The following is a 115343-nucleotide window of genomic DNA, read 5'->3' on the forward strand; positions in this document are numbered from 1 at the left end:
GCACCACCGTGCCCGGCTTACGGAGTGGCCAAAGCCCCTCCAACAACACAGTTGCTACAGGGACGTACTTGCGGCGTGTCCCGCGAGGGTGGGCGGGCAAGGGCCCTGCAACCAGGCCGCAGATCAGCAGCTTTACACCTGACGTATCCGCACCGTTCAATTACCTCTCAAGGCGAACGAGATATTGAACTTCAGCGCAATCTGGATGTTCCAAGCCGAGCGGGTCGAGGGCGCGATGCCCTCACCGCCTGCGGGACACGCCGTGAATCCATCCCTGGAGGCTCGGTGGCGGCATCCATGCCGCCACACGGTCCCGCAGGCGGTAAGGGCATCGCACCTGCCAACTTGGTCGAGTGCTGACGGGAACTACAAGGCAGGCCGCGCCCGCCGGGCGGCGAGCGCAGTCGTTTTGTAGCCGCTCTCAGCCCATCCCGCCATTGATGCCGATGACCTGGCCGTTGATGTAGCCGGCCATTTCCGAACACAGAAACGTCACCAGTGCGGCGACTTCGTCGGGCTTGCCGACGCGCCCTGCCGGCACCAGCTGCTTGATCACCTCCGGCGCGAAACTCTCGCCGACCATCTCGCTTTCGATTACGCCCGGCGCGACCACGTTGACTGCAATACCGCGGCTGGCCATCTCGCGCGACAGCGATTTGCTGGCGCCGTGCAGCGCGGCCTTGGCAGCGGCGTAGTTGGTCTGCCCGCGATTGCCCAGCACCGCCGCAACCGATGACACACTGACGATACGGCCCCAGCGCGTGCGCGCCATCGGCAGCAGCAAGGGCTGGGTGACGTTGAAGAACCCGTGCAACGAGACATCGATGACCCGATGCCATTGCTCGGCGCTCATGCCCGCCATCGGTGCATCGTCATGGATGCCGGCGTTATTGACCACGATCTGGATCGGTCCGACCTCCAGCAAGCTTGCCAGCGCTGCGGCGCTTGCCTGCGCATCGGCCACATCGAACGCTACCGCCTGGGCACTGCCGCCGTCGGCCACGATCGCTGCGACCACTTCATCGGCACGCGCGATATTGCGGTTGGCATGCACGATCACGTGCCGACCTTGTGCAGCCAGCTGACGGCAGATCGCACCGCCAAGATCGCCGCTGCCGCCGGTAACCAGCGCGCGGCGCTGAGGAACGGATGTACTCATGGAAGCCTCGATGAAAGCCGCAGAAACGACGGCGGAAAGAGCGTCATCCTAACGACTCGCAGCAAGCGCAGGAATAGATCGCCAGCGTTGATCGCCCACCTTCCGTAGGAGCGCGCTTGCGCGCGATGAAGCGTCAGCGGTAACGCTTCATCGCGCGCAAGCGCGCTCCTACGGGGCCTGCACCGCACCCAGCATCACCGTGGCACGCCCTTCGGCGAGCAACTGGTCCTGATGCATCAAGCGGAAGCTGTATTGCTGGCTGTCCTCTGCCTGCATCAGCACCTGCGCCTCGCAAACGATCGCATCCGGCAGCGCGTCCAGATAGGCCACATGCAATTCCACTGCGCGCAGCGCCACCAACATGCCCGGGCGCACCGGCTTGCCCGATGCGCGATCGAGCAAGCCGCCGTGCACGGCCATGGCTTGCGCGCCGTATTCGCATAGATGCAGCGCGCGCAGGCGGCCGTTGGCACGTAGAGGATGCGCCTCGCTGCGATGGGCATGGCTGCGCAATACGACGCGCTGCGCATTCCACTCCACCACTTCTTCCCACAGGCACATGTTGCCCTGATGCGGAATCAGCGCGGCAATCGCGTCACGTCCCTGCATGCGGTTCTCCGTTCTTTGTGCGTTCCAGCGCCGGCTCGCGCGACACCAGCAAGGCCAGGATGAAATTGAACAACACGCCCAGTGCCACCGTGCTACCGATCGCACGCAATACTGGAATGCTGGACGCGGCCAAGAGCGCGAATACCAGCAAGGTCATCAGGCTGCACACGATCAGCGCATGCAACGTGCGCAGCTGGTCGGCGTGATCGTCGCCGGCGTGGTCGAAGAACAGCGCGTAATCCAGGCCCAAACCGGCCGCCAGAATCAGCGCGATCAGATGGAACAGATTGAGTTCCACCCCCATCCCGCGCAGGATCGCCAGGATCAGCACCGTGGTCAGCGCCATCGGCAACAACACCCGCACGATGCGGCGCGGGCTGCGCAGCGCGATGGCCACGGTCACTGCCAACAACACTGCAGCCAGCACCAATGCACCGAGCACACGACCGCGATACGCGGCGACCAGGGATTCGGAAGCATCTTTCAGATCCAGCAACTGCGCGCCGCTGCCTTGTACGGCTGCGGCCAACACCGCCGGATCGCGCAAGCCGGTCAACGACACCAGGGCGGTGGTGCGATCGCCACGCCCCAGCAGCAGCCCACCGACCGAGGTTGCCAGCGGCGAGCCGGCCAGGTCCTTCGGCAACAGCGGGGCGGCCTGCTTGGCAGCGTCCAGATCCTGCAGGAATGGCGCAAATGCATCGCTGCGGAACGGCGTGGCGGCCACCGCGCTGTCGGTCAGCGCGCGGGCTTGCGCCGCATCCGGCAACGCAGCCTGACGGGCGCGCTGGGTCTTGGCGCTGGGCAGATAGCGCGCGGCCATGTCGTAGCCGGTCAATGCACCGGCGCGCACCAGGGCGTCCAGGCGCGGGCGCAATTGCTCGCTGGCCTGCAGCGCAGCCTCATCGTTCGCTGCGGGCAACGCGAGCACGTAACGCACATCGGGGGCGCCCAGTTCCTGGCGCAACTGCGTGTCCTGCGCCAGCGCCTTGGGTGGCACCGGGGTCAATTTCGACAGATCGTTCTGCCAGAACTGCCCCGGCGCAAACACGATCACCGCGATGCCGATCACGGCAATCACCGCAAGACTGATGCGCGGCCGCGGCAAGCGCGCGATGCCACGCCAGAGCGCGGCGAGCATGCGCGAATCGGCATAGTCGCGCGGCGCCGGGTCGATCAACGACGGCAGCAGCCAACGGGTGGTGATGGCGGCGGTGGCCAAGCCGGCGATGGTGAACACTGCCAGCTGCCGCAAGCCGTCCACCCCGGAAAACAGGAAGGTCACGTAGGCAATGCAGGTGGAGACCACGCCGGTGGCCAGCGTCGGCCACAGATGGCGCGCGTTGTCGCGCGGCTCCAGCCCCGGGCGCTGATGACTGAACAGGTGAATCGGGTAATCCTGCACCACGCCGATCAGGGTGAAGCCAAACGCCACGGTGATCCCGTGCACGCCATCGAACAGCAACGCCACCGCGCCCAAGCCAGCCAGACCCGCGCTCGCCAATGGCAGCACGCCGAGCACCGGAATCTTCCAGCTGCGATAAGCGACCAGCAGCAACAGCACCAGCACCACCGTATCCAGCGTGCCGATCCATTGCGCCTCACCCTGCGTGCGTGCGGTGATTTCCACCGCAAACGCGCCGGGGCCGGTCAAAATGAGTGTTGTTGAGGTGCCCTTGCTGACCTTGGCAAACGCCGCTTGCACCGCGTCGTACGCCAGTTGCTGGCCGGTGGGATCGAAGCCGGCTGCGCGCGTCTGCACGATCAGCAAGGCCGAGGTGCCGGCGCGGTCGAACCACACCTCGTTACGCGTCTGCGGCGCGGCGGCAGGTTGCAGGGTTTCTGCAAGATGCAGGATTTCCAGCGTGGGATCGCGCGGCAGCAACGGCTCCACCATCGCGGCCGCAGGCGAACCCAGATCCTGCACGCGTGCCTGCAAAGCCGCTTGCAAGGTCTGCCCATCCAGCGGGGTTTTATCGAAGCTGTCGCTGAGCAGATAGCGGTACGGCAGCAAGCGCTCGGGGATCGCATCCAACCCCGCATTGCCGCCATTGCCGACCAGCTCGAACAGCTCTGGCTGTGCGGCCAAGGCCTGCTGCAGTGCCTGCGACTGCGCGGCCAGCGTGGCCGTATCGCTGTTGGACAGCGACATCAACAACAGGCGCGAGCCGGGGCCTTCGCCGAGTTCTTCGATCAGCAATTTCTGCGCGGGCGTGCGCGGGGCGGGCATGAATTTCCGCAAGTCACCGGTGACTTTCAGCGTCTCGCTCAACCAGAAGCCGGCGACTGCCAGCAAGGCCAGCCACAGCAGCGCAAGGCCGATGCGGCGGTTTGCATTCAATTTAAGCGCCATGCGAAAGCCTCACTGCGCCAGCGGAACGTCCACCGGCCGCGCGCGCGGCATCCAGCTTCAGTGACGCGTTCTTTCTGCTGAAGGCGTGCAGCACCGGCGCCTCTAATTTGCCGAAGGCGGTCGCTTTTTGCTTGCTAAGCGCGTGTCCCGACTGCGCACGCAACACCCACACGCGATGGATCACGCGCCCGACCCATGGCACAGCGTGGTCAGCGCCGCCGCATCGGTCACGCTTGCAGCATCACGCGCCGCACCAGCCAGCAGCGTGCGCTGCACATCGCCCTTGGCCGGCAGGCTTTCGATGCAGCGCAGCTCATCGTTACGCCCGTACAGACGCAACTCGCGCACCTGCTTTGCCACGGCGGCGTCCTTGGGCTGCAGCGTCAGTTGCCAGGCCTGCGGCTGGCCCTGCCCACTGACGCGGTACTGCTGCTCCAGCAGCGCGCGGTCGCCGGCCAGCAAAGCGCCGAAGCCGGATTTCAAACCAGCCAGCTCGGGCACCCGGCTCAGCGAAAAGCGCCGCGGCGCTTTGCCTTCGCGTTCCAGTACGCCTTCGTCGCCCTGCAACGTGGTGGTCTCGCGATACGGCGCGCTGACCTCGCGCACCAAGGTCTGCGCATCCGGGCGGCGGTAATGGCCCTGCACGCGCAGCGGTGTCTTCAGCAGGGCCGAGCCACGCAGTTCGACGAACTCGGTACTGACCGGTGCGGGGCGTGCCAGGCGCTGCAGCACCTGGCCGACGTCCAGCGTCTCAGGCGGTGCGGCGCATAGCGGTGCGGCGCTGAACAGCAGTATCAGCATCCACGGCAGGGTGCGGCACATCGGCATGGTGGGTGTTCCAGAAATCGTAGAAGTTGAACCAGTTGTACGGCGCGTAGCGTGTGTAATGTTCCAGCCTGGCCGCGTAATCGCGCATGAGTACCGCCAGCACCGGCGCACGCTGGCGACGCGGCACGTCCAGGCCTTCGCTGAAGGTCTCGAACGCCAGCTCGTAATGATTGCCGCCGCGATACAGGCCGAACGCCAGCACCACCGGCACCTTGAGCGCCGCGGCGATCAGCCACGGCGAGGTCGGGAACATCGCGTTGCGGCCGAGGAACATCGCCGGCAATGCCGGGTCGCCCTCGCGCGGGCGATCGATCAGCAACGCCACCAGCGCGCCGGCATCGGTGGCGTCCTTGATCGCCATCACGATCGAGGTCGCATCCATGCCGGCGTCGATGATGTTGGCGGCCAGCTGCGGATTCAGCGCGCCCAGCAGGTCGGTCATGGCGCGGTTATGCGCCTTGTCCAGCACCACCTTGACCTGCACGTCGGGGCGTTCGGTGGCCAGCACGCGCAGCGCATCGAAGCTGCCCAGGTGCGAGCCGAAGATCAGCACGCCGCGGCCGCGATCCATCTGGGTGTGCAGCTGATCCAGGCCGGTGATGTCGACCTGGAAGCGCTGCATCTGCCCGCACAGCATGTACACGCGGTCCAGGATCGTCGAGGCGAAGGTATGGATATGCCGCGCCACATCGCGCAGCGTGGCCGGGCGATCGAGCACACGCGCCAGATAGGCACGCGAGGCACTGCGCTCGGGCGCACGCACCAGCAGGAAGTACAGCGTGATCGGGTACAGCAGCGCGCGTGCCACCGAGCGCCCGGCGTACCGGGCGATGCCGCGGATCAGCCACAACGCAAAACGTCCGCCGCCTTCCGGGCGTTGTTTCCACTGGCTGTTCATGCCGCCGCCTCCGCGACCAGCTCGCCGCTGACCAGCAAGTCGTCGGCGCGCTGCACGCGAAAGCGCCAACGCGGGCCAGCGCCGTCCAGTGTCACCGACGCGGTCTGGCCGGGCAGCAAGGGCTGTACGAACTTCACCTGCGGCAAGCGCATCGCGGCGCGTGGGCCATGCGCCGCTTCCACCGCCTGCAGCACGTGATCGAGGACGACCACGCCGGGCACCACAGGGCGACCCGGGAAGTGCCCAGGCAGGCAGGGATGATCATGTGGCACGACGAAATCCATAAGCGGGTAACTCAGATCCTGGGTTGAAGCATGGCCGCCACGGCGGCGTGTGCCTGCTCGGTCAATTGTTGGCGGTCCGGCGCATCCGGCCCGGTTACCGGGATCGGGGCGCCGATGCGCACGCGAATGATGCCGGGGCGCACCCTGAACATACCCTCCACCGGCAGCACCTTGCCGCAGCCATCCAGCGCCACCGGCACCACCTGCACACCTGCATCGATAGCGGCCTGCAGTAGCCCGGCCTTGAATGGCAGCAGTGCGCCGCTACGGCTGCGGGTGCCTTCGGGAAACAGACACAACTGTTTGCCCTCGCGCAGCAGCGCGGCCGCCTGACGCCGCACCATCGCCCCGGCACGCCGGCTGTCGCGGTCCAGGAACAGCATGCCGGTACCGCGCGCGAACCAGTTCACGAACGGCACCTTGAGCATTTCGTCCTTGAGCAGAAACCGCAGCGGCACCGGCAATGCATAGAACAACGCGCAGATGTCGATGACCGACTGGTGGTTGCTGACGAACAGGTAATTCTTGGACCAGTCCACGCGCTCGCGGCCTTCCACGATCACCTGGGCACCGGCGCCGCGAAACAGCACCGGCGACCACATCCAGCCGCCCATGCGCAGCAACCGATCGGGGTCGCGGGTGATCGCCAGCAACACCAGGCAATACACGATCCCGCCAGCGGTGAAGATCAGCGTAAAGGCCAGCTGCAACAGGTTGAACATGGCCCACGCCAGGCGCGACGGCATCCTTGCCAACGGCATTTTTGTCTTGTCCCTGAAAATGTGCACGTACGTCGCTGCCCCTGGCCACGCACTCAGCGCAGCAGATCGCGCCAGAACTCCGGCCCGAGCCGCGCCATCTGGCGCAAGAAGTCTGGCAGATTACGATAGGGACGCTGTGGAAACCAGCGGCCGCGCAATAGATATTCGCCCACGAAGAACCCGCCCACCACGCCATAGGCCAGCAGATTGGCAAACAACGAGGCACGCGCGTCGCTGATCGGCAGCGGCGAGGCGTAGCCCAGTTGCGCCAGCACCCCACTGGGCTCGGCGCACAGGCCCAGCACCAGATTCACCAGCGTCAGCGCGCACAGCAGCAGCGCCCAGGCAAGCGTGAGCCGACGCGTATAGCGGTACTGCTCGGGCGTGATCGGCATGCCGGCCTGGCGATACAGCCCTTCGACAATGCGGCTGATCAACGGCGTGCGCCCGCGGCGCAGGCTGCGGCCGAAGAACCAGGCGATCCAGCCGGTGAACACCACTGGCGGCGCGGCCAGCAGCAGCATCGCGTACGGCGAGTGCCACAACGCGCTCAGGCCGGCCAACGTCAACACCGCCAGCGCCCAGGCCCAGGCCCGGCGCGCCACCATCGGTTCGATCAACACCATCAGCACCAGCAAGGCCCCGGCGATGACCGCCAGGTCCGGGCGATGACTGGCGTTGGCCCAGTGCGCCAACGGCGAGTACGCCACCGCCAGCAGCACGCCCAGCCCCAGCACCCACGGGGGTGCATCGGCAGGCGCTACAGTGGGCAGATCAGACGGTCTTGTTGGTTTCGACATGCGCCGACAATGCGCGCAGCGACGCAAAGATGCGACGGTTCTCGTCGTTGTCAGAGCGCAGCTGGAAGCCATAGCGCTTGCTGATCGCCAGCGCCAGTTCCAGCGCGTCGATCGAATCCAGTCCCAGCCCGGTATTGAACAACGGCGCCTCCGGATCGATGTCGGCGGGTTGGACGTCTTCCAGGTTCAGGCTTTCGACCAGGAGTTCGGCCAGTTCACGTTCGGCAGCGGTTTGCAGGGACATCCAGAAGCTTCCACAGGTGAGGGTCGGGCAACAAATTCGGAAAAATCAATCAAGGCAATCAATTCGAACAACAGCAACGCGTCGCAAACAACCCTCGGGTCGAGGCGGGCGATGCTTTGGAACCGCAGTGTACGTTGTCGCGGCTGCCACTTCCGGCTACCGGCCACGTCCGTTGAGCGGCCGCGCAGTCGGCTTGTTGGTGATCGGGTGAGAGCGGTGAGGCAATCCGGGTGCACCTGTCCGGGCTGCCGGTCAGGCTATCATGACTGCATGACGCTCGCCCGCTGCAGGTTCGGTCCAGGATGACTTCCACCGCTGTTCGCCCCACCCCGACTGCCATGCCGGCAGCCGGGCCGGCCCCCGGACCCGAGTGTCCGGATGTGTTGATCATCGGCGGCGGGCCAGCGGGCTGCGCCGCCGCCATCGTGCTCGCGCAGCAGGGCTGGCAGGTCACCCTGCTGGAGAAGGAGCAGCACCCGCGCTTTCATATCGGCGAATCGCTGCTGCCGATGAACGTACCGATCCTCGAACGCCTGGGCGTACTCGAAGACGTGCGCAGGATCGGCGTGCTCAAGCGCGGCGCTGACTTTCCCAACGATGCCGGCGGTTACAACACCTTTCGCTTCTCGCGTGCGCTGGATGCCAAGGCCGATTTCGCCTTCCAGGTGCCGCGTGCGCAGTTCGACCAGGTGTTGTTCGAGCGCGCGCGTGCGGTTGGCGTGGATGCGCGCGAGCAGGTCAAGGTCGAACAGGTCAGCTTCGATGGCGAACAGCCGGTATTGCAGGCACGCGGCGTGGACGGCGAGCAGCAGTTCCGCCCGCGCTATCTGCTCGACGCCAGCGGCCGCGACACCTTTCTGGGCAACCGCTTCAAGCTCAAACGCGCCAATGCCAAGCATCAATCGGCCGCGCTGTTCAGCCATTTCCGCGGCGTGACGCGCCGGCCGGGCGAGGATGCCGGCAACATCAGCATCTACCGGCATGCGCATGGCTGGATGTGGCTGATCCCGCTGCCGGACGACATCATGAGCGTGGGCGCGGTCTGCTACCCGGAATACATGAAGACCCGCAAGGGCGACAGCGAAGGCTTTTTGATGCGCACACTGGCGCTCAATGCCGAAGTCACCGCGCGCATGCACGGCGCCGAGCGCGTGGCACCGGTGCATGCCACCGGCAACTACGCCTACGAATGCACGCGCATGGCCGGCCCGCGCTGGCTGATGCTCGGCGATGCCTACACCTTCGTCGACCCGATGTTTTCCTCGGGCGTGTTTCTGGCCATGCACAGCGCCGAGCGCGGCGCGGCGATGGTGGACCAGGCCCTGCGCACGCCGCAGCACGAGGCGAAACTGCAGCGTGCCTTGCAGCGCGAACTCAAGCGCGGCGTGGATGAGTTCAAGTGGTTCATCTACCGCTTCACCTCGCCGACCATGCGCACCCTGTTTGCGCAACCGCAGAACACCTGGCAGATCGAAGAAGCCGTGGTGGCGATGCTGGCCGGCGACGTGTTCGAGAGCCCCAAGGTGCGCCTGCGTCTGCGTGCGTTCCGCGCCATCTACGCCATCACCACCTTGTCGATGATGCCGCGCGCCTGGCACTCCTGGCGGCAACGCCGGCGTCAGGCCACGCTCGGCTTCGACGGCGACACCTTGCAACGCGATACGCAACAACGAGACACGCAATGACCGCTTTCCAGGCCCAGACCACGCACGCCGTGCGCCATCCCCGCCTGCAGGTCGACTATGTCGACCAGACCGACCCGTCTGCCCTGCTCACCGATCCGCAGGTGTTGGCCGTGTTCGGCTTCGGCACTGCGGCGGCGCGTCTGGACGACCCGCGTTACCTGCGCGTGCCGCTGCAGCCGTATCAGGCCAGCGTGCTGGAAGTGTGGCGCAGCGATGCACCGGTGCGCAGTGGGCGCGACGGCAACATCGCCTGGTCCAGCGACGGGCGCCTGCAGTTCGGCGTGATCGAGATCGACGAGCAGGATGTGGACATCGAAGAAGCCGCCGCCAAGGCGTATGCGGAAATCACCGCCTTCGTCACCGGCAGCCAGACTCCACGTCTGCTGCGTATCTGGAATTATCTGGATGCGATCACCCTGGGCAGCGGCGACCGCGAACGCTATCGGCAGTTCTGCATCGGCCGTGCACGCGGCCTGGGCGCCTTCGATACTGCGCAGCTGCCTGCCGCTACCGCAGTGGGCCGTTGCGATGCCGAGCGCATCATCCAGATCTACTGGCTGGCCGCCGCCGATGCCGGCACGCCGCTGGAAAATCCGCGCCAGGTCAGCGCCTACAACTACCCGCGCCAGTACGGCCCGCAGCCGCCGAGTTTTGCGCGCGCCATGCTGCCGCCGGCCGGCAGCGACATGCCACTGCTGCTGTCAGGCACCGCCGCGGTGGTCGGGCATGCCTCGATGCACACCGGCCAGTTGCTCGCGCAGCTGGAAGAAACCTTTGCCAACTTCGACGCCCTGCTCGGCGCCGCACGCCAGCACGCCCCCGCCCTGCCCGCGCAATTCGGCGCCGGCACGCGTTTGAAGGTTTACGTGCGCGAGCACGACGATCTGCCCAAGGTTGCGCAGGCGCTCGACGCCCGCTTCGGCGATGCCGTGCCGCGCCTGCTGCTACACGCGGTGATCTGCCGCGACGAGTTGGCGGTGGAGATCGATGGGGTGCATGGGTGAGTTAGTGAGCGCATTGCGCTGGATCGATATCGCCCACACCGCCATTTTCGCTCACCATCACCCTGGCTGATTCAGGCATCGGCGTGGCAGACCACGTTCCCGCCCACTCAGTGCCCAACGCGTCGGCCCTTGTGAGATCGCTGGCTGTCGCGTGCTGTTGTAACCAGGCGATGTTGTCGTCGATCACTTCGCGCGATCGCGGGCTCGCGGTGGCAGGCAGCTGCTGGCTGCCGCGTCGATACAATGCCAATGACCGTGCAAGGTCCGGTTTAACTACCTGCGCCAGGAAGAAACGCTCACCGTTGTCGCGGCGCGGCGAATAGGCAGCCGCCAAGGCCAGCGAGGTTTGCAGATCTCCGCGTGAGGCTGCCTGCAATGCAAGGGTCTCCGCTTCTTTCCGATAGCGCTGCAATTCGGGTAGAAGCTCCAGCATGTCGCGTCGCCGAAACGCGTTACCGGCCGCGTAATGCGCCAATGCACCTGGATTTCCGGCAAGCGCACCTTGTCGCCACAACGCGACCCGCTCGGCCACGGAAACCTGCCGGATACCTTCGCAGCGATCGGCAGTTTTCACCAACCCCATCGCCATGCCGTCCAGCATCTTGTTCCAGGCATCAAAATTGCCGCCCTCATTCGTGGTGACGAGCTTTCGCTCACGGGCACGCTTCGCGCGCCATACCAGCTCGTCGTAAGTGGCAAGTTGTTGCTGGATCCCATCACAACGTTCCAGTTCGATTGCCAGTCGGCACGCAGCAGCGGGATCACCTTGCTCGGCGCGACGACTGAGCTCGTCGAAGACCTGGCGCAACGGCGTATCAGCAGGAGGTAGCGGCGCCGAAGCTACGGCAGGCTTGGCCTGCCTGCCCGGCATGACAGCGCTGGGTGCACGCAGGGGGACTGCCTCAATTGAACGATCGGAGCGATGCCATCGTAGCCACCCCACACACGTCACCACGATCGCAATCGCAATCACTGCAGCGATCGCGAATTTCCTGTTTGCAGATCCCTTGCGCATGCGCCCACTCCTCCTTGGTGTCCGGCAAGTATCGCTCAGCCGTTGAGCAAGCCTAAAACCACATCGCGCGGCAGCTTGCCGGTTTCGTTGCGTGGCAATGCGGGGAGTTTGCGCAGGCGGCGTGGGAGGAACACCGGGTCGACGCTGATGCGCAGGGCGGCGAGGATCTGCGCTTCGTCCAGGGTCGGGGCGACCACCAGTGCGGCGATGCGGCCGACGGCCTGCCCGGGGTCCGGTGTTAGCTGCACGATGGTGCCGTCGATCACGCCGGGAATGGCGAGCAGGCGGCGGGTGAGGTCGGCCAGCGAGGCGCGTTTGCCTGCGATTTCCAGCAGATCGGCCTGACGGCCGCGTACCTGGAAGCGGCCGTCTGCGGCCACGTCCATCATGTCGGCCAGCAGCACCGGCGTTGCCAGATGCGGTGCGTGCACCAGTGTGCCGGCGGCCTGTGTTTCCAGGCGTACGCCGGGCAGCGGTGTCCACGCCGCTTCCAGTGCGGTGCGCCGCACGGCGAAGACGCAGGTTTCGGTGGAACCGAACATCTCGCGCACTTCACCGCCAAAGCGTGCTTCGGCCGCCGCGGCGATGTCCTGCGCCAGCGGTGCGGTGGCCGAGACGATGCCGGCCAGCGGTGGCAACTGCACGCCCGATTCGACCAGCGCACGCAGGTGCACCGGTGTGGTCACCAATAGGCGCGGCTCGGGAATTTCCGCCAGCGCATGCGCCACATCGTCGGGGAAGAACGGCCGCCCGGCATGCACGGCCAGCGTGGTCACCATCGGCAGCAGCACCGACAATTCCATGCCGTACATATGCTGCGGCGGCACCGTGGCCACCACGTGCGGCACGGCATCGGTGTGCGCCCACAGGCTCTCCAACGCGACCAGATCCTGGCGCGTGCTGGTCAAAAAACTGCCCCAGGTCTTGGGATTCGGTTGCGGGCTACCGGTGCTGCCGGAGGTAAAGCCAATCGCCACCAGGGCATCGTCTGCCAGTTGCGGCATCGGGCCATCGGCCTGCGGCAGCTCGGCCGGCATTCGCCAATAGCGCGGCGGTGCCAGCTCCAAGGCAAGATCGCCCAGGCAATACGCATCGGCGTGGCGCGCCTGCACTTCACCGACCACCGCCGGTGCGCGCGACGACGGCAGCAGCGACACCTGGCCGCGCAGCGCGCAGGCGTAGAAGGCGACCATGAAACGGTAGCGGTCTTCGCACAGATTCACCGCGTGGCGGCCGTCCGGCAGCTGCTGCGCCAGACCATGCACGTGCGCGATGAAGGTGGCCAGATCCACCGACTGCCCTGCCCGCCAGGCCAACGGCCGGCCGGGCGCGCCAACGGCCATCGGGTGGGAGACAACAAAGGCGGGCAGGCTGGACATGTGAACCGACAGTCGCAAAAGCGCGCTAGCTTGGCCGCCACCTGGGCTGCTGGCAAGTCGCAGGGTTTGTGGCTACGCCGCAGTGCCGGATGTTCGCAGCGTCGCCGCTGGCGTGCGTAAAGCTTCCTTGGCGTTGTGGCAGCTGCGCATCGCGACGTGGAATGCACCGAAAGTGATATTAAAAGTGATGCGGTGAGATCGGCCAGGTCGCGCGTGTTGCCGTGCGTGGACTGCGCATTTACCGTCAGGCGCATCTGGTCGAGCTCGCCACTGGCACAGACCCCGCCGCTTCGACGACACATTCAACCACCCACCCCGCGCATGACCTGTGGCCCAAGCCCCCGGTCGAAGCGAGCTGCTAGGCTTGGCCGCTCTTTCGTTGCGTCCAGTCGTTTCCGATGCCCAGATTGTTGCCGCTGTCCTTGTTATTGCTGGCTGTCACCGCGCACGCGCAGTCCGCCGCACCGCTCACCATCGAACAGGTAATGGCCGACCCGGACTGGATCGGGCCGTCGGTCGATCAGGCCTGGTGGCAGTGGGATGGCAAACAGGTGCAATACCTGCTCAAACGCGAGGGCAGCCCGGTGCGCGACACCTATCGCCAGGGCATCGGCGGTGCAGCCGCAGAACGCGTGGCCGACAACGCCCGCGCCGGTCTGGATGCGGATAACCCCAGCTATGATGCGGCGCGTCAGCGCATGCTGTTCGCGCGCAATGGCGACATTTTTTTGCGTGATCTGCGCTCGGGCGCCCTGACCCAGCTGACCCGCAGCAACGAGGTCGAATCGCGTCCGCAATTCGCCAGCGACGGAGGTGCGATCTGGCGTGCGGGCAACAACTGGTATCACTGGCGCGCCGATGGCGGCACCGCGCAGGTTGCGGTGGTCAAGGCCGAGCGCGATCCGAATGCGGCGCCCAAGGCCGATGTGTTGCGCGAGCAGCAACTGGCCACGCTGGCCACGTTGCGCCGCGACCGCGAGCAGCGCGAGGCGCTGCGCACGCAGGAAGACACCTGGCGCCGCGCCGACGCCACGCGTGCCACTGCACCGGTGTATCTGGGCGATGAGGTGGAGATCGTCGACAGCGCGTTGTCGCCGGACGGCCGCCATCTGTTGGTGGTCACCCAGGCCAAGAGTGCCGAGGAAGGCCAGGCCGGCAAGATGCCCAAGTACGTGACCGAATCCGGTTACGAAGAATTCCAGGAAGTGCGCACCCGCGTCGGTCGCAATGCGCCGGTGGCTCATGCGCTGTGGTTGGTCGATGTGAGCGCCGGCACTGCCAAGCCGCTGTCTTTCGACCCATTGCCGGGCATTGCCACCGACCCGCTGGCCGCACTGCGCAAGGCCGCCAAGCGCGATGCGCTCAAGGGCAACCGCGGCGTGCGTGTGGAAAGCGATGGCGACGGCAGCGGGCCGGCCGTGCATTGGAGCGATGACGGCCGCAATGTGGCGGTGGAAATCCGCGCGGTGGACAACAAGGACCGCTGGATCGCCAGCGTGGATCTGGCCAACGCCAAGCTGCAGCCGCGGCATCGCCTCAGCGACAGCGCCTGGATCAACTGGGATTTCAACGATTTCGGCTGGCTACCCGACAACCGCACGTTGTGGCTGCTGTCCGAAGAATCCGGCTATTCGCAGCTGTACACGGTGGAAGGCAACGGCAAGCCGCGTCAGCGCACCCGTGGCAAGTGGGAGGTGTCGATGCCGGCGCCCAGCGCCGATGGCAGCGGCATGTATTTCCTGTGCAATCAGAAATGGCCGGGCGATTACGAGGTGTGCAAGCTGGATCTGCGCACCGACCAGCTCACCGAAGTGACAGCCTTGAACGGCGTGGAAGGCTTCAGTCTGTCGCCGAACGGGCAGCAGTTGCTGGTGCGTTACTCCGACAGTTACCTGCCGCAGCAGCTGGCGGTGGTGCCGGCGGCGGGTGGCCAGGCCACGGTGTTGACCGACACGCGCACGCCCGCCTTCAAGGCGCAGCCGTGGATCGCACCGCAGTACGTGCAGGTGCCATCCAAACACGGCGCCGGCACGGTCTGGGGCAAGTACTACGGCCCGCAACACCCTGAGCCCGGCAAGCAGTATCCGATCGTGATGTTCGTGCACGGCGCGGGCTATCTGCAAAACGTTTCCCAACGCTACACGCCGTATTTTCGCGAGCAGATGTTCCATAACCTGCTGGTGCAGCAGGGTTACATCGTGCTGGATCTGGACTACCGCGCCTCGGAGGGTTACGGCCGCGATTGGCGTACCGCGATCTATCGCAACATGGGCCACCCGGAACTGGAAGACTATCTGGACGGTCTGGACTGGCTGGTGACGCAGAAGCAGGGGGACCGCTCGCGTGCAGGCATCTATGGCGGCTCGTACGGCGGTTTCATGACCTATATGGCGCTGTTCCGCAGCCCCGGCACCTTCAAGGCCGGTGCGGCGCTGCGTCCGGTGGGCGACTGGATGCAGTACAACCACGAGTACACCTCCAACATCCTCAATACGCCCGAGCTCGATCCGCAGGCCTACAAGATCTCCTCGCCGATCAACTACGCCGACGGGCTGCAGGACCATCTACTGATCGCCCACGGCATGATCGACGACAACGTGTTCTTCAAGGACTCGGTCGACATGACCCAGAAACTGATTGAGCTGCACAAGGACAACTGGCAGGTGGCGCCGTATCCGCTGGAACGCCACGGCTTTACGCGTGCCGATTCATGGCTGGACGAATACAAGCGCATCCTCAAACTGTTCAATGAGCAGGTGAAGCCGTAAGGCTAGCGGCGCCGGTGCGGTGATGCGCGGTGCAGGCTTTGGCGGTGCCGATGCGACGACAACGAAGCTTGCTGCGGCGCATCCGTCGTGGCACGCAGGGCGCCAGGTTGCCGGTGCGCTCGGACGCCAAGTGGCGCAAAGCGCTCCATCGCGTGGCAGCCTGCGTCGCACTCACCTCAACGTACGCATCTGGCTCTAAGCTTGTTGCAGGACCCGCGGATCGCTGGCGCATTGCGCTTGCCTCTGCACCGGTCCGTCGCTGGACCGGTGCGCCGCCGGCACAGCGGCAGCCTTCCACTCACCGACCGGCGCGCACAAGGTAGATGCGATGGGCCTGTGGGACCGTTTATTTGGACGCAAGACCGCAGCGGCGAAGCCGCCGCGCACGGAACCGGCAGCAGCGCCCTCACCCGCCGCAGACGATGCGGAAGCTGCCGTGGATATCGACCCCGCATTGCAGCCGGCGCTGACCGCGTTTCAGCGTGGCGATCATGTGGGCGCCTACAACGCCGCCCAGGCACATCTGGAGATCGGTGCGGATGCGCAACGCTTGTGCGCCCTGGCCTTGAGCGCGCTGGACCGGTATCGCGAGGCGTACCCGCACTGGCTGGCGCTGTATGAGCTGGAGCCCACCGCGCACAACGCGCTGCAATTGGCGACCACCTCGGTGATGTGCAACGAGATCGATCGTGGCGAACAGTGGCTGCTGACCTTCGACGATCTGAACGCACAGGAACGCTCGACCTCGCCGGCCACCGCACGCACCAGCTTCCTCACCGCGCTCACCCGCGCCGGCCACGGTGCGCACGCGCTGCCGCATCTGGAGTGGTTGCGCGAGGCGTATGCGGGAATGTCGATCACCGACAGTCATTTCCTGTATGTGCGCGGGCTGCCGTTTTTCGAAGCATTCCTTGAGCGCAGCACGCCGTTGTTGCGCGAGTGCCTGCCGGCCGATGCGCTGCCGGGTTGGTACGCGCAAATGCAGCCGTCGCTGGATCCTGATGGCCAGGCGGCGGTGGCCGCACACATCGCGTCGCTGCAATGAGCACGGCAGTCGCCGCATCCTCACCACCACGCGGCGGCTTCGTCACGCCGCTGGCGTGGGTGTCGTTGCTGCTGGGGGTGGTCAGTGCGATGGCAAATCTGCTGCAGATCGCAATGCTCGCGCTGATGCCAGACGCCGCGTCGCTGGGGCTGCCGGAGGGGATCGTCCTGCCGGCATCATGGCAGTGGCTGATCGATCATGCGCTGTCGTTATCGGTTGTGGGGGGGGTGCTGTCGGCCGCCTTTGCGTGGTTGAGCTGGGCCTTGCTGCAGCGACGCGAATGGGCGCGGGTGGGGTTCGTGCTGGTGTTGCTGGTGACCGGGCTGCTGAATTTCGGCGGGCTGGCGTTGATCGGGCCATTGTTCGACGGTGTGCAGGCGATGTTGCCCGCCGATGTCGTGCATAGCCCGGAGTGGCCGGAGCTGCAGGCGCGCCTGCAAGCGACCCGCCAGGCCGCGTTGCTGTTGACCGGCCTGGGCGCCTTGGCGATCGGCTGCGTGCATGCGGCGCTGGCGTGGCGGCTCTGCACTCCCGCAGTATGTGCGGAGTTTGCGTCGTCGCGCTCGGACTAAGCGTTCGCTTAACTCGTCGGACGGCTTCGACAGCGTGCAGTTAGGTGTCCGAAGACCTCTGAACTATGACTAGATTAATTTTGCGGAGGCTGAAAGCTTAGCCCCGAGTTCGCGGCAACGGTCCTGTACTTGGATGTAGATGCGTTTCGAGTGAACAGTCGCGGGTAAATTTGGCGGAGCTATTGGACGACGTGAAGCTTGATGAGATGCGTCGCACGCTGTTTGGTAACCGCTGTTAGAAGCACCTGACGCACGAGTCGGTGACGCGTATCTCAACGTGTTGCGGTGAGCCGCCAGCAAGCTCGCGATGCCGGTGCGAGCCAGCGCCGTGGACGCCGACCTGCGGCGCCTTGCCGGCTTTTTCGAGCCGTTCATCGGCCTGCTCAGCGCAGGCGGTTCACAAGGAACGCCGCGCGCTCATCGCTCAGACGCGCGAACGAAGACAGGAACCGCATAGCGCGCGATCTGGTGCGCTAGGTTGAATGCTGGCTGCGCCGTGACCGGAGGGGTCCGCGTCCGACGCAGCGTTAGGTCGATCTTCCATGGCAAGCCCAGATCGGCCAGCGCCTCGCCAAGCCGCGCCAGACCAATAAAGTCGAGTGTGCTGGAGGTTACGCACAGATCAATATCGGAATTGGGCCGGTTCGTTCCGCGTGCGCGCGATCCGTACAGGCATACCTCTTCCACCGTGGCGCATTGGGCGAAGACCGCGCCCATGCACTGCCAGTGCGCAGCGGCCACGCCGCCTGGCGCCGGGGCGTCAACGTCGCTCATCGCGAAACGCCTTGAGGCGTGCGGCGAGCGATTCGAGCAGCGGCAGATGGCGCTGGACGATGGCGCAGGCAAGCTCGCGTGCAATGACGCCATGGTGCGACTTCGCCGCCAGCGCTCTGCACGCACACATCTCCATCCACAGCTCGCCGTCGCCGACGACACCTCGCGCGAAGGCCTCGCGGAATGTGTCCCGCGGTCCATGCAAATCGATCAGGCCCTGCCAGCGCAGGTACTCGTTGAGCGCATGCCATGCCATGTCATAGCAGATCTCGAACACCTTGATGAGGCCTTGGTCGGCGAGGTTGCCCGCCCCGAAGGTCGCTTCACCGATCTGAGTGCGCGCCCACACGAGCGTGTACGCGAACTTGTCGGCACGCTGCTCCCAGCGTGCGGGACAATCGACTGGATCGGCCGCATCGACCGGTTCGGGCAGTGCGCTGAGATCGGTCATAACAGTTCGCGGGCAAGGCGCGAGCGCCAACCGGCCACGGCGGCCGTGTCAGCCCGTTCTACTTCCGGTGGAAAGACGCGACGCTTGTGCGCGAAATAGACCTCGCGCAGGTCCCCTTCTTCCGAGGCGTTGTAAGTCAGGAAGAAGGCGCGGCGGTGGGACCGGCTTCTATTGGGGCTGGACTGGTGAGGCAGAAACGCGCTGAACACGACCGCGTCGCCGGGCAACAGGTAGAGCGCCTCCCACGAAATGGAGCATGCATCCACCAACTGACCGTGCGAATGGGGAAGCAGGGTGCGACCGCACGCGAACTCGCAATCGACTTGCAGCGCTCCATTTTCCGCCGTTGTTTCGTCCACCGCGACCATTACCGAGACCGCCTCTTGCGTCAGCAGGCGCCAAGCAGGCGCGTCCTGATGCGGCGCGTAGCCCCCGCCGCCCGCCGGCTTGAGGTTGAGCTTTTCCTTGAAGAGCACATACGGCCGCCCGAAGGCGGCAAAGACCGCGTCATGCATCGCCGGGTTGTCAAACACTGCTGGCGCCTCGGGGCAATGCTCGAGAAACGCCTCGACCCGGTTGAGAAGACGCGTGCCCCCGGGTCCGCGCTCGAAATACTTCATCCAGCGACCGGCGATTTCCGGTGCGGCTTCGAGGAAATCGGCCAGCACTCGCAATCGGTCGAGGGCCGCGCCCGAAAATGCCGATCGCAGCACGATATAGCCGTGGCGCTGGAACGCCGAGGCATACTGGATGTTCTCCTTAAGGAAATGCACGGGGTTGCTCGCGAAGGTCGCTCGCCCCGAACGCAGCCGGGTAGCGGACGAGGTAGTAGTCATGCGCGTCCAGCAGAGGGCGCGCCAACAGCTCGCGAACCCCCTGCGCGAAGTACAGCGCCATGCTGCAACACCCGACGATCCCGGCGGCCGTGGCTGCAGCCACGCAGGCGGACGTGTGCTGCAGCAGCCATCCGAAGCCGCCGAGCCCGACCGGCACGGCCGCTTGGCTCAACCACTTGCCCCAACTTGAGAGCCGTGCCCGGAACGCCGCCGGTGTCGCCGCGCTCCGATACGCCGCGCACCGTACGTTATGCAGCCCGGTCCCCACGCCGCACACGAACGAACCGACCGCCAGCGTCCCCGCAGATGCACATACTGCGTAGAGGCCAATGCCCGCGCCGATGAGCGCAACGCTGCCGACAGCCGCTGACAAGGATGACACCGAACCACGCCGACGCGGCGTCAGGCGGCTGCCTGCCCAGAGTCCGATGGCCATGGCGGCGCTGAACGCGCCCACATGCCACGCGGGCTGCCGTTGCTCATGGAGAACGAGAACGGGCACTGTCAGGGAGACAAACGGAATGACGCACCCGTTGATGACCGCGCCGATCACGTTCCAGTCCCGCTCTGCCGGAATGCGAATCGACAGCCGCACCCCCGCCGTCAGACTGGTGAACCAGCCATCGCGCACCCCACCCGGCAACGCCGCCTCGGGGGCACGGATCGAGGCGGTCAACAGCAGCGTAACCACGAGCATCGCCGCGTTGACCGCGAGGGCCAGCGACAACGGGATCCAAGTCGCGCCGAATCCGGCGAGCAGCGGCGCCAGCAGAAAGACGAGGGCCTGTGAGGCGGTAATCGCCGCAAAAGCCTGCCCGAGGCGTTCGCGCTGCACTAGCGACGGAATGATGCTGCCGGACACGGCCGTCATCAGGCTCACGCCCAACGCAAGCGAGCCGACAATGAGCTCGGTGACCAGCGGGCGGTAGTGCCCGTCCCACGTCGCAGCCCAAAGCGCGATCACGCCTGCAAGCGACCAAAGGTCCGCGGCGAGGGCACAGGCCTTGCGCGACCAGCGATCAGCCAGCGACGCGAAGATGGGGAGGCTGACCAGCCCGCACAACGAAAAAATAAGCGCCAACCGCGTAAAGTCGGCCTTGGACCCGGTGCGTGCCAGCAGCCACCACGACAGACTCAGGAAGCTGCAGCGACCGCCGAGGATGGCGAGGAACTGCCCGGTCCGAAAGCGGACGAAGTCAGGCGAAGGCACGCGCGTGTGCCTCAGGGCGCAATAGGTCGTGCGGCGCCTGCCCAATGTGCCATAAGGTGGCCTCAGTGGCCTCGACGAACGCCGGCTGGTGACAGGTCATCAGGACTGTCCCTACGCGGGCTGCATCATGGATCAGCTCGACGAGCGCGTCGGCGGTTATTTGGTCGAGTCCGTTAAACGGTTCGTCCAGCACGAGCAGTGGGCGCTCGATCAGCAATGCAGCCAGATGCATGAATTTCTTGCGGGTGCCGAGCGACGCCTCGCCGAACGTCGTGCCGAGGTAGGGTTCGACGTTGAGGCGGTGGACGAGGTGTGTAAATCGCGCGCCGCCCACGGCCTCGCCCTGTCCGTGCGCGCGCGCCACCAGGCGTGCGTACTCTTCTCCCGTCACGAAGGGGTAAAACGTGGCCGCATCCGGGACGAAGGCCAGGTTGCGGCGCGCGTCGATGAAATTGCGTTTCAAATCGTGTCCGGCAATGGAGATCCGGCCGCGATACGGAATGACGCCGCACACGGCGCCCAACAAGGTCGATTTGCCTGCACCATTAGGGCCTGCGATGACGTGACAGCCGGTCGGAAACGCGTGTGTCAGCTCATCAAAGATCTTCGTCCGCCCGTACGAGATCGTCAGTTCAGTCAAGGACAGTGGAAGCATGGTCATCGCGCCCATACGGACGCCACCCAGGAGGTGGCAACTACGATAGAAATGGAGAACAGCAATCCGGCGGCGATCGTGTGCCTCGGCCACGCGCGGTAGGCGACGTACTGGAACGCGCTGAGCAGCAGCGCACAGATCGCCACCAGCGCTCCATAGCGCAGCCCGCTGCGGGCCGCAACCAGGGACAACAGGACGCCGACAAACAGTAACGCCGGACCTTCGACCGCCACGATCGCCTGGAGCACCCGCACCGGACGCGCGATCGGCAGCGGCGCGAGAACACCCGCATAGGCCCGTTGGTGCCCCGTCAGCGTGCCAAAACCGAGCCCGAGAACACCCGTCGCGAGTGCCGCATAGGCGGCGGCTAGTCCGACCGCGCGGGAAGGTGTCCCGTCGGACTGGGCAACCAGCAGGCCAACAAATACCCCAAGCGCAGCGACCAGTGCCAGCGTAAGGCGGTAGGCGCCATGCCTCCCGCGGTACAGGCCCATCCAATACAGGGCTGTCAGCGTGGTGCACCGCCATGCGGCAAGTCCGCCTGCCGCGCAGCGCTTGGCTTGGCGTGGCCGAAAATCGCGGGGCAACGGCGGGCAGCGCCCGAGCCAGACGACCGCGGCGATGATGGCGGTCGCCGCAAGCATCCTTGCGCCAGGTCTTGCGTCCCCGCACGCAAGAACGGCCGCGCCGACGCCGATCGCCGCGACGGCGTAACGCGCACGCAGTATCGCCAACTGCACGGTGAGTGCGATCGCGCTGACCGCCAGCATGGCCACGCCGCGTTCGACCATATTCATGGGGTGTGGCGCGGTCCCTGCAGCAACCGCGAGCAGCACCGTCCAAGGGGTCGACACCGACGCGAGAAACAGCGCGTCGCGGAGCAACACCTGGAGCCGCGGCAGGGGCAGGCTGTTCATGATCGCGGCCGCCGCTACAGAGCCCACGGCACCACGCTGGAGCGCCGCCCAGAGCGCCAGCACGAGGACATACCCGACCGCGCTGGCCCCGGCCGCGGAGTTCCGGGCGAAGATCTGCTGGAGGGGGGCCAACACGACCGCCTTGAAGGCGGGCAGGCCCGGCAGCGCAAGCAAGGCGATCACCAGCAGGACCTGCTTGTACCGCGTCACGCGCTCCTTGAGCTCGACGCGATAGTGGCGCAGGGCCAACCCCAGCAGATCAAAGGTGGACAGCGAGCGGCTATGCGGGCGCATAGGCTGCCGCCGCTTGAACACGTCCCACCGCCGCCTCGGCCCGGACGAACGCCCGGTCCAGAATGTCGCGTCCGCGCGCGTCGAACATCGCGCAGTTCGTACGCATGGCTTGGCCCAAGGCATGGATGATGCGGATCACCCGCACCGTCGAGCGATGGTATACCGGACACGCCTCCAGCTGCCCGGTGGCCTCGCGGTACAGCAGCATCTCGACGGCAACGATATAGCTGTGAAACGCCAGGTAGATCGGGAAGCAGGTGCCGCCCATCACGAAGGGCAAGCCGGTTTCGACCTGCACGTCCTTGCGGTCCTGTGCCATGTGGGGGTCAAGCGTGTCATCGACGAAAAGCAGCATATGCACGAGCTGGTGGACAAGCAGCTCGTGGAAATCCAGTTCGTCGAAATCGTCCTTGAAGTTGAAGTTCGCGACGCCGATGGTGTCTTCGGTGGTGCCGTTGGTGTATTCGCTCAGTTGGTTGACGACGATCAACCGGACACAGAAGTCCGCCATTTGGCGCAGCCGAGGTGCCTTGTCGGAGAGCGTCTGCAATGCCCGGTCGAAGTAGCCGTTCGCCAGCCGCTCGCGCAGCAACGACGAGTTCTCCGCAAAGAAACGCTTCTTCTGCTCCGCGAACAGAGGCGCGTAAGGCTTCAGGCCTTCGAAATCGACGAGTCGCGGGCCCACCCAATCGATCGCTGCCTCTATGATCGAGTGGGCCTGCAAAAATTGGTTGAACCCGGCGACAGCCGTCGTATCGTCTAATCGTTGAGCGTGCAGTGCCCCTGCGCGACGCAGCAGCAGGCTTGTGACAACTTCGTCCCCAAACAGGTAGTACATGGCGTCAAGCAGCGGCGACAGTCAGCGCTAGCGGCTTCCGCAACCCATGTCGGGCCAGGATGCCGCGGGCAATATCGAGCTCGGCCAGCGTGTCGCTGAACAAACCGAAATTGGAGTCGCGCTCGATGATAACGGCCGCCGGCCGGATGTGCCGACACACCTGATCGAACAGCTCCCACACCTCGCGCCAAACATCCGTGGCATGCGTGTCGACCATCATGCCGAACTTACGTGACCCGCCGGCTAGATGCACCTCGATGATGCGGTCGAGCGGCAGCTGCTCCAAATAGGTCATCGGATCGAAGTGGTGGTTCGACGCGTTAATGTAGAGGTTGTTCACATCAAGGAGCAGGCCACAGCCTGTCGCCTCGCACAGCATGCGCAGGAAATCCGCCTCGGGGATGCTCGAACCCGGGATTGGGTAGTAAGAAGTGATGTTCTCGACGAGAAAGGGCCGGTCGCTGAACGCCTGAACTGCCCGGATCTTCGCAACGGTGCGCTCGAGGTCCTCGTTCGACAACTGCATGGGCATCAGATGCCCGACCTCGACCCCGTCCTCGGCAGTGAGCGAGAGGTGGTCGCTGAACCACTCGTGGGACGTGGCGGAAAGTGTGTGAGCAAGGTTGGCGCAATAGGTCTCCGGCATCTCATTAGACGAGCCAAGCGAGAGATCGAGTCCGTGCAGCGACACCGGCAGGCGTGACATTAGTATCTCAAGCACTGGATCGTCGTTCTGGATGAACAGTTTCTCGGTCGTGACCTCGAGAATGTCCAGCGACCCCGTATTGGCGAGTAGCTCCTCACGGAGCTGACTCTTGTAGTTCACACCGACCATTGTCGACATGGTTCAGCCCTCGTGCATGGCGTCGGGGATGCAAGGCGCAAGGACGCCTGCGGTTAGCAACGACGCAACTAGCGTCGACAGATGAGGGTGCCGGTTGAGGAGTTCGGCATGCGAGTAGCGGCCGTCAAACAACCCGAGCGACTTTTCCACGGCAGAACCCAACTTGAGAGTCCCGACGCCGCCGCGCTTCCAGTTCTTGAAAAATAGAATGCGCTCAGGACCTTTGACGATCGCATCCAGTACCGCATTGCGCGTCATGCCGGAGGTGACAGCTTTCACGAGACCCGCGACGTTTACCATGAATCCTACGATCTGCGAAGCCGGATGCAGTAGCAGTAAGCCTCGCTCAGGCGATTCGTGAAGTGTGTAGCGGCTGGCGGCGGCCGCGGCGGCTGCAACTCCGTTGCGGGTGACGTCATATTCGACCAGCGTGACATGTGGATCATCCGCCGGCAGCGTCTCAATGACGAAACGCCCGAACGCCACCGACTCGAGCAGCGGATTCTTGGGTGTCGGCGCCTGGGTCGCGATGGACGCGAGATAATCATCCCAATAGCACGACAGCTCGTACTCAGAGAATAATCGCGACGTTACCGTTAGAGCGTCGAGGATATTGTCCAGACGCCGCTTGCGCAACATGAGTACTGAGGCCCGGAATGCAGCGCCATGCGACTCAAAGAACACGTTCAAAGCCGCGTGGGTATCAGGTGCCAGCACTACGCCGAATTCGGCGGGGCAGCCCCCGCGAAGTACGTGTAGCGCAGCGGGCGGGTTCACCACTAGCCGAGCCAGCGCAGCCTGGACCGTAGTATTCGTTGCCATAGTCAGGTCAACATACACGCCACAAGCGGCCTACGACGCGCGCAGGCCGCCGAGTCCCGTCTGATTACGGGCAGGTCACAGTATTGCAGAGGCAATCCACCGGAGCGGTGGCTTCCTCGATCACTTCGATTTCGAAGGCGACGTCGTTCTGCTGGCTGTTCATTTCATGCTCCATGTTGTCGTTGATAAAAGAACGTCACCTCTTCAACTTATGCAAAGCGGCGCTCCTTGTGCTTGCGTGTGCTAGAAAATAAAAGCACCTAGCAATTCCTTTTTAGCACGCACCTGCGTCAGCCGCAAGACAACTCCAGCGATGCCGCGAGCGGCATCGACAAAAAGTGGGCGGTTGAGAATCGAATCCTCACAGGCATCCAGCCACGCTTGCGCGCAGGTCAGGTAGGCGGAGGTGATCTCGTCGGCGAGTGCGTCGCCGCTGGCGCTTCGTTCACGGGCACAGCGCGCGGCACCCAACAGCGCGCCTAGTCCGTACTGCGATCCGAGCGTCGTTGCTGACACCAAGGATCGCAGTTGAGCAATCTCGTGCCAGAGAGTGGTCGAGTCCGAGTCACCGCCCGCGTCGAGCAGTAGGCGCAGCCGAACCAATCGATCGTGGACGGTGTCCGCCTTGAGATCGCGGGCCCGGATCGTTTGTGACACATGTGCGAGCGCATGCCAGTTCCCAACCGCGCGCGCCGCACGCGCAGTGGCGAGAACCATCGCCCAAGGGCTGGCCCACATGACCGACGGCGCTGCGACATCGCGATCAATGAGCCGGGCGAGTTGCGGGGAGCAGACGAATGCGTGCAGACGCGCATCGATGAGTTCTGCCAAGGCCGGTGCGGGATCAAGTTCGAACGCGGCGGTTAGACCGATCAGCGTGCCTGCAGGCATCGGCCCAATCGTACGGGCGTCCGGCGCGGCGCGCAGGCGTGCGAGCAGCTCATCCTGCAGGCGGCTCCGGCCAGTCCTCATCCCGCACCCCACGGCAAACGCCAGTACGCCGGCGCACCCGTCGAGTCCTTCGACAGGCAGCGACGCGGCGATTGCGCCGGCGTCCGATTCCGTGGCACGCCGGAACCGCGCTAAGGTCCGCTGTGCGGATACGACTCCGCTTGCCTCGGCCGCTGCATAGGCCGCCGCCATTCCGCTGCGTCCCGTGAATGCGCCCCAGTGCATGCGGGTCAGCACCAGCGCACCCCCGCGGCTTGAGGTGGCGGTGATCCAGTCCGGCGCGTCTTCACCCGACAGCCGCGTGTCGATGCAAGCGATGGCGCGCGCCAGCAGAGTGCACGCCGCACCTGGCGAACGCATTTCAGGCGATGTGAATGCTACCGCCCGAGCATTGCGCGCGCCGGCGGCAAACGCCTGCTCGGCCAGGGTCAACTGCGCAGCGACCGTCGCCGACGATAGACCGGTATCGAGCAGGGTGCGCACGCGTTCGACGCCGCTGACGCTCGCTGGACCGCTCGGTGCGCGACTGCGATCTGGACGATGTGACCGCTGCGCGCCGCTCTCGATGGGGGTGACGCCGTGGCGCGGTATGACGCCGCGGCACAGGCAGTCGCGCTCGTCCGCCGGATCCACGCCAGGCACGGGCTTCAGCGCCGTGGCGAGAAACCTGTCTTCCGCATCCCCCGACAACACTGCGCACGGCGCTGTTGATTCCTCAAGGCACTTGACGTACTCGCTCGTGTTGCGCAGTACGATCCTGGTCTCCAGGTCATTGAGCCGTACGGTATCCGCAAACGAGAGAAGACCGGACCCGACCGACTGCAGTCGTGCAAACGCTCGCCGCATGCCGCGCAGAAACGGCGCGCAATAGCCGTACGGATTAATAGATGCGCCCGCGATTCGAGGCACGTTCGTCGCCTGTGGAACTGGGCGTCGCTCGCGGCGCAAAGTGAGCGCTCCGGTTGGCGTCTCGGCGATCTGCCACGTCTGGTAGTAGTGCGCGCCTTGCTGGCCGCCGGCGAAGCCGCTGACGTCCATGCCACTAAACGCCCCCAGCGCGAAGCGCGTCATGGGAAGGACCGCAGTCGCCGTGATTGGCGGATACTGCGGCTCTTGCCCGTCCCGGTCCGCTGCCGGCGTAAACAGGCATTCGAGGTCGACGAATACCGGTGAGGCCCCGCGGACGACCACGTTGCCAGCGTGGCAATCGCGGCCCTCGAGCACAAACACTAAGGCGGTCAGCCAACCGAGCCGCTCGTAGTACGCCTCCACCTCTTCGGCGTTCGCGCAGTCGCTGGGGGCGCAGTACTCCATCCAGCCGTACGCGCCGCAATCCAGGAACCAGGGCGCGTGGACGGTCGGGTCGCCCGGCTGGGCTAGTGCGGCAGCCATGTCGTAGAACGCCTTGTCCACGCCTATAGAGCGCGGCTTGTAGACGACGTCCCACGTCCGAGATTGCGCCGCATCACTTAGCTGGACCCACCCCACCCAGCCTGACCGATGGCGGTCCCCGAGCGGGACGACTCGCGTGATGACCTGCGGACGCCCCCCGGCACGGCACCTGGCGGCAAGTTCGTCCATGTCGGAGGTTAATCGCAGGCATAATGCCCGCACCTCCCCCAGCAACGCGTCGCGCATCGCGCCCATGCGTTCGTTGAGCCGTGAATAGCGATCGCGCGCGGTGGCGACGACCAATGCGCGTTGCGCGCTGGTCAGGTGCGACACGCGAGCGTCAAGTCCGAGGCGTCCATCGAGCTTAAGCTGGTTGAACGCCGCGGCCCATCCACGAGCCCACAGCCGATGGAGCGGCCGGGTGTAGGCCTCGTCGACAAGAGTCATGACCGCGCTGGCGCCCCAGCGCAGCGGCGCTCCGTCCAGGAGTACCGATACGCGCTCTTGTAGGCATTCAATCTCGGCGCCAAATGCCTGCTCGGCAATACCGGCAAGCGGATCTTCATATGGCGCCGGGGCCGGCGGGGCATCCCCCGGCCAATCCGCTGCGGGAACCACAGACCGCCACGCGAGATCGACCACAGATGCGTCGGTCGGAAACGGCGCCGGCTCGACCTGGCTCGCGCGCCGCGGCCATTCGATCTCATCGAGTTGGCGCAGCGCTTGAGTCAGTGAAGCGGACGCGTCAGACCCGGGCTCGACCGTCTCAGTCGGCACAGGCAAAAGACGCACGATAGAGCCTGCGTGGCTGGTCCGCGGGAAACGCGGTCCGGCCGTGAACCCAACGAAAATTGTCGATGAAAAGAACGTCACCGGACTCAAGTCGGAGCCGTACTTGGTTTGCCGGGCGATGGCACCAGTCCAGCAGTTCGGCCAAGACATTGAGGACTTCGCTGTCGCTTTGGATTTCCATCGCGATGCTGGGAAGCGCGCAGCCAAGACGGGGCCCGTCGATCAAGAGCGGGCGCTGGATCAACCCCATAGCACCGACCAACGTCAGCGCATCGCGAGCGAAGCAGGCCGGCGGGAGAGTGAACCGGCGCCCGTCGAGATAGGTGCCCAGCGGTGCGAGCGTCGTGATCCCGCCGTCGGCGGATGGCACATCGCAGTACAGGCTGATCACCGGCGGCGGTGTTGCACGGTGCGCATCGTCGGAATGCATCGGCTGCCCGATCGAGGAGCTCGCGTAGTACTTCCGGTTCGGGGTCACCGCGATCGTGCTATATCCCGCCCCGAGGGAGTCCGGAAGCGCAAGCCCCAGAATCGAGACCTGCTGCGCCAGCGACGCCTCGAAATCCACTCCGGGCGTCTTCGCGACGCATGCCCCGTCGTGGACAAGCGCCTCACGGATATTGCGTCGGACGTCGAGCAGCGAACTGACGGGGCCGAACACCGGCACGCTCGTCGCGCTCGGGCATGCTTCGACATAAGCGGCGTCGTTCGCCAGCGACGCGTAGCGGGCGAAGAATTCGCGATGCAACGCAGTCACGTCAGTCAAAATACTTAACGATGACATATTCGTCGATCATCCCTGTCTTCAGACGAACCGCGTTCTTTCGGACGCCTTCCACCGAAAAGCCGGCGGAAAGCGCGACCAAAAGCATGCGCACGTTGTTGCTCATTACGACCGCTTCCAGACGTTTGATCACGCCTTCCTTGCCGACTTGTGCCGTAAAGAGATCGAGGATTGCGCGCCCGGTATCCCCCCGGTAGCCGGAATGCACGGCGCCACTGAAGGCCATCACGTGGGCTTTTCGTTGCAGCGCCACTACGTCGCCTTTGACATAACCCACTACATGCCCTGCCGCGTTCCACAAGAGCAGCAGCATCGCGCCCGATACCGCGTGGATTCGGCGTATAGCGTCCTCGCACCGAGCGACGCTGGCCGCGCGCTCCCCCGGCTCGAAGAGCATGAAACCTGTCTCGTCATCCAGCGCTTGCAGAAACGCCAGCCAAGCGGCCGCGTCTTCAAGTCTCGACGCGCGTAGGGAAACCCCCTTTCGCGCCAGCACCTGAGCAGGCGCCGCGACCTGTACTTTTGCATCCATGTCAACCACGTTCTATGTCGCCGTCGATCAGACGTAGCGAGAGCCTAACCCGCCCAGCCACCTCGTTTCAACGTTCGCGTTCGTCCGAGGCATGCCCAATCCCTGTGCTCTCCTTCCCGCATTAGGGAAGGTCTGAATAACGAGGCCTGAGAGTGCGGGATGTCGCGTCGGTCCGGAGAGTCGCGTTTGAATCTTCGGATCTTCCGCCATTTCTGGCACTTTCCTTGGGAATTCCCCGGGTTACAGGCGCACGCTCCCCATGGCAGGCAGTCACTGCTTTCGCTTCATCCACAGATTGGAGAGCGCAAACAAGGTCACCACGTGTGCGGTGTTCTTGGCCAGGCCGCGATAGCGGACCTTGGTGTAACCGAATTGGCGCTTGATCACCCGGAGTGGATGCTCCACCTTCGCGCGCGCGCTGGCCTTAAAGTGTTCCCAACGCTGTTCCCGAGCACGCTCGCGTTTGTTGCCGATGGCTTGCAGCGTCGAACGCCTGGCGGCAATGAAAAATGCAGCCTTGCAGGTCTGCAGTTCTTCGCGGTTGTCCGCACCGGTGTAGCCGCTGTCGCCGAACACGCTGTCTTCTTTGCCATGCAGTAATGCGTGCGTCACCGTGACGTCGGCGACATTGGCGGCTGTGCAATGGACGTGGTGCACCAGCCCGGAAAATTCATCCACGCCGATGTGCGCCTTCATCCCGAAATACCACTGATTGCCCTTCTTGGTCTGATGCATCTCAGGGTCGCGCGCATGGTCGGCATTCTTGGTCGAACTGGGTGCAGCGATCAGCGTCGCATCGACGATCGTGCCCGACCGCAGGCTCTGACCCTTGCGCCCCAGATGCGCGTTGACCGCGTCCAGCATCCGCGCGGCAAGGCCATGGGTCTCCAGCAGGCGGCGAACGTTGAGAATCGTGGTCTCTTCCGAAACGTTGTCCAAGCCACCGAGCTCGGCAAACCGTCGCAAGATCGGAATCTCGTGCAACGCTTCTTCCATCGCCGGATCGCTCAACGCATACCACTGCTGCAGCAAATGAATCCGCAACATCGTCGCCAGTGCTTATGGCTGTTGACCAGGGCGCCCCGACACCGGATAGTGCGGTTCGATCAGACCGAGCAAGTGCTGCCACGGAACCACCTGCTCCATCTCGGCCAGAAAGATCTCGCGCCGGGTCTGCTTGCGCTTGCCCAGGCCTTCAGCGTCACCGAACGTCAGTTGCATGGATCACTCCTCAACATGGGGGTAGTGTCGCTTATCTGCGGTGCGTTGTTCAGAGGTTCCTTAGATAAAATGGATCGGATCCACCTTGAATCGCTCGGGTTCGGATGTCCACTGCTTGCGGATGAATTCGTACGGTGTCAGACCCTTCAGGACTTTGAGCCTGTGACCGTAGTTGTAGGCGTCGATGAAGTTGGCCAGCCATTCGAGGAAAAAGAGTGCACCATCAAAGCCTGGGTTCAAACATCTGTCGAGTCTCGCCTTTGCTTGGATGCAGCCAAAGGCTGATCAGTCGAGGTCACGGTGCCCTCGCCGCTCGCGGTCTACGCGGAGCACTGCATCGCCCTGCGACAAACTAGCGCGTTTGGCCCAATGCACTGAGCTCGATGCACCGCTTAGAATTGGGACATGAACGAATTCGACCGTGTACGCGATTATTTGACCGGCTTGCAGGACCGTATCTGCGCTGCCGTGGAAGCCATCGATGGTAGCGCGCGCTTTGCCGAGGACCTCTGGCAGCGCGAGGAAGGCGGCGGTGGGCGCACCCGCATCCTGCGCGACGGGGCGGTGTTCGAGCAGGCCGGCATCGGGTTTTCGGATGTGTCCGGCTCGCGCTTGCCGCCTTCGGCCAGTGCGCATCGGCCCGAGCTGGCCGGGGCGACCTGGCGCGCCTGCGGCGTCTCGCTGGTGTTCCATCCGCACAATCCGCACATCCCCACCACCCACGCCAACGTGCGCTACTTCCGCGCCGAGCGCGATGGCGACGTGGTGGCGGCCTGGTTCGGCGGCGGCTTCGATCTCACCCCGTTCTATCCGGTCGACGAAGACGTACTGCATTGGCACCGTACCGCGCAGGCGTTGTGCGCGCCGTTTGGCGAGGAGCGCTATGCCGCGCAAAAGCGCTGGTGCGACGAATACTTCTTCCTGCGCCACCGCAACGAGACGCGTGGCGTGGGCGGGCTGTTCTTCGACGACCTGGATAAGGACTTCGAACGCGATTTCGCCTATCAGCGCGCGGTTGGCGACGGCTTTCTGGATGCCTACCTGCCGATCGTCGAGCGCCGCAAGGACACGCCGTACGGCGAGCGTGAGCGCGAGTTCCAGCTCTACCGTCGCGGCCGTTACGTGGAATTCAACCTGGTCTACGACCGCGGCACCCTGTTCGGGCTGCAGAGCGGCGGGCGCGCCGAAAGCATCCTGATGAGCTTGCCGCCGCGGGTGCGTTGGGAATACGGATTCACACCGGAACCGGGCAGCGCCGAGGCGCGTCTGATGGACTATCTGGTGCCGCGCGATTGGTTAGGCTGAATGCGCCGATTAAAAACACAGCGTTGAATGAAACGCTGTGTTGATCGATTGAGTTAATCGAGCCTATTTAAATTCGTGATTGCCGGCGCAACCGAATCATTCGCCTTACGCAATGAGCCGGTTATGTTGCAGAGCAAAATTCAAGCCTGAAAATAAAAAGCCCCGCAGACCAGGGGGAGGTCGGCGGGGCCAGGGAACGGAAACTTGGGGAGTAGTTTCCGCTCCGAGATCTGCTCCAGGGGATGGGAGAGATCTGCCGACAGGCGTTGCGCCCGTCGAGGGATATAACAACATTTTCTACATTGATGGATCGTGAAGATAACTGTTAAAAATATGTAGAATTTAGCGGTTATTCATTCCATCGGCGCAGGCCTAATCCGCATAATGTCTGGTCTGCGCATTCAGCATATCAGCGTTATCTGATGGGTCAGTGCGCCTCATCCCAGTTATCGCCGACGCCGGAGTCGACCACGAGCGGCACGCGCAATTCAGCTGCGGCCGACATGCGCGCGGTGACCTCGCCCAGCAAGGTGTCGACGAAGTCGGCATCGGCTTCGAACACCAGTTCGTCGTGCACCTGCAGGATCATCAGCGCGTGTTCGGCGTGGTCGGCGATCCAGGCGTCCACGCTGACCATGGCGCGCTTGATGATGTCGGCGGCGGTGCCCTGCATCGGCGCGTTGATCGCGGCGCGCTCTGCGCCGGCACGCTGGCCCTGGCTGCCGGCGTTGATGAAGTCCAGGTATAGCCGGCGGCCGAACACCGTTTCCACGTAGCCCTTGTCGCGCGCCTGCTGGCGGGTGGTTTCCATGAAGTCGCGCACGCCGGGGTAGCGGCTGAAGTACAGCGCGATGTAGTCCTGCGCCTCGCCACGGCCGATACCGAGCTGGCGGGCCAGGCCGAAGGCGCTCATGCCGTACATCAGGCCGAAGTTGATCGCCTTGGCGGCGCGGCGCTCGTCATTGCTGACGGTGTCGATGGTGCGGCCGAACACTTCGGCGGCGGTGGCGCGGTGCACGTCGGCGCCGGACTCGAACGCGCCCACCAGGCCGGGGTCGCCGGATAGGTGGGCCATGATGCGCAGCTCGATCTGCGAGTAGTCGCAGGCGATCAGCTTGCGCCCGGCCGGGGCGACGAAGGCGCGGCGGATGCGGCGGCCGTCTTCGGTGCGGATCGGGATGTTCTGCAGGTTGGGATCGGACGAAGACAGCCGCCCGGTGGCCGCGCCGGCCTGGTGGTAACTGGTGTGCACGCGCCCGGACTGCGGGTGGATCATCTCCGGCAGCTTGTCGGTGTAGGTGCTGCGCAGCTTGGTCAGGCCGCGGTACTCCAGGATCACCCGTGGCAGCTCGTGCTGGTCGGCGATGGCTTCCAGCGCCTCTTCGTTGGTCGAGGGCTGGCCCTTGGGCGTCTTGACCACGGCAGGCAGCTTGAGCTCGTCGAACAGCAGCGCCTGCAGCTGCTTGGGCGAATCCAGGTTGAAGGTGCGCCCGGCCAGCTCGGTGGCTTTTTGCTGGGCGGCGAGCATGCGCTTGGACAGGTCCGCGCTCTGGCGGCGCAGTTCGGCCGCGTCCACGCATACGCCGTTGGCTTCGATGCGCGCCAATACCTCCACCAGCGGCATCTCGATCTCGCGGTAGACGCGCTCCAGGCCCGGTTCTGCGGCCAGCTTGGGGCCAAGCACGTGGTGCAGGCGCAAGGTGATGTCGGCATCTTCGGCGGCGTAGCGGGTGGCGTCGTCCAGGCTGATCTGCGCGAACGGGATCTGCTTGGCGCCCTTGCCGCAGACGTCTTCGTACTTGACCGTGTCGTAGCCCAGGTAGCGCTTGGCCAGGCTGTCCATGTCGTGACGGGCGCTGCCGGAATTGAGCACGAAGCTCTGCAGCAAGGTGTCGTCGCTGTAGCCGGCCAGGGCGATGCCGTGGCGGCGCATCACGTGCAGGTCGTACTTGCCGTGCTGGCCGAGCTTGCGCACGGCGGGGTCGGTGAGCAACGGTGCCAGCTGGGCCAGCGCCTGGCTGCGCTCGAGCTGGGCCGGAGCGCCGGGAAAGTTGTGGCCGAACGGCAGATACGCCGCCTGGCCAGGCTCGGCGGCCACGCTGAGGCCGATCAGGTCGGCCTGCAGCGGATCCAGGCTGTCGGTTTCGGTATCGAAGGCGAACTGGCCGGCGGCGCGCAGGCGGGCGATCCAGTTGTCGAGCTGTTCCTGGGTCAGGATGGTGTCGTACTGGCCGGGTGCCGACAGCGCCGGGTCCACTTCCACCGGGGCGCTGACCGGGCCGGACACGAAGCCGGTGCCGCGCGCGCGGCCGGGTTCGGTGCGGGCGCTGGCTGCGGCGGCGCCAAGCGGCATCGGCTCGGTCAGCAGGCCGGCCTGGGCAGCGGCGCCGCCGAGTTCGCGCAGCGCCTGGGTGAAGCCGTAACGTGCGTACAGCACCGCCAGCGTTTCGGCGTTGGGCTCGCGCAGGTCCAGCGCGCGCGGGCCGCTGGCCAGGGTTACGTCGGTCTTGATGGTGACCAGTTCGCGGTTGAGCGGCAGCCGCGGCAATGCGGCGCGCAGGTTCTCGCCGATCTTGCCCTTGATCTTGTCGGCGTTGGCGATCACGCCATCGAGCGAGTCGTATTCGGCCAGCCATTTGGCGGCGGTCTTGGGGCCGCACTTGTCCACGCCGGGCACGTTGTCGACGGTGTCGCCCATCAGCGCGAGCAGGTCGACGATCTGGTCGGGGCGCACGCCGAACTTGGCGATCACCGCCTCGTCCGAATCCATGCGGCTGCCGCTCATGGTGTTGACCAGTTCGATGCCCGGGCGCACCAGCTGGGCGAAGTCCTTGTCGCCGGTGGAGATGGTGACGCTCAGGCCATCGGCGGCGGCCTGCAAGGCCAGCGTGCCGATCACATCGTCGGCTTCCACGCCGTCGATGCGCAGGATGTCGATGCCCAGCGCATGCACGATGTCGCACATCGGCTGCACCTGCGCGCGCAGGTCGTCGGGCATCGACGGGCGATTGGCCTTGTAGTCGGCATACAAGTCATCACGGAAGGTCTTGCCGGGCGCATCCACCACGAACGCGACGTAAGCCGGGCGTTCCTTCAAGGTGGCGCGCAGCATGTTGACCACACCGAACAAGGCACCGGTGGGCTCGCCCTGGGCATTGGTCAGCGGCGGAAGCGCGTGGAACGCGCGATACAGGTAACTGGACCCGTCGATCAGGACTAATTTGCTCATCGGCCAATTCTACCGCTGCACGCTCACCCCACGCCGCCCAGCGCATACTGAGCAACGACCTAGAACGGATGACGACGATGATGAGAGCAAGTCTTTTGCTGCTGCCATTACTGCTGCTCGGCGGCTGTGCCACCAGCGGCGCCAGCGGCAATGTGCCGGCCGGTGCGGATGTCACCAGCAAGACCATGGGTAACGGCGACAAGGTCGACGAGTACCGCGTCAACGGCCAGCTGGAAATGGTGCGGGTGACGCCCGCGCGCGGTGCGCCCTACTTCCTGTACGACCGCGATCACGACGGCCATACCGATGCGGAAAAGGACAAGGTCAACAAGGTGTATTGGAAGTTGTATAGCTGGTGATTCGGGATTCGGGATTCGGGATTCGTAGAGCGTAAGCGCAGCGGCTCTTTGGCCGCTGGTGCCGGTGATGCCAACTTCGTATCAGCGTTGCGCAACCGCGGTGGTGGTCTCTGCGCTTGAGGTGGCCGGCACTGCCTTGGCCGCTGCGGCCAGCGCCAGGGTCTGGCGTGCGGCAAGCAGCGGTTCTTCGGCATCGCCGTAGATGCCGGTCAACATCTGCAGCGCCTGCTGCGCGTGGTCGCGTGCAGCGGCGGTCTGGCCAAGCCTGCGCTCGGCCTCGGACATGCCGCGCAGGATCTCGGCGGTCTGTGGATGCGCACGACCCAACACGCGCAAGGACGAGGCCAGGCAAGCGCGCTGTTCGACCAATGATGCCTGCACCTGCCCGGCATCCAGCAACCAGAAGGCATGGTTGCTGCGGTAGGTGATCGTGGCTCGCGCATCGTCGCCGAAGGCGGCGCGTGCGCGCTCCATCGCAGCGCGGTAATGCGGGCCGGCTTCGGCCAGCTTGCCTTGCTGACGCAAGGTGTCGGCGAGATTGCCTTCCACCATCAAGGTATCGGCGGCGGCGTCTCCGTACAGCTTGCGGGTAATGCGCAGCAGCGGGGCGAGTTCGGCTTCGGCAGCGGCAAAATCGCGCTGCATCAGCAAAAATACCGCCAGGCTGTTGCGCATCGACAGCACCAGCGGATGCTCTGGCCCACGCACGCCAATGCGCTCGCGCAGCAGGCTGCGCTGCAAGGCGATGGCCGGTGCAAGCTGCCCATTCTCGGCCAGCATGCCGGCGTAGCTGTTGCCGGCATCGATGCGGCGTTCTGCGGTGGTGGCCACGTTGGCCAATGCGGCGACGTAGGCATGCCGGCTTTCCGCCAGCGCCTCCAGCATGCGGCCTTGATCGCGCAGCGCCCATGCCAGCCGGGCACGCATGTCGTTACCCAGGCTCTGTTGCTTCGCGTTGCCGCGCGCGGCCTGTGCCATGCCGGCGCGCAGCACACGCTCGGCCTCGCGCGCTTGACCCGCACCACTGAGCGCCTGGCCCAGCATGGAGGCCGCTTCCAGCGCCGGCGTGCTGCCGGCACCCGCGCTCTGTTGCGCCAGCGCCTGCGCGGTGCGCAGATGCGCAACCGCCTGCGGATAGTCCGACAAGGCGATCAGCGTGCGGCCCAGCGTCAGTTCCACCTCGGTGCGTGCATCCGGTTGATCGGCCAGCTCGCGCGCGGCGCGCTGCGAGGCCTGCTGCAGCACGCGCAGCATCAGCGTCCTGTCCAGATCCTGCGCAATGCCGGGGTCCACGCTGGACAACACCGAGCTCATGAAATCACCGGTGACCTGCGCGCGTTGCGCGTCGCGCGCGGCTTGCTGCAGCGACCACAACGTGGCGCCCAGACCACCCATCAGCGCGATCGACACAAGCCCGGCAGCCAGCACGCCACTGCGATGGCGTTGGGCGAACTTGCGCAGCCGCCACCAACGGCTCGCCTGCAACGCACGCGGCGGATACCCATCAAGCCAACGATGCAACTCGTCCAGCAAGGCCGACACCGACGCGTAACGTGCAACGGGCTCCGGCGCCAACGCGCGCAACACGATCGCATCCAGGCCATCGCGCAATTGCCGCTGCAGTCGGGCGTGGGTGGTCGCGCGTGCGGCGCAGATCCGCGCACGCGCATCGGCCGGCACTGCCGCCACGCGCTGCGAGGGGGGCTGCGGCAGCCCATTCTGCCCAGCCACCGGTGCCAGCCCGCAGCTCAACTCATAGAACATTGCGCCCAATGCATAGATGTCGCTGCGCGCGTCCACGTCCAGCGCACCGCGCGCCTGTTCCGGACTCATGTAGCCGGGCGTGCCGCGGCCATGCGCGGAGGTCATGCCCGGGTTGGCCGCATCGATGGCGATGCCGAAGTCGATCACGCCCGGCATCGGCCGCCCATCGATCTCGCTGACCAAGACGTTGCTGGGTTTGAGGTCGCGATGGATCACGCCTTTCTGGTGCGCGTGCTGCACCGCCTCGCTCACCCGCAGCATCAACAACACGCGCGCATGCAGCGAGAGCAGATGCGCATCGCACCACCAGGTGATCGGCTCACCGCGCAGGTATTCCATCACCAGATACGGGCGGCCGTGCGCATCGGTGCCCACATCGTGAATCTGCGCGATCGCCGGGTGCACCATTTGCGCCAGCAAGCGGCATTCGAACTCGAACAACGCGCGGCCCTGCACATCCAGCGCCTCGGCGGCCACCAGCTTGATCGCCACCTCGCGCTCGTAAGCGCCGTCGGCGCGATGGCCCAGATACACCTGACCCATGCCGCCGGCGCCGATCAGGCGGTCGATCGCCCATGCACCAAAGCGCGTGCCGGCCGGCAGCTCCGGCAATGGTGCGCGCAAGGCGGCCACGGCCTGTTTCAACGGCGCACGCACGCGCAGCGTGGCCTGCGATTCCACCGCCAGCATCGCCAGCAACGCATCGCGCAGCACTACATCGTCACCGGCCTGCGCACGCGCGAATGCCTCGCGCGCCTCCACCGGCAGTAGGCAGGACTGATGAAACAGCGCTTCCAGGCGTTGCCAGGAAGTGGCCACGACGCTCACAGCTGCGCCGCCAGCCACACCCGCGCAAAGCGCAGATCGCGCTCCAGCGTGGGCACCGACACCTCAAGTTGCTCGGCCGCCTCGGCCACACTGAAACCCACCAGCTCGGTCAGCGCGAACGCCTTGGCCTTGCGCTCGTCCACGCGCGCCAGCTTGTCGAAGGCATCGGCCACCATCAGCAAGGCCTCCGGTCGCGGCGCGCCATCGGACAGACTGATGGTCAACGTCACCGCCTGCCCACCTCGCTTGGCGCTGGCCTGCTGCCGCGCCAGATCCACCAATAGATGGCGCATCTGCAGTGCGGCAACCGAATAGAAGTGCGCACGCGAGCGAAATCCCTGCTGCCCCTGCTCCAGCCGCATCCATGCCTCATGCACCAGCTCGGTGGCCTGCAGCCCGCCGCGCGCATTGCGCCGCAGTACCCGCAACGCCGTCTCGCGCAGCACCATGTACACCTGCCGCGCCAATGCATCGCCCGCGCCGGGCTCCTCGCGCTGCCAGGCCTGCAACAACTCGGTGATCGGCAGCTCGGACATCGGGCCCATCTCGCCTGCGTGGGAGCGCAGTATCCCGCATTGGCGGCCGGGTAGGCGTTTCAAAACCAAACGGTTTAGCTCGCTTGCGCCGCACCTGGCAAACGCGCCTCGGGCCGGCCAGGTCAGGCAGCCATCAAGGTGCGGGCTGCCAGGTCGGCCCCTGACATAGGAAGGCCACGCAGCCCTCCACCTTCAAGGAGCCATCGGCGCCACGCTTGATCTTGGCGTTGTAGGTCTTGCCGGATTCGGGGTTGTAGATCTTGCCTTTCCACAGATCTCCTGCATCCACCAGCTCGCTGAGGATCACCGTGCCTTCCATGGGGGTGTGGCGCTTGGCCGGATCCGGATTGAACGCATCGGTCTTCCGGCTACCGGGCTTGGCCCGCAGCACCTTGACGATGGTGCCGCACAGCGACGTGCCGCAGGGCTGGATGTCGACCAGTGCCTGCTGGTTATCGGTAAACCATTTTCCGGTGATCGGTTCGGCGGCGAATGCAGGCGTGCTCGACACGGCAAGAGCAAAGGCCAGATAGCGTGTGGCAGAAATAACGTGGCTCATTGGCTTCGTTCAACCTTCAACAAGATGCGAAGACCAGCTGGCTTGCAGCCCTGGCTGATGACGGACGACTGGCTCGTCAAATCATCCAAGCCAGCGGGTTCGATCTTATTGACGCACTCTTGGGATCTGATTAGCCGAGGCTTGGCACCCCAAGCATCACGCTCAGCCGTCAGCGTCTCCTACGCCGCATATTCTCCAGCCCTTCCCCGCTGGTGGGAGAAGGTACCGGACAGCCGCGGATTTGTCAGACCGCATCCTTCGACGCATGTGACTGCTGTAGACCTCTGATCAAAGCCTGCTAACTCAAGGTCAATGTCGAACCTTCCTCACCGGCACGGAACTGCTGCGCGCCGCCGCCCGCGGCGGTATAGACGATGGCAAAACTCTTCTGGACGTTGGGATCGGGGTCACCGCCGAATGTCGCGTTGCTCACCGGGATCGTGGTGCCGCCATTGTTGACCAGCCACTGGCAGGTCGCGGTGACGTCGTAACCATTGTTGCCAGTACCGTATATCGCACGGACGACTATAAAACTGGGTTTGCTAGGCACCGGGATGGGCGTACTGGCAGTAGGCGGATTGGGAACCAGATCGATCTGACCATTTTCCGCACAACCGAGCGCGATGGGATTGCCGCCATTCAATGCCGGATTTTTGTAAAGAATCGCAAAGCTTTTGCCCTTGCCCGGATCAGGATCGGTCCCGAAGAAGGCATTGCTTGCGGTGATATCGTCATTGCCTGTGTTGACGCTGTCTTGGCACACCTGGGTGACATCGATTCCTGCATTGCCGGTGCCGTACACCGCGGAAAGGATCGTGATAGCCATCGTGATTGCTCCTTTTTTTCGGGACCGGGAAGGCCGTCCCGACTCGCCTCTCGCCACGGACTACCGATCGTCCGGCACCCTGGCACATCATTGGACTGCGCGAACATTCCGATACCTGCCCTATGTCCAGCGGCTGGCGACCCAGTCACGCGTCTGTTTCCACGCATCTGTCTGCAGGTAAGCGTGGGTTTCGCTGGCAAGATCAGCGACATGCTTCCAGTCATCCAGTGCGTAAGGACGTTGCAGTTCGACATTGGCGCGCTTGAAGTTGCCGGCCAGCACCTGCTCGGCCTGGATGCTTGCAAGTTCGGCCGTTGCATCCATGGTCAGATTCAGTAGCGGCATGGCCGGCACCGAGCCGCTTGCCCAGGGATATAGCCAGGATTTTGCGCCCCAGTCGAGCGGGTTGCCGATCGCGGTCGATGGAATTCCTTGCGGGCTGCTGCCGGTTCCAAGCGAGAGCAGCTGGATATCGCCGACGCTGTTCACCAGGCCACTTGCAATGGCCTCGGCCACGGCGGTCATGGCCGGATTGTTGGCGAACACGCCGCCGTCGGCGAAGAACCCATAGTCGCCGTATGCTCCGGCAATCCGATAAGGCGGAAAGTAGGTTGGCGCGGCAGACGTCGCCAATGCGGCATCGACCATGCTGATCTGCCTGTACGCATTGTTGACGCCGTTGGAGAACGTGGCAGGCATCCAGTTCCCACTGGTCGCGTCCCACAGGCGCGCGGCGTTGACGACGACGAGCCGCTTCGCATCTGCAAGCGACGTTGTACCCAACAATCCGCTTGCGATCTGGATCAATCCATCGTTCTTGTACTGGCTGCTGAAGAAGCCCGGCCCGCTACCCAGTGTCGCGTCCACCCCTTGCTGTTGCGACTCGGCCTGTTGATCGAGAAGCCACCCGTTGGGTTCGAAAATGCTTGCGCCTTTGGTCATGTACATCTCGATAATTGTGTTGATCGAGACGTTTTGCACCAATGCCAGAGCAAGCAGGCCACCGGTGGAAGTGCCGGCAAAGCAATTTGCATGGCTGAGGATGTTGCTGTGCTGATCCAGGTCCTGGATGAGGATCGCGGTGATCAGTCCTCGAATTCCGCCGCCATCGCAGCTGATGATATTGAACGACATTGAAGTCTCCTGGAGAGCGAGCACTGTCTTGAAACGTGTGTACGAAGGCGTCAAGAGCAAGCGATGTGACTGTCCCGCTAGCGCGGGATACCGACAGCTGTCAGGACGATTTCACGTATGCGTGAGAGTGGTGGCGACGACGCTTCCGTCTTCCGTTGCGTCACCCTAGAAGCACCTTCGTCGATCACCCGACAAATCGTCTCACCGCATTGATCATGTGATCTGCCATCGCCTTTCTGCGCGCCTTCGGTCGTGCTGAGCTCGGTATTCACTTGGCCGCCGGTATCGCGCTGCAGATCAGCGAATCAGCGAATCGGCGCGACCTCATGCAGCGCAGCGCTAGCCAGCGCTGTTCCCAACCCTGATCTCGATGCGATGCCGTTGCGATTTGCTTTGCATTGGCCGCTGCCCAAAGCGCAGGCAGGGTCCATGCGGCTTCCTAGCGTCGCGGTGCATTGAGGAAGGGGCCAGCCGGTTGGCCTGGATCGCGGTCGATCGCACCGATGCGTGACGCAGCACGGAGTTCATAAAAGACCGTGATGGGTTGGCGCCACTTTTCTCGGTTGATCAGATAACAGGCCCCGGGGAGTGGGCCGCAGGCAGCACCCGCATGAGCAACACCGGCTATTACAGCGCCATCGTCCCGCAGGCATCGGCATCGGTGGTGGCGCACGCGCCACTGATGATCGATCTGCTGGCCTACATCGAGCAGCACATCGGCGAGGCCGAGCTCGGTACCGAGTCCTTGCAACAGGCGTTCGCGTTGTCGCGCGCCTCGTTGTACCGGCTGTTCCAGTCGCGTGGCGGCGTGGCCCGCTACATCCGCGAGCAGCGCCTGTGCACCGCGCACCGCTATTTGCAGGCCTACCCGGAGTGCAGCCTGACCTGGTTGTTGTATGAGATGGGCTTCGCTTCGGAACGGCAGTTTCAACGCTGTTTTCAGCAGCGTTTCGGCATGCCGCCGATGCAATGGCGCCGCCACTGTCGGGCTGCGCCGGCAACGCATTCGCCGCGCCGCGGCCACTACATGCCGCTATGGCGCTTCATGCGCGAGCTGAGCCAGGAGGCGCAACGCGATCACGCGCCGGTGCGCCCTGGCACGCTGCCGATGCAGCCCGCCCCGCTGATGCATACCGAAGCGCTACGGCGTCTTGCACAGCCGGCGAGCCGCTTTGCGGGTCAGCCGGAGCTAATGGAAAACTGATCCGTAATCCGCGTAGGAGCGTGCTTGCGCGCGATGGGGCGTTACCGGTAACGCCTCTCGCGCGCAGGCGCGCTCCTACAGTGGAATGTGCGATGCGCTGAGCGTGTTCTTGCGCAGCAAAACATCCGCCAGTCAGCGAATCACCAGCACCGGAATCGAACTGTTGGTCAGCACTTCCACCGTCTGGCTGCCGAGCAGCATACGGCGCACGCCGCGGCGTCCGTGCGAGGTCATGATGATCAGATCGCTGTTGCAGTCCTTGGCGGTCTGCACGATGCCTTCGGCGGCGAACCGATCCAGCACGTGATGCGAGGTGGCCTTGATATTGGCCGCAGCCGCCAGTTCCAGTGCCGGGCGCAGAATCTTCTCGGCAGCGGCCTCGCGCTCGGTGCGATATTCCGGGCTTGCCTCGTAGCCCACGCTCCAGCCCATCGCATCGTACATGCCCATCGCCCATGGCTCGGACACGGTGACGATATCGACCTTGCCGCCAGTCGCCTTGGCCAGTTCAAGGCCCTGGAACAAACCACGATGCGACAGCTCGGATGCATCGATGGCGATCAGGATACGTTTGTACATGGTGATCTCCTTGAATGACCGGCCTTTGCCGGCGGAATCAGCCTGACATCATGCGCCGGCGCCTGCCTTGATACAGATCAATGCCGACACGCGGATTGCTGCACGACCTCAATCGGTTGGCGCTGCATCGGGATCGTTGCGGCTCGCGCGTACGCGCGCAGGATTTCCCAGCGCAGTCGCGCCTGCCGGGACATCGCGGGTGACCACCGCACCGGCGCCGATCACTGCATCGTCGCCGATGCTCACGCCAGGCAAGATAATCGCACCGCCGCCGATCCACACGTTGCGGCCGATGCGGATCGGCCGCCCGAACTCCAGCCCGCTAGCGCGTCCTGCCGCATCGCGCGGATGATCGGCAGCATAGAACTGCACCGCAGGACCAACTTGCGTGCCCTCGCCGATGCTGACCTCGCAGATATCCAGAATCACGCAGTTGAAGTTGAGGAACGCGCCCGCGCCCAGACGGATGTTGTAGCCATAGTCGCAATGAAACGGCGGGCGAATCACCGCGCCTTCGCCCACCTCGGCCAATCGCTCTACCAGCAGCGCGCGCCGCTGTGCAGACGTCTTCGCGGCGGCGGCGTTGTACCGCATCATCCAGTCGGCGGCGGCAGCCTGGTCGGCCTGCAATTCGGTATCAGCTGCGTTGTACAGCTCGCCTGCGAGCATTTTTTGTTTCTCGGTCTGCATGGTGCGCGTATCTCTGTGCAATCGGTGCCGGCACAGGGTGCCACGGATGCCGCGAAGAAGGCATCGAGCGATGCACCAATCGTGTGCATGCACAGGTTCAAGGAACATGCACGCCGCGCTGATGGACGGTTATCGCTTCTCGGCGCCGGAGCACCTGGAGATTAGCCGCGATAGAAGAAACCTGGCCACAGTGAAACAGGCGCAACTGGTGCCATGCACCTCGTCTCCTGCAGGACCACTGCGCTCCGTTCGTAAACTGCCAAGTTGACGTTGCAAGTTCCGGTCACGAAGGCGGCGCACCGGCGCATGACCAACTGCCATAAGACTGTATCGTTACGATCAGCATGCACCCTCAGCCGCTAAAACTTCCAGCGGCCCAATTATTTGTAAGGTGCAAGCTTATAGATACCCTTGGCCACAATGATATCGTTCATCCGAGCAATATTGCTCAGCAACTCACTTTCTATTCTGGAGCCAGTCCAAGTTTCGCTGCACCCAAAAAATTCAATCTTCATAAGTGCAGTGATATAGGAAAGTCGCATTTCGAACTCATCCACGAAATTCTCTTCATCTTCAAACGCCGTGTCCAGCGTCTGTCCATCCATAAAACGTTCGTGAACATTTGCCTTTACCGTCATTTGAAGCTCGCTGCCTGATTTAAGAGCGGCAACGGCGGCTCGAAATGCCTCGTCACATTCTTCGTTATGACCTTGAGCAATTGCCAGCCGACCCTTCATCACCAAGGCAGCTTCAATCCACGTCCAACAATCATAGCTATTGGCAAAAGGGATCTGGGAAATAGGCTCTACCAGTTCAGAGGCAGCGCGCGTGTCACCCATGGCAAACAGCACATACGCCAGTTTCACTGATGACTCCAGGACGCCTTTGGCTGTTCTCTTTTGCTTGGCTGGCAATTTCTCCAAGTGCTGCGCTAGTTTTTTATCGGCATTTGAAAAAAGACCGAGTGCCTCGAAAGCGTTCATAATGTGATCCGGCATGATGAAGTGCTCACAAGAATGACGATCTTTTTCTTCATCTGTCTGCGCGCGTTGGTCATCGCTGTACCGTGACGTAATCGGCTACATATGCGCAAGCAAGACTGCACGCGCGTGCGGGCCGGAATGGAGCCGATCGGTTGTATGCCTACGGCATCTGCATCAACCACCAACCGCCGCTACACCACCGTCAAATTCGCATACGCCATCACCAACCACTTGGCGCCGACTTCGTCGAACTGCACCTGCACGCGCGCATGCGCACCGGCGCCTTCGTAGTCCACGACCACGCCGCCGCCGAACTTGGGGTGCTCGACATTGGCACCGAGCTTGATCGGTGCGGTTTCGACCACGCCGTGTACCGGCCCGCCGCGCGTCGCGCCCAGCGAGGCGGTGCGCGAGACCTGCACTTTCGGGCGCACTTCGTGCAGCAACTCGCGTGGAATTTCACGCAGGAAGCGCGAGGGCACGTTGTAATTGTCCTGGCCGTGGATGCGCCGCGATTCGGCGTAACACAGCACCAGCTTCTGGCGCGCGCGGGTGATGCCTACGTACGCCAGGCGACGCTCTTCTTCCAGCCGCCCGCTTTCTTCCAGCGAGCGCGCACTCGGAAACAAGCCATCTTCCAGACCGACCAGAAACACGATGGGGAATTCCAGGCCCTTGGCCGAGTGCAGCGTCATCAGCTGCACGCCTTCTTCGCCGGCCTGCGCCTGGCCTTCGCCGGCTTCCAGCGACGCGTAGGCAAGGAAGGCGACCAGTTCGGTCATGCCCTGGCTGTCTTCGTCGTCGGGGCGGGTAAAGCGCGAGGCTACCGAAACCAGTTCGTCCAGGTTCTCGGTGCGCGATTCCGAATCCAGCCCGCTGCGGCTTTCCTTGGCCCAATGCTCGCGTAGACCAGAGCGCATCAGCACGTGGTCGATGCGTTCGGCCAGTTCCATGTCGCCGGTTTCGGCATGCAGCTGGCCGACCAGGCTCAGGAACGTGGCCAGCGCATTGCGGGCGCGGGCGGCCAGGGTATTTTCCTGCGTGCACAGCATCGCAGCTTCCCACAGCGACAGCGCATTGGCGCGTGCCAGACGGCGCACTTCGTCCAGGGTGCGATCGCCGATACCGCGCGTGGGCGTATTGACCGCGCGCTCGAACGCGGCATCGTCGCTGCGGTTGCTGAGCAGGCGCAGGTAGGCCAACGCATCCTTGATTTCGGCGCGCTCGAAGAAGCGCATGCCGCCATACACGCGGTATGGCAGCTGCTCGGAAATCAGCGCTTCTTCCAGCGCGCGCGATTGCGCGTTGCTGCGATAGAGTACCGCCACTTCGCCGTAACTGCCGCCGTCGCGCACCCACTGCCGCGCGCGCTCGACCACATAGCGCGCCTCGTCGACCTCGTTGTAGGCCGCATACAGATCGATCGGATCGCCATCCCCGGAATCGGTCCACAGCTGCTTGCCGATCCGGTCCGGGTTGTGCGCGATCACCGCATTGGCCGCGCCCAGAATATTTGCGCTGGAACGGTAGTTCTGCTCCAACCGCACGGTCTGCGCGCCGGGAAAATCCTTCAAAAAGCGCTGCACGTTCTCGACCTTGGCACCGCGCCAGCCATAGATGGCCTGGTCGTCGTCGCCCACCACGAACACATGCCCGGTCTCGCCGGCCAGCACGCGCACGAAGGCGTACTGGATCGCGTTGGTGTCCTGGAACTCGTCGACCAGAATTTCGCGAAAACGCGCGCGGTAATGCGCCAGCAACGCCGGGGTGTCGCGTAGCAATTCGTGCGCGCGCAGCAGCAGCTCGGCGAAGTCCAGCAGACCGGAGCGGTCGCAACGTTCCTGGTAGGCCGCGTACACCTGCCGGCGCACCTCGGTCCAGTCGTCGTTGGGCTCGGGCTGGATGTGCTGCGGACGGCGGCCTTCGTCCTTCTGCTCGTTGATCCACCAGCTCATCTGCTTGGGCGGGTACTTGCTTTCGTCCAGCTCCAGCGACTGCACCACGCGCTTGACCAGCCGCAGCTGGTCGTCGCTGTCCATGACCTGGAAGCCTTCCGGCAGCCGCGCGTCCTGCCAATGCAGCCGCAGCAGCCGATGCGCCAGCCCATGAAAGGTGCCGATCCACATCCCGCGGCTGCCGTTACGCAGCTGCAGGTCGGTACGGTGGCGCATTTCGCCGGCGGCCTTGTTGGTGAAGGTCACCGCGAAGATGCCGTGGTTGGGCACGCCCTGGACTTCGTTGAGCCAGGCGATGCGATGGATCAGCACGCGCGTCTTGCCGGAGCCGGCACCGGCCAGCACGAGGTAATGCCCCGGCGGCGCGGAAACGGCCTCGCGCTGGGCGGGGTTTAAATGATCGAGCAAATGAGAGACATCCACCGGACCATTTTACCGGTTGTGGCGTCGCTGCGGCTGAGATTGCGATGAAGCGGTGAAGCGGTTTGGAATGCGAGGCTTCGCTCGTACCCTCATCCGCCCCTGCGGGGCACCTTCTCCCGACGGGAGAAGGAAACAACGCCTCTCTCCCGTTGGATCTCAAGGCCCATCAATCACCGCCCCGGCACTACCAACACATCCCGCGCAATCGCCATTGCCTGCTCACGCAACTCCGGTACCGCCAGGCTTTCCCACAACGCGCCGATCCGCAGACTGCCGATCACCCGCAACCGCTGATTGGCGCGTCCATCGGCATCGATCAGACTGCCATCGGCATCGGTCCCCACCCCGATCCCATGCGGCCCGGCCACCGCAATGCCCTGCCCCAGCAGCTGCTGCAGCAGCGGGTTGCGCATCGCCTGCACGCGCATTTCCACACCGGTGGCGTTGACCAGCGTCTGCACATCCAGCTGCAACGCATGACCGGCACTGGCGCCGGCGCTCACCCGCACGCAGGCGCCCACCTGAAATGCGACATCCAGCCGCGCGCGATGCAGTTGCAGTTGTCCGCGCGCATGCATCGCCTGCAGCTGTGCATGCACCGGCGCGGCGATGCGATGACGATGCACATCCCAGTAGCGCACCACATGCCGCAGGAAGCGGCGTTGATCTGCGACCGACAGGGTCTGCCACAAGGCCTGACTCAACGGGCGGATGCGCTCCATCACGCTCTGCCAGGGCAACCCCTGCGCCATCGCCTTGCGCGCATGCTGACGCAGCGCGCGCATGCGCGCACGCAGCGACAACGCCAACAACGGCTGCGGGTCGAAATCCGCCGCAACGCAATGCGTCTGCGGCAACGGCAACAACCCATGCCGCGACACCACATGCACCGCCCCGCGATGCGCCTGCGCGGCCAGCGTCACCACCGTGTCGACCATGCTCAATCCCGAACCGACGATGCACACCGCCGCGTCCTGCGGCAACGCGGCGATCGCTTCGGTATCCCAGGCTTCCACCCGCTGCGCACTCGACAAGCCGGTGGCACCACGCAGCGGCAACGGCCGTAGCGCATTGCCCACCGCCAGCACCACGCTGGTGGCCTGCAGCGTTTGCCCATCGTCCAGCTGTAGCAGCGCACCGGAGGCATTGGGTTGCAAGGTCTGCACGCGTGCGGCCTGCACGGTCAGCGTCGCCGGGCTCTGCGCACGTGCGGCCTGCAAGCGATCGCGCAGATAAGGCGCGTAAAGCCGGCGCCCGACGAACTGCTGCGGCAGCTGCGCGTCTTCCAGCTCCGGGCAGCAGGCCTGCGCGCGCAGGTAATCGACAAAATCCTGCGGCGCCTCCACCAGCGTGCTCATCCGCATCGCCGGCACATTGAGCAGGTGTTCGGCACGCGTGGTGGAATACGCCACGCCCTCGCCCAGCGGGGTGTGCGGCTCGATCAACACAATCCGCACCGGCGCGGTCGCCTGACGCAGCAGTTGCAGCGCCACCAGCACACCGGATGCGCCGCCGCCGACGATGGCGATCACTGCATCGCCGGGATCACGCAGTTCATTCATCCGCCAATTGTAGGCGATGCGTCACGTCGCACCGATGACAGCCGCCCTGGCCGCTGTCATGGCCGGGATCACGTACCGCCGCGCAGACGCCGTCGTGCGATGCGCGTTGTCCGACATCCGGGAAGACGATGAGCACCGTCCGTCCAATCCGACCTGGGTGACGACGAGCAAGGTGCTCGTCGTCACGTTGGAAAGCGCTGGCTTGCCTGAGGCGTGCGCCGAAAGGCGGGCACTCTCAAACGCAGCAAGGCCTTGCCAACGTGCGCTTGCGCCCAGCAATGCGCCCGCACCAGCAGGCATCGACGCGCGTTCCAGCTGGCGGGGCGCCTTCATACAACACGCACACGCAAACCCTACATCAACGCATCCGCCAACCGCGCAATCCCCTCACGGCTGCGCCGCCAGGCCGGTCGACCGCGCCACTGTTCCAGCTCCAGCTGGCGTGCATTGGCCAGGTAATCCTGCTCGATCGCACGCAGCCGCTGCACCACACCCTGGTCGTAGCACAGCATGCCGATCTCGGCGTTGAGCGCGAACGAGCGGATGTCCAGGTTGATCGACCCCACCAGGGCGATCTCCTCGTCCACGCTCAGATGCTTGGCATGCAGAAAGTGCGGGCGGTACAGCGCGATCTTCACCCCGCAGCGCAGCAGCTCTTCGAAATACGCTTCCTGCGCCCACGCCGCCAGGACCTGGTTGTTGCTCTCCGACAGGATCAGCTGCACATCCACACCCGACACCCCGGCAATGCGCAGCGCACTGAGCAAGGCTTCGTCCGGGACGAAGTACGGCGTCACCAGCACCACCTTGCGGCGCGCCAGGTGGATCACTGCATTGATCGCATCGCGCGCGTTTTCGAACGGATATGCCGGCCCACTCGGCAGCAGTTGCGTGGCGATGTTGGCCTCGCACACCGGCGCGTCCGGCCACACGTCCAGGCGCTGCCCGGTTTCGGTGAACCAGTCGCTGGCGAACACCGCTTCGAGATGATTGACCACCGGCCCGCGCACGCGCGCCACCAGTTCGCGATTGGGCACGCCTTCGATAAAGCCGGCCTCGGCCAGATTCTGCGAGCCGACAAAGCCCACCTGGTTGTCGATCACCGCGATCTTGCGGTGGTTGCGCAGATCCATGCGCCCGCTGCGGCGCCAGCGCAGGCCACCGGGCAACACCGCCAGTACCTCCACACCGCCGGCCTGCAGCCGCTTGCGGTAGTGGCGCAAGCCACGCTTGGCGCCCACCGCATCCAGCAGCACGCGGCAACGCACGCCGCGCGCACTGGCGCGCTCCAGCGCGGTCACCACCGCATCGCCCACCGCATCGTCGAACATCAGGTAATACAGCAAATGCACGCGCTTTTCCGCTGCATCGATCGCTGTGACCAGCGCCTGCAACGACTGCGTGTAATCGTCCAGCAACTCCACCGCATTGCCCAGCGTGGGCATGAAATCGCCTTGGCGTTCGATCAGCGGCACCACCTCGGCGCTGCTGGAGTCTTGCTGCGGAATCCAGCGCAAGGCATGCAAGGGCAGTTGCTGCTCGCGGATCACCTGCGAGGCGGTGGCCTGGCGCTCCACCCGCAAGCGCGACAACCACGGGTGGCCGAACAGCAGATACAGCGGCAGGCCGACCACCGGCACGAAGCCGATCAGCAACAGCCAGCTGCGCGCCGCACCGGGCGTGGTGCGGGCCGGAATCCACAGCAGTGCGGCCAGGCGGATCGCCCAGTCCAGCGCCAGTAGCCAGGTCCCTTGCAACCAGTCGGGCAGCATCAGCGATCCGTTCTCAAGAAGACTCCGATTCTGACTGCGCCGCGTGTGAACGCAACGGCGCGATGCCGCTGATCGGCGCGCAATAACGAAACGGCCCGCCCTGCGCATCGGCCGGCTGCATGCGCTCGGCGCAGACCTGCCGCAGCGTCTGCACGAACGCCGACTGCGCGCGGGTGGGATGCCAGTCGCTGCGCAGCGTCATGCCGATCTGGCGACGCAACTGCGGCCCGGTGGCGCCGATCTCGCACAGCAACCCGGCGCGGCGCTCGAACAGAAACTGGTCGCGCGACATCAGCGTGAGCCAATCGTCTTCCAGCAGCAGCCCACGGATGGTCAGCTCCGCGCCGCATTCGATACGCAGCGCAGGCGGTTCGATGCTCTGATCGCGAAACATCTGCTCCCAGCGCGCGCGCACCGGCGTGCCGGTGGTGGCGATCACCCAGGGGTACTCCAGCAACTGCGCGAACGCATAGGCCTGCCCGGCCAGCGGATGCCCGCTGCGCGCCACGATCACCGGCTCGTCGTCGAACAACGGCTCCTGCAGCACATCGCGCACCGGCAAGGGCTCGCGCAGCGCACCGATCAACAGATCCAGCTCGCCATCGCGCAGATGCGCCAGCAATTCAGCATACGGCCCTTCGACCACGTTGACGCTGGCACCGGGATGCGCGCGCACAAACCGCGCCAGCACCTGCGGCAGCAGGATCGCCCGCGCCAACGGCATCACCCCCAGCGTGAGCCGGCCGGCGTGCTGCGAGCGCAGCGCGGCCACTTCGTCCAGCCCGGCGCGCAGCTCGGCCAGCGCCAGCCGCACCTGCCGCAACAGCCGCACTGCCACCGGGGTGGGCTGCATGGTCTTGCCGCGACGCACCGTCAGCGGCACCTCGATCACCTCGGCCAGCGCCTGCAACGCGCGGTAGATCGCCGGCTGCGAGACCCCGGCGCGCGCCGCCGCCAGCGAATAACTGCCCGCCACATCCACCGCGATCAAGGCCTGCAACTGCCCCAACGAGACCCGCCGCTCCAGGCCCGGGCGTGCCGGCAGCCGCAGCGCACGCCGCGCCACCCGGATGCCACGGCCCAGCTGCTCCAACGCACGCTCGATGCGCGGCACCAGCAGCTGCGTGGCCTCGGTGGCGACCATGCCGCCCGGATGCCGATCGAACAGGCGCACCCCGAGCTGCTGTTCCAGCCGCGCCACTGCCTGCGTCAACGCCGGCTGCGACAGATTCACCTGCGGCGCGGCCGCGCTGACGCTGCCCAGCTGGTGCACCACGACCAGGGCGTACAGATGGCGAAGGTTTGGTTCCAGAATTGGCGGCATGCTCTAACTATAAGCAAAACCAATATGCATACCTCAAATTAATCTTGAGCCATCAGGCGATCGGCGCACAGACTCGGCACACCCCTAACGAGGATGGATGGATGAGCCAGGTCGTCACCCGGATCCAGCGCACCCCGCTGGCCATCGTGGATGGGCTCGCGCAAGCCGGCGTGGCCACCGTGCACGAGGCGCAGGGGCGCAGCGGCCTGCTGCATCACCGCCTGCGCCCGATCTACGCCGGTTGCCGTGTTGCCGGTACTGCGGTCACGGTGTCGATTCCTCCCGGCGACAACTGGATGATGCATGTGGCCATCGAGCAACTGCAGCCCGGCGACGTGCTGGTGGTGGCGCCAACCAGCGACTGCTACGACGGCTACTTCGGCGACCTGCTGGCCACCTCGGCGCAGGCGCGCGGCTGCCGCGGGCTGATCATCGATGCCGGCGTGCGCGACGTGCGCGATCTCACTGCCATGCAGTTCCCCGCATGGAGCCGTGCCATCTGCGCGCAGGGCACCATCAAGGAGACACTGGGCTCGGTCAACGTGCCGCTGGTCTGCGCCGGTGCGCTGGTGCAGCCGGGCGATGTGGTGGTGGCCGACGACGACGGTGTCTGCGTGGTGCCGCGCGCCACTGCTGCGCAGGTGCTGGCCGAAGCACAGGCACGCGAAGCGCGCGAGCTGATCAAACGCGACCGTCTTGCCAGCGGCGAACTGGGCCTGGATATCTACGTCATGCGCGAACGCCTGGCGGCCAAAGGCCTGCGCTATGTCTGAGCACGTACGCGCAATGTGGATGCGCGGTGGCACCTCCAAGGGCGGGTTTTTTCTGGCCGACGAGTTGCCCGGCGATCGCGCCACACGCGATGCGTTTCTGCTGCGCGCCTACGGTTCGCCGGATCTGCGCCAGATCGATGGCATGGGCGGCGCCGACCCGCTCACCTCCAAGGTCGCGGTGGTGTCGCGCTCCACGCGTGCCGATGCCGACGTGGACTATCTGTTCCTGCAGGTGTCGGTGGAACAGGCGCAGGTCAGCGATGCGCAGAACTGCGGCAACATGCTCGCTGGCGTCGCCCCCTTCGCCCTGGAACGCGGCTTATTGCCCGCGCACGATGGCGAAACCGACGTGCGCATCTTCATGCGTAATACCAACACGCTGGCCACCGCCACCGTGCAGACGCCCGGCGGCCAGGTGCGTTACGACGGCGATGCCCGCATCGACGGCGTGCCCGGCACCGCTGCGCCGATTGCGCTGGCGTTTGCCGAGATCGCCGGCTCTTCGTGTGGCGCGTTGCTGCCGACCGGCCATGCGATGCAGACGCTCGACGACGTAGAGGTCACCCTGATCGACAACGGCATGCCCTGCGTGGTGCTGCGCGCCAGCGATCTTGGCATCAGCGGCTACGAAGACCGCGCCACGCTCGATGCAGACCAGACACTGAAAGCCCGCCTGGAATCGATTCGCCTGCAGGCCGGCCCGTTGATGCGGCTGGGCGATGTCACCGATGCCACCGTGCCGAAAATGATGCTGGTCGCCGCACCGCGCAACGGCGGCGCGATCAGCGTGCGCTCATTCATTCCGCACCGCTGCCATGCCTCGATCGGCGTGCTGGGCGCGGTCACCGTCGCCACTGCCTGCCTGCTGCCCGGCACTCCCGCGCATGCGCTGGCGCAATTGCCTGGCGGCACGACACAGCAGCTGGATGTCGAACATCCGAGCGGTGCGAGCAGCTGTGTCATCACGCTCGATGCGCACGGTGAGGTGGTGCGTACCGCCGTGCTGCGCACCGCACGCAAACTGTTCGATGGTGAACTGTTTGCTTGAGCGAGGCTGCCAGCATGCGATGCGGCAGCCGGCATTACGCTGGCTTGAACCCGGGTCGTTGATGCGTGGTTTGCTGCGTCCTGCAGTCTGCGTGCCGGCTACTCACGATCGCGCGTCGCGCGTTCTCTGCGCAGTCGATCAACGCGATTCGCTTTTCGGGCTAGCCGCCCGATATCAGCGCGGCATTCCGGTTCGCTCGGGTGCGATGCATTGCTTCGCCGACAACTGCGCACCGATGGCAGTGCATACGCGGAGCTGCATCGCCCCCAGACCCATGCACTCGAATCCAGACGTCTGTCCACATGCGCACTGCACATCTATCGGTCGGATGCGCAGCGCGTTCTGCGCACCTCAACGAGCATTCTCATGATCATCGACTGCCACGGCCACTACACCACCGCGCCCGCTGCACATGACGCCTTCCGCAAGGCGCAGATCGCACACTACGACGACCCGCAGTTGCCGGCACCGATCTATCCGCAGATCTCCGACGACGCATTGCGCGAAAGCATCGAGCAACATCAACTGCGGCTGCTGCGCGAGCGCGGCGCGGACATGACGATTTTTTCGCCACGCGCCAGCACCATGGCGCACCACATTGGCGACGAGGCGGTGAGCCAGATCTGGACGCGCCATTGCAACGACCTGATCGCACGCGTGGTGCAGCTGTATCCGCACACCTTCATCGGCGTGTGCCAGCTGCCGCAATCGCCGGGCGTGGCGATCGCGCACTCGATCGCCGAGCTGGAGCGTTGCGTCAGCGAGCTCGGGTTCGTCGGCTGCAATCTCAATCCCGACCCGTCCGGCGGCCACTGGAGCGGCGTGCCGTTAACCGATCGCGCCTGGTATCCGTTTTTCGAAAAGATGGTCGAGCTCGACGTACCGGCCATGGTGCACGTGTCCGGCAGTTGCAACGCCAACTTCCACGCCACCGGCGCGCATTATCTCAATGCCGACACCACCGCGTTCATGCAGTTTCTCGAAGGCGATCTTTTCAGCGACTTTCCCGACCTGCGCTTCATCATCCCGCACGGCGGCGGCGCAGTGCCGTATCACTGGGGCCGCTTCCGCGGCCTGGCAGACATGCTCGGCAAACCGCCGCTATCCACGCACGTGATGCGCAATGTGTTCTTCGATACCTGCGTGTATCACCAACCTGGCATCGACCTTTTGTTCGAGGTGATCGATATCGACAACATCCTGTTCGGCTCGGAGATGGTCGGCGCGGTGCGCGGCATCGACCCGCAGACCGGCCAGTATTTCGACGACACCAAACGCTACATCGATGCATTGGCGATCTCCGATGCAGACAAGCGCAAGGTGTTCGAAGGCAATGCCAGGCGGGTGTATCCGCGCCTGGATGCGCAACTGCGCGCACGCGGGCTGTAATCCCCTTCTCCCTCCGGGAGAAGGTGCCCCGCAGGGGCGGATGAGGGTACGGGCGAAGCCCCTGGTACTCAAACTACTGCAAGTGGCTTCGCCCCGTACCCTCACCCCTACCCCTCTCCCGCAGGGAGAGGGATGCAGTCCGCCGGGTTGTGTTGGCCCCGGAGGAGTGCCGATTAAAACGACGGTCGAGAAACCCCTAAACGCCCAAACCCCACAAACGCAAACACCCGCCTTTCGGCGGGTGTTTGCTTGGATGCAGATCGCGTAATCGGTGGATTACTTGATCTTGCCTTCCTTGTACATCACGTGCTTACGCACGACCGGGTCGTATTTCATCATTTCCATCTTCCCCGGAGTGTTTTTCTTGTTCTTATCCGTGGTGTAGAAGTGGCCGGTAGCGGCCGAGGAAATCATACGAATCTTGTCACGCTTGCCTTTTGCCATGACTGCTTACTCCTCAGACCTTTTCGCCGCGCGCACGCAGCTCTTTCAGAACGACATCAATCCCGTTCTTGTCGATGGTGCGCAATGCATGCGCGGAGACACGAAGCTTCACCCAGCGGTTCTCGCTGGCGACCCAGAAGCGGCGCTCGTGCAGGTTGGGCAGGAAGCGACGACGGGTTCTGTTGTTTGCGTGGGAGACGTTGTTACCCGTCTGCACACGCTTGCCGGACACTTGGCATACGCGGGACATTACGCACCTCGATAAATGAATTGCCACCCATAGCCTGGGGAGCGGCGGCCCCGACAGCGCTAAGCTGCCACGCAACGTTGGGAATCAAGAACTTACGCTGGGAACGAGCCGGCAACCCCATCGCGCTGGGTGCCGCCATCCGGAGCGATCCGGGCACAGCGAGCCGCGCATTATGCACGGCTTTCCTTTGTGCCGCAAGCACTTAGCCCGCACGGGCAGACCCCGGCCGCTCACGGTGCAGCCAGCGATACAGCACCGGCAGCACCAGCAAGGTCAGCAGCGTTGACGAAACGATGCCACCGATCACCACCGTGGCCAGCGGGCGCTGCACCTCGGCACCGGCGCCGACGTTGAAGGCCATCGGCACAAAGCCGAGTGCGGCCACCAACGCCGTCATCAACACCGGCCGCAGACGGCTCAGCGCACCTTCGCGCAACGCCTGCTCCAGCGACATGCCCTCGGCCCGCAAGCTGCGCACGAAGGCGATCATCACCAGGCCATTGAGCACCGCCACGCCCGACAACGCGATGAAGCCGACGCCGGCGGAGATCGACAACGCCAGATCGCGCAGTGCCAACGCCACCACGCCGCCGGTCAATGCCAGCGGCACGCCGCTGAACACCACCACCGCATCGCGCAGCGAGCCGAACGACCAGTACAGCAGCGCGAAGATCAGCAACAAGGTGCCCGGCACCACCCAGGCCAGGCGCTGGCCGGCGGAGATCAGTTGCTCGAAGGTGCCGCCGTAGCCGATCCAGTAGCCGGTCGGCAGCACCACCTCGGCCTGCACGCGCTGCTGCACCTCGGCGACGAATCCGCCCAGGTCGCGATCGCGCACGTTGGCAGTGATCACGATGCGGCGCTTGCCGTCTTCGCGATTGATCTGGTTGGGCCCCAGCACGGTTTCGATCTTCGCGACCTCACGCAGCGGCACGGTGGTCGGTTCGCCGCTACGCCAACCGGCCGCGCGGCTGGATTCGTCAGCATCGGCGCGCTCGCCATCGCCACGCAGCGGGATCGGCAGATCGGCCAATGCGGTGGGATCCTGACGCAGGCCTTCCGGCAGGCGCACCACAATGTCGAAACGGCGGTCGCCTTCGAACAACTGCCCGGCCGCCTGCCCACCCACCGCGGCCGACACCGTGTCCTGCACCACGCCGGGATTGAGGCCGTAACCGGCCAGCGCGGCGCGATCGGGCACCACCGCCAGCATCGGCAAGCCGGTGGCCTGCTCCAGGCTCACGTCGGCCGCGCCCGGCACCGTGCTGGCGACCTCCTGGACGCGCTGTCCCAGCTTGACCAACGTGTCCAGGTCGTCGCCGTACACCTTGATCGCCACGTCCGCACGCACGCCGGAAATCAGCTCGTTCATGCGCATCTGGATCGGCTGGGTGAACTCGTAGTTGTTGCCGGGCAATTGCTTCACCGCCTGCTCGATCTCGGCCACCAGTTGCGCCTTGGGCTTGCGCGGGTCCGGCCACTGATCGCGTGGATGCATGATCAGGAAGGTATCGGCCACCGACGGCGGCATCGGGTCGGTGGCCACTTCGGCGGTGCCGAGCTTGCCGAACACATGCGCCACTTCCGGAAACTGCTTGATGCGTTTTTCCAGCGTGGATTGCATGGTGATGGCCTGTTCCAGGCTGGTGCCGGGAATGCGCAAGGCATGCAGCGCGATATCGCCTTCGTCCAGGTTCGGAATGAACTCGCTGCCCAGGCGCGTGGCCAACACCGCACACACCACCACCGCGACCACTGCACCAATGCCGACCAAACGGCCGTGCCGCAGCGCGCGATCCAGCATGGGCGCATACGCGCGACGCGCCCAGCGCATCGCACGGTTTTCGTGCTCGGCCACCTTGCCACCGAGCAACAAGGCGATCGCCGCCGGCACGAAGGTCAACGACAACAACATCGCACCGCTGAGCGCAAGCACCACGGTGATCGCCATCGGATGGAACATCTTGCCCTCGATGCCGGTGAGCGCGAACACCGGCAGATATACCGCGGTGATGATGCCCAGGCCGAACAGGCTGGGACGGATCACTTCGGCCGTGGCTTCGGCAGTGAGTTCGAATCGCTCGTCGCGCTCGAGCACACGCCCCAGACGCAACTGCGCTTCGCCGAAGCGGCGCAAACAGTTCTCCACGATGATCACTGCGCCATCGACGATCAAGCCGAAATCCAGCGCGCCCAGACTCATCAGATTGCCGGATACGCCACCGCGCACCATGCCGGTGAGCGTGAACAACATTGCCAACGGAATCACCGCCGCGGTGATCAAGGCCGCGCGCACATTGCCCAGCAGCAGGAACAGCACCACGATCACCAGCAAGGCGCCTTCGATCAGGTTCTTGGCGACGGTGACAATGGTGCGGTCCACCAGCGCGGTGCGATCGTAGACCGGTACTGCCTGCACGCCGGCCGGCAAGCTGGCGTTGGCCAGTTCCAGGCGCTGCGCGGCCGCTTGCGCCACGGTGCGGCTATTGGCACCGACCAGCATGAAGACCGTGCCGAGCACCACTTCGGTGCCGTCTTGGGTGGCCGCACCGGTGCGCAATTCGCGGCCCTCGCCGACCTGCGCCACATCGCGCACCCGGATCGGCACACCCTCGCGCCGATCCAGCACAATTGCGCCAATCTGCGCGATATCGTCCACCTGCCCCGGCACCCGCACCAGAAACTGCTGGCCGTTGCGTTCGATATAGCCGGCGCCGATATTGCGGTTATTGGCTTCCACTGCCTGCGCTACATCGTCCAGCGTAAACCCCAACGCCACAAGGCGCGCCGGATCCGGCGTGATATGGATCTGCCGCGCATAGCCGCCGATGGTATTGACCTCGGTAACGCCGGGCACATTACGCAACTGCGGGCGTACCACCCAATCCTGCAAGGTGCGCAGATCGGTGGCCGTCCACGCGCTGCCATCAGGCTTGCGCGCATTCGGCTTGGCTTCCACCGTGTACATGAAGATCTCGCCCAGCCCGGTCGCGATCGGCCCCAGCTGCGGCTCCAGATCGGCAGGCAATTGCGACTTGACCTGCTGCAACCGCTCGGCCACCTGCTGCCGCGCAAAATACAGATCGGTGCCATCGGCGAACACAGCGGTCACCTGCGACAACCCATAGCGCGACAACGAGCGCGTGGACTCCAGGCCCGGCAAGCCCGCCAACACCGTCTCCAGCGGAAACGTCACTCGCTGCTCCGATTCCAACGGCGAATACCCCGGCGCGGCCGTATTGACCTGCACCTGCACATTGGTGATATCCGGCGTCGCATCGATCGGCAACCGCGAAAAACTCCACGCCCCGATCGCAATCAATACCCCCGTCAACGCCAGCATCAACCACCGCTGCGCGATCGCGAACCGAATGATGTTGGTCAGCATGACGCCCACCTCCACGCACGATGACCGAGGAGATCGCCGCACCCGTGCTTACCGGGAGCGTCGCTTAAAAGCGCAGAACAGAAGAGCCGCTCGCAAGCACGCACGTGCGGTCGGCGTCGAATCAAACCGGAAACACGCTGATCAATGATCATGCGACGCCCCCGACTTCTCTATATCCGCCTTCACCAGATAACTCTGCTCCACCACCACCGCATCACCCGCCGCCAAACCCGACACCACCTCCACCTGCTGCGCATCGCGCGCGCCCAGTTTCACCGGCCGCACCTCGTAGACATCGCCCACCCGCACGAACACCACCTCCCAGTCGCGGAACTGCTGCAATGCCCCCACCGGCACCACCATCGCCGCTGGCTGCTGCGCCACCGTCACCCGCGCCTTCACTGCAGAGCCCGGCCGCCATAAGCCATCGCTGTTGCGCAGCACTGCGCGCGCCACCGTGCTCTGACTCGCCGTGGCCGTACCCGGCAACACGCGTTCCAACGTGGTCTGCGCCACCACGCCATCGCTGATGCGCGTCACCGTCACCGGTGCGCCGGCGGTGATGTGCCCCGCATCGGCACCGAAGATGTGCAGATCCACCCACAAGGTCGACAGGTCGGCGATCTCGAACAACACCTGGCCTTCGCCCGCATTGCTGCCCAGGCTGGCGTTGCGGGCTAACACGGTGCCGCTGATCGGCGCGCTGACGGAGTAGGTGGTCAGACTCAAATTGCTCTCCACCGTGGCCAGCACCTGCCCAGCGCGCACCTGGTCGCCGACATTGACGCGCAAGCTGCGCACCGGCCCGGGAAAGCGCGCGGTGGCCTGCGCCTGCGCACCTTCTGCCGGCGTCAGCAGACCTTGCACTTCATGCTGGTCGGCAATGCTGCCGGCGCCCACCGGCGCAACACGAATGCCGGCGTCCTGCGCGATCTTCCCCGCGATGGTGGTGCGGCCTTCGTAGCTGGGATAGGCCCAGCGATGCGACTTGCCCTGCACGGTGGCGCGCACCTCCACATCGAACGAATGCGGCTCGCCGACCGTGCTGTCGGCCAACAGGCTGCCATCGTCGCGCGCGCGCAATCGATGCACTTCGTTGATGCCGCCGAGCCGGGTCAAGCGCACCTCCACATTGCCGGCGCTGGGCGGCAACGGTTTGCCGTCGCGATACAGCCAGGCTCGATACGTCGGCGGCGTGCCGTCTTCGGCAATCGCCAGCTCCACGCTGTCGCCGTCCTGTTCGAGCAGGCGCCCGCCGTGTGCGCCTTTTTCGGCTTCTTCGCCATGAGCGTCGGCTTCACCCTCGGCACCGGGCGTTGCGTGGTCATGGGCTTCTTCGCTGTTGCCGCTGTTGCCACCGCAGCCGCTCAGCAGCAGCGCCAGCACAAGCGGCGCAATCAAAAAACGTTTCATCGAAATTGGTCCTGGTTGGCGCCGGCGCAGTGCGTCGGGCGAACGAACGAAGATGATCTGCGCTGGATCCGCGGTAGGCGCGGTAGGCGCGGTAGGCGCGAGCATCGCTTGGCGACTGCTGGATGCCGATGCGGTTGCGAATGCGGCTGCGGCTACGAATGCCGATACCGATACCGATACCGGCGCAGCAGATCCAGGCCGAGGCATGCAGGCCGTGGGAAAACGCGCAGCGTAAGTAGCGCTCATGGCCCCACCTGTGCAGCGCTGTCGAGCACAAACGGTTGCCCGGTCAGGCGCTGAATCTCGATCAACGCGGTCTGCGCTTCCAGTGCCGCGGCCAGTTGCTGCTGGCGTGCATCGCTGCGCTGCGCCTGCAGTTGCGCCCAGTCCAGATAACTGGTGGCACCGGCGCGATACGCGCGCTCGGCAGCGGCATCGGCACGCGCAAGCGCGGGCAGCACGTCGCTGCGCATCCGCGTCACTTCCAGCTGTGCGGCGCGGTAGCGGCCATGCGCATCGGCCAGCGTGGTGTATAGCACCAAGGCCTGCGATTGCCGCTCGATGTCCAGCAGCGACAGCTCCGCCTCGGCGGCGCGGATCTCCGGTTGCGCGCGCGCGGCGCTGCCCAGGGCCAGCGAGACGCTGCCGAGCAGCGCAGTGGCGTCGTTGCCCTCGAGCCGGCGCACGCCCACCTGCCAGTCCAGGTCCGGGCGCGCCTGGCTGCGTGCCAGCCGCACCCGCGCCTCGCGCACCCGCTGCTCGCCGTTCAAGCGCGCCAGTTCGGGCGTGGCATCGAGCAGCTGTGCCAACACCTCGAACTCGGGAATGGCCGGCAACTGCAGCGGATCGCCGGTGACATCGCCGAAGTCCGGCGTGCGCTGCCCCCACAACACCGCCAGCTGGCGACGTGCCGCCAGCAGCTCCTGCTGCGCGCGGTCGCGCTCCAGCTCCGCGCGCGCCTGCAAGGCCTGCGCGGTCAACACGACCGATTCGGGCGACGCCCCGGCCTGCAGCCGTTGGCGCGCGGCACTGACGGTGCGCTGGCGCTGGGCCAGCGTTTCCAGCGCGACCGCATGCCGTTGCGCGGCCATGCCGATGGCCAGATAGCGCCGGGCCACTTCGGCCAGCACGTCCAGCCGCGCCAGCGCCCGCTGCGGCGCCAGCGCATCGATGCGTGCCTGGGCCAGGGTGCGGCGCGCGTCGAGCTTGCCGCCGCGTTCCAGCACGCCGGCCAGGGTGACAGTGAGTTCGGCCTGGTCCAGCGCACGGGTCGGGCCGGTGCCGAACACGTTTTCCAGTTCGGCGCCGATACGCAACGGCGGGCGCAATGCGTCGCGCTCGGCTTCGGCGGTGAGGACCGCGCGCTGACCATCGGCCAGGCGCAGATCGGGGTGCTGCCGGGCGACGCGCGCAATGGCGTCGTCCAGGGTCAGCAGGGGTTTGGGCGGTACGTCCTGCGCCATGGCGCACGGCACGACCGCAAAGACGGCAAGTGCCGTCAGTCGCAACCACATGAGGGTGTCTCCGGAATCGGGATCGATGGACAGGCCGGCAGCTGCCGGCGATGCATCAGGCCGCGATCGGAGGACGCAATCCGGTCTCGCTCAGTTGCGAGCGGTAGTGCGCGAAGACGGCCACAGGCTGGGCCTGCGTATGCGTGGACAGCGGCAGCCAGGCCAGCGCCGGCAACACCGCCGGATTCTGGCCGTGGCAGTAGCCGCTGTGCATCAAGGCGTGCATCAGGCCGGCACCATCGCGCTCGCCGGCATCGCCTTCGTCGGCACCGTCATGGCCGTGCGGCGCGGTGTCTTCCAGATGTATCTGGTCGTGCGCCAGCGCATGCACATCGCCCAGCGCGCAGGCCACCGGTGCGACCAACACGCCCATGACCAGCACTGCCAACGCCATCAGGCGCAGCAACGGGTGCAACAGGCGGGCGTGGCGAAGCAACATGGGCGCAGCGTATCGGGGCCGGGGCAGTTACACAATCGCATGCACGGCTTAATAGGAAGCTCAGGTCAAAAGCTTAGTGAGTCGAGGGCGCGGTGCCCTCGCCGCTTGCGGGACACGCCGTGAATCCATCCCTGGAGGCTCGGTGGCGGCATCCATGCCGCCACACGGTCCCGCAAGCGGCGAGGACACCGCACCAGAGAGTTAGTCGGCGGCTTTTTTAAAGCCATGCACACAGACCAACTCGACTGGTCCTTGCCCGCCCACCGTCGCGGGACCTTACGCGGCATGGATGCCGCGTAAGAGCTTACAGGGACGTACTTGCAGCGTGTCCCGCGATGGTGGCCGGACAAGGGCCCTGCAGCCAAACCACAGACCAGCCGCTCTACAGTGGTCCTGTCAGCCACTCCCCCAGGGCATCACAGCGCCGCGTTGCGGGTCGACTTGACGTCGGCCGGGCGCGCCTTGCTGTCGGCGATAAACGCCCGCACCTGCTGCTCCAGCACCGGCAAGGTCACCGAGCCCTGCTTCAGCACCGCGTCGTGGAAGGCCTTGATGTCGAAACGCTCACCCAACTCCTTTTCGGCCTCGGTACGCAGCTTGACGATGCTGATCTCGCCCAGCTTGTAGCTCAGCGCCTGGCCGGGCCAGGAGATGTAGCGGTCTACCTCGGTGGTGACCTCGTGCTCGCTCAGCGCGGTGCGGTCGCGCAGGTAGGCCAGCGCCTGCTCGCGGCTCCAGCCGTCGTGGTGCACGCCGGTGTCGATCACCAGCCGGCAGGCGCGCCACATCTCATAGGTGAGCCGGCCGAATTCTTCGTACGGGGTCTCGTAGATGCCCATCTCCTGGCCGAGCTTTTCGGTGTACAGCGCCCAACCTTCGCCATAGGCGGAGATGTAGTTTTCGCGGCGGAACGCCGGTTGATCGCCCTGCTCCAGCGCCAGCGAGCCCTGTAGCGAATGCCCGGGCGAGGACTCGTGCAGGGTCAGCGCCGGCAGGTTGTACAACGGCCGCGATGGCAGGTTGTAGGTATTGACCCAGTACGTGGTGGCACCACCGCGCCCGGCAGTCCAGAACGGCGCGATATCGTCCGGCACCGGCTTGATGGTGAAGCGCCCGCGCGGCAGCGTGCCGATGAACTTGCCGACCTGCCCGTCCACGCGCTTGGAGATCCACGCGGCGCGATCGAGCAGCTCCTGCGGGGTCTTGGCGTAGAACTGCGGATCGGTACGTAGGAAGGCCAGGAACTGCGCGAAGCTGCCCTTGAAGCCGACCTGCTTGATGATCGCGTCCATCTGCGCCTGGATGCGCGCCACCTCGTCCAGGCCAATCTGGTGGATCTGCTCCGGGGTCAGCTCCAGCGTGGTGTATTCGCGAATCTGCTGGCGGTAGAACGCCTTGCCGTCGGGCAGCGCTTCGGCCGCCAGCGTGGTGCGCGCCTTGGGCATGTAGTCGTTGCGGAAGAAGCGCAGCAGCTTGGCGTAGGCCGGCAGCACCGCGGTGCTCAGCGCGGTCTTGGCCTGTTCGCGCAATTGCGCCTGTTCGGCGGCCGGGATCTGCGCCGGCAGCTGCTTGAACGGTGCGTAGAAGCTCGATTCAGTGGGGTCCTTGACCTCGGCGACGGTGGCGATGGAGACATCGCGGCCATCGAGCACCGCGCGCGGCACGCTGAAACCGCGTGCCAGGCCGGCGCGCATGTTGGCGGTCTGCTGGTCGAAGTAGCGCGGCACATCGTTGAGGCGCGCGATATAGGCGCGGTACTCGGCAGCAGTTTTCATCGGCCGCTGCGCCATGAAGCCCAGGTTGGACCAGAACGAGCTGTCCGAATTGAACGGCATCTCGTACAGGCGCAGGCGCACCTCGGCGGCGAGGTTTTCCAGCTGCGGACGGTAGATGGCGTAGTTGACCTGGTTGGTGGGCGACAGTTGTTTCGGGTCGACGCCTTCGAGCTGCTTGAGCACGCCGTCCCACACCGCCAGGCGCGCCTGCTGCGCCGCCGGGCCGACATCGGGCAAATGCGTGTTGTCGCCGGTGGTGTCGCTGTCTTCGTCGGCCTGGCCGGTCTCGGCCTGGCGCCATGCCCACTCTTTTTCGTAGATGGCGCGGAAGCGCGCGTCGGCGGGGCGCTCGGCCGTCAGCGTGGCAGGCGATGCCACCGGTGCCGGTGCGGCGGCCTGCGCCGAGGTGGCGGCGAAGCTTGCGCCCAGCAGGGCGAGCGAGAGTGCGGCGGCGAGAGGAGATGTCACGTGCGGGCGGCCTGCGTTCGGATCGAACGCTCGATCATGGCAGCCCGGGCGGCGGCTGCCATGGGCCGGAAGTCCCAGCGTGAGACTGACTACTGGTCCAGTTCGGTTTGCCGCAACCGCAGGTTTGAACGTTTGCAGTCGGGCGCTTGCGATAGCTCAGACAATGCGAGGACAACCAGCTGCCGACCTACCGCCCAACGACGGGTGTAAATCAACCCTGACATACGCTGCCCAAGCTGCCACGCGCCGACCCAACGGACCGAAGGCGCCTGTGTGTCGGCGCGCGGTTGATGCACCCGTTTCGCTACGCCTTACGCACCACCACCAGATGCCGCTCGCCATCCAGGCCGGGCACCTGCAGCGGATGCACCTCGGCTACGCTCCAGCCGGCGGGCAGTGCGGCGATCTCTTCGTGCGGATGGACGCCCTTCATCGCCAGCAGGCTGCCGCCCGGGCGCAGCAGGTGGCCGCCGACGGCGATGATGCCGGCCAGCGTATCCAGCGCCCGCGCGGTGAGGTGGTCGTAGGCGGCCGGCTCGTCCAGCGCCTCGGCGCGCGACTCGGCCACGCGCGCATTGCCCAGCGCCAGGTGACGCAGCGCCTCGCGCATGAAGCGCGCCTTCTTGCCGTTGCTTTCCACCAGCGTCACCTGCAGCTGCGGGCGGGTGATCGCCAGCGGGATGCCGGGCAGGCCGGGGCCTGTGCCCAGATCGGCCAGCGTGCCGCTGGCGATGTAGGGGTGCATGGCCAGCGAATCGAGCAGATGGCGGGTGACCATCTCACGCGGGTCGCGTACGGCGGTGAGGTTGTAGGTCTTGTTCCAACGCACCAGCAGCGTCAGATAGCGCAGCAACGGCGCGGCAAACGCCGCATCCAGGGATTGGGCCTGCAGGCCATTGGCCAGCGCGGCGGCTACATCGGGTGGAAGTGCGGCATCGTTCATGGCGCGATTATCGCAGCTGGGTGCCGTGCAGGCGCGTGGGTGCCGCGCTTGGTGGCGATGCGCGGCACGTGGGCGCGCAGGCAGGAAGCCGTCGTACTTGAACTTGCCCGGCACGGAACGTCGAGGCTTGGCGATACCGCAACACCTGCAACCACCACGACAGCCGCCGCTGCACCGGCTCATGCGCATCGCTGTGGGCGAAATCATCCGCCGAGGTGGCACGCCCAGTATCCGCCATCCGCAGTCGATGACGCGCGTAAGCCTGCGCCAGCAGCGACAGCACTGCCGCTGCCATTGAACGGACATCCGCCCGTCGCACTATGGTCGCGTCCGCTAGCTTGCGTTTGTGCCCATGTCTTTGATCGAACCGTCTTCCGTATTGCCCCTGCCCGGCCCTGACAACTCAACAGCCTCGGTGGATCACGGCCGCCGCCGCATTCTGCTCGCCGGTACTGGCCTGGCAGCGGCCGGACTGCTCAGCCCGTTCGCACGCGCAAACGGTAGCCCGGACCCGTTCACCCTGGGCGTGGCCGCTGGCGACCCGCTGGCCGACGGCTTTGTCATCTGGACCCGGCTGGCACCACGCCCGCTGGACCCCGATGGACGCGGCGGACTGACCGCGCCGGTGCAGGTACGCTGGCAGGTGGCCAGCGACCCGGGCATGCGCAGCATCGTGCGCCAGGGCGAGACCGTCGCCAGCCCGGCCTGGGGCCATGCGGTGCATGTGGAGGTCGCCGGCCTGGCCGCCGATCGCCCGTACTGGTACTGCTTCCAGGCGCTGGGCGCGCGTAGCCCTATCGGCAGCGCACGCACCTTGCCGGCGCCGCATCAGTTGCCGGATGCGGCGCGGCTGGGCTTTGTGTCCTGCTCGCACTGGGAGCTGGGCTATTTCAGCGCCTACCGCCATCTGGCCGCCGAACAGCCGGACCTGGTGTTCTTCCTCGGCGATTACATCTACGAATACAGCAACCACGGCGAGGCGGCGAAGAAGATCGTGCGCCCGCACGGCAGCGGCGAGTGCCTGGATCTGGCCGGCTACCGCAACCGCTATGCGCTGTACCGCACCGATCCCGACCTGCAGGCGCTGCACGCCAGCAGCGCCTGCGTGGCGACCTGGGACGACCACGAAGTGCAGAACGACTATGCCAATCGCTGGTCGCAGGATCCGGCGATTCCGGTCGACACCTTCCTGGCCCGACGCGCGGCCGCCTACCGCGCCTTTTACGAGCACTTCCCGCTGCGCGCGCGCAATCGCCCACATGGCGCCGACATGCGCATCTTCCGATCGCTGGACTACGGCCAGCTGGCACGCTTCTACGTGCTCGATGGCCGCCAGTACCGCAGCGAACAAGCCTGCCCGCAGGCCAACGGCTGGCGCGGCGGCCATGTGGTGGACGACAGTTGCCGCGAACGCACCGACCCACGCCGCAGCATGCTCGGCTGGGAACAGGAGCGCTGGCTGCATGGCGCCTTCGCACAATCGCCCGCGCGCTGGAACGTGATCGCGCAGGATCTGCTGGTGGCACCGATGAACCAGCACGGCCGCGACGGCGTGCTCGGGCAGTGGACCGACGGCTGGGACGGCTACCCGGCCACGCGCACCCGCATGCTCGAGGCGATCGCCACCACCCGGCTACGCAACCCGGTGTTCTGGGGCGGCGACATCCACTCGTACTGGGTCACCGATCTGAAGGCCGATCCGGCCGACCCCGACTCGCCGACGCTGGCCACCGAATTCGTCGGCACCTCGATCACCTCCGACGGCCAGAGCAATGCCGAGCTGCACGCCACCATGGCGCTCAATCCGCATGTGCACTACGCCGAAGGCGAGACGCGCGGCTATGTCTCGGTGACGCTGATGCCGGGGCGGATGGAAACGCGCCTGCAAGGCATCTCCGACCGCCGCGACCGCCAGGCCACGGTCTCGACGTTGAAACGCTTCGTGGTCGAAGACGGCAAAGCGGGGGCGGTTGAGGCGTAAGTCCATGCGGTGTGCTGCAGCGGTAGTGACAACTTCATGCGTCACCCATCCGCCACAGCGCACTTGCGCCGACCTTCCACGACAGTCGCAGCAGGCGTGAAGCGCTATTCCGCGACGTCGCCAGGCAAACCCTCACTCGGGTGCTGCGCAATACAGTGACTGCATCCATCACCACGCGACCTACTGCGCCATGCAGCGCAATGGACACGTCCCGGTAAGACGGCGGCGCTATATCTGGACGCCGCTGCCAGATAGTCGAGGATGCCATGACCGCCTCCAATCCCGCCCGCCGCCGCGTGTTGCAAGGTTTAAGTGCAGGCCTGCTATTGCCCGCAACCGCCGGCTGGTCCACGCGCACTTTGGCCGCGCCCTCCGGGCGGCCGATGATCACCGACGGGGTGCAGAGCGGCGATGTGCTGGAGGGCCGCGCGATGCTGTGGAGCCGCGCGGACCGCCCGGCGCGGCTGCGGGTGGAATGGGATACGCGCCCCAGCCTGCGGCAGGCGCGTCGGGTGGATGGGCCGGTGGCGTTGCCGGCGCACGATTTCACTGCGCGGGTGGACCTGGGTGCATTGCCGCGCGATCAGGACATCTTCTACCGGGTGCGCTTTGAAGACGCCGACAGCGGTGTGTTGAGCGCGCCGGTGCACGGCCATCTGCGCAGTGCGCCGTATTCGCGTGGCGATGTGCGCTTTGTGTGGAGCGGCGACACCGTGGGCCAGGGTTTCGGCATCAATCCGGACATCGGCGGCATGCGCATCTACAGCGCGATGCGCGAACGCAATCCGGACTTTTTCCTGCATAGCGGCGACACCATCTATGCCGACGGCCCGATCCCGGCCGAACTGATCGTCGAAGAAGGCAAGCGCTGGCGCAATCTCACCACCACGGCCAAGAGCAAGGTAGCCGAGACGCTGGACGAATTTCGTGGCAATTACCGTTACAACCTGCTCGATGAAAACGTCCGTCGCTTCAATGCCGAGGTCGCGCAGATCTGGCAGTGGGACGATCACGAAACCACCAACAACTGGTCGCCTGGCAAGCAGCTGGACGAGCGCTATCAGGTGCGCGATATCGGTGTACTGGCCGGCCGTGCACGCCAGGCATTTCTGGAATATGCACCGATGCGCGGCGTGCGCGCCGATGGCGACGGGCGCATCTATCGCAAGATCGGTTATGGCCCGCTGCTGGATGTGTTCGTGCTGGACATGCGCAGCTACCGCGGCGCCAACAGCGACAACCTGCAGCCGCAGCCCGGCGCGGACGCTGCATTTCTCGGCACGCAACAACTGGCGTGGCTGCAGCGCGAACTGGCCGGCTCACGCGCGCAATGGAAGGTGATTGCCGCCGACATGCCGATCGGCCTGCAGGTGCCCGATGGACAGGACGCCGCAGGGCGCGCGCGTTGGGAGGCGATCGCCAATGGCGACCCGGGCGTGCCGCGCGGTCGCGAACAGGAGATCGCCGCGCTGCTGCGTTTCATCAGCGCAGCGCGCATTCGCAACACGGTGTGGCTGACCGCCGATGTGCACTACTGCGCGGCGCATTACTACCATCCCGATAAAGCGGCGTTTCAGCAGTTCGAACCGTTCTGGGAATTCGTCGCCGGCCCGCTCAATGCCGGCAGTTTCGGCCCGAATGCGCTGGATGCCACCTTCGGCCCGACGGTGATCTTTCAAAAAGCACCACCTGCGCCGAACATGTCGCCGCTGGCCGGATTTCAGTTCTTTGGCGAAGTGGAGATCGACGCACACACCGGCGTGCTGACGGTGACGCTGCGCGATCTGGACGGCGTGGCGCAGTTCCGCCAACCGATCTTGCCGCATGGGCATGGTGCAACGTAGGCAAACGCATTGCCCGCGCTTGCCAGCCGGGCGCGCTGGTGTGGCATGCGAGGTCGCAGAAACGCTGCAGCATCTCTCAGGTTGTGCCGATGCCTGCTGCTGGCGACACAGCCGCCAGGTCGATCGCCGTTTTCAGTCGGCCGCCAACGGATAGAACGCCAGCGCCGCGCGGCAGTCCGGTGCAGCCCACCATTCGTGCAGTTGCCAGTGCGCGGCCTGACCGAGTTCGGGGTCGCACCACTGCAATTGCAATGCACCATCCGGCGCCAGTGCGTACGCAAGCCGATGCAGACCGAACGACAGGCCATGCCCGTAGGCCTTGAGTAAAGCTTCCTTGGCGCACCACAGGCGAAAAAACAGCGCGTGTTGCGCGTCCGGCTCCTGCGCAGTCAACAGTGCGATTTCGTCGGGATGGAAGAAGCGTTGCGCGATGTCCATCAGGCGTGGGCGTGCGCGAATGCGCTCCAGATCCACGCCCAGCCGCACGCCTTCGCCCAGGCCGACCAGCAGGTACTCGCCGCTATGGCTCCAGCCGGTATCCCGGTTGGGCAAGGCCGGTTGCAACGATGGACGCCCGCGTGCATCGCGGTGCAAAGGCACGTTTTCAGGGGCGATGCCCAGTGCCAGGCCCAGCAACTGCCGCGCCTGCGGCTCGCCGCGTTCGCCGTGCCGATGCGGGCGCAGCCACAGCTGCACCGGGCCATGCTGCCAGCTCGCGTGCGCTGTCACGCTGCGTCCACCAAACCGAACACTCGGCAGCGCGATGTATCGCGCTCGACAGGTACTTCACGCCCGGCTGCGTTGAATGGCGGCCATGCACCACTTCCGGTGCACGCGTACAAGAAGATCGGCAACATGGGCATCATCATCTGGTTGATCGTCGGCGGCATCGTGGGTTGGCTGGCCAGCATCATCATGCGTCGCGACGCACAGCAGGGCATCATCCTCAACATTGTGGTCGGCATCGTCGGTGCGTTGATCGCAGGTTTCCTGTTCGGTGGCGGCATCAATCAAGCCATCACGTTGTGGACCTTCGTCTGGTCGCTGCTGGGTGCTGTGATCCTGCTGGCGATCGTCAACCTGTTTACCCGTGGCCGTGTGCGTTGATTGAAGCGCAGTGTGATTGAAACGACAACGCCCGGGCTTGCCCGGGCGTTGTCGTTTCAGCCGCCAGTGACATCAACCGCTTGCCGGCACGCGATCGGACGGATGGTGAACCCCATCTTCCACCGGCACGGCGATGTTCAACGCATAGGGATTGACGCCTTCCAGGCAACCGACGTTGTAGCCGTATTCGTTGGGATTGGAACGCCGCCGATGGTGCGTATAGATGCCGCACACACTGCAGAAATAATGCGCAGCCGCGTGCGTGTTGAACTGATACAGCCGCAGCACGTCTTCGCCTTGCAGCACATGCAACCCATCGAGCGTGACCGAGGCGACGATGGCGCCGCGGCGGCGGCACATCGAGTAATCGCAGCGGCGTGGATCGAGCAGGCCATGCGGTAGATCCAGATCGATCTGCACCGCGCCGCAATGGCAACTCAATCGATGCACCGGCCCGAGCATGACCTCGCCCACCTTGTAGGTGCTGCGCCGTAGCGTGCGCTCGCTCATGCGTCGAGGTCTGCCAGCCGCACCCACGCGGGTGCGTGATCGCTGGGCCGCTCCCAGGTGCGCGGTTCGCGGTCGATACCCGATTCCACCGCGCGTGCGCGTAACGCATCCGACACCAGGGTCAGATCGATGCGCAGGCCAAGATTGCGACGGAAGCCGGCCTGGCGGTAATCCCACCAGCTGAACTGCTCGGCATCGTCGTGATGCAGACGGAACGCATCGTGCAGGCCCAGCGCGAGCAGTTTTTCCAGCGCCGCACGCTCGGCGGTGGAGGTGAGGATGTGGTGCTCGTTCCACACCGACGGGTCGTGCACGTCGCGCGCATCCGGGGCGATGTTGAAATCGCCCAGCACCATCAGCTGCGGGTACTTTTGCAATTCCTGCGCCAGCCACTCGTGCACTGCGGCGAGCCAGCGCAGCTTGTAGGCGTACTTGTCGGTGTCCACGTCCTGGCCGTTGACCACATACAGATTGACGATGCGCACGCCATCGACGGTGGCGGCGATCACGCGCTGCTGCACGTCGTCGAAGCCGGGGATGCCCATCTGCACATCCAGCGCCGGCGAGCGCGACAGGATCGCCACCCCGTTGTAGGTCTTCTGCCCGCAGAACACGCTGCGATAACCCGCAGCAGCGAGGGCCGCATCCGGAAACTTGTGGTCTTCCAGCTTGGTTTCCTGGATGCCGACCACGTCGGGCGCAAACGTGCCCAACCACTGTTGCAGATGCGGCAGGCGCACGTTGAGCGAGTTGACGTTCCAGGAGGCAATCTTCATGGCGCGGACCGTGGTTCAAACCACCAATGGTACCGCGCCGCTCGCTTGTCGCTTAAGGCTGCGGGGCGATGCGCACCCCGAGCTGGTTGGCAACCGGGCGTTCGCGCCCCGGGATGCCGGTGTGGATGGGGCGGTTGAGCGTACGCACGCGCCCGTCCACGCGCGCAGCCAGGGTGCTGGAGCCGCCGCCGTCCAGATTGATGGCGGAGCTGGCGCCGAGCTGCTGCAACACCGCGGTGAGCGCATCCAGGGTCATGCCGGCGCTGTAGCCGGGCTGGCGGCCGTCGGCGACCACCATCCACAGCGTCTTGCGCGCGCGGTCCAGGCCCAGTGCGCTGCGTGGTTCGGGGCCGTCGTAGTACTCGGCGCGGCTGGCCTCGCGTGGCTGGCGCTTGCCGTCGAGCAGCAGCAGCGGGCCGGCGCCGACACCCATGCGGGTGCCGGAGGGGCAACTGCCGCGCACGATGCGCACCGCATTGCGCGCGCTCACGCACAGCGCTGCGTTGACGCGTGTATCGGTGGTGGTGGCGGCCGAATCGAGATGGCCTTCATTGATCGACAGACCTTCAGCAGTGACGCCCTGCCCCGTGGCCGGCACGAATGCCTTGTCGAACAGATGCCCGCCATCGAACGGCAGGAAGTAATCGGCGTTGATCGCCAACGTCAGCTCACCATCGCGCACGAACGCGGTAGTGGGATTGGCGAGAAATTCGCCACCGCCGCTGGGCTCGCCGCGCGTGCCTACCAGTTGCAACCCGGGCGTAGAGAGATCGATCTCGGCGATATGCAGCATCACCGGTTGCGGTGCGCTCACTGCTTGCCGCCAGTAGCGCACACCCGGCGCCAGCGTGATCGGCACGCCGGGTGCGAGCACCGGCTGCACCAGCGGTTCGATACTGATGCGATCGCGGGCGTGGGCATGGTCCAACGCAGCCAGCACCGCGTCGATACGTGCCGGTGGCGTGCGCAGCAGCAGCCGTTGTGTGGGCGCGACTTGCAACACCTGCACCAGACCGGCGCAGCGTGCGCCGCTGCATGCCTTGCCATCGATGCCGACACGTGCCGGGCCATCGGCATCGTCGGGCACCTGCAGGGCGATGCGATTGCGCTCGGCCGGTTTGCAGCGGCTCACCGCTGCGAGCACATCGTCCGGCCATTGTCCCCAGCAATCGCCGCTGACGATGGTCTCCATGGCCACAAACTGCGCGTCTGCCGGCGGCGTTGCACCATTGTCGGCAATGGCGCTGCCGGCCAAGGTTGCCAATAGTGCAATCAACAGCGCCGATGCGCCGCGTCGATCAGAATGCATAGTCCACTCCCAGGTAATACGCACGGCCGTTGTCGAGCTGCTCGCGCATCAGTTGTTGGTCGGCGCCGATCACCCGCGTCAGCCGCGCATTGCTGAGATTGCGGCCCTGCACGGTCAGGCGCAGTTGCTTGCTGAAACTCCAGGCCAGCTGCGCGTCGTAGCTGGTGATCGCAGCGTAATAGCGGTCGTTGACGCGGTTGTCGGTGGCTGCAGACAGCAGCTGTTGACCGGTGTAGTTGGCACTGACACGCGCGCGCTGAACAGGCCGATGTCGTACAGCAGCGAGGCGTTGGCGCTGCGCTTGGGCGATTCCATCAGGCCGGGCAAGGCGCGGCGGCTGCCGTCGGCCATCTGCACATCGGCGGTGCGCGGGTCGAGCAGGGTTGCGTTGAACATCGCGCCCAGGTTCGACCACGCACCGGGCAGGAAGTCGAAGCGCGTATCGATGGCAGTGAATTCGATGCCCTGCACCTGCGCATCGCCGGTATTGATCGCCTGGGTGGTGGTGACCTGATAGGTACCAAGCAACCCGCCGGGATCGCGCTGGGTGTCGGTGCTGGTCAGGCGCACGATTTCATCGCCGATGCGCTTGTGGAACAGCGCCACCGACAGCTGCGCATCGCGGTCCGGATACCATTCCAGCGACAGATCCAGATTGTCCGCACGGCGTGGACGCAGCAGCGGGTTGGCGATGCTGCGATTGATGGTGAAGCCGGTGCCATCTACCACCGGACTGCTGTTCTGGCCGATGTCGGCGTAGGTGGGCAACCCAATGGTGCGGCTGCCGGCCATGCGCAGTTTCAACGCCGGCGTAATGTCCCAGGCGAGGTTCGCCGACGGCCGCAGGAAACGACGATCGCTGTCGGCCGATTGCTGCACGTAGTTTGTGCTGCTGCTCAGCGGTTGCGGCACCGCGCTGAGCACCTCGCGCTGCAGGTATTCGTTGCGCAGGCCGAACGTCGCCAGCGTGCGCTCGCCATGCCAGGTGCCCATGACATAGGCGGCGCCATTGCGCTCCTCGATGCCAAAATCGCTGATCGCGCTGTTGCGTGCATTGGTGTTGGCCAGCACGTAGGCGCCTGGCGATGCGGCGGCGAAGGCGGCGACCTTGGCCGGGTCGATCAGCAACAGGCAGCTGAAATCGGCATACGGGCAGATGCGTGCATCGTCGGTGCCAATCGTTGCCAGAGTCACGCGGCCGGATGGATTGCGGCGTACTTCATCCAGGTTGTAGCGCTGTTGCAGATCGCGGTACTGCAGGCCGGTACGAACGCCCCAACCGCGCGCGTCGGCATCGGCGTTCTGGCTGTAGTCCACTTTGAACGTTGTGGTGTCGGTGCTGCTGTTTTCCACGCGGGTCAAAAAATACTGCTGCGTGTAGTTGGCTGCATTGTCGTAATAGCCCGGGTCGTTCAAGACGATACTCGGGCGTGCATCGTCGCCGAGCGCATACCCAAAGCCCAAGCGCGAGGAAGCGGCCGCACTGAACACATCCTCGCGGGTGTCTTGCTGATACTTGCCGGTGGCGCGATTGAGCAGTACATCCACATGGCCTTCCGGGTTGAGCCGAAAGCTGCCGCCGAGCTGCGCGTAACGCAATGTGCGGGTCTGATCGAAACGGTTGGCATCCACCTGTGCGCTGCCTTGCGCGTAGCGGCCAGTGTTGGTGTCGCTGATCGTGGCGTTGCCGACACGATTGATCCATTGCGAACGCCGTTGCTCGTCGTTGCGGTGCTCGAACGCGCCGGCGCTGAAGGCCAGTTTCACGTCTTCGCCGTCGTCGTATTCGAGCTTGCCGAACACGCTGCGGCGCTGGCGCACGTTGTCGTAACTGAGCGGACGGAAACGATCCGGCGCGATCGCCAGCCCGTCCGGGTCCAGGCCGGGGGTGAGGTTTTGCCGCACACCGTTGGCGTAATAGCTGTAGCTATCGATGGCGGTATTCAACGAGGACGAATCGCGGCGAAAGTAATCGGCCGACAGCACCACGCCGAAGCGGTTGTCCGGCCCGAAGGTGTCGCTGAAACTACCCTGCACCTGCCCGGACGGCGTGCTGCCCTGCAGATGCCGGCGGTTTTCCCAATCGGCTACGTTGGCGCGCACTGTGGCGAAGCGGCCGTCGTGATCGAAGGCGCTGCGCGTGCGCAGCGCGGCGATGCCGCCGATGGCATTGCTGTCCATGTCCGCGTTGAAGGTCTTGTAGATGTCCACCTGCTGCGCCAGCGAGGCGGGAATCACATCCAGCGATTGCACGCGGCGGCTGGTTTCGGTGGAGGGCAGCGCCACGCCATCGATCAACACATTGTTGTAGTCGGGGTTGAAGCCGCGCAGGCTCATGAATTGCGCTTCGCCGCGGCCGTTGTTGACCACCATCGACACGCCCGGCACCCGCTGCAGCGCCTCGCCCAGGCCAAAATCCGGGATCGAACCGATATCGTCGGCGGCCACGCCGTCGGAGACCACCGCCGCCTCGCGCTTGGCGCCGATGGCCTGGCGGATCGACAGGTGCTGGCCGGAAACCTGCACCGCATCCAGCTGCACCGGGGCGGTGTCGCTGGCAGTGTCGCTAGCGGGCGCGGCAGGAACGGTCTCGGCGGCGTACGCACTCGGGCTGGCGCTCACGCACAGCGCCAACAGGCAAAAACGGGGACACAGACGGGTGCGGAAACGTGACACGGGATGACCGACGATGGCAGAGCTCGTCAATTTAATAACTTACTATGAATTAATTGTTTCAGCCGCAGCGGTTAAGCTAGCTTCCCCCGTGACACCGCTCGCCATGTCGTCCATTGCCACTTCTGCCGTGCCGCTGCACTCGCCGTCCTTCCCGGGCCTGAGCCTCAACGAGCGCGACATGCTGGAGCGCCTGCGCCTGGCCGGCGTGCTCACCCGCGCCGACCTCAGCCGCGGCACCGGGTTGACCGTGCAGACCGCGGTGCGCCTGATCGAAGGCCTGCAGGCGCGCGGCATGGTGCACATGGGCAGCGGCGTGGCCCGCGCCGGACGCGGCAAACCGGGCGTGGCGGTGTCGCTGAACCCGGCGCATGGCCACACGCTGGGCATCTCCATCGCCACCGATGCGCTGACCCTGGCGCTGGTGGACTTTGCCGGCCAGGTGCTGGCAGTGAGCGAGTTGGCCCTGGATGCCGGCAGTGCCGATGCGGTGCTGATGCAACTGCAGGCCGGCGATGCGGCCTTGCTGGCACGCCTGGACCACGCGCCTGGACCACGGCTGGGAATCGGGCTGGCGATGAGCGGATTTTTCACCGGTGAGAACGGGTGCATCAACCCGCCCGAACCGCTGCGCGCGCTCGGCGATTTCGCGCTGGCGCCCTGGCTGGCGCAGGCCTGCGCACAGCCGGTGTGGATGGACAACGACGGCAGTGTGGCCGCCGCTGGCGAGGCGATGCTGGGCGTGGGCCAGCGGCATCGCGATTTTGCCTATCTCTATCTCAGCTACGGCCTGGGCGGCGGCCTGGTCATCGACGGCCAGGTCATGCGCGGCGCGCGCGGCAATGCCGGTGAATTCGCCGGCATGTTGCCGGCGCAGAAACTCGAACGCGCCACCCTGGAATTGCTACGCGAACTGCTGGCCGACGACGGCGTGGAGTTTGCAGACGTGCGCAGCCTACTGGCCGCCTACGACCCGGCATGGCCGGCGATCGAGCGCTGGATCGCGCGCAGCGCGCCAGGCGTGTCGTTGATCGTCTCGGCGATCACTGCGGTGTGCGACCCGGAAGCCATCGTGTTTGGCGGCCGCCTACCCGCGGATCTGGCGCAGCGGCTGATCGCCGCGGTACAGATCGACAACCAGCCCCGCCGCGGCCAGGGCCGCCCGATGCCGCTGCTGCTGCCGGCCGAAGCACCGGCCGATGCCTGTGCGATCGGCGCGGCGACGCTGCCGTTGAAAGCGCGTTATTTCCGTTGAGGGGTGGCGGCGCTGCAGCTGCGCAGGCGCAGGCAGGCGCGCTGCCTGGCCGTCGCCCACGCATGCGATACGTAATTGCCCTGGGTGCGTTGCATCACCGTGCTGCCGCAGCGTGCGTGCAGCAATAACCGAACAATTCCACCGCCAGCGCACGTGCCTGTTGCTGCTGCTGTTGGGTCATCGACTCCAGCAGTTCGTCTTCTGCCAGCAACGGCGCGCCAGCCTCCAGCGCGCGGCCCGGCGGTTGCCGCGCCGCCAGCCGCCACGCAGCGGCATACACCGGGTCGGGCGCGTGCAACAGCGGCGATTCCACCACTTGCGCCAGCGTCTCGATGGCATCGCGGTGACCTGCCAGCGCCAGCGTTTCCAACTCCGCCACAATTGCGACCACCTCCTGTTCGTCGCTCGCCGACAGTTGCGCGGGCATGCCCGCCGGTGCGACAGACACCGCACGTGGCAGCACCTCGGTCGCGCGCTGCGCAAGCAGATAGCGTTGCGCGTCGGCATCGCCGCGCGCTGCGGCCGTGCGCAGCAGCGCCTCGATCTGCAGCTGCGTGCCGGCGAAGCAGCCACGAGCGTCCAACGGCGGCAGGCGCGCACTGCCATGCGCAATCTGCGCCGCCCGTTCCTCAGCCTGCTCGCGACAGGCCAGCTGCTGCATGGCGCTGTCGAACAGGCCCTGACCCACGCGCGCAGGAGGCCGCGCCGATGCAAGGCCGGCATGCAACGCAGGGCGCGCAGCGACGCTAGTCTGCAGGTGCGGCGCAGCAGGCGTACGCAGGCCCCACATTCGCACGGCGGACACCGCCGCTGCCACGCATACCGCGGCCACCACCGGCCAACGCCATCGGGGCCGATGGCATGGCTGCGCGCCGACGTTCAGCGCAGGCGCCGGCATCAACGCAGCGCCGCTTCCAGTGCGGCGCGATCGAACTGCAACGGATTGGCCTGCCGCAGACGTTCCAGCGCAGCAGTGGCGGCCTGGTCGCGCAACTGCACTTCGATCTGCCCGCGCGCGGTCTCCAGCGTGGCGGGGACGCGCGCGTCCACACGGATCAGGTGATATCCCTCCGGCCCACGCACGGGTGCCGATACCTCGCCCACGCCAAGCGCCTGTACCTGGGCAGCGAAGACATCGGCCACGTTGCGCAGGAAGATCGACGACAGTTCGCCGCCCCCTGCGGCCGTGCTGCCGTCGTCGGATTCGCGCTTGGCCACTTCCTCGAACGGCGTGCCGCTGTCCAGCTGACGCTTGAGCTGCTGTGCACGCGCCAATGCCTGCGCATCACTCAGCGGCGTACCGCGTCGGGCATCGCCTTGCGGCTGCAGCGCCACGAACACATGGCTCAAGCGGACTTCGTCATAGTCGTGCGTGTGCGCGTTGAATTGCGCCTGCACTAGCGCTGCACCGATGTGGGCATTCTCACGTGTACGCGCTTGCACCGCCTTGGCCAGGATGGCGTCGGTCGCCTGGCGTATGCGCGCAGCCACCACCGGATCGTCCTGCAAATGCGTGCGACGGGCCTGGCCCACCAACAACATGCGGTCGGCAAACTCACGGACGAAATCGGGGTCGGCCGCCGTGACGGGGTTGGATTCGCGCGGCAGATCGGCCAAGGCAAGCGCGCGATATTCCTGCCCGCTAAACGATTGCGTACCGATCTGTAGCACCGTGCCGGAAGTGCCACGTGCATCGGCATCGGCAGCCTGGGCTAGCGGCATACCCGCGATCAGGCTCACTGCGAGCACAGCACAAAGAGAATGGATGGAATACATTCAACGAAGCTCCAGTTGGGCATAAAACCGACGGCGACCGGAGCCATCGTCGGGACCACGTTCAAATACCGACGCTTGTCGGATGGCACGATGCGGCAGGGGCCGGAATAGTTTCGGTCCGCAATCCGCAATCCCGCATTCCGACCGGCCACGCGGGCCGGCTCAATCCAGGCGACGCGTTTAGTCGTGCTTGCCGCGAGCGCGCAGGTAAGCCATCGCGCCCTTCGGATCATCAGTGGTGATCAGGCCAAACGCCTGATCATGGACGATGTAGTCAAGTTCGCCGCGTCTATCGGCGGTGTCGCGGCCGTACTGCCAGGAGAAGTACAGATCCGACAGTGCGTAGCAGCACTCGCCACTGTTCTTGTAGAACTTGCCCGGATACGGACCGTCATGAATCGCCTGGAATACACCAACGCGCACGCCATGTTCGCTAACGTAGTCTTTGTCGACCTGCAGCAAGCCACCGAGTTGCTTGACGTTGATCTCCATTGTTTCCTTGGTGCCAATCCAGTTATCGATTGCAATACGCACGTTCATCTTGCCGAGCATATTGGTGGTGAACACCGGGATACCGACCATGGCGGCATCGGCGTTGAAGGACGCCCGGCTGGGATACAGCGTGGCATTGACCTTTGCAGCCACAGAATCTGTGCTGAGTCCAGTGCTTACAACCGCCCTGCTTACGGCCCGCACGGTCGCTGCATCCTTGATGTCGAACACCATCGGTGTCCGCAAGTTGTGCTGTTTGAAGTAAGTAAATAGCTCATCAACGCGCGGCACGTGATACCCGGTGGTCGTGCGGCGGTCGGGGGTCAGGAGGTAAAGCTGACTAACCTGCGACCAAGGGGTGACGGTGATGGACGGATTGACACCCTGGTTGTTGAGGGGGTTGTATTTGACGCCCGGATGCTGCGTCCAGACATTGGTCGTGCGGCCAAGATTGTAGTCATGCAACAGCACCGGGACGCCGTCGCTGGTGAGCTTGACGTCCAACTCGACGCCGTCCATACATTGGTCGTTCGCGACCTGTAACGAGCCACGCGAGTTTTCCGGAAGATCGTTGATGCCGGCGGATTTGCCCCACAAACCTCGGTGAGCTAGCACGGTGGTGTTGGGACCGTTGAAAACAATGCGGCGCCATTTGGTGTCTAACGTGTCGCTACAGGAAGCCAGAGCAACCTGGGGCACAACCGCGAGCAATGCCAGTGCGCCAAGAGCGTGACAGACGCGAACGAGCGGGGTGGTAACACGGTGAGTGGTCATGGATCTCTATCCAGGTTATGAGTGCGGAGGACGATGAGAGGACGAGTTCCAACCGGTCGACACGGCTGTGGGTTCGCCTGTAGCGCACTCGCTAGACGGACCTTTGCCGGAGAGGGAGGCCAAGCCGCACGTGATCAGCATTCGGCTTACAGACTAATTTAGTTACTCTCGATGACTTAATTTCTTCGTCTGTGTTGCGGTTTTTGACGACCACGTAGCGGTAGCGCGAGAAACGAAGTGAATGACGACCTCACCCCAATTGGCGCGCGACGAGGCGACGCATGACCGCATGCGCAGGCACCCATAAACGATCGACGAGGCGCGCCGCAGTGCGGCCGCTCGGTCCCAGCTCCCCCAAACGCAAGACGCCGGCACAAGGCCGGCGTCTGCGTGACAGCACTCAGTGATGCGGTGGATCAGTGACCGGAGGCACCGGAAGCACCCAAACCGGTTTCAGCACGGATCTGCTGCGCCTTGAACGCGGAACGTTCGTTGGCCGCCTGCGGGCTGCGATCCAGGATCGAGAACAGCCAGATGCCGACAAAGCCAATCGTCATCGAGAACAGCGCCGGCGAGGTGTACGGGAACGGCGCCGAGCCAGCTGCATTGCCCAGCGTATCCACCCACACCGACGGCGACAGCACCGTCAGCACCAGCGAGGAAATCAGGCCCAGGAAGCCACCGACCACCGCACCGCGCGTGGTGCAGTTCTTCCACAACAAGGACAGGATCAGCACCGGGAAGTTGGCCGAGGCGGCGATGGCGAACGCCAGCGACACCATGAAGGCCACGTTCTGCTTCTCGAACACGATACCCAGCAGCACCGCGATCACGCCCAGTACCAGGGTGGTGACGCGCGAGACCTTCAGCTCCGAACCCGGCGCCGGATTGCCCTTCTTGATCACCGTGGCGTACAGGTCGTGCGACACCGCCGAAGCACCGGACAGGGTCAAACCTGCGACCACCGCCAGGATGGTGGCGAAGGCCACCGCCGAGATGAAGCCCATGAACACGTTGCCGCCCACTGCATTGCCGACCAGCACCGCCGCCATGTTGGCCGCACCCTTGCCGCCGTGAATGGTGCCGGTGGCAACATCGGCGAACTGTGGGTTGGTCAGCACCAGCGCGATCGCACCGAAGCCGATGATGAAGATCAGGATGTAGAAGTAGCCGATCCAGGTGGTCGCCCACAGCACCGACTTGCGTGCCTGCTTGGCATCGGGAACGGTGAAGAAGCGCATCAGGATGTGCGGCAGGCCGGCGGTGCCGAACATCAGCGCCATACCGAAGGAGATCGCCGAGATCGGGTCCTTGACGAAGCCGCCCGGCCCCATGATCGACAGGCCCGCTTTGGCTGCGTCCTCCGGCGACGCACCACCGTTGGCCGCAATCGCGGTCTTGACCCGCACGCCCTCGGCAAACAGCGCCTCGAAGCTGAAGTTGAAGTGCCACATGATCGCCACGGCCATGAAGGTCACGCCGGTCAGCAGCAACACCGCCTTGATGATCTGCACCCAGGTAGTGGCGGTCATGCCGCCGAACAGCACGTAGACCATCATCAGCACGCCGACCAGGGTCACCGCCACCCAGTAGTCCAACCCGAACAGCAACTTGATCAACGCACCGGCGCCGACCATCTGTGCGATCAGATAGAACAACACCACCACCAGCGTGCCCGATGCGGCAAAGCTGCGGATCGCGGTCGGCGCGAAGCGATAGCCGGCCACGTCGGCAAAGGTGTACTTGCCGAGGTTGCGCAGCCGTTCGGCCATCAGGAAGGTCAGGATCGGCCAACCGACCAGAAAGCCGATCGCGTAGATCAGGCCGTCGTAGCCATTGGCCATCACCGCCGCGGTAATGCCCAGGAACGAGGCCGCCGACATGAAGTCGCCCGCGATCGCCAGGCCGTTCTGGAAGCCGGTGATGCCACCGCCGGCGGTGTAGAAGTCAGAGGCCGATTTGGTCTTGGCCGCTGCCCACTTGGTGATCCACAAGGTGCCCAGCACGAAGAAGCCGAACATGCCGATCGCCACCCAGTTGGTGGGTTGCTTGTCGACCTGGCCCATGTCGCCGCCGGCGGCCAGTGCGAGGCCTGCCGGCAGCAGGCCGGCCAAAATCAGGAGAAGGCGCGAAGTCTTGCTCATTTGCGGGCTTCCTCCAGGATCTGCGCGGTCAGCTGGTCGTAGGTGTTGTTGGCACGACGCACGTAGATGGCGGTGATGATGATGGTGAACACCATCACTCCGATCGCGATCGGAATGCCGATCGAGGTCACCCCGGCGCCGATCGGTTTGGCGAGGAATTCCTTGTCGAAGGCGATCAGGCCGATGTAGCCGTAATAGGCGAGCAACATCAGCACGGTCAGCGTCCAGCCCAGCGTGTTGCGTTGGCGTTTGAGCGCGTGGTACTTCGGATTGGCATCGATCTTGGCGATCAGTGCTTCATTCGAGACGGTCATGGTCTGTCTCCTGGAGTGCGGGCGGCACGGCCCGCCCACATGCGTGGCGGGCCACCGGCGGGGTGAATCTTAGAAGCTGTACTTGGTGGTGAACTGCAGGCGCGAGATGTCGCCGGAATCGCCGTTTTCAGCTTCGCGGCGGCCGTACATCAGCTCTGCACCCACATCGACCTTGGGCAGCGGCGAATAGAAGACGTTGGCGCGGATGCTCTGCTGCGACTTGCTCGCCAGCCCGCCGGTATTGGCGATGTCGTGGTCGTAATCCACGCGCGAATACATGATGGTGCTGCGCAGCTTGGCGTTGTAGTCGTGGCGCCACGCCACCCAACCAGCCACGGTGCTGACGGTCTGGATGTTGCCGTCCATGTCGATTTCCACGTCCGAGCCGTTGCCCAGACCCAGATAGCGCCCCAGGCCTTCGCCGTAGCTGAGCTGATAGCGCAGGTCGTTGTTGGAGTTGATGATCCAGCGCCCGCCGCCGGCGATGGCGCCGCCGAAGTCGGTGTCGTTGGTCAGCGCGCTGCGGGTGCGGTACTGGCGCGCGATCGCCGACAGCCCGAACGTACCCCAGGTGCCCTTCCAGTTGTAGCGCGCGGTCAGATCCGGCATCGCGCCATGGTCCGAGGCCAGGATGGTGTTGCCACCCTGGTAGGGCGTGGTCAGCGTCTCGGGATTTTCTGCCGAAACACTGAAGGCACCGCGGGTGTAGCGAATCTGGGTCTGACGGCTGAACAGCGCACCGTCGGTCGGCCCGACGATGTCGGCGGCCTCGGGCAGGATCGTGGAATCGATGAAGTTGGACCAGGTCTGGCCGGCCAGCCAGTTGTTCCAGCTCATGTAGGCGTGCCGCAAGGTGCCGCCGTACAAGTTGTTGACCTGGTTGGCCAGCGCGTTGCCGAAGAAATCCAGTTCGATGAAGCCGGTGAGCTTGTCGCCGTTATCGGTGACGGTGTCCACGCCCAGATTGAAGCGCGAGAACTTGGCATGAAAGTCGGTGTCGGTGCTGGAGGCCTGGCCGCCGACCGGGGTCTGCGTCGGGATATACAGGTACCGCCCCACCGCGCCTTCGGGCAATGCGCCGTCGCTGGTGCGGGTGGTCATGAAATCGGCCTTGATGAAACCGCCAAAACGAAACGTTGTCCCCGGCAACGCGTTCGGCGTGATGCTGCTCAGCTGGATCGGCTTCTTGCCGGCAGGCACTACAGGTGCGGCCGGCGTCTGCGCCTGCAAGGTGCGCACCTCGGTCACCTGCGTCTGGGTCTGGGCAATCTGGCCCTGCTGTTGCTGCTGTGCAGAGACCAACATTTGTACCTGACGCTCGAGCTCGGCAATACGCGTTTCCAATGCCTTTTCCTTGGCCGTTTGCGCGAAGGCAACGCCCGGCAAAATGCTCGCCACAAACAACGCAGCCGCCAACGGATGGCGCACCAATGGTGCAGTACGGTGTTTCATAGACCCCTCTCCCCAATGAAGGCCTCGCGCTTGATGGCGATGCTGTGCGGAGCGTGAGGCAGTCCGCACTTGCGAGCCTATTCGCCTTTGGTCGTAGCTGCAACGCAGCATTCCACAAGATGACCGATCGTCGCACTAGAACCGGGAACGGATTTGGGATAACGCGCTCTGGCGGTTAAGACCAAGGTCTAAGGCCCGGTTGAACGCCGGGACAGAATGGATACGGCACACTGATTGTCTACCGAGGGCGGCTGTCGCGCTCTCTTCCGACAAGTTCATCGCAAGTGAGGGTGCCATGGCTGATGTTTATCCCGTCGATCCCGCGTTCGCCGCTGATGCGCGCATTACGCGCGAGCAGTACGCAACGCTGTACCGCGAATCGATCGAACACCCCGAGCAGTTCTGGGGCAAGGCCGCACAGCGGCTGGAGTGGTTCAAGCAACCCACCCAGGTAAAGGACGTCAGCTACGCGCTGGACGATTTCCACATCCGCTGGTTCGGCGATGGCGAGCTCAATGCCAGCGTCAACTGCCTGGATCGCCAGCTGGCCACGCGCGGCGACAAGACCGCGCTGTTGTTCGAACCCGACAGCCCGGACGCCGAGTCCTACCCGGTCACCTATCGCCAGTTGTACGAGCGCGTGTGCAAGCTCGGCAATGCGCTGCGCAATCTCGGCGTCAACAAGGGCGACCGCGTCACCATCTATATGCCGATGATTCCCGATGCAGCCGTGGCCATGCTCGCCTGTGCGCGCATCGGTGCGGTGCACTCGGTGGTGTTCGGCGGCTTTGCGGCCAACTCGATCGCCGACCGCGTGATCGATTGCCAGAGCAAGCTGATCATCACCGCCGACGAAGGCCTGCGCGGCGGCAAGAAGATTCCGCTCAAGGCCAATGTCGATGCGGCACTGAAACTGCCCGGCACCAACACCGTGGAAACGGTGCTGGTGGTGCGTCACACCGGTGGTGCGGTGGAGATGCAGGCACCGCGCGATCGCTGGTTCCATGATGTGGTCGACGGCCAGCCGGCCGAATGCGAACCCGAGCGCATGAACGCGGAAGATCCGTTGTTCATCCTCTACACCTCCGGTTCCACCGGCAAGCCCAAGGGCGTGCTGCACACCACCGCCGGCTATCTGCTGTTTGCCAGCTACACGCATGAAGTGGTGTTCGACCTGCGCGAGGACGACATCTACTGGTGCACCGCCGACGTGGGCTGGGTCACCGGCCACAGCTACATCGTCTACGGCCCGCTCGCCAACGGCGCCACCGCGGTGATGTTCGAAGGCGTGCCGAATTACCCCAACGTCTCGCGCTTCTGGGATGTGATCGACAAGCACAAGGTCAGCATCTTCTACACCGCGCCCACCGCGATCCGCGCACTGATGCGCGATGGCGAGGAGCCGGTGAAGAAGACCTCGCGCAAGAGCCTGCGTCTGCTCGGCAGCGTCGGCGAGCCGATCAACCCGGAAGCCTGGCGCTGGTACTACGAAGTGGTCGGCGACAGCCGCTGCCCGATCGTGGACACCTGGTGGCAGACCGAAACCGGCGGCATCCTGATCTCGCCGCTGGCCGGCGCGGTCGATCTCAAGCCGGGCTCGGCAACCCTGCCGTTCTTTGGCGTGCAACCGGCGCTGGTCGATGCCGAAGGCAAGATTCTGCAAGGCGCCACCGAAGGCAATCTGGTGCTGCTGGATTCGTGGCCGGGCCAGATGCGCTCGGTCTATGGCGACCATCAGCGTTTCATCGACACCTACTTCCGCACCTATCCGGGCAGCTACTTCACCGGCGACGGCTGCCGCCGCGATGCCGATGGCTATTACTGGATCACCGGTCGCGTGGACGATGTGATCAACGTGTCCGGCCACCGCATCGGCACCGCCGAAGTGGAAAGCGCACTGGTCTCGCACCCCAAGGTCGCCGAGGCGGCCGTGGTCGGCTTCCCGCACGACGTCAAGGGCCAGGGCATCTATGCCTATGTCACCTTGATCGCGGGCGAGACCCCGAGCGAAGAACTGCACAAGGAGTTGATCACCTGGGTGCGCAAGGAGATCGGCCCGATCGCCTCGCCGGATCACCTGCAATGGGCACCGGGCCTGCCGAAGACCCGCTCGGGCAAGATCATGCGCCGCATCCTGCGCAAGATCGCCGAGAACGCACCGGACCAACTCGGCGATACCTCGACCCTGGCCGATCCATCGGTGGTGGATTCGTTGGTGAGCGAGCGGTTGACGCGCTGACGCGCGTTGGGAATGGGGAGTTGGGAATGGGGAATCGGCAGAGCGGTTCCCTGAGGAGTGGAGAGTCGAGAGTGGGATTGGGGATTCGTAAAAGCGGGTTCCCGACCCACACATTCATTCATCGCTGCCAATTCTCATCTTCAAAGTCACCACACCGCTGTTGTCGTTGCTTGCCTTGCTGCTCTTCGCTGTTGCCTTTGCGATTCCCCACTCCCGATTCACGATTCACGGCCCCCCTCAATGACCACCCTGCTGATCGCCGACGACCATCCCCTGTTCCGTGAGGCCTTGCGCGGGGCGGTGCAGCGCGTGATGCCGGGAGTGCTGTTGTTCGAGGCCGACACGGTGGATGCGTTGTACACCCTGGCCGATGCGCAACCGGATGCCGATCTGTTGTTGATGGATCTCAACATGCCGGGCGCGCAGGGGTTCAGTGCGTTGGTGCACATGCGTTCACTGCATCCGCAGTTGCCGGTGGTGGTGGTGTCCGCACGCGAGGAGCCCACCGTGATGCGTCGCGCCATCGACCATGGCGCGTTCGGTTTCATTCCCAAATCCGCAGACTCGGACACCATCGGGCGCGCGTTGGCCACGGTGCTGGACGGCGAGCGCTGGATCCCGGCCGAAGCGCAGAACCTTCCACCCACCTGCAGCGAAGAACGTGAAGTGGGCCAGCGTCTGCGCGATCTCACCCCGCAACAATTCCGCGTGCTGCAGATGCTCGGCGCCGGGCGCCTCAACAAGCAGATCGCCTACGACTTTGGCGTGTCCGAAGCCACCATCAAGGCACATGTCACCGCGATCCTGCGCAAGCTCGGCGTCACCAACCGCACCCAGGCGGTGCTGATGGCCGGCAAGCTTGCCATCGATGCCGACGGCATCGTGCTGCCGCCGCCCGAGGAAGACTGAGCGCGGCCGACACACTGCTGCGGCCAGCAGTCACCACGTTTCGGTGCATCCGCAGACTGCAATCAGCGCAAAGACCGGCCGGTGCAGACCTTCGACGTGCTTTGCGGCGCTGGCACGTGCCACACCTCGTTGTCGTGTTCGTCGCTGCCTTCGTAGAGGGCGTAGCGCCCATCGTCCTGGCGATGCATGGTCGGGCTGAAGGTGATGAAATCGACCCGGCCGTCCGGGCCGATGAACTGCACCTCGCCTCCGCACACGAAATTGGACCCCGGTTCCTGACCCAGTGCAGCGCAGGTCACCTGCGAGGTCTCCGCACGCACGACGCGGCTCACTTTTGGCCTGATCAGGCCGCGGTCTGCGGCATCGCAGAAATAATCGGCGATGACCGTGCGCATCTCACGCTGCGACGGCATCCATGGCGGGCAGCTGTAGGCATCGGCCATGCAACTAGGAACAAGGCCTGCATTTTCAGGGAGATCCGGCGCAGCAGCGAGTGCGGTTGGACATGACAGCAACAGGCATGCGGCCGCAGCCAGCAGGAAAATATGGGAAGGCATTGCGCGTGCGGGTTCGGCATGGGGAGGAGCAATCTACCTTATGACCACGGCGCCCGTTCCGGCTGATGCGCGTGCACTGCATTGCGTTTGCCACGCAGTGCGCTGCATCGCAGCGTGCGATGCGTGCGGTACACCGCGACTGGCCCAGTGCCAGGTCCTCGCCCCGGTAGACGCCAGCACCGGATGCTGCGCATGTGCTCACTCTGCCAACACTTTCAGGCGCATGGCATGCTGTAAGCCTGCGGCGCGTCGGTGCGCGCCGGTCTTCAGGGGATCCATGCAGACGTTTTCTTTTTCGCGCAGCCCGCTTGTGCTGGCACTCGTGCTGGCCGCGCTCGGCTGCGGCAGTGCGCAGGCCAACGACAGCAGCTTCGGCGACGACAACGGCACCATCCGCCTGTTGCATCAGCCCGATATCAGCATGGACAAGGAAGCCTTGCTGCTCAGCGAGGAGCGCGTGCAGGTGGACTATGTGTTCACCAACAACAGCGAGCGTGCGTTGACTGTGCCGATCGCCTTCCCGATGCCGCCGATGTATTTCGGCATGGCCGACCATAGCGAGCTGACCGATTTCAAACTGTGGGTAGACGGCAAACCGATCGCCACCACGCGCAAACTCGTCGTGCTGCTGGACGATGGCAGCGATATCTCCAAGGCGTTCGCGGCGAGCGGCTGGAGTGCGCACGATGTTGCGACCTTCACCGAATCGGGCGCCGTGCCAAAAGGACGCAAGCCACTGCCTGCGCGCTGGATCGACTCCGACCAGCAGCCACGCTTCACGCTCAGCGAGTATTTCGTCTGGCAGCAACTGTTTCCCGCGCGGCGCAGCGTGCAGATCCGGCATGCGTACGCGCCCAGCGTGTCCACCGGCGTGCCGCAGAGCAGCGCGTTCCTGCTGGAGTCGTATGCGAAAGACACCTGTATTGAGCCCGCGACCAGAACCAGCATGCAACGCCGCGAAGGTGAGCACGGCCTGGGCTGGGCCAACCTGCGCTATGTGCTGACCACCGGCAAGAACTGGAACGGCCCGATCAAGGATTTTCAGCTGACCATCCGCAAGCAGGCGGCGAGCGACACGCTCAGCCTGTGCTTCGACGGCGCGCTGAAAAAGATCGACCCGCTGACCTTCCAGTTCAAGCAAACCAACTTCGTGCCGATGCGCGATCTCAACCTGCTGTTCGTGCGTCTTCCCGAGTGACGCACATGCAGGCGGGCGTGCACGTCGACTCGCACATCGACGACCGGCACGCCCTAGCGACCGAGCACGAGACCGATCGACACGCCAGGCCCGCTCTGCGCAAACGTTGCACACACCCAGACACATTTCTAGCAAGCCCAAGCGCTGTGGCGTGACCGCATCCACACGCGTGCACCGCGCGCCATCTCAGTTGTCGATATCACCATTGACCATGAGCTGATGCCCGGGCAAGTCTCGGACTCCCAGGACGCTTTGCGGAGATGGCATGACACGACGTGTTCCCTGGCTCTGGATCGGCCTGCTGGTGGCGTGTGCATTGATTGCAGCACTGGCATGGCAGAACAAACAACTGCGTGCGCAACAACAGCGGTTGCAGGCACGCATCAGCACACCGTATGACGGCATGTACGTGCCACGCATCGAAGTGACCGATACGCAGGGCCAACGTCATCTGCTTGGCGCGCCGCAGGGCCAGGCGCAGGTGCTGTTCTTTTTTACCACCACGTGTCCGTACTGCCAGCGCTCGGCACTCACTGTGCTGCGTACGGCGCGGCAATTACAGGCCAATTTGCCTGGCCGGCCCCAGTTACTTGGCGTGTGCCAGTGCGATGCGGCGCAGGCCGCGCGCTATGCACATGTGCATGGCTTCGATTTTCCGGTGGTCACGTTGACCGATCGTCGCGCGCTGATGTTGTTTCGTGCGCGCAAAGTGCCGCTGCTGATGGCCATCGATGGTGAGGGGCGCGTGCGCCATTCGCATCTGGGCGTCTTCGATACCACGGAGCGGGTGCAGGACCTGGTTGCCGCATTGCGCCGCACGGACGCGCCAGCGGCTTTTGCAACGGTAAAGGAGTAATGCATGAAGAAGCGTTGGGTAACTTTGCGGAGTGCGTTGATGGCGGCGACGTTTCTGGCCAGTACCGGTTTCGGTGCATTCCAGGTGATGGCAGTCGATAACGCACAGCCGAAAACCGAATCGTGCAGTGCATGGGCCTGCAAGGCGGAGTGTCCGGAGTTTGGCGGCGATTTAGGACAAGGCAACGTCTGCTACTGCTGCGGTTAAGAGCGGCGATCAAAACCACTGCGCAGCGGCCAGGCGGTCACGGCCGGTGCTCGCTACGTGTGGTTGGCCACTCTAGGTTCACGGCGGGGTCCCCCCGGACCCCGCCGTTTGCTTGCCAGCATCACTGCGTGCTGCAGACCGTGGTTGTGCCAGGCCAACTTGAGGTTCGGCAGGGATTCGTGAAAAAAAACAGCCAAAACTAAGCCAACTCGCTGTCAGCAAAGGTCTTGCCGAACCTTGAGCTGATCCGGGTATCAACCTGCCTGCCGACCCTCGACCTTGATCACGAACCGAAACTCGGCCCGTGAACTGAATTCGTATTTCATTCGCGTTTTTCGTATGCGACAGGGTGGGCAGGCGAAAGAATGCTAAATGTCTAGTTCCAAGACCGATGGGATTTTCGGGCTTTCAATGGGCTTTCAAATGGCAACGTCACCGATCAGCGCAACCAGTCGCGTCAGTTCACCCCTTACCGAGCAAGCTGAAGAGGGCAATGCACCACGAACGCGTCCCTCAACAGCACCCGCACCCCACCACCACCTATCTGGACTGCAATCTCGTCCGAAACGGCCGACAATCGGGGAGATGTCTGGGGGATCCTACATGGCGGCAACCCACTCCGGACAGGCCGCAACGTCAGCCACGGCAAGGGCGCTTGAGGCCCTGCTGCAAGTGCCCGCTGTCGCACGGAACGTGCCTGTGCCCGCCAACCTGCATGCCAACATCCTCAAACTGTTCAAAGAATCACCGGAACGCGACTGGCTCGGCCCTCAGGAACCGTGCACCGCGCAGCAGCTGCAGGCCATGCGCGGGACCCTGGCGGACTCTCCGGTGTGCTTCTACCCGTTGGGTGGCGCCGATGCCTACTACCCCACGTTGCTGAGCAACGCCAAGGTCACAGTCATGACCTGCGGGAATAGTTGGGGCAGCGTGGCGGACATAGGTCGCGCACTGAATGTCGAGGGGTCAGCCGGCGGTGTTGTGACCGGTGGCCAATTCGGAGGCTTCGATTCCAGTCGAGACTGGTACGTAAAGTCCGAGGAGCTCGGTTTCAGTCACGGGGCACTCGGCCCGCTTTCCGTGCTTCGCGCCATCGCGGCCCAGGCATTGAACGGAGAGCGTGTCAACGACATAAAGGTGTGCTGCTTCGATCTGGGAAGCGACGCCGGTGTTACCTATGCCGAGGCAAAGCAGGACAATGAACTGAACGACAACATCGCCTTCTGGACCACCACCACCGACGGAGCCCGCAAGCTGCACTTGTGCCTCAAGCTGGTTCTTCCCGATGACGAAAAGAACATCGGCAGCCTGCACGCGCTGTTGTCCAAGATCAGTGGCCCCGGGCAGACGTTGATGCTGGAAAAAGCAATTCCAGACAGGTTGTATACCACCAAAGCAGTCCAGAACGTCCTGGCGCCTCCAGCGACGCTCTTGAAAGCCATCGTGTGCGATGGCCAAGACCGATATAGCGCCGATTCCCAACCTGTCTATGCCGGCGGAACTTGGGTACAGGAAACCGTCAAGCTCAAGCGGGCTGAGGGCACTCCCGAGTGGAGCAGTGCTAAATTTGGCTACGGCGACTCTGTATTCATCCATCGGCCGGACCCCGCGGCCAAAGCACATGAGACCCACACCGCAACTCCCCCCCTGGCCATGGGCTTCCGCCGCATGTTCGGCCAGCGGAGAAACCAATGAGAGAGTCGGCCGGGATTCGTTAAAAATCCTGGGTCTTCGCGGATCACTGTGGGTGCAATCGAGCGTTTTCGGGTAGCGGCGGCATGAACCGCCCCGGGAACCTGATAGCGCTTGTTGGGATACGGGCGGCGGGCGACGACCTCGATGCCGTTGCGTAGCAGCAGACCGAACGGGGCAATCACAATATCGATCAGTTCGCACCGGGTGGGGATGCTGGATCAGCATGGGATTGCCTCATTGCCGGGCAGCCCACAGGTTGAGGCTGCGCGGTGTGGTCACCCGTGGAAGCAGGGTCCAGGACGCCACCGGAGTGCGCTGCGGGCGCGCTACGCGCCTTCGATCAGCAGGGGTGTGCGCACCGGCGTGCAAAGTCAGCGGCCAACTGTGCGGCCGCTTCCAGGCTCAGCATGTAGTGCCCCTAGGCCACCACCAGCGCGGCGAGGTCGGCCGACACCGCTTCCGGCGAACACACGAAGACATCAAGCGCAGCCACGCCGCGCACGGTGCAATACGCCTGGCCTGACACGTCGCCGACGTGGGGGCGAGGTGGACGCCGAATTGAGGCTCGGCAGGGATTCGTTAGAAATCCTTTGCTGACAGCGAGTTGGCTCACTTTTGGCTGTTTTTTACACGAATCCCTGCCGACCCCCAACTTGGGCATTGGGGCAGGAACGACGCGCTGAACCAACGCCCGCCGTTATGCTGCACTGCAGCGTGATCTGTTCACTTATGATTGCGATATTCATATGCGAACAGTCCGGCACCGGCCGGCTGGTGGACGTTGCGATGCCCAGCTGCTGCTTTCCAGATTCCGTACGCGCCTGCCTGACCATCGCAAACCCTGCGGAGCGTTGCGCGTGAGCGTTGTGCGGAAGCAGTTGGGCAGCACCAACGTGCAGCTCTCAGCGCTGGGGTTTGGCGCTGCGCCGATCGGCAATCTGTACACCGAAGTCGACGAGGGCGACGCACTGGCTGCAGTGGCCGGCGCGTTCGAGGCCGGCATCCGCCATTTCGACAGCGCGCCTTATTACGGCTATGGGCTAAGCGAGACGCGGCTGGGCCGCGGCTTGGCCGGTGTGCCGCGCGCTGCCTACACGCTGTCGACCAAGGTCGGGCGCTGCCTCTACGACGATGCGCAGGCCGCTGCCGGCCGCGACGGCTTTGCGGTGGCCGGCCGCCGCGCCGCGTTCGACTACAGCGGCGACGGCGTGCGGCGCGCGTTCGCCTCGAGTCTGGAGCGCCTGGGCACCGATTACATCGACGTGCTGCTGCTGCACGACATCGGCACGCTGACCCACGGCGACAACCACGCCAACGTGCTGCGCCAGGCCTTGGAGGAGGCCTTGCCGGCGATGGCGGCGCTGAAGGCGGCCGGTGCCTGCGGGGCGATCGGGCTGGGCGTCAACGAGCAGGAGGTGGCACTGGAGGTGTTGCCACGCTTCCCGCTCGACTGCGTGATGCTGGCCGGCCGCTACACGCTGCTGGAACAGCATGGCGCGCGCGCGCTGCTCGATCAGGCACAGCAGCGCAACGTGGCGATCCTGTCGGCCGGCCCATATAGCTCTGGCCTGCTCAGCGACGCGCGCGGCCCCGGTGCGACCTACAACTACGCCCCGGTCGATACCGCCACCTTGCAGCACGCGCAGCGCCTGTACGCTGCCTGCGCGGCGTTCGATGTGGATATCGGTGCAGTGGCGCTGCAGTTCCCGCTGGCGCATCCGGCAGTGACCACCGTGGTGGCCGGCATGCGCACCGTGGCCGAGGTGCAATCGGCCGCCACGCGCCTGCAGACATCGATTCCGCCAGCGCTGTGGCAACGCCTGCGCGATGATGGCCTGCTCGCTGCGGACATGCCCACGCCATGAGCCGCATCGACGCGCACCTGCATTTCTGGCAGCTGGCCCGTGGCGATTACCACTGGCTCACGCCCGAACTGGCGCCGCTTTATCGCGACTTCGGCCCAGCCGATATCGGCCAGGCGCTGGACGCTGCCGATATTGAGAGCGTGGTGGTGGTGCAGGCCGCCGCGACCGAGGCCGAAACCCGTTACCTGTTCGAACTGGCGCGCGCCAATGCGCGTATTGCCGGCGTGGTCGGTTGGGTCGATTTCGCCGCGCCCGATGCCACCGCGCGCATCGAGGCGCTGGTGCGCGACGGCGGCGGTGTGCTCAAGGGCCTGCGCCCGATGGTGCAGGACATCGCCGATGTGCAATGGCTGGCCCAGCCCGACCTGGATGCCGCCTTCGACGCATTGATCGCGCACGATCTGGCGTTCGATGCCTTGATCCGCAGCGTGCATGTGCCGGCGCTGCAAACGCGCCTGAAGCGCCACCCGGACCTGCGCGTGGTCGTCGATCACGGCGGCAAGCCGCAGATCGCTGCGGGCGAATTCGTTGCCTGGGCGGCCGGCATGGCCGCGCTGGCGCAGCATCCCACTGTGCACTGCAAGCTCTCCGGGCTGCTCACCGAAGCAGCGCGCGGTGCCGGCGTGGAGGCGCTGGAGCCGTATGTCGGCCATCTGTTCGCACGCTTCGGCGCGCAACGCCTGCTATGGGGCAGCGACTGGCCGGTGCTGACCCAACGCGCCGATTACACGCATTGGTTCGAGATCGCACAGCACCTGGTCGCCAAACACGCCGACGGCCACGCTGCAGCGGTGTTCGGCGACAACGCACGCACGTTCTATCGTCTGCCACGGCCGGCGGCCCCCACCCACGGAATCTCTTCGGTATGACTGTCTCGATCTCTACAACTCCCAACGACCGCCTGCATGGCAAGCGCTGCCTGATCACCGCCGCCGGCGCCGGCATCGGCCGCGAAAGCGCGCTGGCCTGCGCACGCGCCGGCGCGCAGGTGATCGCCACCGATATCGATGCCGCGGCCTTGCAGGCGCTGGCGGCCGAATCGGAGGCCATCACCACCCAACTGCTCGATGTCACCGATGCCTCGGCGATTGCCGCACTGGTCGCGACGCACGGCCCGTTCGATGTGTTGTTCAACTGCGCCGGCTTCGTGCACCAGGGCAGCATTCTCGATTGCGACGAGCCGGCCTGGCGCCGCTCGTTTTCGATCAACGTCGATGCGATGTACTACACCTGCAAGGCGGTACTGCCGGGCATGCTCGAACGCGGCCGCGGCAGCATCATCAACATGTCCTCGGTCGCCTCCAGCATCAAGGGCGTGCCCAACCGCTTCGTCTACGGCGTGACCAAGGCCGCCGTGATCGGCCTGAGCAAGGCCATCGCTGCCGATTACGTGGCGCAGGGCGTGCGTTGCAACGCGATCTGCCCGGGCACCATCAAGACGCCGTCGCTGGGCCAGCGCGTGCAAGCGCTGGGCGGCGACGAACAGGCGGTGTGGAAGAGCTTCACCGACCGCCAGCCGATGGGCCGCCTGGGCGACCCGCGCGAGATCGCGCAGCTGGTGGTGTATCTGGCCTCGGACGAATCCTCGTTCACCACCGGCCAGACCCACATCATCGATGGCGGTTGGTCCAACTGAGTGCGGCAACGCATCGCGGCGCAGCCCACCGCAACGTGGGCGCGGCTAGTGCCAGATGCGATCTGCACCGCTCGTCCGCCTTGATCTGAGTACGCCGTGCTTACCCACCCGATGCACGCGCGCTAGGTTTGCTAGCCGCTCCATTCCTCACCTGCAAAGGAAGACTGCATGAAACTCGTACGCGTTGGCGCCCCCGGCCAGGAACGTCCCGGCTTGATCGATAACGAAGGCCGCATCCGCGATTTGAGCGGCGTGATCGACGATGTGGCCGGCGAGCACATCACTAATGCCGGCCTGGACACACTGCGTGCGCTGGACGTGTCCACGCTGCCGCTGCTCGAAGGCGAGCTGCGCTATGGCGCCGCAGTGGGGCAGATCGGCAAGTTCATCTGCGTGGGGTTGAATTACGCCGACCACGCGGCCGAATCGGGCATGGACGTGCCCAAGATGCCGATCCTGTTCATGAAGGCCACCACCGCGGTGAGCGGCCCCAACGACACCGTGATCATCCCGCGCGGCTCGGTCAAGAGCGACTGGGAAGTGGAACTGGGCGTGGTGATCGGCGATGTGGCGCGCGATGTCTCGGTGGACGAAGCGCTGAATCACGTCGCGGGCTACGCGGTGATCAACGATCTGTCCGAGCGCGAATTCCAGCTCGAACACGGCGGCCAGTGGGTCAAGGGCAAGAGCGCCGACACCTTCGGCCCGATCGGCCCGTGGCTGGTCACCCGCGATGAAATCGCCGACCCGCAGAACCTGTCGATGTGGCTGGAGGTCAATGGCCACCGCTACCAGAACGGCAGCACCCGCACGATGGTGTTCGGCGTGGCCGAACTGGTCAGCCACATCAGCCGCTACATGACGCTGATGCCGGGCGATGTGATCAGCACCGGCACCCCGCCGGGCGTGGGCCTGGGCCAGAAGCCGCCGGTGTATCTGAAGCCGGGCGACGTGATGGAACTGGAGATCGAAGGCCTGGGTCGCCAGCGCCAGCCGGTGGTGGCGCATCCGCGTGATGCTGCTTGAGGGCCATCGGCTTCCCGGACCTTGGTTCTCCAAGAAGATTGAGTGAAGGTAAGTGGCTAAGTATCCGCACGAAGCAGCCTAAAGCCCCTCTCCCCTCGGGGCACCAAGGCACGGCTTGCGCGCCACTAGCGCGCGTGCGTTGGTGCGCCCGCGCCGCAAGCGCGGGCCGGGGCGCGGAGCGGGGGTTGGGGTGAGGGTACGTAGCGACGTATCCAAGCAGTTTGTCGCGATGTGCCTTTGTCGTTAGGCGTGACATGTCGGCACGTGTGTCGATGTGTCATGCGCAAATTTTTTTAAGCGGCGTGCGAGGGCGTTGAACTTCCAAGCGCTGTCGCGCGTTGATATCGACACGCAGTTGGTCGTGCAGTGATTCGTTGATCTGCGTTGTTCGTTGATCTGCGTTGCAAACGCATGAGTACCTGCAGCGCTTCAACATAGTCGGCGCTGCGCGTTCGTACCCTCACCCCAACCCCTCTCCCGGTGGGAGAGGGGCTCTGCCACCTTTCTCCGTTTCCGTTCCCCCGTTTCAGTTTTATTTCGCGCGTTTTATTCCCGTCTTCCATTGCCCAGGACTTCCATGAGCACCATCATCGCCCTCGATACCCACGACGTCCGCTTCCCCACCTCGCGCGAGCTCGATGGGTCGGATGCGATGAATCCGGATCCGGATTACTCGGCCGCGTATGTCGTGCTGCGCACCGATGCACCGGACGACCTGGCCGGTTATGGTCTGGTGTTCACCATCGGCCGCGGCAACGATGTGCAGACCGCCGCCGTGGCTGCACTGGCCGAACATGTGGTCGGCCTGCACGTGGAAGACGTCATCGCCGATCTGGGCGCATTCGCGCGCCTGCTTACCAACGATTCGCAGCTGCGCTGGCTGGGCCCGGAAAAGGGCGTGATGCATATGGCGATCGGCGCGGTGATCAACGCCGCCTGGGATCTGGCCGCACGCGCGGCGAGAAAGCCGCTATGGCGTTACATCGCCGAGCTCAGCCCAGAGCAACTGGTCGATACCATCGACTTCCGCTACCTCACCGACGCGCTCACCCGCGACGAAGCGCTGGCGATCCTGCGCGATGCACAACCGCAGCGCGCGCAACGCATCGCCACGCTGATCGAACAGGGCTACCCCGCCTACACCACCTCGCCTGGCTGGCTCGGCTACTCCGACGAGAAACTGGTGCGGCTGGCCAAGGAAGCGGTGGCCGATGGCTTCCGCACCATCAAGCTCAAGGTCGGCGCCAACGTGCAGGACGACATCCGCCGCTGCCGCCTGGCGCGTGAGGCGATCGGCCCGGACATCGCGATGGCGGTGGACGCTAATCAGCGCTGGGACGTGGGCCCGGCGATCGACTGGATGCGCCAGCTGGCCGAATTCGACATCGCCTGGATCGAAGAACCCACCAGCCCGGACGATGTGCTCGGCCACGCGGCGATCCGCCGGGGCATCACCCCGGTGCCGGTTTCCACCGGCGAACACACCCAGAACCGGGTGGTGTTCAAGCAGCTGCTGCAGGCCGGTGCGGTGGACCTGATCCAGATCGACGCCGCGCGCGTCGGCGGCGTCAACGAAAACCTCGCCATCCTGCTGCTGGCCGCCAAGTTCAACATCCGCGTCTTTCCGCACGCCGGCGGCGTCGGCCTGTGCGAACTGGTGCAACACCTGGCCATGGCCGACTTCGTGGCCATCACCGGCAAGATGGAAGACCGCGCCATCGAATTTGTCGACCATCTGCACCAGCACTTCCTGGACCCGGTGCGCATCCAGCACGGCCGCTATCTGGCACCGCAAGCCGCCGGCTTCTCCGCCGAAATGCACCCTGCCTCCATCGCAGAATTCCGCTATCCCGACGGCCGCTTCTGGGTCGAAGACCTGGCCGCTTCGAAGGCGTAATCGAACGCATTGCAAAGCGTAGATCGCATCACTGTAGGAGCGGCGGCAGCCGCGATGGGCTTGCTCGATTGCCTGATCGCGACTGAAGCCGTTTTTTAGAGTGGCTAACAACACGTCGCGAGCAGTCGCCAGGGGCGTGCGGACGTGATCAGCTGCCTGGCTGCAGGGCCCTTGCCCGCCCACCATCGCAGGACACGCTGCAAGTACGTCCCTGTAAGCTCTTACGCGGCATCCATGCCGCGTAAGGTCCCGCGACGGTGGGCGGGCAAGGACCAGTCGAGATGGTCGGTGTTCATGCTTTTGAACAAGGCAACCTACAACTGTCTGGCGCGGTGTCCTCACCGATTGCGGGACCGTGTGGCGGCATGGATGCCGCCACCGAGCCTACAGGGACGTACTTGCGGCGTGTCCCGCAAGCGGTGAGGGCACCGCGCCCTCGACCGACTCAGCGTTGGACCTGACTTCTGACTGCATCCACCAAGATGCGGCCGACAACACCACCGCACTCACTGACAGTCGAACGCTCGCTAGCTTTTGTTAGCCGCTTTAGTTGGAGCGTTTGCGATGCACGGGCTTAGCACCTGCCAGCCGCGCGGCACCAGCGTCAATGCATCACGCAGCGCAACTGCGCGGACCATGCATGCGCAACAGTTAGTTGCAGGACCTTCTCCGTCACTGGCTGCTGTCACGCCTTCGCTGCGCAGCAGGCACAACGCACGATGCGCCTGCAAAAAACACCCTGTTTCGATGCGCGGCGCCAGCAGCAGCAGCGGCAAAGAGACGCAAGACCAACGCCCTACTGCGGAGTCAACACATCCGCAGAAACACACTGGGCGAAACCCTAACCCCGCCCCACACCAACCGCCTCACTCAACGCAAAAATCTGCCCAGCCTCGCGCCACTTCTCCCCCGGCGCACTGCCAGGCAACGGCTTTTGAAACCGCCACATCAGCTCTTCCCAGGCTTGAATCCGCGGATCGCTCGCATCCCGCGCCGCCTTGGCCGCCGGATCGTAATCGTCGCCAACTTCCATCAACATCACCAAGCGATCGCCGCTGCGAAAGATCTGCAGCTCCAGGATCCCCGCCTGCCGCAACGACGCCACCACTTCCGGCCACACCTGCGTCGGTTGATGCCAACGCTCGTACTCGGCGATCAACTGCGGGTCGTCGTGCAGATCCAGCACGTAGCACAGACGCCGCACACTCATGCGCCTGCCCCAGCAATCACCGGCGCAGCGCGACGCGCGCGCAACGCGAACAGCAGGATCACAGCAAAGCACCCACCCGGCACCACCATCGCCCAGTGGATACCGGCCATGTCCGACACCGCGCCCATCACCGCAGTGAGCAGCGCACCGCCGATGATCGACATCACCAACAGCGACGAACCCAGCTTGCGTGCGTCGTCGTGCATGCCATCCAGGCCCAGCGCAAAGATGGTCGGGAACATCACCGACATGAACACGCTCGCGGCGACCAATGCGTACAGGCCGGTCCAACCGGGCAGCGCAATCGCCACCGCACACAAGACCAGATTGATCGTGGCAAAACTCGCCAGCAACTTCGCCGGCGCCAGATAGCGCAACAGCGCGGTGCCGATGAAGCGGCCAGCCATGAACAGCACCAACGAGATGGTCAGATACGTCGCGGCGGTTTTTTCCGGCGTGCCCGGCACCGCGTCCTGCAGATAGCGGATCAGATAGCTCCAGATGCCGACCTGCGCGCCCACGTAGAAGAACTGCGCCACCACCGAAAACACAAATAGCCGGTTACGCAGCAACTCGCCGAAGCGCGCACGTTTGGGGGCCGCCTCGCCCACGCCCGCATCGCCGGTGGGAAAGCGCACCAGCGCGATCAGGATCGCCCACAGCACCACCACCACGCCGATCACCAGATACGGCGTCTGCACTGCAGACGATTCGGTGGCGAAGAACGCCGCGCGCGCGGCCGGCGCCATCGCGGCCAGCTCGGCCGGGGTGTGCTCCACGCCGGAGAAGATGAAGTGCTGGCCGACCAGCACGCCGGTGATCGAGCCCAATGGATTGAACGCCTGGGCAAGATTCAGGCGCCGCGCCGCGCCCTCTGCCGGGCCGAGCACGGTCACCAGCGGGTTGGCGGTGGTTTCCAGAAACGCCAGGCCGCTGGCGATCACGAACAGGGCCAGCAGGAACAGCCAGTAGGTATGCACCTGCGCAGCCGGATAGAACAGGAACGCGCCGCACGCATACAGCAGCAGGCCCAGCACCACCGCGGCCTTGTAGCTGTAGCGGCGCATGAACATCGCCGCCGGCATGGCGAACACGAAGTAGCCCAGATAGAACGCGCTCTGCACCAACCCTGCCTGCAGGTCGGTGAGCTCGAAGGCCTTCTTGAACTGCTTGATCAGGATGTCGTTGAGGTTGTTGGCCATGCCCCATAAAAAGAACAGGCTGACGATCAACAACAGGGGAACCATGGCGGTACGCGCCAGGTTGCCGCGCGGTGACGCGGCAATGTCACTGTGATGCATGCGACCGATCCCCTCCCAAGGCTGTGGCGCTTGCGTTGCTGTGCGGCGAGCGTACTGCGCACGCCAGCGCCATGCAAATATAAAATCTTTGTTTATATTTGCACGCAAGCGCCACACCTCACCCCTGCCCGCGATGCCTGTACCCTGGCGCGCCGCAGCCTTGCCTGGAGCCGCAAACGGATGAGCACCGAACCCGCCAAGTACCGCGCGCCTGCCCTGGACAAGGGGCTGGACATCCTGGAGCTGCTTGCCCGCCAGGCGCAGCCGATGAGCATGGGCGCGATCTCGCAGGGCATCGGCCGCTCGCGCGGGGAGATCTTCCGCATGCTGCAGGTGCTGGAGGAGCGCGGCTATCTCACCCGCGACGGCGAAGGCGACTACGTGCTGACCAATCGGTTGTTCATGCTCGGCATGCAGCAGCCGCAGGTGCAGAGCATCAGCGAAGCGGCGTTGCCGGTGATGCGGCGGCTGGCCGATGCGATCTATCAGCCCTGCCACCTGGTGGCGCCGTCCGGCGACCAGATCGTGGTGATCGCGCAGATGGACGTGCCCAGCGATCTGGGCCTGGTGGTACGCCCGGGCCATCGCCGTCCGCTGACGCATTCCAGCTCCGGGCTGGTGCTGTACGCCTTCCAGCAGCCGGAGGTGCAGGCACGCTGGCTGGACATGCTCGATGCCAGCGAGGTGCCGTTCGAACGCGCGCAGTTCATGGCTGCCGCCGCGCAGGCACGCGCCGATGGCTACGCCATGCAGCCCAGCGAAGCGGTGGTGGGCGTGGTCGATCTGACCGCGCCGATCCTGCAACGCGGCAGCGCCACCTACACGCTCACGGTGCCCTTCATCGAACGGCGCCCCGAGCTGGTCGGCCCACAAGCGGCGTTGCAGGCCTTGTGTGCGGCCACGGCGGAGATTTCCAGCGAGCTGCATTAGTCGCGCAGAAGCGGAGCGCCGCGCGTAACGCGCCTGCGCCCGGGCCGCCGCCGATCGCCCCTATACTCGGCGCGATCGACCAAGCGGGATCGCATGTCCAGCATCAAGTTCGGGATGTGGAGCACCATCCTGCTGCTCGGCAGCGCGCATGGCGTGCTTGGCGCCAGCCTGTTGCTGCTGGCCCCGGTCAATCGCATCGCCAACCGCTGCCTGGCCGCACTGCTGCTGGTGGTGGTCGCCCTGATCACGCCCTACACGCTCGGCTATGCCGGCGCCTACGATGCCTACCCGGGCCTGACCTACGCGCCATTGTTCTGGGAGCTGGCGATCGGGCCGCTGCTATGGCTCTACGTCCGCCAACTGGCGCGTCAGCACTTGCCGCCTCGTTGGGCGCTGCATCTGTTGCCGGCGCTGCTGCAAGGCGGTTACTACACGTGGCTGTTCACCTGGCCGCTGCAACGCAAATGGGCCTGGAACGCTGCCGTCCACGTGCCCTGGATCGCGCCGCTGCAGGACGCGCTGGTGCTGGCCTCGCTGGCGTTCTATCTGGTGCTGGCCTGGCGCGAATACCTGGCCTATCAACGCTGGCTGGAACATCACAGCGGCGCGCGCGAGGAACTGCGGCTGCCGTGGCTGCGCGGCTTTCTGCTGGCCGCCGCATTGCTGGTGCTGTTGCGGCTGGGCTTCACCGCCAGCGACCGGCTGTGGCATCGGCTGTCTTACGTCGATGAGTTTCCGCGCTATCTGGCGACCGCCGCACTGATCTACTACCTGGGTCTGGAAGGCTGGCGCCACGCCAGGGTGCACTACCCGCGGCGCGATGCGGTGTTGCCGCGCAATACGCCAGCAGACCAAGCAGGCGAACCGGCACCCGCTCCCGTCCAGGACAAGGACTGGCATGCGCTGGGGCAACAGGTGGCAGCGCAGGTCACCGCGCATGGCTGGTGGCGCGAGCCGGACCTCAGCCTGCCCGAGCTGGCGCGGCGCATGGGCACCAACAGCAATTATCTTTCGCGCGCGCTCAACGAGGGGCTGGGACAGACCTTCAGCACGTTCCTCAACATGCTGCGCATCGCCGAAGCGCAGCGCCTGCTGCGCGGCGATCAGGACATCCTCGACATCGCACTGGCGGTCGGCTTCGGCTCCAAGGCCAGCTTCAACCGCGTGTTTCGCGCCTGCGCCGGCTGCACGCCCAGCGACTACCGGCGCACGCAACGTCGCATCGCTTGAAAATCGCTCAGCGATTGCGTGTTTGAGTCGTCCGCCCAGGCACTCCTGACCATGCTGGCGGCTTCTCACCCAAGGAATCGCCATGTCACCGCGCCTGCGCCATCTCGTTATGTCGCTGATCCTGCTGTCGATCTGGTTACCGTGCATCGGCGGGGCCGCAACGCCGCCATCAACGCTGCGCAGCCACAGCCCGCTCGCAGGCCCGGCGCTGCTCGCCGATATCGATGTATTGCAACGCGCCTATGTCGCGCTGCATCCGGGTCTGTATCGCTACTCCACCGAACAGGAGATCACGCAGCGCTTCGATGCTTTGCGTGCCGAACTCGAAAACGGCGCAACGCTCGCGCAGACCTACCTGGCCATCTCTCGCCTGACCGCCAGCGTGCGCTGCGGCCATAGCTTCCCCAATTTTCTCAATCAACCCGAACCGGTCCGGCACGCCTTGTTCGACAACGACAGGCAGTTGCCCTTCCACTTCCGCTGGCTGCAGGGCCGGATGGTCATCAATCGCAACGGCTCCGATCAGCCCAGCCTGGTGCCCGGCACCGAAGTGCTGGCGATCGATGGCATTGCCTCGGCGCAGATCCTGGCCGCGCTGATGAGCGTGGCGCGCGCCGACGGCAGCAACGACGGCAAGCGTATCGCGCAGATGGAGGTGCAAGGATTCGCACGTATCGAAGCCTTCGACGTTTACCTGCCGCTGCTGTTTCCGCAACTTTCGGCTGACCCGTTGCTGCGCGTGCGCGGGCCAGGGGCGGCAAAAGAACGCGAGCTGCGCGTCCACGGCATCAGCGCAGCGCAACGCCGCGCGATGATCCCCATGCGCAGCGACGACAGTGCAGCGCCGCCATGGCGTCTGGACCTGGCAACACCCGGCGTGGCGGTGCTGCAGATGCCGACCTGGGCGGTGTACGACAGCGACTGGGACTGGCAGGCATTTTTGGCACGCAGCTTCGCCACATTGGCCGACCGCAAGATTCCGGCGTTGGTGATCGATCTACGCGGCAACGAGGGCGGGCTGGATGTGGGCAGCGCCTTGCTTGGGTATCTGCCCGCACGTGAGAGAGCGACGCCGCAGATACGCACGCTGGTGCGCTACCGGCGCTTGCCCGACGCGCTGGCGGCGTACGTCACCACCTGGGACGCGTCCTTTCGCGACTGGGGCACGCGTGCGGTTGCCTACGACGCGCGTTTTTACACGCTCAACCCTGCATCCGATGCAGATGCGCAAGACCGCACGACACCGCATGTGACGCCCTTCGACGGCAAGGTGTTCGTGCTGATCGGCCCTGAAAACAGCTCGGCCACCTTCGCATTCGCGCAGCGAGTGCAGCGCAGCGGGTTGGCCACCTTGGTCGGCCAACCCACCGGTGGCAACCTGCGCGGCACCAATGGCAGCGCATTCTTTTTTCTGCACTTGCCCAACTCGCAGATCGAAGTGGACCTGCCGCTGGTCGGACAGTTTCCAACCAGCGCACAACCCGATAGCGGCGTATTGCCCGACGTGCCGGTAACCATCACCGCGGAAGATCTGCAACACGGCAGGGATGTCGAAATGGACGCCGTCAGCACCTTGCTGCACACGCCTTAAGCGCAGGCGCAGGTACACCGCAGCGCTCTCGCATAGCCACGGCTATAAAGATCAGACCGACCTTCGCGTGCAGTGCAGGCACACCGAACGCGGCCATGCGTTGGTACACTGCGCGCCCCTTGGGGAGTAGCCTGCTTCTGCATCGTCGGAAGCGCCTGCATCAACATACTCGGCCCTCGCGCCGTGGTGCAGGCAACCAATTTCGGTTTGGCGAGACCAGCGGCATGCGTGCACAACAACGGTTGGCGCGGGCGCATGTCGTTGCGATCGTGCCCAACCCGAGAATGTCGATGTCCCCTTTTTCCATTGTGTTGATCGGTTTCGCAATGTCGACCGATGCGTTTGCCGCAGCGATCGGCAAGGGCGCAGCGATGCGCAAGCCGCAGTGGCGCGATGCGCTACGCGCCGGGTTGATCTTCGGTTGCATCGAGGCGATCACCCCGGTGATCGGCTGGCTGCTGGGGCGTGCCGCCTCCAGCTATGTGTCCGCCTACGATCACTGGATCGCCTTTGTACTGCTCGGCGCATTGGGCACGCACATGATCGTGGCCGGGCTGCGCCAGGAACCGGACGATGTGGACGAGGCGTCTTCCGATACGCCGAAACGGCATGGGTTGCTGGCCTTGGCCACCACCGGTTTTGCCACCAGCATCGATGCGATGGCGGTCGGTGTAAGCCTGGCGTTTCTCGACGTGCATATCGGCGTGGTGGCGGTGGTGGTCGGGCTGTGCACCTTCAGCATGGTCACCGCAGGCGTCATGCTCGGCCGCGTGCTTGGCAACCTGATCGGCAAACGCGCCGAGATTCTCGGTGGTTTGATTCTGGTAATTGTCGGCAGCGTCATCCTGTACGAACACCTGAGCGGCGCTGCGTAAGCGCACGGCTGTTCCCGGTAGGAGCGCACCGGGGCGCGACGAGGCGTTATCGGTAATGCCTCGCGCGCCCGGGTGCGCTCCTACGCTGCATGGCATTGCGCTCCGCGCGCGATAGGCATCATGGGACTTTTACTCGATGCCGCGTGCAGTCCTGCATGTCGCGGTGATGGCAGAGATGCACCCCTCAGCGCTTTTTCGCATCGTGATGCGCGCTCAAGAACGCACGTAACGACGCCGGCTTCACCGGCTTGGTCAGCAACCGATAGCCACGCGCACGCGCGAGTTGCTTGAGTTCGTCGCGGCCGTCGGCAGTGAGCAGTGCGCCGGCGATCGGCGCAGTTGCGGCGGCCTGCACCGCGTCCAGCGTGTCCAGGCCATCGAGCCGGTCGTGCAGGTGGTAATCCACCAGCATCAGGTCCGGTTGTTCGCGCGCGCGCTCCAGCGCCTGGTCCACGGTGCTGGCGGTGATCACTTCCACTTGCCAGCGGCCGAGCAGTGCGCACATGCCGTCGAGAATTTCGCGGTCGTTGTCCACGCACAGCACGCGCAGGCCCGCCAACGAATCGCCGCTAGGCAACGGCCGCACCGCAATCACCGGCACCACGGGCGGCAGCGGCACCGCGGCCGCGCGCGGCAACAGGATCGAAAACATGCTGCCGCGGCCGACCTGGCTGCGCGCACTCAGATCGTGATCGAGCAAACGCGAGATGCGTTGGCAGATCGACAGACCCAAGCCCAAGCCCTGCTCGCCCCAGTCGAACGGCTGCTGATAGCGGCGGAACTCTTCGAAGATCTGTCGCATATGGTGTTCGGGAATGCCGGGACCGGTATCCCACACCTGCAATTCCACCTGCTCGCCGCGCCCGCGCATGCCCAGCACGATGCGGCCTTGACGCGTATAGCGCAGCGCATTGGCGAGGAAGTTCTGCATCACCCGGCGCAGCAGGCGGCGGTCGCTGCGCACCCACAGTGCGCGGCTATGCACCTGCAACTGCAGGCCGCGGCTGGCCGCCACTGGTGCGTACTGCGCGGCCAGCTCGTGCATCAGCGCACTGGCATCGAAGTCCTCTACGGTGGGCCGCAAGCCGCCGGCATCCAGCCGCGAGACGTCGAGCAGGCCATCGAGCAGTTCCTCGGCCGCACGCAGCGAGGCATCCACACGCTCGGCCAGATGGCGTTGTTCTTCGTTGTTCTGATGGCTCTCGCGCAAGGCCGAGGCGAACAGGCGCGCGGCATTGAGCGGCTGCAACACGTCGTGGCTGATCGCGGCCAGAAAGCGCGTCTTGGATTGCTGCGCCAGCTCAGCCTCGCGCGAACGATCGGCCACGCGTTGTTCCAGGTTTTCGTTGGCGTCCAGCAGCGCGCGCTCGGCGCGTTTGTAGTCGGTGATGTCGTTGTAGCTGGTGACATAGCCGCCGCCCGGCAGCGCCTGGCCGCGCATTTCGATCACCTTGCCGTCGCTGCGGGTGCGCTCGAACACATGCGGTGAGCCGGCGCGCATATGGCGGATGCGGCGATCGATCTGGTCTTCGGTATCGCCCTCGCCCAACTCACCGCGCTCGGCGTTGTAGCGGATCAGATCGGCCACCGGGCGGCCGACGTACAACATGCCGTCCGGATACCCTAACAGCTGCTGGTAGCGGCGATTCCACGCGGTCAGACGCATTTCGGGGTCGACCACGCTGACCGCCGCGCTGATGTTTTCCAGCGTGGTGGAGAGGATTTCGCGATTGAAACGCAGCTCCTGGCCGGCTTCGTCCAGCACCGCCACCACTTCGCCCAGCTCCATGCCCGAGCCGCGCAACAGGCTGGTCAGCACCAGGCGCGCGGAGGCGGCGCCGATCGAGGCGGCGAGCAGGCGCTCGGTAAATTGCACCCAGGCGCGATCGGCCACCACGGTGGGTTGCAGTTCGCGTTCCAGCAGCACCGCCTGGTCGACGAAGGCGCGATGCGCATGCCGTTCGCCCACCACACGCTCGGCCAGCGCCTGCAGGTCGGCAACGCGTACATGGCCTGGCCAATCGCCGGCCACCGCCGGACGCTGCGCATACGGGTCCAGGAACGGCGCCGCGCGCAAGCGTTCGTCCACACCCGGACGCCAGCGCGCCGACACCAGCATCATCGCGCCGACGTTGATCAGCAGCGACCAGAACGTGCCATGCGCCAGCGGGTCCCAGCCACGCATGCCGAACAGTTGCTGCGGCTGCAGCCAGGCGATGCCGAACGGGCCGTCCACCAGCCACTCCGGCTGCAGCCAGCCCGCACGCGTGGCGGCCGGCAGCAGCAGTGTGTAGATCCAGGTCGCAAAGCCCAGCACCATGCCGGTCTCCACGCCCTTGCGGCTGGCGCCGCGCCAGTACAGCCCGCCGATTACGCCCGGCGCGAACTGCGCCACCGCCGCGAAGGCCATCAAGCCGTAGGCCGCCAAGGTGGTGTCGTTGGCCACGCTGCGGTGATAGCCATAGGCAACCAGCGCCAACAGCAGGATGGCGACGCGACGGATCCACAGCACCCGCGAGGCCACTGCCGCGCGCGCATCGGCGCTGCCACGGCGGCGCAGCAGCACCGGCATCACCAGGTCGTTGCTGACCATGGTGGCCAGCGCGATACTGGCCACGATCACCATGCCGGTAGCCGCCGAAAACCCGCCCACGTACGCCACCAACGCCAGCACGGTATTGCCCTGGCTCAGCGGCAATGCCAGCACCATCGCATCGTCGGCCACCGCGCTGCCCTTGCCGAACAAGGCCACGCCGGCCGAGGCGATCGGCACCACCATCGCCGAGATGATCACCAGATAGGCGCCGAACAACCAGCGTGCGCGACGGATGTCGCCCACATCGCTGCATTCCACCACCGCCACATGGAACTGGCGCGGCAGGCAGATCACCGCCAGAAAGCTGAGCAAGGTTTGCGAAATGAACCCCACCGACGGCGTGTGTTCGAACAAGGTACGCGCCGACTCGGCGATGGGCACCTGGTGGTCGCTCAGCCACACCCAGGCGAACAACCCCACTGCGACGATGGCGATCAACTTGATCACCGACTCCAGCGCGATCGCCAGCATCATGCCGCGATGGTGCTCGGTGGCATCGACCTGGCGGGTGCCGAACAAGGTCGCAAACAACGCCATCAACAGCGCCACGTACAAGGCCGGGTCGGCGAAGATGCCGCGCCCGGCACTGCTATGCCCGGTCAGCACTTCCAGGCTCATCGCCACCGCTTTGTACTGCAGCGCCAGATACGGAACGATGCCAACCAGCGCGATCACTGCCACCAACGCGGCCAGCCGCCGCGAGCGGCCGTAGCGCGAGGAAATGAAATCGGCGATGGAGACGGTATTTTCAGCGCGGGCGATCAGCGCTAGCCGCTCAATGATGCGCCAGCCGAACAGCAGCAACAGCAGCGGACCCAGGTAGATCGGCAGGTAACCGATGCCGTTGCGCACCGCCGAACCCACCGCACCGTAGAAGGTCCACGACGAGCAGTACACCGCCAGCGCCAGGCTGTAGACCGCGGGACGCAGCCACGGCCGCTCCGGGTACAGCGGACGGCGGTCGCCCCACCACGCCACGCCAAACAGCAGCGCGGCATAGCCGACGGAGACCAGCAGCAGGATCCAGCTTGATACCAAGGGGCGTTCCTAGGCGGTGCGGTGCGAGCCTGGGAGTTTACGCAGTGGGGATTGGGGATTGGGGGTTTCGCTGCAGGGCGGCTGATCTGCGGCTTGGCTGTAGGGCCCTTGCCCGCCCACCATCGCGGGACACGCCGCAAGTACGTCCATGTAGGCTCTTACGCGGCATCCATGCCGCGTAAGGTCCCGCGACGGTGGGCGGGCAAGGGCCAGTGGAGATGGCCGGTGTGCATGGTTGCAAGCAGTGCGTGACGTGCGTTGTTTGGATAACGGCGCGTCCGATCAGCTTCTCACTGCAGGCAGAGCAATAGGCAGGCTTTCAACAAAGCAACCTATAAACTTTCTGGTGCGGTGCCCTTACCGATTGCGGGACCGTGTGGCGGCATGGATGCCGCCACCGAGCCTACATGGACGTACTTGCGGCGTGTCCCGCAAGCGGTGAGGACACCGCGCCCTCGACCACCCAGGCGTTTGACTGCATCCAACAGCAGGCGGCGCTAATAAAACCACGCCGCTCACACCCTACGCGAGCGTTCGCTACGTTTTGCTAGCCGCTCCTAGCCAGGCAGGCGCACCTGCACCTGATACGTGCGCCCGGCGACGATGCCGTGCACGCGCTGGTCCGGGCAGGGAGCGCCATCCACTTCAACTTCGACCTGCATGCGCCCCGGCTCACGCGTCAGCGTCACCTCGAACTGCGCGCCACGGAACTGGCGCTTCACCTGGGCGTGCGGCCAGTGCGAAGGTAGCTGCGGGCGGATCGCCAGTGCGTCGCCCTCACCGACCAGGCCGAACAAACCTTCCAGCACGCAGCGATACACCCAGGCCACCGTGCCGGTGTTGAACAACTGGCTCGAACGCCCGGCCGTGCGCGGGTACTGGTGCCAGGCACCGCGGTAATAGTTGGGCAGCGACACCGGCAGGTGGCCGCGTTGCAGCGCATCCTCGCGCGTGGGGCCGGGCAACATCGCGCGCAGAATCTCCCACGCGCGATCGGCCTCGCCGATCTGGTACAGGCTATAGAGATAGAACGCGACCGCGTGGTTGTAGACCGCGCCGTTCTCCGCCGCGCCCGGCCACTTCTGCGTCAAGCGGCCTACGTCGTCGCGCATCTGCGTATAGGCCGGCGCCAGCATCATCGGCCCGTACGGCGTGTGCAGTTGTTCGCGCACCGCGTCCAGCAACGCCTCGCGCTGCGCCGTATCGGCAGTGCCGGCCAGCAGCGCAAAGCTTTGCGGATTGAGATAGATGCGCCCCTCTACATCCTCGGCGATACCGAAGCGCACACCATCGTCGGTGATGCCGCGTGCGTACCAGTTGCCGTCCCATAATTCGCGATTGGCATCGGCGTTGACCGTCTGCACTGCCTGCGAAAATGTCTCCGCCTGCGCGGTGCGCCCCTGCGCGGCGCAGATGCCCGACCACGACCGCAACGCATACGCGGTGGCCACCGTGAGCCAGCCGGACACACCCTTGCCGCGCCAGCCGACCATGTTCATCGGGTCGCACCAATCGCCCTGCGCGATGAAACTCAAACCCCGCCCATCGCGGGCATCCAGCAACCACTGCATCGCCGCATCCAGGCGCTCGGCCACGCTGAGCGCGTGTCCGTCATGCGTGCGCACCATTTCATCGAGCACGCTGGCATCGCCGGTTTCGGCCAGATACGCGCTCAGGAAGATCGGCAACCACACGCAGTGATCGGTATGCGGCACCTGGTTGATGTATTTCAGCTCGGCACCCTCCACCAGCAGGATGCCGTCCGGCATCGCCCCGCTGGGTTCCTGCTGCGAGAGCGCGTGCAACAACGCCGCACGCGCGGTGGCCGGCTGCAGATACGCCATGCCCATGTGGTCCTGCAGATAGTTGCGCGTCTGTGGATCGGTGGTCAGGCGATTGACGTCGCCGTGGTAGAACACCTGCCGCGGTAACCAGTGATTGACCAGGTTGTCCAGCGCCGGATCGGGCGTTGCGATCTGCACGCAGCCCTGCCCGCCTTGCAGATACTGCGCGTAGTCGCGCGCAGCTGAGGCAAAGCCCGCTTCGGACAGATAACGCGCGCGCAGCGCGGCGATTTCCGCATCGTCCTTGGCCGGCCCGAATGCGAAGCGATACACGCTTGCCGCATCGGCTTTCAGCGTCAGCCGATACTGCAACGCAGCTGCCGGGTTCTCGTAGTGCGCGTCGCTGTTGCCCAGCTGCTCGGCCTGGATTGCCGAGGGCGCATGCAGACCGCCCTCGCCTTCGAATGCCATCTGCTGCGCGTCCCAGGCCACCGGGGGCTGCTCGTGCAGCAGGAAGGTGCAGTCCTTGAAATCGCGTTGGCGAAAGTAATCGTCCACCTTCTGATACGGCGCCACGCTGCGGCAGACGATGCCGCCCAGTGCCGGCTCATAAGCGCCGCTCTGATGCATCCACGACATGTAACCGATCGGGAAATACGGATACAGGCTCAGCCTGCGCGTGCGCCCGGACAGGTTGTGCACGCGGCATTCCCACAACTCCACCGCATCGTCGGTGGGCAACGCCACGCACAGCTCCACCACGATGCCATCGTGACGCACACGCCAACGCACATCGTGCTTGCCGGCAGAAAACTCGAACTGCTCCGGCGACGCGCGCACCGGTTCGTGCGGCACCGAATACAGCGCGCCGGTCTCTTCGTCCTTGAGGTAGAAGAAGCGCCCGGGGTGATGCGCGTAGTACGGTTGCTCGGGCATCATGAAATTGCGCGCTTCCAGCAGCGGCGCATGCGCATATTTAGCCGGCTCCGGTTGCATGAACTGCCCGGTAGCGTAGCCGCGGCAGGTCAGCTGCAGCATCATGCGGCGATTCCACAAAAACCCGCCCGCGTTCGGCATCGCGGTGGGGCTGTAGAGCGCATAACGCGCGCCGTCGGCGCTGGGTGCCATCAACGTGGAAAGATCTTCGGCGTTGGAGGTTGTCTCGGACTCGTTAATGGACGTTGCAGACACGGTCAGCGGTGCTCCTGTTCATCGCGCTTGCGCGCGGCCAGTTCGTGCTGGATGCGACTCAACAAGCCATCATCGAGCGGATAGAAACGCATGGTCCAGGCCGCCAGCAACGCGACCGCGCCGGGGATCACTGTCAGCAGCAGGACGATGCCGGTCAGCGAGCCGGCAGACTGCGCGCTATTGGCCACATAGCCCATGCCGGCCAGCACCCAGGCGATGCCGGCAGAGGCCAGTGCACCGCCGAGCTTTTGCGAAAACGTGGCTGCCGCGAATGTCATCGCGGTGGCGCGGCGGCCGGTGCGCCATTCGGTGTAATCGGCGGTGTCGGCATACATCGAGAATGCCAGCGGCGATTTGGGCCCCAGCGCCAGACCGATCAACATGTTCAGCGCAAAGATCGCCCACACCGCATCGGCGGGAATGAAAAACATCAGGCAACTCAACACGCCAACGACCGCCATCAGCGTGGTCATCAGCCGGCGTTTGTCCCAGTGCCGGGTCAGCAACGGGGTGATGCCCGCACCCACCGCCAACGCAACCGAATACCCGCCCAGAAACAGCCCGGTCAACTCCGGCCGCTGCACTTAGTACTTGAGGTAATACACGCCGGCACCACCACGCATGACAATGGTGATCATGATGATCAGCGACAGCACGAACAGCACGCACCACGGCTTGTTCTGCAGCAAATCGGCAATGTCCTGGCGCACCGGCGTGCGTTGTTGCGGCGGCGGTTGCACGCGCTCGCGCGTGGTCAAGGCCACGGTGACGAACAAGGCCACCGCCACCGCGCCGTACAGCATCATCGTGCGTTGCCATCCCAGCGCATCGTTGCCGGCACCGAACCAGGCCACCAGATCCAGCGTGCAGTAATTGACCAAGGTGGTGCCGGCGAACGCGGCAATGAAGCGCAGGCTGATCAGACTGGTGCGTTGGCTGCTGTCGGCGGTGATCACGCCCGACAACGCCGAGTACGGAATGCTCACCACCGTATAGGCCAGCATCATCACCAGAAAGCTGATCGTGGCCCACCACATGCGGCCGTTCTGATCCAGCGCAGGCGTGGTGTAGGCGAGCACGCCGGTCACCGCCATCGGCACTGCGCCCCACAACAGATACGGGCGGAATTTGCCCCAGCGGCTGCGCGTGCGGTCGGCCAATGCGCCCATCGCCGGATCGGCGATCGCATCGGCAATCTTGGTCAGCAAAATCATGGTGCCCACTGCCGCCGCCGGCAGATGCATTGTGTCTGTATAGAAAATCAGCAAGAACGCGGAGATGTTGGCCCAGTAAAGATTCAGGCCCAGATCGCCGCCGCCGTAGCCCAGTTTTTCGCGCCAGCGCAGGCGCGCCGATGCAGGAGACGTTGCAGGTGATGACGTCATCGGCTGGCCTTGGAGTGCGTTGAACCCGGCCGAGCGCGCCGTTACGCTGGGCGGCCCGCTCACCTGGCGAGGAGCGCCGACGCTACACCACGCATCGGCTGCCGCCAACGTGGAATCCGGCAACATGCCGAATCGATCCGGAGATATAACCTGACGTGATGGACACCGCCGCAACCCACACACCCGCGTCCGCTTCGCCCCTGGCCATCGTCGTCATGGGTGTTTCGGGCAGCGGCAAGACCACCATTGCGCAGGCCCTGGCAGCGCACTATGGCTATCGTTTTCTGGACGCAGACGACTATCACAGCGTAGCCGCACGTGCGCAGATGGCCACCGGCCAACCGCTCACCGATGCAATGCGTTTGCCGTGGGTGGAGTTGCTGTCGGCCACCTTGCGCGACTGTGTGCATGCCGGCGAATCGGTGGTGCTGGCGTTCTCGGGTTTGCGCGGTACCCACCGCCAATTGCTGCGCCGCAGCGGCGTGCCGATGCGCTTTGTGTTCCTGCATGCGGCCCCGCACGTCATCGCTGCGCGCCTGAGCGCACGTGCCGGCCACTTCATGCCGCCCAGTCTGCTGGAGAGTCAATTGCAGACCTTGGAATTGCCATTGGACGAAGCGGACGTGGTGTCGGTGGATGTGGACGCCACGGTGCCGGAGGTGGTGCAGGATGCGATCGCGCAGCTGGCGCTGATCGCTCCTGATGCACTGCAGAAAGCTGCGCATTCGCCTCAAAGTGCATGACGCGCTAGGTAACGCAGCCGCACCTAGCTGTTCCCTTCTCCCCCCGGGAGAAGGTGCCCCGAAGGGGCGGATGAGGGTACGAGCGAAGCCTCGCACTCCAAACTCCTGTGTGCCTTCGCCACCGTACCCTCACCCCAACCCCGCTCCGCGCCCGCGTTTGCGGCGCGGGCGCTCCAAGGCACGCGCGCCGGTGGCGCGCAAACCGTGCCTTCTCGCCCCGAGGGGAGAGGGGCTTTAGTTCAGCACAGTGATCCACCTCACAAGGTGGCGCAAAATTTCCTGGTTACTTTTTGAAGACCGCTGTTCTGTATGGAAATACCAACCGCCTCGACGAATCATTTCCCCTATCGCAGCACGTGCAAATAGTGATGAATCATCACCATTTGTGCGAATAACGAACACGGTGAACGCAATTTTTTCAAGCTGGTGCTACCAGATGCAAACAGACCCGACCGTTGCGTGAATGCGGCGGCGCGCCTGTGTTGCACGGTCACCACAATCGGCCATCTTCAGTCGGCAGATCCGGGGGGATCCAGCGCTTCCTTCCATCAATGGACATGCCGTGATGACCAACTCTATTCGCCGCTTGCGATTTTGCAGTTTGACGCTCGTTCCCTGCCTGCTTGCCAGCGCAGTGGCTTTCGCCCAGCCCCGCCCCGCAACCGCACAACAGCCGGTGTCGTCCCTGGATACCCAGGCGTTCGCCCGCTCCGGCCAGGTCTGGCGCAGCTTCGGCAACGACCTTCCGTTCGCAAGCCCCAGCAGCTGGCCCATCGCCGGTGGCGGCTACTTCAACTCGCGCTTCGCGCCGGGCGAGTGGAAGATCAATCGCACCACCGCCAAGACCCTCAAGCCGGCGTGGACCTTGACCACCACCGGCGACATCTCGGCCACCCCGAGCGTGGAAGGTGGAACGCTCTATGTCCCCGACTGGGGCGGCACGCTGTATAGCGTGGACACCCAGACCGGCAAGCCGAACTGGCAGGCCAAGTTGTCCGACTACACCGGCAAGAGCACCTCGCTCTCGCGCACCACCCCAGCCATTACCCCCAAGAGCATCATCCTGGGCGACATGTCCGGCGGCACCGTGCTGGCCTTGGACAAGAAGACTGGCAAGTTGCTGTGGAAGAGCGAGGTGGAAACCAATCCGCAGGCACAGATCACCTCGTCCCCGGTGGTATACGGCAACCGCATATACCTGGGCGTGTCGTCCAGGGACTACGAAAGTCTTGATCCGACGCATCGGTTCTCGTTCCGCGGTAGCGTGGTGGCACTGGATCTGAACACCGGCAAGAAGGTCTGGCAGTTCTACAACGCGCCCGAGGGCTACACCGGCGCATCGACGTGGGGCCAGGTCGCCATCGATCCCATCGCACGCCGCCTG

94 protein-coding genes, 4 pseudogenes and 1 riboswitch (1 of these 99 running past the window's edge) are annotated in these 115343 nt (G+C 64.9%); of the genes and pseudogenes, 33 read left to right on the top strand and 65 right to left on the bottom strand.

From position 1 onward, the window contains the following. Nucleotides 1-421: 421 nt before the first annotated feature. The 9 genes from fabG to xanC form a co-directional block, all read right to left on the bottom strand. A complete protein-coding gene (gene fabG, locus XcyCFBP4188_RS10015; RefSeq protein ID WP_046933088.1) occupies nt 422-1159 on the bottom strand; it encodes a 3-oxoacyl-ACP reductase FabG in 738 nt (245 codons plus the stop codon). A gap of 168 nt (nt 1160-1327) precedes the next feature. Beyond that, nucleotides 1328-1768: a hotdog family protein gene (locus tag XcyCFBP4188_RS10020; protein WP_104592049.1), complete on the bottom strand. Its 441-nt coding sequence runs from the start codon at nt 1766-1768 to the stop codon at nt 1328-1330. Continuing rightward, the gene (locus XcyCFBP4188_RS10025; protein ID WP_104592050.1) at nt 1755-4121 is read right to left on the bottom strand and encodes an MMPL family transporter; all 2367 of its coding nucleotides are present in this window, start codon (nt 4119-4121) and stop codon (nt 1755-1757) included. The genes XcyCFBP4188_RS10020 and XcyCFBP4188_RS10025 overlap by 14 nt, the downstream gene beginning before the upstream one ends. 180 nt (nt 4122-4301) lie before the next feature. Next, the gene (locus XcyCFBP4188_RS10030; RefSeq protein ID WP_043910049.1) at nt 4302-4949 is read right to left on the bottom strand and encodes a LolA-related protein; all 648 of its coding nucleotides are present in this window, start codon (nt 4947-4949) and stop codon (nt 4302-4304) included. Continuing rightward, on the bottom strand, nt 4873-5847 hold the full coding sequence (locus tag XcyCFBP4188_RS10035) for a lysophospholipid acyltransferase family protein (protein WP_006451932.1): 975 nt from the start codon (nt 5845-5847) through the stop codon (nt 4873-4875). Before XcyCFBP4188_RS10035 ends, XcyCFBP4188_RS10030 begins: the two co-directional genes overlap by 77 nt. Beyond that, nucleotides 5844-6071, bottom strand: a complete 228-nt coding sequence (locus tag XcyCFBP4188_RS10040; protein ID WP_228996145.1) for an ApeI family dehydratase — start codon at nt 6069-6071, stop codon at nt 5844-5846. Before XcyCFBP4188_RS10040 ends, XcyCFBP4188_RS10035 begins: the two co-directional genes overlap by 4 nt. 71 nt (nt 6072-6142) lie before the next feature. After that, nucleotides 6143-6892, bottom strand: a complete 750-nt coding sequence (locus tag XcyCFBP4188_RS10045) for a lysophospholipid acyltransferase family protein (RefSeq protein ID WP_006451935.1) — start codon at nt 6890-6892, stop codon at nt 6143-6145. 53 nt (nt 6893-6945) lie between these two features. Beyond that, the gene (locus XcyCFBP4188_RS10050) at nt 6946-7629 is read right to left on the bottom strand and encodes a COG4648 family protein (RefSeq protein WP_006451936.1); all 684 of its coding nucleotides are present in this window, start codon (nt 7627-7629) and stop codon (nt 6946-6948) included. 37 nt (nt 7630-7666) lie between these two features. Continuing rightward, the gene (gene xanC / locus XcyCFBP4188_RS10055; RefSeq protein WP_006451937.1) at nt 7667-7936 is read right to left on the bottom strand and encodes a xanthomonadin biosynthesis acyl carrier protein XanC; all 270 of its coding nucleotides are present in this window, start codon (nt 7934-7936) and stop codon (nt 7667-7669) included. A 338-nt stretch (nt 7937-8274) separates the two neighbouring features. Here xanC and XcyCFBP4188_RS10060 point away from each other — a divergent pair, with 338 nt between their 5' ends. Together XcyCFBP4188_RS10060 and XcyCFBP4188_RS10065 are read left to right on the top strand one after the other, a co-directional pair. Beyond that, nucleotides 8275-9621, top strand: coding sequence for an NAD(P)/FAD-dependent oxidoreductase (locus XcyCFBP4188_RS10060; protein ID WP_104592051.1), 1347 nt, complete (start codon nt 8275-8277; stop codon nt 9619-9621). Further along, on the top strand, nt 9618-10625 hold the full coding sequence (locus XcyCFBP4188_RS10065; protein WP_167393528.1) for a chorismate transformation FkbO/Hyg5 family protein: 1008 nt from the start codon (nt 9618-9620) through the stop codon (nt 10623-10625). Before XcyCFBP4188_RS10060 ends, XcyCFBP4188_RS10065 begins: the two co-directional genes overlap by 4 nt. Nucleotide 10626: 1 nt before the next feature. On the opposite strand, the gene XcyCFBP4188_RS10070 is transcribed toward XcyCFBP4188_RS10065, so the two are convergent. Next, a complete protein-coding gene (locus XcyCFBP4188_RS10070; protein WP_146094047.1) occupies nt 10627-11640 on the bottom strand; it encodes a hypothetical protein in 1014 nt (337 codons plus the stop codon). A gap of 35 nt (nt 11641-11675) precedes the next feature. After that, nucleotides 11676-13019 (bottom strand): AMP-binding protein, encoded by a 1344-nt coding sequence (locus tag XcyCFBP4188_RS10075; protein ID WP_167393529.1) that lies wholly within the window; start codon nt 13017-13019, stop codon nt 11676-11678. A gap of 407 nt (nt 13020-13426) precedes the next feature. Between XcyCFBP4188_RS10075 and XcyCFBP4188_RS10080 the strand changes: the two genes are divergently transcribed. The 3 genes from XcyCFBP4188_RS10080 (at nt 13427) to XcyCFBP4188_RS10090 (ending at nt 17404) form a co-directional block, all read left to right on the top strand. After that, entirely contained in the window at nt 13427-15787 is a 2361-nt protein-coding gene (locus XcyCFBP4188_RS10080) for a S9 family peptidase (protein ID WP_043910056.1), read from the top strand. Between the two features lie 328 nt (nt 15788-16115). Continuing rightward, complete coding sequence (locus XcyCFBP4188_RS10085) at nt 16116-16832, top strand: hypothetical protein (RefSeq protein ID WP_070693903.1); 717 nt, start codon at nt 16116-16118, stop codon at nt 16830-16832. After that, nucleotides 16829-17404, top strand: coding sequence for a hypothetical protein (locus tag XcyCFBP4188_RS10090; protein ID WP_006451943.1), 576 nt, complete (start codon nt 16829-16831; stop codon nt 17402-17404). Before XcyCFBP4188_RS10085 ends, XcyCFBP4188_RS10090 begins: the two co-directional genes overlap by 4 nt. Before the next feature lie 417 nt (nt 17405-17821). On the opposite strand, the gene XcyCFBP4188_RS10095 is transcribed toward XcyCFBP4188_RS10090, so the two are convergent. The 14 genes and pseudogenes from XcyCFBP4188_RS10095 to XcyCFBP4188_RS10160 form a co-directional block, all read right to left on the bottom strand. Then, nucleotides 17822-18178, bottom strand: coding sequence for a nucleotidyltransferase family protein (locus XcyCFBP4188_RS10095; RefSeq protein WP_006451944.1), 357 nt, complete (start codon nt 18176-18178; stop codon nt 17822-17824). Beyond that, nucleotides 18165-18629: a nucleotidyltransferase substrate binding protein gene (locus XcyCFBP4188_RS10100; RefSeq protein ID WP_006451945.1), complete on the bottom strand. Its 465-nt coding sequence runs from the start codon at nt 18627-18629 to the stop codon at nt 18165-18167. Before XcyCFBP4188_RS10100 ends, XcyCFBP4188_RS10095 begins: the two co-directional genes overlap by 14 nt. Further along, nucleotides 18626-19402 carry a phytanoyl-CoA dioxygenase family protein gene (locus tag XcyCFBP4188_RS10105; protein ID WP_006451946.1) on the bottom strand — a complete coding sequence of 259 codons (777 nt, stop codon included), beginning with the start codon at nt 19400-19402 and terminating at the stop codon, nt 18626-18628. Before XcyCFBP4188_RS10105 ends, XcyCFBP4188_RS10100 begins: the two co-directional genes overlap by 4 nt. Beyond that, nucleotides 19389-20675, bottom strand: a complete 1287-nt coding sequence (locus tag XcyCFBP4188_RS10110; protein WP_006451947.1) for an MFS transporter — start codon at nt 20673-20675, stop codon at nt 19389-19391. The genes XcyCFBP4188_RS10105 and XcyCFBP4188_RS10110 overlap by 14 nt, the downstream gene beginning before the upstream one ends. Beyond that, on the bottom strand, nt 20662-21345 hold the full coding sequence (locus XcyCFBP4188_RS10115; protein WP_006451948.1) for an ATP-binding cassette domain-containing protein: 684 nt from the start codon (nt 21343-21345) through the stop codon (nt 20662-20664). The genes XcyCFBP4188_RS10110 and XcyCFBP4188_RS10115 overlap by 14 nt, the downstream gene beginning before the upstream one ends. After that, complete coding sequence (locus XcyCFBP4188_RS10120) at nt 21333-22541, bottom strand: hypothetical protein (RefSeq protein ID WP_006451949.1); 1209 nt, start codon at nt 22539-22541, stop codon at nt 21333-21335. The genes XcyCFBP4188_RS10115 and XcyCFBP4188_RS10120 overlap by 13 nt, the downstream gene beginning before the upstream one ends. Continuing rightward, nucleotides 22528-23379 carry a hypothetical protein gene (locus tag XcyCFBP4188_RS10125; protein ID WP_006451950.1) on the bottom strand — a complete coding sequence of 284 codons (852 nt, stop codon included), beginning with the start codon at nt 23377-23379 and terminating at the stop codon, nt 22528-22530. The genes XcyCFBP4188_RS10120 and XcyCFBP4188_RS10125 overlap by 14 nt, the downstream gene beginning before the upstream one ends. 4 nt (nt 23380-23383) lie before the next feature. Continuing rightward, entirely contained in the window at nt 23384-24223 is an 840-nt protein-coding gene (locus tag XcyCFBP4188_RS10130) for an MbnB/TglH/ChrH family RiPP precursor modification enzyme (protein WP_006451951.1), read from the bottom strand. A gap of 3 nt (nt 24224-24226) precedes the next feature. Continuing rightward, nucleotides 24227-24940: a hypothetical protein gene (locus XcyCFBP4188_RS10135; protein WP_223647273.1), complete on the bottom strand. Its 714-nt coding sequence runs from the start codon at nt 24938-24940 to the stop codon at nt 24227-24229. A 348-nt stretch (nt 24941-25288) separates the two neighbouring features. Next, nucleotides 25289-27643, bottom strand: a complete 2355-nt coding sequence (locus tag XcyCFBP4188_RS10140; protein WP_070694628.1) for a type 2 lanthipeptide synthetase LanM — start codon at nt 27641-27643, stop codon at nt 25289-25291. A 511-nt stretch (nt 27644-28154) separates the two neighbouring features. Continuing rightward, complete coding sequence (locus tag XcyCFBP4188_RS10145) at nt 28155-28946, bottom strand: TauD/TfdA dioxygenase family protein (RefSeq protein WP_006448944.1); 792 nt, start codon at nt 28944-28946, stop codon at nt 28155-28157. After that, nucleotides 28939-29460 (bottom strand): GNAT family N-acetyltransferase, encoded by a 522-nt coding sequence (locus XcyCFBP4188_RS10150; RefSeq protein WP_070693905.1) that lies wholly within the window; start codon nt 29458-29460, stop codon nt 28939-28941. Before XcyCFBP4188_RS10150 ends, XcyCFBP4188_RS10145 begins: the two co-directional genes overlap by 8 nt. 306 nt (nt 29461-29766) lie before the next feature. Continuing rightward, nucleotides 29767-30717, bottom strand: a pseudogene (locus tag XcyCFBP4188_RS10155) (IS5 family transposase). 60 nt (nt 30718-30777) lie between these two features. Then, nucleotides 30778-30915, bottom strand: a pseudogene (locus XcyCFBP4188_RS10160) (IS481 family transposase); the annotation flags it as partial. A gap of 207 nt (nt 30916-31122) precedes the next feature. Between XcyCFBP4188_RS10160 and hemF the strand changes: the two are divergent. Beyond that, nucleotides 31123-32022, top strand: coding sequence for an oxygen-dependent coproporphyrinogen oxidase (hemF, locus tag XcyCFBP4188_RS10165; RefSeq protein ID WP_006452688.1), 900 nt, complete (start codon nt 31123-31125; stop codon nt 32020-32022). A 427-nt stretch (nt 32023-32449) separates the two neighbouring features. Here hemF and polA read toward each other — a convergent pair whose 3' ends face one another. After that, a complete protein-coding gene (gene polA / locus XcyCFBP4188_RS10170) occupies nt 32450-35251 on the bottom strand; it encodes a DNA polymerase I (RefSeq protein ID WP_104592054.1) in 2802 nt (933 codons plus the stop codon). 77 nt (nt 35252-35328) lie between these two features. Between polA and XcyCFBP4188_RS10175 the strand changes: the two genes are divergently transcribed. Then, nucleotides 35329-35610 (top strand): DUF2782 domain-containing protein, encoded by a 282-nt coding sequence (locus XcyCFBP4188_RS10175; RefSeq protein WP_095575361.1) that lies wholly within the window; start codon nt 35329-35331, stop codon nt 35608-35610. Nucleotides 35611-35691: 81 nt separating this feature from the next. Here the strand turns inward: XcyCFBP4188_RS10175 and XcyCFBP4188_RS10180 are convergent, their stop codons facing one another. The 5 genes from XcyCFBP4188_RS10180 to XcyCFBP4188_RS10200 form a co-directional block, all read right to left on the bottom strand. Next, entirely contained in the window at nt 35692-38220 is a 2529-nt protein-coding gene (locus tag XcyCFBP4188_RS10180; RefSeq protein WP_104592055.1) for a serine/threonine-protein kinase, read from the bottom strand. Beyond that, complete coding sequence (gene ecfK, locus XcyCFBP4188_RS10185) at nt 38199-38738, bottom strand: ECF-type sigma factor EcfK (RefSeq protein ID WP_043910805.1); 540 nt, start codon at nt 38736-38738, stop codon at nt 38199-38201. Before ecfK ends, XcyCFBP4188_RS10180 begins: the two co-directional genes overlap by 22 nt. Before the next feature lie 133 nt (nt 38739-38871). After that, a complete protein-coding gene (locus tag XcyCFBP4188_RS10190; RefSeq protein ID WP_006452693.1) occupies nt 38872-39297 on the bottom strand; it encodes a DUF2147 domain-containing protein in 426 nt (141 codons plus the stop codon). 298 nt (nt 39298-39595) lie between these two features. Beyond that, entirely contained in the window at nt 39596-40123 is a 528-nt protein-coding gene (locus tag XcyCFBP4188_RS10195) for a hypothetical protein (protein WP_006452694.1), read from the bottom strand. Nucleotides 40124-40243: 120 nt separating this feature from the next. Beyond that, on the bottom strand, nt 40244-41257 hold the full coding sequence (locus tag XcyCFBP4188_RS10200) for a patatin-like phospholipase family protein (protein ID WP_006452695.1): 1014 nt from the start codon (nt 41255-41257) through the stop codon (nt 40244-40246). Between the two features lie 544 nt (nt 41258-41801). Here XcyCFBP4188_RS10200 and tagK point away from each other — a divergent pair. Next, entirely contained in the window at nt 41802-42461 is a 660-nt protein-coding gene (gene tagK / locus XcyCFBP4188_RS10205) for a transcriptional regulator TagK (protein ID WP_104592056.1), read from the top strand. 132 nt (nt 42462-42593) lie between these two features. Here the strand turns inward: tagK and XcyCFBP4188_RS10210 are convergent, their stop codons facing one another. The 7 genes from XcyCFBP4188_RS10210 to XcyCFBP4188_RS10245 all read right to left on the bottom strand — a co-directional run bounded on the left by XcyCFBP4188_RS10210 (nt 42594) and on the right by XcyCFBP4188_RS10245 (nt 51749). Next, on the bottom strand, nt 42594-43040 hold the full coding sequence (locus XcyCFBP4188_RS10210; RefSeq protein WP_006452697.1) for a universal stress protein: 447 nt from the start codon (nt 43038-43040) through the stop codon (nt 42594-42596). Between the two features lie 108 nt (nt 43041-43148). After that, entirely contained in the window at nt 43149-43730 is a 582-nt protein-coding gene (locus tag XcyCFBP4188_RS10215; RefSeq protein WP_006452698.1) for a sugar O-acetyltransferase, read from the bottom strand. Between the two features lie 380 nt (nt 43731-44110). Beyond that, nucleotides 44111-44713, bottom strand: coding sequence for a DUF6707 family protein (locus XcyCFBP4188_RS10220; RefSeq protein WP_146094048.1), 603 nt, complete (start codon nt 44711-44713; stop codon nt 44111-44113). A 191-nt stretch (nt 44714-44904) separates the two neighbouring features. Then, nucleotides 44905-47091, bottom strand: coding sequence for a DNA helicase II (gene uvrD, locus XcyCFBP4188_RS10225; protein ID WP_043910796.1), 2187 nt, complete (start codon nt 47089-47091; stop codon nt 44905-44907). Nucleotides 47092-47261: 170 nt separating this feature from the next. Further along, nucleotides 47262-48653, bottom strand: a complete 1392-nt coding sequence (locus XcyCFBP4188_RS10230; RefSeq protein ID WP_006452701.1) for an FAD/NAD(P)-binding protein — start codon at nt 48651-48653, stop codon at nt 47262-47264. 353 nt (nt 48654-49006) lie between these two features. Continuing rightward, the gene (cls, locus tag XcyCFBP4188_RS10240) at nt 49007-50425 is read right to left on the bottom strand and encodes a cardiolipin synthase (RefSeq protein WP_006452703.1); all 1419 of its coding nucleotides are present in this window, start codon (nt 50423-50425) and stop codon (nt 49007-49009) included. Nucleotides 50426-50438: 13 nt separating this feature from the next. After that, entirely contained in the window at nt 50439-51749 is a 1311-nt protein-coding gene (locus XcyCFBP4188_RS10245; protein ID WP_006452704.1) for a LysR family transcriptional regulator, read from the bottom strand. 101 nt (nt 51750-51850) lie between these two features. Here XcyCFBP4188_RS10245 and XcyCFBP4188_RS10250 point away from each other — a divergent pair, with 101 nt between their 5' ends. The 3 genes from XcyCFBP4188_RS10250 to XcyCFBP4188_RS10260 all read left to right on the top strand — a co-directional run bounded on the left by XcyCFBP4188_RS10250 (nt 51851) and on the right by XcyCFBP4188_RS10260 (nt 54959). Continuing rightward, nucleotides 51851-52522, top strand: coding sequence for a 4-carboxy-4-hydroxy-2-oxoadipate aldolase/oxaloacetate decarboxylase (locus tag XcyCFBP4188_RS10250; RefSeq protein ID WP_104592058.1), 672 nt, complete (start codon nt 51851-51853; stop codon nt 52520-52522). Further along, on the top strand, nt 52515-53570 hold the full coding sequence (locus XcyCFBP4188_RS10255) for a 4-oxalomesaconate tautomerase (protein ID WP_043910799.1): 1056 nt from the start codon (nt 52515-52517) through the stop codon (nt 53568-53570). The genes XcyCFBP4188_RS10250 and XcyCFBP4188_RS10255 overlap by 8 nt, the downstream gene beginning before the upstream one ends. 366 nt (nt 53571-53936) lie before the next feature. Next, the gene (locus XcyCFBP4188_RS10260) at nt 53937-54959 is read left to right on the top strand and encodes an amidohydrolase family protein (RefSeq protein WP_006451689.1); all 1023 of its coding nucleotides are present in this window, start codon (nt 53937-53939) and stop codon (nt 54957-54959) included. A 276-nt stretch (nt 54960-55235) separates the two neighbouring features. On the opposite strand, the gene rpmG is transcribed toward XcyCFBP4188_RS10260, so the two are convergent. From rpmG to rsmG, 8 genes are all read right to left on the bottom strand, one after another. After that, on the bottom strand, nt 55236-55403 hold the full coding sequence (rpmG, locus tag XcyCFBP4188_RS10265; RefSeq protein ID WP_002809462.1) for a 50S ribosomal protein L33: 168 nt from the start codon (nt 55401-55403) through the stop codon (nt 55236-55238). A gap of 13 nt (nt 55404-55416) precedes the next feature. Continuing rightward, nucleotides 55417-55653, bottom strand: coding sequence for a 50S ribosomal protein L28 (rpmB, locus tag XcyCFBP4188_RS10270; protein ID WP_039515435.1), 237 nt, complete (start codon nt 55651-55653; stop codon nt 55417-55419). 202 nt (nt 55654-55855) lie between these two features. Next, the gene (locus XcyCFBP4188_RS10275) at nt 55856-59041 is read right to left on the bottom strand and encodes an efflux RND transporter permease subunit (protein ID WP_006451687.1); all 3186 of its coding nucleotides are present in this window, start codon (nt 59039-59041) and stop codon (nt 55856-55858) included. A 141-nt stretch (nt 59042-59182) separates the two neighbouring features. Continuing rightward, nucleotides 59183-60454 carry a permuted SH3 domain-containing protein gene (locus XcyCFBP4188_RS10280; protein WP_006449809.1) on the bottom strand — a complete coding sequence of 424 codons (1272 nt, stop codon included), beginning with the start codon at nt 60452-60454 and terminating at the stop codon, nt 59183-59185. A 242-nt stretch (nt 60455-60696) separates the two neighbouring features. Beyond that, on the bottom strand, nt 60697-61968 hold the full coding sequence (locus XcyCFBP4188_RS10285; RefSeq protein ID WP_046932444.1) for a TolC family protein: 1272 nt from the start codon (nt 61966-61968) through the stop codon (nt 60697-60699). 55 nt (nt 61969-62023) lie between these two features. Next, nucleotides 62024-62407 (bottom strand): hypothetical protein, encoded by a 384-nt coding sequence (locus tag XcyCFBP4188_RS10290; RefSeq protein WP_104592059.1) that lies wholly within the window; start codon nt 62405-62407, stop codon nt 62024-62026. Between the two features lie 416 nt (nt 62408-62823). Further along, entirely contained in the window at nt 62824-64650 is a 1827-nt protein-coding gene (locus XcyCFBP4188_RS10300; RefSeq protein WP_104592060.1) for a DUF885 domain-containing protein, read from the bottom strand. Between the two features lie 304 nt (nt 64651-64954). Beyond that, the gene (gene rsmG / locus XcyCFBP4188_RS10305; protein ID WP_006451653.1) at nt 64955-65593 is read right to left on the bottom strand and encodes a 16S rRNA (guanine(527)-N(7))-methyltransferase RsmG; all 639 of its coding nucleotides are present in this window, start codon (nt 65591-65593) and stop codon (nt 64955-64957) included. Between the two features lie 352 nt (nt 65594-65945). Between rsmG and XcyCFBP4188_RS10310 the strand changes: the two genes are divergently transcribed. Both XcyCFBP4188_RS10310 and XcyCFBP4188_RS10315 read left to right on the top strand, forming a co-directional pair. Continuing rightward, complete coding sequence (locus XcyCFBP4188_RS10310; RefSeq protein WP_104592061.1) at nt 65946-67574, top strand: alkaline phosphatase D family protein; 1629 nt, start codon at nt 65946-65948, stop codon at nt 67572-67574. Between the two features lie 266 nt (nt 67575-67840). Beyond that, nucleotides 67841-69418 carry an alkaline phosphatase D family protein gene (locus XcyCFBP4188_RS10315; RefSeq protein WP_043909740.1) on the top strand — a complete coding sequence of 526 codons (1578 nt, stop codon included), beginning with the start codon at nt 67841-67843 and terminating at the stop codon, nt 69416-69418. Nucleotides 69419-69550: 132 nt separating this feature from the next. Here XcyCFBP4188_RS10315 and XcyCFBP4188_RS10320 read toward each other — a convergent pair whose 3' ends face one another. After that, nucleotides 69551-70147: a 4'-phosphopantetheinyl transferase family protein gene (locus XcyCFBP4188_RS10320; RefSeq protein ID WP_043909748.1), complete on the bottom strand. Its 597-nt coding sequence runs from the start codon at nt 70145-70147 to the stop codon at nt 69551-69553. A gap of 126 nt (nt 70148-70273) precedes the next feature. Between XcyCFBP4188_RS10320 and XcyCFBP4188_RS10325 the strand changes: the two genes are divergently transcribed. After that, nucleotides 70274-70525, top strand: coding sequence for a GlsB/YeaQ/YmgE family stress response membrane protein (locus tag XcyCFBP4188_RS10325; protein ID WP_043889923.1), 252 nt, complete (start codon nt 70274-70276; stop codon nt 70523-70525). Between the two features lie 72 nt (nt 70526-70597). On the opposite strand, the gene XcyCFBP4188_RS10330 is transcribed toward XcyCFBP4188_RS10325, so the two are convergent. From XcyCFBP4188_RS10330 to XcyCFBP4188_RS10345, 5 genes are read right to left on the bottom strand one after another with little or no spacing between them, the layout of a single operon-like run. Next, a complete protein-coding gene (locus XcyCFBP4188_RS10330) occupies nt 70598-71035 on the bottom strand; it encodes a GFA family protein (protein WP_043909751.1) in 438 nt (145 codons plus the stop codon). Next, a complete protein-coding gene (gene xth, locus XcyCFBP4188_RS10335; protein ID WP_006451659.1) occupies nt 71032-71811 on the bottom strand; it encodes an exodeoxyribonuclease III in 780 nt (259 codons plus the stop codon). The genes XcyCFBP4188_RS10330 and xth overlap by 4 nt, the downstream gene beginning before the upstream one ends. A 52-nt stretch (nt 71812-71863) precedes the next feature. Beyond that, nucleotides 71864-73120 carry a phosphodiester glycosidase family protein gene (locus tag XcyCFBP4188_RS10340; RefSeq protein WP_104592062.1) on the bottom strand — a complete coding sequence of 419 codons (1257 nt, stop codon included), beginning with the start codon at nt 73118-73120 and terminating at the stop codon, nt 71864-71866. Then, a complete protein-coding gene (locus XcyCFBP4188_RS23565) occupies nt 73110-73232 on the bottom strand; it encodes a hypothetical protein (protein WP_006451661.1) in 123 nt (40 codons plus the stop codon). Before XcyCFBP4188_RS23565 ends, XcyCFBP4188_RS10340 begins: the two co-directional genes overlap by 11 nt. Nucleotides 73233-73234: 2 nt before the next feature. After that, a complete protein-coding gene (locus XcyCFBP4188_RS10345) occupies nt 73235-75742 on the bottom strand; it encodes a TonB-dependent receptor (protein WP_248283109.1) in 2508 nt (835 codons plus the stop codon). A 157-nt stretch (nt 75743-75899) separates the two neighbouring features. Here XcyCFBP4188_RS10345 and XcyCFBP4188_RS10350 point away from each other — a divergent pair, with 157 nt between their 5' ends. Then, nucleotides 75900-77048 (top strand): ROK family transcriptional regulator, encoded by a 1149-nt coding sequence (locus XcyCFBP4188_RS10350; protein ID WP_006451663.1) that lies wholly within the window; start codon nt 75900-75902, stop codon nt 77046-77048. 94 nt (nt 77049-77142) lie between these two features. Here the strand turns inward: XcyCFBP4188_RS10350 and XcyCFBP4188_RS10355 are convergent, their stop codons facing one another. From XcyCFBP4188_RS10355 to XcyCFBP4188_RS10380, 6 genes are all read right to left on the bottom strand, one after another. Further along, nucleotides 77143-77838: a hypothetical protein gene (locus XcyCFBP4188_RS10355; RefSeq protein WP_228996216.1), complete on the bottom strand. Its 696-nt coding sequence runs from the start codon at nt 77836-77838 to the stop codon at nt 77143-77145. 107 nt (nt 77839-77945) lie between these two features. Next, nucleotides 77946-78824, bottom strand: a complete 879-nt coding sequence (locus XcyCFBP4188_RS10360; RefSeq protein ID WP_104592064.1) for a peptidylprolyl isomerase — start codon at nt 78822-78824, stop codon at nt 77946-77948. Nucleotides 78825-79004: 180 nt separating this feature from the next. After that, nucleotides 79005-80000, bottom strand: a complete 996-nt coding sequence (locus XcyCFBP4188_RS10365; protein WP_104592079.1) for a glycerophosphodiester phosphodiesterase family protein — start codon at nt 79998-80000, stop codon at nt 79005-79007. A gap of 506 nt (nt 80001-80506) precedes the next feature. Next, a complete protein-coding gene (locus XcyCFBP4188_RS10370; RefSeq protein ID WP_006451667.1) occupies nt 80507-82234 on the bottom strand; it encodes a cation acetate symporter in 1728 nt (575 codons plus the stop codon). Then, the gene (locus XcyCFBP4188_RS10375) at nt 82231-82548 is read right to left on the bottom strand and encodes a DUF485 domain-containing protein (protein WP_006451668.1); all 318 of its coding nucleotides are present in this window, start codon (nt 82546-82548) and stop codon (nt 82231-82233) included. Before XcyCFBP4188_RS10375 ends, XcyCFBP4188_RS10370 begins: the two co-directional genes overlap by 4 nt. 69 nt (nt 82549-82617) lie before the next feature. After that, a complete protein-coding gene (locus tag XcyCFBP4188_RS10380; RefSeq protein WP_162498289.1) occupies nt 82618-84000 on the bottom strand; it encodes a DcaP family trimeric outer membrane transporter in 1383 nt (460 codons plus the stop codon). Between the two features lie 295 nt (nt 84001-84295). Here XcyCFBP4188_RS10380 and acs point away from each other — a divergent pair, with 295 nt between their 5' ends. After that, nucleotides 84296-86239, top strand: coding sequence for an acetate--CoA ligase (acs, locus tag XcyCFBP4188_RS10385; protein ID WP_006451670.1), 1944 nt, complete (start codon nt 84296-84298; stop codon nt 86237-86239). 240 nt (nt 86240-86479) lie between these two features. Next, on the top strand, nt 86480-87148 hold the full coding sequence (locus tag XcyCFBP4188_RS10390) for a response regulator transcription factor (RefSeq protein ID WP_006451671.1): 669 nt from the start codon (nt 86480-86482) through the stop codon (nt 87146-87148). A gap of 62 nt (nt 87149-87210) precedes the next feature. Here the strand turns inward: XcyCFBP4188_RS10390 and XcyCFBP4188_RS10395 are convergent, their stop codons facing one another. Then, on the bottom strand, nt 87211-87543 hold the full coding sequence (locus tag XcyCFBP4188_RS10395; protein ID WP_233397288.1) for a hypothetical protein: 333 nt from the start codon (nt 87541-87543) through the stop codon (nt 87211-87213). A gap of 439 nt (nt 87544-87982) precedes the next feature. Between XcyCFBP4188_RS10395 and XcyCFBP4188_RS10400 the strand changes: the two genes are divergently transcribed. From XcyCFBP4188_RS10400 to XcyCFBP4188_RS22590, 4 genes are all read left to right on the top strand, one after another. Beyond that, complete coding sequence (locus XcyCFBP4188_RS10400; RefSeq protein ID WP_006451673.1) at nt 87983-88903, top strand: DUF4424 domain-containing protein; 921 nt, start codon at nt 87983-87985, stop codon at nt 88901-88903. 292 nt (nt 88904-89195) lie between these two features. Then, nucleotides 89196-89759, top strand: coding sequence for a peroxiredoxin family protein (locus XcyCFBP4188_RS10405; RefSeq protein WP_172839286.1), 564 nt, complete (start codon nt 89196-89198; stop codon nt 89757-89759). Between the two features lie 3 nt (nt 89760-89762). Beyond that, nucleotides 89763-89966 (top strand): hypothetical protein, encoded by a 204-nt coding sequence (locus XcyCFBP4188_RS10410; protein ID WP_023905662.1) that lies wholly within the window; start codon nt 89763-89765, stop codon nt 89964-89966. A 699-nt stretch (nt 89967-90665) separates the two neighbouring features. Continuing rightward, complete coding sequence (locus tag XcyCFBP4188_RS22590) at nt 90666-91661, top strand: hypothetical protein (protein ID WP_146094049.1); 996 nt, start codon at nt 90666-90668, stop codon at nt 91659-91661. A 110-nt stretch (nt 91662-91771) separates the two neighbouring features. On the opposite strand, the pseudogene XcyCFBP4188_RS23385 reads toward XcyCFBP4188_RS22590, so the two are convergent. Further along, nucleotides 91772-91873 (bottom strand): annotated as a pseudogene (locus tag XcyCFBP4188_RS23385) (DUF6012 family protein); the annotation flags it as partial. A 403-nt stretch (nt 91874-92276) separates the two neighbouring features. On the opposite strand from XcyCFBP4188_RS23385, the gene XcyCFBP4188_RS23770 reads away from it, so the two are divergent. From XcyCFBP4188_RS23770 to XcyCFBP4188_RS10455, 6 genes are all read left to right on the top strand, one after another. Next, the gene (locus tag XcyCFBP4188_RS23770) at nt 92277-92522 is read left to right on the top strand and encodes a hypothetical protein (protein ID WP_374728837.1); all 246 of its coding nucleotides are present in this window, start codon (nt 92277-92279) and stop codon (nt 92520-92522) included. Continuing rightward, on the top strand, nt 92513-93526 hold the full coding sequence (locus XcyCFBP4188_RS10435) for an aldo/keto reductase (RefSeq protein ID WP_006451396.1): 1014 nt from the start codon (nt 92513-92515) through the stop codon (nt 93524-93526). The genes XcyCFBP4188_RS23770 and XcyCFBP4188_RS10435 overlap by 10 nt, the downstream gene beginning before the upstream one ends. Next, on the top strand, nt 93523-94395 hold the full coding sequence (locus XcyCFBP4188_RS10440; RefSeq protein WP_006451395.1) for an amidohydrolase family protein: 873 nt from the start codon (nt 93523-93525) through the stop codon (nt 94393-94395). The genes XcyCFBP4188_RS10435 and XcyCFBP4188_RS10440 overlap by 4 nt, the downstream gene beginning before the upstream one ends. Further along, nucleotides 94392-95162: an SDR family oxidoreductase gene (locus XcyCFBP4188_RS10445; RefSeq protein ID WP_006451394.1), complete on the top strand. Its 771-nt coding sequence runs from the start codon at nt 94392-94394 to the stop codon at nt 95160-95162. Before XcyCFBP4188_RS10440 ends, XcyCFBP4188_RS10445 begins: the two co-directional genes overlap by 4 nt. A gap of 168 nt (nt 95163-95330) precedes the next feature. Next, a complete protein-coding gene (locus tag XcyCFBP4188_RS10450) occupies nt 95331-96188 on the top strand; it encodes a fumarylacetoacetate hydrolase family protein (protein WP_006451393.1) in 858 nt (285 codons plus the stop codon). Between the two features lie 577 nt (nt 96189-96765). Next, the gene (locus XcyCFBP4188_RS10455; RefSeq protein WP_006451392.1) at nt 96766-98085 is read left to right on the top strand and encodes an L-fuconate dehydratase; all 1320 of its coding nucleotides are present in this window, start codon (nt 96766-96768) and stop codon (nt 98083-98085) included. 841 nt (nt 98086-98926) lie between these two features. Here XcyCFBP4188_RS10455 and XcyCFBP4188_RS10460 read toward each other — a convergent pair. Together XcyCFBP4188_RS10460 and fucP are read right to left on the bottom strand one after the other, a co-directional pair. Next, a complete protein-coding gene (locus XcyCFBP4188_RS10460) occupies nt 98927-99295 on the bottom strand; it encodes an L-fucose mutarotase (protein ID WP_104592066.1) in 369 nt (122 codons plus the stop codon). Next, a complete protein-coding gene (gene fucP / locus XcyCFBP4188_RS10465; protein WP_104592067.1) occupies nt 99292-100596 on the bottom strand; it encodes an L-fucose:H+ symporter permease in 1305 nt (434 codons plus the stop codon). The genes XcyCFBP4188_RS10460 and fucP overlap by 4 nt, the downstream gene beginning before the upstream one ends. Before the next feature lie 180 nt (nt 100597-100776). On the opposite strand from fucP, the gene XcyCFBP4188_RS10470 reads away from it, so the two are divergent. The 4 genes from XcyCFBP4188_RS10470 (at nt 100777) to XcyCFBP4188_RS10485 (ending at nt 105222) form a co-directional block, all read left to right on the top strand. Further along, a complete protein-coding gene (locus XcyCFBP4188_RS10470) occupies nt 100777-101526 on the top strand; it encodes an IclR family transcriptional regulator (RefSeq protein WP_104592068.1) in 750 nt (249 codons plus the stop codon). A 114-nt stretch (nt 101527-101640) separates the two neighbouring features. Then, nucleotides 101641-102756, top strand: coding sequence for a helix-turn-helix domain-containing protein (locus tag XcyCFBP4188_RS10475; RefSeq protein WP_043909995.1), 1116 nt, complete (start codon nt 101641-101643; stop codon nt 102754-102756). A 109-nt stretch (nt 102757-102865) separates the two neighbouring features. Continuing rightward, nucleotides 102866-104347: a S41 family peptidase gene (locus XcyCFBP4188_RS10480; RefSeq protein ID WP_428977238.1), complete on the top strand. Its 1482-nt coding sequence runs from the start codon at nt 102866-102868 to the stop codon at nt 104345-104347. A 115-nt stretch (nt 104348-104462) separates the two neighbouring features. Beyond that, nucleotides 104463-104625, top strand: a riboswitch (yybP-ykoY riboswitch). Between the two features lie 12 nt (nt 104626-104637). Beyond that, on the top strand, nt 104638-105222 hold the full coding sequence (locus XcyCFBP4188_RS10485) for a manganese efflux pump MntP (protein WP_043909993.1): 585 nt from the start codon (nt 104638-104640) through the stop codon (nt 105220-105222). 184 nt (nt 105223-105406) lie between these two features. Here XcyCFBP4188_RS10485 and XcyCFBP4188_RS10490 read toward each other — a convergent pair whose 3' ends face one another. The 3 genes and pseudogenes from XcyCFBP4188_RS10490 to XcyCFBP4188_RS10505 all read right to left on the bottom strand — a co-directional run bounded on the left by XcyCFBP4188_RS10490 (nt 105407) and on the right by XcyCFBP4188_RS10505 (nt 113216). Next, nucleotides 105407-108856: a hybrid sensor histidine kinase/response regulator gene (locus tag XcyCFBP4188_RS10490; protein ID WP_104592069.1), complete on the bottom strand. Its 3450-nt coding sequence runs from the start codon at nt 108854-108856 to the stop codon at nt 105407-105409. Nucleotides 108857-109413: 557 nt separating this feature from the next. After that, nucleotides 109414-111768 carry a GH36-type glycosyl hydrolase domain-containing protein gene (locus XcyCFBP4188_RS10500; protein ID WP_104592070.1) on the bottom strand — a complete coding sequence of 785 codons (2355 nt, stop codon included), beginning with the start codon at nt 111766-111768 and terminating at the stop codon, nt 109414-109416. A 65-nt stretch (nt 111769-111833) separates the two neighbouring features. Beyond that, a pseudogene (locus tag XcyCFBP4188_RS10505) lies at nt 111834-113216 on the bottom strand (MFS transporter). Between the two features lie 158 nt (nt 113217-113374). Here XcyCFBP4188_RS10505 and XcyCFBP4188_RS10510 point away from each other — a divergent pair. Both XcyCFBP4188_RS10510 and XcyCFBP4188_RS10515 read left to right on the top strand, forming a co-directional pair. Next, entirely contained in the window at nt 113375-113959 is a 585-nt protein-coding gene (locus tag XcyCFBP4188_RS10510; protein WP_006449108.1) for a gluconokinase, read from the top strand. A 565-nt stretch (nt 113960-114524) separates the two neighbouring features. Beyond that, nucleotides 114525-115343: the 5' end (the start) of an outer membrane protein assembly factor BamB family protein gene (locus tag XcyCFBP4188_RS10515; protein ID WP_006449107.1), read on the top strand. Its footprint extends 912 nt past the window's final position; the window shows 819 of its 1731 coding nt (coding positions 1-819); the start codon lies at nt 114525-114527; its stop codon lies beyond the right edge, outside the window.

It is taken from the genome of Xanthomonas hortorum pv. cynarae, assembly GCF_002939985.1.
GTDB classification, from domain to species: Bacteria; Pseudomonadota; Gammaproteobacteria; order Xanthomonadales; family Xanthomonadaceae; genus Xanthomonas; species Xanthomonas hortorum_D.

What these genes read in the sequence shown, in the direction of transcription:
- fabG (WP_046933088.1), bottom strand. Translation starts at nt 1,159, where the DNA reads ATGAGTACATCCGTTCCTCAGCGCCGCGCGCTGGTTACCGGCGGCAGC.
- XcyCFBP4188_RS10020 (WP_104592049.1), bottom strand. Translation starts at nt 1,768, where the DNA reads ATGCAGGGACGTGACGCGATTGCCGCGCTGATTCCGCATCAGGGCAAC.
- XcyCFBP4188_RS10025 (WP_104592050.1), bottom strand. Translation starts at nt 4,121, where the DNA reads ATGGCGCTTAAATTGAATGCAAACCGCCGCATCGGCCTTGCGCTGCTG.
- XcyCFBP4188_RS10030 (WP_043910049.1), bottom strand. Translation starts at nt 4,949, where the DNA reads ATGCCGATGTGCCGCACCCTGCCGTGGATGCTGATACTGCTGTTCAGC.
- XcyCFBP4188_RS10035 (WP_006451932.1), bottom strand. Translation starts at nt 5,847, where the DNA reads ATGAACAGCCAGTGGAAACAACGCCCGGAAGGCGGCGGACGTTTTGCG.
- XcyCFBP4188_RS10045 (WP_006451935.1), bottom strand. Translation starts at nt 6,892, where the DNA reads ATGCCGTTGGCAAGGATGCCGTCGCGCCTGGCGTGGGCCATGTTCAAC.
- xanC (WP_006451937.1), bottom strand. Translation starts at nt 7,936, where the DNA reads ATGTCCCTGCAAACCGCTGCCGAACGTGAACTGGCCGAACTCCTGGTC.
- XcyCFBP4188_RS10060 (WP_104592051.1), top strand. Translation starts at nt 8,275, where the DNA reads ATGCCGGCAGCCGGGCCGGCCCCCGGACCCGAGTGTCCGGATGTGTTG.
- XcyCFBP4188_RS10065 (WP_167393528.1), top strand. Translation starts at nt 9,618, where the DNA reads ATGACCGCTTTCCAGGCCCAGACCACGCACGCCGTGCGCCATCCCCGC.
- XcyCFBP4188_RS10070 (WP_146094047.1), bottom strand. Translation starts at nt 11,640, where the DNA reads ATGCGCAAGGGATCTGCAAACAGGAAATTCGCGATCGCTGCAGTGATT.
- XcyCFBP4188_RS10075 (WP_167393529.1), bottom strand. Translation starts at nt 13,019, where the DNA reads ATGTCCAGCCTGCCCGCCTTTGTTGTCTCCCACCCGATGGCCGTTGGC.
- XcyCFBP4188_RS10085 (WP_070693903.1), top strand. Translation starts at nt 16,116, where the DNA reads ATGGGCCTGTGGGACCGTTTATTTGGACGCAAGACCGCAGCGGCGAAG.
- XcyCFBP4188_RS10090 (WP_006451943.1), top strand. Translation starts at nt 16,829, where the DNA reads ATGAGCACGGCAGTCGCCGCATCCTCACCACCACGCGGCGGCTTCGTC.
- XcyCFBP4188_RS10095 (WP_006451944.1), bottom strand. Translation starts at nt 18,178, where the DNA reads ATGAGCGACGTTGACGCCCCGGCGCCAGGCGGCGTGGCCGCTGCGCAC.
- XcyCFBP4188_RS10100 (WP_006451945.1), bottom strand. Translation starts at nt 18,629, where the DNA reads ATGACCGATCTCAGCGCACTGCCCGAACCGGTCGATGCGGCCGATCCA.
- XcyCFBP4188_RS10115 (WP_006451948.1), bottom strand. Translation starts at nt 21,345, where the DNA reads ATGGGCGCGATGACCATGCTTCCACTGTCCTTGACTGAACTGACGATC.
- XcyCFBP4188_RS10120 (WP_006451949.1), bottom strand. Translation starts at nt 22,541, where the DNA reads ATGCGCCCGCATAGCCGCTCGCTGTCCACCTTTGATCTGCTGGGGTTG.
- XcyCFBP4188_RS10125 (WP_006451950.1), bottom strand. Translation starts at nt 23,379, where the DNA reads ATGTACTACCTGTTTGGGGACGAAGTTGTCACAAGCCTGCTGCTGCGT.
- XcyCFBP4188_RS10130 (WP_006451951.1), bottom strand. Translation starts at nt 24,223, where the DNA reads ATGTCGACAATGGTCGGTGTGAACTACAAGAGTCAGCTCCGTGAGGAG.
- XcyCFBP4188_RS10140 (WP_070694628.1), bottom strand. Translation starts at nt 27,643, where the DNA reads ATGGGCGCGATGCGCGACGCGTTGCTGGGGGAGGTGCGGGCATTATGC.
- hemF (WP_006452688.1), top strand. Translation starts at nt 31,123, where the DNA reads ATGAACGAATTCGACCGTGTACGCGATTATTTGACCGGCTTGCAGGAC.
- polA (WP_104592054.1), bottom strand. Translation starts at nt 35,251, where the DNA reads ATGAGCAAATTAGTCCTGATCGACGGGTCCAGTTACCTGTATCGCGCG.
- XcyCFBP4188_RS10175 (WP_095575361.1), top strand. Translation starts at nt 35,329, where the DNA reads ATGATGAGAGCAAGTCTTTTGCTGCTGCCATTACTGCTGCTCGGCGGC.
- ecfK (WP_043910805.1), bottom strand. Translation starts at nt 38,738, where the DNA reads ATGTCCGAGCTGCCGATCACCGAGTTGTTGCAGGCCTGGCAGCGCGAG.
- XcyCFBP4188_RS10190 (WP_006452693.1), bottom strand. Translation starts at nt 39,297, where the DNA reads ATGAGCCACGTTATTTCTGCCACACGCTATCTGGCCTTTGCTCTTGCC.
- XcyCFBP4188_RS10195 (WP_006452694.1), bottom strand. Translation starts at nt 40,123, where the DNA reads ATGGCTATCACGATCCTTTCCGCGGTGTACGGCACCGGCAATGCAGGA.
- XcyCFBP4188_RS10200 (WP_006452695.1), bottom strand. Translation starts at nt 41,257, where the DNA reads ATGTCGTTCAATATCATCAGCTGCGATGGCGGCGGAATTCGAGGACTG.
- XcyCFBP4188_RS10210 (WP_006452697.1), bottom strand. Translation starts at nt 43,040, where the DNA reads ATGTACAAACGTATCCTGATCGCCATCGATGCATCCGAGCTGTCGCAT.
- XcyCFBP4188_RS10215 (WP_006452698.1), bottom strand. Translation starts at nt 43,730, where the DNA reads ATGCAGACCGAGAAACAAAAAATGCTCGCAGGCGAGCTGTACAACGCA.
- XcyCFBP4188_RS10220 (WP_146094048.1), bottom strand. Translation starts at nt 44,713, where the DNA reads ATGAACGCTTTCGAGGCACTCGGTCTTTTTTCAAATGCCGATAAAAAA.
- XcyCFBP4188_RS10230 (WP_006452701.1), bottom strand. Translation starts at nt 48,653, where the DNA reads ATGAATGAACTGCGTGATCCCGGCGATGCAGTGATCGCCATCGTCGGC.
- cls (WP_006452703.1), bottom strand. Translation starts at nt 50,425, where the DNA reads ATGCTGCCCGACTGGTTGCAAGGGACCTGGCTACTGGCGCTGGACTGG.
- XcyCFBP4188_RS10245 (WP_006452704.1), bottom strand. Translation starts at nt 51,749, where the DNA reads ATGCCGCCAATTCTGGAACCAAACCTTCGCCATCTGTACGCCCTGGTC.
- XcyCFBP4188_RS10250 (WP_104592058.1), top strand. Translation starts at nt 51,851, where the DNA reads ATGAGCCAGGTCGTCACCCGGATCCAGCGCACCCCGCTGGCCATCGTG.
- XcyCFBP4188_RS10255 (WP_043910799.1), top strand. Translation starts at nt 52,515, where the DNA reads ATGTCTGAGCACGTACGCGCAATGTGGATGCGCGGTGGCACCTCCAAG.
- XcyCFBP4188_RS10260 (WP_006451689.1), top strand. Translation starts at nt 53,937, where the DNA reads ATGATCATCGACTGCCACGGCCACTACACCACCGCGCCCGCTGCACAT.
- rpmG (WP_002809462.1), bottom strand. Translation starts at nt 55,403, where the DNA reads ATGGCAAAAGGCAAGCGTGACAAGATTCGTATGATTTCCTCGGCCGCT.
- rpmB (WP_039515435.1), bottom strand. Translation starts at nt 55,653, where the DNA reads ATGTCCCGCGTATGCCAAGTGTCCGGCAAGCGTGTGCAGACGGGTAAC.
- XcyCFBP4188_RS10275 (WP_006451687.1), bottom strand. Translation starts at nt 59,041, where the DNA reads ATGCTGACCAACATCATTCGGTTCGCGATCGCGCAGCGGTGGTTGATG.
- XcyCFBP4188_RS10280 (WP_006449809.1), bottom strand. Translation starts at nt 60,454, where the DNA reads ATGAAACGTTTTTTGATTGCGCCGCTTGTGCTGGCGCTGCTGCTGAGC.
- XcyCFBP4188_RS10285 (WP_046932444.1), bottom strand. Translation starts at nt 61,968, where the DNA reads ATGTGGTTGCGACTGACGGCACTTGCCGTCTTTGCGGTCGTGCCGTGC.
- XcyCFBP4188_RS10290 (WP_104592059.1), bottom strand. Translation starts at nt 62,407, where the DNA reads ATGTTGCTTCGCCACGCCCGCCTGTTGCACCCGTTGCTGCGCCTGATG.
- rsmG (WP_006451653.1), bottom strand. Translation starts at nt 65,593, where the DNA reads ATGAACGATGCCGCACTTCCACCCGATGTAGCCGCCGCGCTGGCCAAT.
- XcyCFBP4188_RS10310 (WP_104592061.1), top strand. Translation starts at nt 65,946, where the DNA reads ATGTCTTTGATCGAACCGTCTTCCGTATTGCCCCTGCCCGGCCCTGAC.
- XcyCFBP4188_RS10315 (WP_043909740.1), top strand. Translation starts at nt 67,841, where the DNA reads ATGACCGCCTCCAATCCCGCCCGCCGCCGCGTGTTGCAAGGTTTAAGT.
- XcyCFBP4188_RS10325 (WP_043889923.1), top strand. Translation starts at nt 70,274, where the DNA reads ATGGGCATCATCATCTGGTTGATCGTCGGCGGCATCGTGGGTTGGCTG.
- XcyCFBP4188_RS10330 (WP_043909751.1), bottom strand. Translation starts at nt 71,035, where the DNA reads ATGAGCGAGCGCACGCTACGGCGCAGCACCTACAAGGTGGGCGAGGTC.
- xth (WP_006451659.1), bottom strand. Translation starts at nt 71,811, where the DNA reads ATGAAGATTGCCTCCTGGAACGTCAACTCGCTCAACGTGCGCCTGCCG.
- XcyCFBP4188_RS10340 (WP_104592062.1), bottom strand. Translation starts at nt 73,120, where the DNA reads ATGCATTCTGATCGACGCGGCGCATCGGCGCTGTTGATTGCACTATTG.
- XcyCFBP4188_RS10350 (WP_006451663.1), top strand. Translation starts at nt 75,900, where the DNA reads ATGTCGTCCATTGCCACTTCTGCCGTGCCGCTGCACTCGCCGTCCTTC.
- XcyCFBP4188_RS10355 (WP_228996216.1), bottom strand. Translation starts at nt 77,838, where the DNA reads ATGTGGGGCCTGCGTACGCCTGCTGCGCCGCACCTGCAGACTAGCGTC.
- XcyCFBP4188_RS10360 (WP_104592064.1), bottom strand. Translation starts at nt 78,824, where the DNA reads ATGTATTCCATCCATTCTCTTTGTGCTGTGCTCGCAGTGAGCCTGATC.
- XcyCFBP4188_RS10370 (WP_006451667.1), bottom strand. Translation starts at nt 82,234, where the DNA reads ATGAGCAAGACTTCGCGCCTTCTCCTGATTTTGGCCGGCCTGCTGCCG.
- XcyCFBP4188_RS10375 (WP_006451668.1), bottom strand. Translation starts at nt 82,548, where the DNA reads ATGACCGTCTCGAATGAAGCACTGATCGCCAAGATCGATGCCAATCCG.
- XcyCFBP4188_RS10380 (WP_162498289.1), bottom strand. Translation starts at nt 84,000, where the DNA reads ATGAAACACCGTACTGCACCATTGGTGCGCCATCCGTTGGCGGCTGCG.
- acs (WP_006451670.1), top strand. Translation starts at nt 84,296, where the DNA reads ATGGCTGATGTTTATCCCGTCGATCCCGCGTTCGCCGCTGATGCGCGC.
- XcyCFBP4188_RS10390 (WP_006451671.1), top strand. Translation starts at nt 86,480, where the DNA reads ATGACCACCCTGCTGATCGCCGACGACCATCCCCTGTTCCGTGAGGCC.
- XcyCFBP4188_RS10395 (WP_233397288.1), bottom strand. Translation starts at nt 87,543, where the DNA reads ATGCGCACGGTCATCGCCGATTATTTCTGCGATGCCGCAGACCGCGGC.
- XcyCFBP4188_RS10400 (WP_006451673.1), top strand. Translation starts at nt 87,983, where the DNA reads ATGCAGACGTTTTCTTTTTCGCGCAGCCCGCTTGTGCTGGCACTCGTG.
- XcyCFBP4188_RS10410 (WP_023905662.1), top strand. Translation starts at nt 89,763, where the DNA reads ATGAAGAAGCGTTGGGTAACTTTGCGGAGTGCGTTGATGGCGGCGACG.
- XcyCFBP4188_RS10440 (WP_006451395.1), top strand. Translation starts at nt 93,523, where the DNA reads ATGAGCCGCATCGACGCGCACCTGCATTTCTGGCAGCTGGCCCGTGGC.
- XcyCFBP4188_RS10445 (WP_006451394.1), top strand. Translation starts at nt 94,392, where the DNA reads ATGACTGTCTCGATCTCTACAACTCCCAACGACCGCCTGCATGGCAAG.
- XcyCFBP4188_RS10450 (WP_006451393.1), top strand. Translation starts at nt 95,331, where the DNA reads ATGAAACTCGTACGCGTTGGCGCCCCCGGCCAGGAACGTCCCGGCTTG.
- XcyCFBP4188_RS10455 (WP_006451392.1), top strand. Translation starts at nt 96,766, where the DNA reads ATGAGCACCATCATCGCCCTCGATACCCACGACGTCCGCTTCCCCACC.
- XcyCFBP4188_RS10460 (WP_104592066.1), bottom strand. Translation starts at nt 99,295, where the DNA reads ATGAGTGTGCGGCGTCTGTGCTACGTGCTGGATCTGCACGACGACCCG.
- fucP (WP_104592067.1), bottom strand. Translation starts at nt 100,596, where the DNA reads ATGCATCACAGTGACATTGCCGCGTCACCGCGCGGCAACCTGGCGCGT.
- XcyCFBP4188_RS10470 (WP_104592068.1), top strand. Translation starts at nt 100,777, where the DNA reads ATGAGCACCGAACCCGCCAAGTACCGCGCGCCTGCCCTGGACAAGGGG.
- XcyCFBP4188_RS10475 (WP_043909995.1), top strand. Translation starts at nt 101,641, where the DNA reads ATGTGGAGCACCATCCTGCTGCTCGGCAGCGCGCATGGCGTGCTTGGC.
- XcyCFBP4188_RS10480 (WP_428977238.1), top strand. Translation starts at nt 102,866, where the DNA reads ATGTCGCTGATCCTGCTGTCGATCTGGTTACCGTGCATCGGCGGGGCC.
- XcyCFBP4188_RS10485 (WP_043909993.1), top strand. Translation starts at nt 104,638, where the DNA reads ATGTCCCCTTTTTCCATTGTGTTGATCGGTTTCGCAATGTCGACCGAT.
- XcyCFBP4188_RS10500 (WP_104592070.1), bottom strand. Translation starts at nt 111,768, where the DNA reads ATGGCACCCAGCGCCGACGGCGCGCGTTATGCGCTCTACAGCCCCACC.
- XcyCFBP4188_RS10510 (WP_006449108.1), top strand. Translation starts at nt 113,375, where the DNA reads ATGGACACCGCCGCAACCCACACACCCGCGTCCGCTTCGCCCCTGGCC.